Consider the following 115,343-nt stretch of genomic DNA (forward strand, 5'->3'; position numbering starts at 1 on the left):
AGGCTGGAATGGAACCTACAACGGGAGCCAACTCCCAACAAGCGACTACTGGTTTGCAGTAGAGTACAATGAGCCTATTACAGGCGACCGTAAAGAATTTAAAGCCCATTTTACTCTGAAAAGGTAAAATAGGAAGTTAAGAACTAAACCCATACTCACACTCCACTTTACAAATTCTCACCTTATACCAATTATACCAAACCTCTTCTACTTTCGTTCCGCTATTAAATAATCGGTTTGATGTTTCCACTTTTTGATAGCTTCTAAACGTTTCCTAGAACCTACGGTGATCGCAATCTTTCAATCCCTAAAAACTCATCTTGTTGTTAGTCTAAGATTTCCATTTGATTAGCTATTTTGGCATAACCTTTACTGTTTTTAGTATGTGTTGATATAAAAACAACTACATAATAGGGTTTCTATAATAATAGTGCGATACTTCTTTTTATGGTTTTATCCTTCTGTCTTTATACTCTTTACGGAGTTTGTGTCCATCTTCTCTCGAAAAAAGGGAAGGATTTATTTTGTTCTTGTTACTTCACAACGGTAACCCAACGCCCTTTATTTCTCACAAAGAAATCATTATCATACATCGCTTCTGCTTGCGTTCCTGGGAGATAGTATGTTCCTAAGTAAGCTGCGTTGAGCATTACTGTGAATACTTTTTCTCCGTCATTATTCCCGCTTCCTCCTATGTCGAAATAGAAATTCACACGATCATCACGAATATCTGTATAACGTGCTTGGCTCGTTGTGGTATCGCCAAAATCTGTGAAGCGCGTATTGACAATTTCCCAGCCTGAAGGAAAAATCTGTGTTAATGCGACATTATAAAGTCGATTGTCATCTTTATTACTAACTGTTATTCTTGCTACGATATCTTGTCCTTGTTGTAATTTTTTAACATCTATACGGTTGCCCTTAAGGTCTTGATAAATGACAGTTACTCCAAGTCCACGTTGTTCAACTAATTCCTGACCTAACGGTAATTGACCAGAATTTAAAACCCTCACATACACTAAATTGCCAATACTGTTTTCAAGTTTTAGAGTATTTGATCCATCGCTAACCACAAGTTCTCTTTGTGCGATAGTACTCTTGGTGGTTATCGTTTCGGTTGTACCATTAAAAGTATAACTCAAATTCATGTCCTTTCCTCCATTAGCCTCAACAAGTTTTGCTATTGCTAATAAACTATATGCAGTTGTTTGCGTGCTCATCCATTGATTACTTGATAAATCTTTGGCTATTTGTTCTGCAAGATTGCGCGCTTTTGGGTTTTTAGTAATGATCATTGTTTCTAAAGCCATTGCTCTATTTCTATCTGCAGAGCCATAAGTGTAGTAATTATACTTTTGAGGTTTGAAACTTATATTGGCTTTATTAACTAATGTCTCACTCGCTTCCTTTTGTCCAGCTAATGCATAAGCGGCAGCTAATCGCCATTTTGCTTTATTAGAAATTTCGCTAAATTCTCGCAACCTGTTCATCGATGCTAAATCGGCACTTCCAGCTAATGCTAATGTGTATAATCGATAAGCCTGAGCTAAATCTGAATTATAGTTTCTATAGCTAGGTCTCCAATCTCTCGCGGCCTGCTTTTGGTAGTGCAACCAATTATTTTTAAATGTGAGTGGTAATACGAAGCCTTTCTTTTCGGCTTCAATCATAAAATGGCCTCCGTAACTCGTTCCCCAATCATTGGCAGTGTTTTCTCCAATCCAATAGCTTAAACCGCCATTTGGTCTTTGGAAATCACCCAAACGCTTGATTCCGTTTTCAATATTGGACTGGATTTCTTGTTTTTTCTCATACTTCAAATCAAAGATGTCACTTAAATATAACTGCGGAAATACGCCAGACGTGGTTTGTTCAACACATCCATGAGGATAGCGAATCAAATACTGAAGTCGCTTAGAGAAATCCATTGGCGGAAGCGTTGAAAACTCTACAACGGCGGTATTGGTTCCGGCAACGCCAAAAGTTGAAAATTCTACTATTTCCGAAGCATTTGCCTCCAGTTTCCCAGTCTCGTATTTTGAAGTCATCGGGTTTGGATTCGTAACATCAAGTTCTACTTTATAGGTTGATTTTTCGCCATTTCCGGTGGCAATCACTTCAACAGTATTAATGCCTTTTGCTTTTGAAACATCCAACTCAAAAAACGCCATTTTTTCATCAGGCTTTGTAAATTCGAGTTTCTGAGTAGCACTGCCAACAACTGAAATCCCGTCACTCAACTTTAAGCTTAAAGTCACGTTTTTCACCTTAGATTCCATAGCAAATAGAGTCACAGGAAGGGTTACTTTTTCTCCCGGACTTAATTTCCTTGGAAGTGTCGCCAACACCATCAAAGGCTTTTTGATTTCTACAGATTTGTCTGTGCTACCGTAAGCTTCGGTTTCGTTATTTCCTGCTATAACCATGGTGCGCACGGCTCCAATATAATTTGGTAACTTAAGTTGATGTGCTTTACGTTGTCCTGCTTTTAATTCAAAAGGCCCTAAATACGTCACTACAGGCTTAAAACGATTTGCCTTTTTATTCTTTCCCTTTGCAGCACTTCCATCACCACCAATTGCAAATACCTGATCAATACTTCCAGAATACGCTCCAATCACATCATCAAAAATATCCCAAGTTTTTACACCAAGTGCTTCTCGAGAATAGAACTCAGACCATGCATTAGGTGTTTTAAAACGAGTTAGATCTAGCAAGCCTTCCTCAACCATCGCAATAGTATAGGTCATGGCTTTTTTGTTTTTTTCTGAAACGAAAATCTCAAATTCTTGTTCTGGACGCAGGACACTTGCCATTTGTAATTCTGGTTCTAGAATTGTTTTTGGATCTTCAACTAAAATTGGAATCACTCCGTATAAACGGATTGGTAAATCATTGCTTGTAATCGCATGAGGTTGCAATAAAGAGATATTGATAAATACGTTTGGCGCCATTTCTGAAGTAATAGGAATATCAACCGTTGTTTCCCCTTTTTCGGTTTTTACCCATTTGTAATCAATCACATCAGATCCATTTTCTATACTCACCAATGCGCGACCTTCACTACCAGAGGGGAATTTTATTTTTGCAGTTTCACCAACATTATAGTTATCCTTGTCACTAGCAAAAACCAATATTTTAGCAGCTTCTTTATTGTTACCTGTTGACATACCAGACCAGTTTTTGTAGAAATAAGCAGTACGTCCAGTAGCATGACCACTTATAGGATCATAAATTCTAATCAGGTAACGCCCTCTATCGTTTTCAGGGATGTTAAGTGTGAACGTTGTTTTTCCATTTGCTCCTGTAGATGCTTTTTGGTTTAAAATTGGTCTATGGTAACTACTAGAGACATAGTTTGATAGGTTGTCGTAAGAAGAGTTCCACCACCAACGCCATTCTACTTTATAGACTTTAATTTCTAGATTATCTCGTTTTACAGGTGTTCCCTCTTTATTCACAACCGCTAGGTCAAATATTTGATTGGTGTCTGTGAAATAGGAACCATAGTAGTTACCTTCTGGTGACTTTAAACCAACATAAGACTCAAAAGGTGAATAGCTTTTCGTAAAGGCATCAAGAGAGAAATCACCTCCATTTTCAAAAGCTCTTACTAAAAATTCAGCGTTGAGCATTCCTGGTGCATTTTTACCAATATCCAGTTTTGTGCTAATTATTGCCTTTCCTTCTGCGTCAATATTGCCTTGAAAAACATTGAGTTCTTCGGTGTTAAATTGTCGTGTAGGATCATTAAATATGTAACCTTTATAGTTCTTAAAATTCGTGTATGAAGCATTAAATTTTGCTTTAACTTCTGCTTTAATGTTTTTTGCAGGAGCACCATGTAACCATTTTACATCGAGCGTTCCATAAAGAGGGTCTTTGCTAGAAAGGATTTCGTTTTCAAAATCAACTTTTATTTTTAGACGGTTAGGTTTTACAGTTTCAACTTTAAGAGCCTTGTAAAATTGCGCACCACCAACAGATATTTTTGCACTGTAGTTTCCGGTTTTTCCTTCGTGAGAGGTTGGTATAACAAACTTGAAGAAGTTATTCACATTATCTGAGGTTACGTTTTTGTAAACTAGTTTTCCGTTGGGATCGGTCACTTCCATCTTTACAGGGTGGCCTTCTGGAAGCTCATTAGCTTTATCATTGAGCATAAACGTTAAAAACAAAGAATCTCCAGGTCTCCAAACACCGCGTTCTCCGTAGATGTAGCCTTTTAGTCCGCGTTGTAATTTATTTCCTGAAACATCAAACTTACTTAGAGATAGAGAGTTTCCGTCGGTAAGCCTCATATAACTTGTGTTATTACCTTTGGTCACAATGGCAAAAGACGCATATTTATTAGCTTTATAAATTGCTAAACCTTCATTATTTGTAGAGACAGATCCAATTTCTTGTTGCTGAAAGTTAAATAATTTAATTATCGCATTGTCTTCAGGGTCAGTATTGAGGATATTTGTAACCGCAAAATAATAGGTCGTGTTCGCGCCTTGTTTAGCAATCACGCCTAAGTTAGAGGCAATTAAATTCTGTGTGACAATACGATTATCACTGTAGTAAGCATCGTTGCAAGGATTATCTCGTTGTCTCCAATTATATGTATAGTTTCGGTATCTATAATTACGATTATCCCAATAGTCTTCCTCTTTTAAATCTTCATCTTCAGTAGATGTTTCAGCATAATTTTCTTCATAATAGTAATCGTCTTCGTGGTAATAATCATCGTATTCATTATCTTCGTTCAGAGCACTACTTGGGTTGGCTTCGCAGTCATATAAAGAATAGTTTTTGTTGTAATCAATTTCTATACGATAAATTGCACCTGCGTCTGCTTTAAAAAACTTAGATAAATCGATGCTGTATGCTTTCCATTTTCCTGAGTTTTCTGCTGTCGATTGCAGTTGGATGGTTTGTTTAGCAATACGACGACCAACGCGTTTGATTTCATTTTGGTTATTGCTATTTAAAGGGTTGTCTTGTAAAAATTGCAAAACGTTATCTTCAAAAATTTTAATCACTCTAACATCAACACTACTTAAATTAACTGCCTCAAAATTAAATTTAAGATCATTAGAGTTTGGAAGAATAGTCCCATTATTAATGAGGCGAACCATAGGTTTTATTTCTTCAAAAGATATCGCCTCAGAAAATGGCTGTTTCAACTTATAACCAGTTTCATTTATAATACCTTGAAACACATCAATCTGAATATCACCAACTAATTTAGTGTCTGGATAGACTTTTAAGACGTTGCCAATGACCACAAATTTTGGTTTTTTTACGCCTTGAATAGTGACTAACCCATCAAAATTTTGTTGGTTTTTTATTGGGTCAGAAAAGTTGATATATAAAAACTGTTCAGGCGTTTTATAAGGTTCAACGTTGATAATTTTAAAATTATTTATTCCAGGAATTTGAATTGTATTTTTGCCTTTATTTTCTGCTTTTATAGATGTGCCATTCCATGTTATGAGTATTTCAGAATCGTCAGCCAAACGATTAATACTGTCAATTCTAAATTCGAATTGTTTTGCAGAGACATTGATTTCATCAAATTCTAATTTTAATTTCTTTCCGTTTTGAGAAGCTTCAACAAGTGTTTTTGCGGCTTCTATTGAAATTATATCTGCCGATTTAATGACAGCTTCTAGATATTGCCACTGTTTACTATACGATTGTAAAGCATTGGTATTGATACTGAAATTTGGAGTTATTGTTTTAAACTGAAAGACATAGTCCTCATAGTTTTTAGGCATGTTTTTATAAATCTGGTCTAATTTAACTTTAACCTTGTATTCAGTAGCTGGATCAAGGTGTTCGTCTGGCGTGAATATGATAGTATGGGTATTTAAAACGACTAATTTTCCATCTGTATGAGGTGAAAGACTTACGAGTTCTCCTTTTAATTCCTGTCCTTGTTCCCAACCTTCAATGGCATTGGCAAGGTTTATTTTTATAGGCTCTGCGACAGATTGTAATCCAGATGAGGTGTAACTTATATAGTCTCTATATTTGAATAAGTTATCCGTTTCTTGCGTAATAGTATCTTTCTTTTTACAGGAAAATAAAATTACTAAACAGAAAATAATGATGGAAAGATGTTTTAGTTTCATGGCTAATAGATGTGTTAATTGGTTTTTATGTTAAAACTCTAACCATCAATTTGATAGTTGGATACTCTAAATTTATACTAAAAATAGAGTTTTGGTGATGTGTTTATGTTAGGTGTTCTTGATAAAATAGTATTCGTTGCAAATGAGATAGAATTCGTTTTAGGACTGTTAGCTTCTGGGACACAAACATCAATTCTCTTTCTTCTATTGCCATTTTTGAAATATGACGACCAACTTTGATAGTTTTTCCCGCTTTACGTTATAAGTCTCCTCATTTTTCAAAGTCATATTCTTTTTAAGAATCGTAACTGCACTACCATGAATAATAATGGGGATTCTGATTTTGATTCTTGTTTTTCTTCGGAAATTTCCAACGCGCTAACTTTTGCTGTCTCATTAGCATTTTTGTCAAGTTCGTCAGAGCTAAAACATAGAGCTAACAACAGGGTAAATGAGAGGTTGTATTTATTGATAACGCATCGTTTTTAAGTGCTTTAAGGTTACAGTATTCGTTAAGGTGCATCAAGAAAAAACGATAATTTATTAGTAACTTCGCATGATAATTTAATAAATCATAAAATTTAAGCATATATGGAAGCAATTGCTACCGATTTCGGAATTAAAGACGCTTTACAGCAATTAGGTGTAAAGGATATTAATAACGGAACATCTACCGGTTCAAATAATTTTTCTACAGGAGAAATTATAGAATCTTACTCTCCTGTTGATGGACAATTAATTGGAAAAGTAAAGACGACAACACGAGCAGATTACGACAAGGTTATGGACGCAGCAACAACTGCATATAAGTCATGGAGAGATGTACCAGCGCCACAACGTGGAGATATTGTTCGTCAGTTTAGTAACAAATTAAGAGATTTAAAAGAGCCATTAGGAAAATTGGTGTCTTATGAGATGGGTAAATCTTTGCAAGAAGGTTATGGTGAAGTTCAAGAGATGATTGATATCTGTGATTTTGCTGTTGGATTATCAAGACAATTAAACGGACAAACAATGCCATCTGAACGTCCAGGACATGTAATGAGAGAACAATGGCATCCAATTGGACCTGTTGGGATCATTTCTGCATTCAACTTTCCAGTAGCGGTTTGGGCTTGGAATACATCTTTAGCATGGATTTGTGGTGATGTATGTGTTTGGAAAGGTTCTGAAAAAGCACCTTTATGTACAATAGCTTGTCAAAATATTATTGCAGAAATTTTAAAAGAAAATAATTTACCTGAAGGGATTTCTTGTATTATTAATGGAGATCACAAAGTAGGTGAAATGATGACTACAGATCATAGAGTTCCTTTAATTTCTGCGACTGGTTCAACAAGAATGGGAAGAATAGTTGGTACAACTGTTGCAGAGCGTTTTGGAAAATCTTTATTAGAATTAGGAGGTAATAATGCGATTATCATCACACCAACTGCAGACTTAAAAGTTGTGGTTCCTGGTGCTGTGTTTGGTGCTGTTGGAACTTGTGGACAGCGTTGTACGTCTACACGACGATTAATTATTCATGAATCTGTTTATGATAAAGTAAGAGATGCTATTGTTGGTGCTTATGGTCAATTAACCATTGGAAATCCTTTAGATGAAAAGAACCATATTGGACCATTAATTGATAAGGACTCTGTAAATACATATTTAGCTGCTATTGAGAAAGCGAAAGCTGAAGGTGGAAATGTATTAGTTGATGGTGGTGTTTTAGAAGGGAAAGGTTTTGAAAGTGGTTGCTATGTTAAACCAGCTATTATTGAAGCAGAAAATCATTTTAAAATTGTACAACATGAAACATTTGCTCCGATTTTATATTTAATAAAATATTCTGGAGAGGTAGAGAATGCTATTGTAAAACAAAATGGAGTTGCACAGGGATTATCTTCTGCGATTATGACCAACGAATTGAAAGAGGCAGAGAAATTTTTATCTTATGCTGGTTCAGATTGTGGAATTGCAAACGTTAATATAGGAACTTCTGGAGCCGAAATTGGTGGCGCTTTTGGAGGGGAAAAAGAAACAGGTGGAGGACGTGAGTCTGGTTCTGATGCTTGGAAAGTCTATATGCGCAGACAAACAAATACAATCAATTATTCTGATGAGTTGCCTTTAGCACAAGGGATCAAGTTCGATTTATAGCATACTTTAAATAATAGAAAAAAAGCCACATCAATTGATGTGGCTTTTTTTTTACAAATTGACGCAACCTTTTTATATTTTAGGCATCTATAGTATAAACCAATCCATTCACAATGAAACGACATCCACATTTCTTTTTGATCCTTTTCCCTTTGCTTATTTTAAGCTGCGAAGTGAGATTCGCGCCAGATGCTAGGGTACAAGTAAAAGGTATTATAATTAGTGATACTGGTGAGCCAATAAGCGACGCTCAAATAAGTGTTTACACAAGACGTTTATCTGGAGGGTATATTAATGCGCCAGGACCTTTAGGAACAGACGATTATTTACTTGGTCGAAATTATAGCAATCAAGACGGTACTTTTGAAGTGACTTCTCTATTTGATAGGGATGAAGATTTTTCTATTGTAGTATTCAATGAGAATAACTACACAAATTATTCATATACAACGAGTACTGTTGACTATGTGCCAGAAAATCTAACTTTTGATTTAGAAACGTTAACCTTAGATAGAGTTGCCACTATTGATTATGATTTTACTAGAACAAGCGTTGAGGGTAATACGTTTCAGTATGTTTTCAACTTTAGAGATACTGCTTGTTTAGAGTATTATGTTGAAGGTGTCCTAGATTCTGGTTTAAGTTACTGTTACCAAAACCGAACACTTAATAGAACACTAAATGACAACATGCCAGATATAGCAGGGCGTTTTAGTTCGCCTTACGGTACGGTTGTAGACTTCACCTATTCTATAAATGAGCAAGATTTAATTACCCAAACGTTTACTATAGACCAAGATAATTATGAGTTTACATTTAATTATTAAAAAGGCAGTTTTATGCTTATTTATAGCATTTGCTTTTGGTCTAAATGCACAAAATAATGAAGGACTAAAAGAAGCTATAGAGAGCGATGTTTCCATCCCCGATTCTAAACAACGCAATGTTGCGTATTCAATAGGTTATCATAATCCAATTCCAACTGGCGATAATTTTATTGGGAATGGCTTGGAAGGAAATGGGGGTTTGAATTTCAAAGTTCAAATATATGTATACAAACAGTTTTTTGTTGGAGGCTCTTTAGGTGCAAGTTATTTTGATGTAAAAGACCCTTCAATTTTAGGAGATTACAAAAAAACGAGAATTGCAGAGCAATTTTTATTTTTGGGCTATGAATTTATCCCTACCGAAAATTTCAGAATAGGTCTTACCGCTTCTGTTTTTGGAAAAGCGAGATATAAAAATCAAAAATCAGACAACGTCTATCAAATTGATACAGCACGATTAAATAGTTATGGTATTTATTTGACATATGAAATTTCACGCGAATTCATGATCTACCTAGATTACGCCTTTCGTGTTGACAAAACAAGAATTAATGTGCCAACGGCATTGGAGGGCACTTTTAGAAAAGGAGCCTTTAGTCAAATAGGAATCGGCCTCAAGTTTTCTTTCATAGGGAAAGATTTTATATCGCTATTTTAATTGGGAAAATATTATTTCCAATAAAATTTTCTAAAATCCGTTTCTATAACAGGAACGGTTTTTAGATTTTCAGATTAAACGATCCTTATGGTCTTAAGTCCAAAAGTTATGATAACGAAAGAGATTCAACACTTATATTGGAGAGCTAGTTTTGGTGCAAAGCCAATCGATTTAAGACGTTTTGGGAGTTTGGACAAATAAGAAGTTGTGAATTACTTATTTGAATCTTCAAAAGCAATACAACTGTACTAGCTGATGTTTCCGAATTTAAAAACATCAAAAAGAAAGATTTAAACACATCTAAAATTCAAATACTTCGTAAGAAATTTAAAGAAAAAATTAAAACCTATAACATTAAATGGATACAGCGTTTGGGGCTGTATCAGGAGCTTCTTCGAGAAAAAGTGACTTTGTTTATCGCTCTAAAATAGAAAACCTTATTTCATAATCGACAAGTCGTTTTTGAAATAAGGTAATTTGTAATTTATTAATAGCATTACTGAAATCGTAAAAAATTCAGTTACTATTCAAAAAAAACTATAAGTGGTTAAAAAAACTGTACGAATGGTGCTTTTAGTTGAAATTGGTTGTCGTCTTATTTTATGAAAAACCCACGAAAAGGACCTAAGAGATATAGCTGGTGTAAAGACTATTGTAACATCTTACAAAACAAAAACCTCATTTCATAACCGACAAGGCGATATAGAAATAAGGTCATATGTAATTGATTAATAGCACTTCAAAAATCGTAAAAATTTTAATAGGTGTAGAATAATTACTACAACAAGCGAAAAAAACGGTATGAATGGTAATTTGGGTTCTTATTAAGTGCTGTTAACTTTTTATATTATTAAAAATGCACGAAAATAATAAAAGGGAAGAACTGTTAAGAAGACTGCTACAGTGTTTTTGTGAAAAACAAAAACCTTATTTCCTTTTCGACAAGTCGATTTAGAAATAAGGTTGTATGTAATTGATTAATAGCAAAGCGAATTTCTTAAAATTTTTAGAAGCTCAAGAATAATTACTGTGACTAGCAAATAAAAAGGTCTAAGCGATAATCTTTGTAAAATACTTCGATTAACTGTACTTGATTTTACGTAAAATTCGAGTGGCCTCTTGGTAAGACTGGTAGACAAGTGTACTATGAGTTTTTAAATATGGTTTTGCTTCGTTTAGTTTATCAATGGCGTCATGAAATAAGTTGAGATAACATATTAAGTATGTTGCTGGTAAGTTTTCTAAATCTATTATTTCGTTGTTGTTGAGATTTAATCCCTTTTTTAATTTTTCTAATAAAGCATTGTTGGTATTATAGATATGATGTAATATTTTTTTATCAAATTGTGGAGGCTCAAATAGTAAGTTTGTTTCAATATTATAATGTGCGTTGTCTTCAAAGTGAATAATCGTTTCTTCTAGTTTATAATGTTTGTTTTGATTTTGTAGTCCTAGATTCACGTACTCAATGATTTTAAATGTATTTTCATTGAAGGAGATTGATACTTCATCAAAAGTTGAAAAGAATAAGCGTACTTGCTCGTTAATTAACTCGATATCCACTCTAGAGAAAAATACGTTATTTTTTACTAATTTCTTTTGACCAGACCAGCATAATACAAAATACTCTTTAAAGACTTTGTATTGCGGATTATAATCTTTGCGCATATTCATGAAATCAAATACACCGTCAAGTGTGTATTCAATGTTGTTTTGAGAATGAGATTCTATTGCTGCTACGATCTTAGAATTTACATCTTCAATTTCGATATTAAATACTTTTGGCATACTTATACTTCCATCTCTTAAAAACACAGAGCCACCATAATATTTCCATATATTTTTTTTTAATGAAGTTATTTTGTCAATAGGTCTAATGGTAACTAAGCCAACTACTTTATTCTCTGGCAAATGAGGAAACGGGATATTCTCATACTGCACAATTGGTGGATTCGAGAGATAAGCATTGATGAGGTTTTGAATTTTACTATCATCAAAAAAGTTAACACCAATAATTTGATTGTCTTCGTCTTCAACTCCAATAACGATAAAAGAGTTGTTTTTAGGGTTGCTATTTGAAAGAGCACAAACATGTTTCAAAAATTTTGCTTTACCTTCTTTATGAGTAATATCAACTTTTCGTTTTTTATCATAAAAACTATTCTCATCATTATGAGCAAGTAGGTTTTTGATAAGAAGTCGTTTATTAATCATGTTTACTTTCCGCGAAAGCGGACATCTATTTAGTTCATTTCACGTAAAAATAGGAATTTCTTTATTTAATTCATCGTTTTAGTTTCTGCTATAATTATTCCAAAATCACCATCTTCTTGCTTCCATTTTTTCTTCGGAAGGTAAACTCTAGACACAAATCCGTCGAGATATAAAGCATTTTTGCAACCACGATTTTTAAAGAATGCTGCAAAATCATATAAAGTAATAGGGTTTTTAGACATGGCAAATAAAAGCGTACCATTTGGTAGAATGCCAATGCCATTTCTAATGTGTAAATTTTTAGAATTTTTTACAAAAACAGGATGAAGATTACCATTAATCACTAGCATTGGTCCAGATTGAGTTGCATAACGGATACTTGGGCTGCTATTAAAATCTGTTGTTTTGACTACAATACCTTGATGATCATTAGTTATATAGAATATCCCGTTGGGTTGTAAATAGAAGTTACCATAGGCTTCTTTTGTGGTGTCTATTTGTTTTCTTGTTATGCCCTTTTCTATATATAAACCTTGAGGAGACCCATCTTTAAGGTACATGCCACCATTCATAGCAAATACAAGTTCCTGATTTTTATGTAAAAGCTCTTGTTTTAAAGTTTTAAAATTTCCGAAGTTAATACCTATGTCATTTTGATGATAAAATTTTAGAGTCTGGGTATTTAAATCTACTTTATGAATAATAAAACGGGTATCCTCAATTTTTTGAGCGATTGAGGGACATGAGGTCATCCATAAAGAAAGACAAAAAACACAAGATATTAATTGTTTCATGAGTTTATAGCTCCTGTTTTTTAAGGGCCAAATGTTGTGGTATATTAATCATTACTGTGAGTGATAGCGCTCTTAATATACTCATTTTATCTTTATGAGTTACTCGTTTATTTTTCAATATTTTGATATTGTATTAATCCATTCTTGCCAATCTAGTTAATCATAATTCTTTATTTACAATTGTAGAATTAGCTTGTGCTGTGCAAAACATAAGGACATCTGCAATATTCACATGAGCCGGTCTCGAAATAGCGAATTGGATGACTTCTGCAATATCTTCAGCTTGTAAAGCTTTGAAACCTTTGTAAACATTATCTGCAACTGGGTTGCCCTTAAATCGTACTTGAGAAAATTCGGTTTCTACGAGACCAGGATTTATGGCAGTTACTTTTATTCCGAATGGATTTAAATCAATTCGCATTCCTTCAGTTATTGCTAAAACCGCATGTTTGCTTCCGCAATACACATTTCCTTTTGCATACACTTCTTTTCCTGCAGATGACCCAATGTTGATTATATGACCACTTTTACGTTCGGTCATTTGAGGTATAATGGCTTTGCTCACATAAAGCAATCCCTTAACGTTGATATCCATCATAGCATCCCAATCGTCCATGTTTCCAGTTTGTATTGGGTCCATTCCATGCGCATTTCCAGCGTTATTAATTAGGATATCTATGGTTTTGAAATCTTTGGGTAGCGACTCAATGGCTTCAAAAATTGCTTTTTTATCACGTACATCAAAGTTGAGTGTATGCACATTTGTTTGTTTGCTTAATTCTTTTTGGGTGGTGTCTAAACGTTCTTGACGTCTTCCACAGAGGATTAAATTAATCCCATGTTTTGCAAATTCCTGAGCTGTTGCTCTACCAATTCCGCTTGTTGCTCCTGTTATTAATGCTGTTTTGTTCATATTTCTATCATTTCTGAGTATGTAGGAATCTTATTAATTAATTTATCTGTTATTTATTCAATCTAATCGGTCTACATGCCTATGTAATTTACAATAGTAAGATATTGAATACTTCTATGGCGACTGCGACTGAATACTATTTTATTTACACGAGTAAACACGGCTAACTGAATACTGTTTACTGCCAACTATTTCAAGGCACTTCATAGCCTTGGCAAGCCTCTAATAGTTTAAACCAATCTTCTAATTCTAAGTCAATATGTATCGCTTTTGCAGCATTAGAAATTCGCTGTTTTGTTGTGGTGCCAATTACCGGATGAATACCTGAAGGATGTTTTAAAATCCAGGCTAAAAGTAATTGGTCTTTAGTGACCTTATACTTGTCTAGCAACTCATCCAATTGTTTATGTATGCGTTGTGTTTGCTCGGTATCTTCTCTAAATACATTGCCTAAAGGTGACCAAGCCATTGGTGTGATGTTTTTGTTCCCCGTGTGATCTAAAGACCCATTGTGCATTGCTGTATGTTGTGTAAGCGAAAATTCTATTTGATTAATAGAAACATCAATAGTTTTTGATACTAATTCTACTTGAGAAGGCGTGAAGTTAGAAACACCAAAATCCTTAATTAAACCTCTTTTTTTTAAGTTTGAAACGGCTTCTGCAATCTCATCTGGCTGCATTAATGGACTTGGTCTATGCAACAATAGTACATCGAGGTAGTTGGTCTTTAAATGTTTTAAAGAGTCTTCTGTAGATTGTATGATATATCTTTTGCTATAGTCGTAATGTTTAACAGTATTAGATCTATTGTTACTTAGGAGTTGTATACCACACTTGCTAATGAGCTGAATATGGTCTCGTTGAATGCCACTTTCCGCAAAAGCGAGACCAAAATCAGCCTCTGTAGTATAGCTGCCATAAATATCAGCATGGTCAAATGTGGTAATGTTTTGTTCAATACAATGTTGTATTAGGTCTATAAATTGGTTTTTGTGGAGTTGTTTTCCCCAAACTCCCCAAGTCATAGTCCCTGCAATTAATCGGGAATATTTCACTTTTTTTTCAGTTTATAATGGTTTTTATGCAATTCATGTATAAAAATAGTCAAATCTATAATAATGAAATATCATTGTTTAAGATTTATCTAATGTCCCCATATTATGAAAACCTCACGTAATTTTAAAATCCTTGTTATTGGTGTATTAACTTTGTTTTTAATGACCGGCTGTTCTAATGAATTAGAAACAGAAACATTTGAAAATAGTACGTTAGTAACCGTTAAGCTACAAGGAACTCCTAGTGCTTTTAGTAAAGCAAATTTAGAAATAATAGATGTACAACTTCGTGTTTTAGAAGACGAATTAAATCCCAATGCATGGGTGAGTTTAAATACGGTGAACACAGGGATTCATGATTTAACAAAAATCACAGATGATAGAGTTGTTACATTGGTTGATTTTGAAGAAATACCTTCACAGTTTATCTACAACATTAAATTAGTATTTGGAGATAATAACACGGTTACAAAAAATGGCTTAGAATATGTTTTAGATATTGCTCCAGAGTGCGACAATGCTTCAATAAATATTGTAGGAAAACAATTGGTTTCTAATAAGGTATATGATTTTGTGTTAGTGTTTGATACAGATGAATCTATTAAAATGTCTTCGGAAGGTTCTGCGAACCTAAACCCAAAAATGTCTACGGAAATGAGACTTTTTAATCTGTTTTAGTAATAGATTTTTAATCGTTTTAACCAATATAAAAAAGTTAAAGGCAACACAAATCGTGTTGCCTTTAACTTTTAACCAATTCTTAACAGCATTTCAGCAAAAAATTTAACAATTTGCGTAACTAAATTAAATGGAGTTAATCACAACGTTTAAAACCGATATATAATGGAAGAAACAGGTACAATTGACATTAAAAGCATCAATGAGAAAATAGAAAGAGAAAGTGCTTTTGTTGATTTATTAATGATGGAAATGAATAAAGTTATCGTTGGTCAAAGACACATGGTAGAACGTTTACTCATTGGACTTCTTGGTAGAGGGCACATTTTATTGGAAGGTGTTCCTGGATTAGCAAAAACCTTAGCCATTAATACACTTGCCCAAGCTGTTGACGGAAGCTTTAGTAGAATACAGTTTACGCCAGATTTATTACCTGCTGATGTGGTAGGAACACTCATCTATAATATGAAGATTAATGATTTCTCCATAAAGAAAGGGCCAATATTCGCAAACTTTGTTTTGGCAGATGAGATTAACAGAGCACCAGCAAAAGTGCAATCTGCTTTATTAGAAGCCATGCAAGAAAAACAAGTGACCATTGGCGATGAAACTTATATTTTAGACAAGCCCTTTTTAGTAATGGCAACTCAAAACCCAATAGAACAAGAAGGAACATATCCATTACCAGAAGCACAAATTGACCGTTTTATGCTAAAAACGGTTATTGATTACCCTAAGAAAGACGAAGAGCAACTCATTATGCGAGCAAATCTTAAAGGGTCTTGGGAAAAAGTAAACCCTGTAGTCTCTATTGCTCAAATTTTAAGAGCGCAAGAGGTTGCAAGAGAAGTGTATATGGATGAGAAAATCGAAAAATATATTCTTGATATTATTTTCGCAACACGTTATCCAGAACAATATAGATTAGCAGATTTGAAACCATTGATTTCTTTTGGAGCGTCGCCTCGTGGAAGTATTAATTTAGCTACTGCTGCAAAATGTTATGCATTTATAAAGCGTCGTGGTTATGTGATTCCTGAAGATGTTCGGGCAGTAGTTCATGATGTGTTGCGACACAGAATTGGGATTACTTATGAAGCAGAAGCAGAAAACATAACTTCTGAAGACATTATTAATAAGATTGTAAACGAAATCGAAGTCCCATAGAATTGTCATTCCGCACTTGATGCGGAATCTTTTTAATTTTTAGAACAGATTTAATTTGATAGATTCTGCATCACCCGCGGAACGACAGAACAAGACAATGGATACTAAGGAATTACTAAAAAAAGTACGAAAAATTGAGATTAAGACACGACGGTTGTCTGATCATATATTTGGAGGTGAATACCACTCGACATTCAAAGGTCGTGGTATGACTTTTTCTGAAGTTCGCCAGTATCAATTTGGTGATGATGTTCGCAATATTGATTGGAATGTTACTGCACGTTACAATGAACCATACATTAAAGTTTTTGAAGAAGAACGTGAATTAACTATGATGCTCATGGTTGATATTTCGGGCTCTGAGTTATTTGGAACAGACGAGCAGTTTAAAAATGAAATCGTTACCGAAATTTCTGCAACATTGGCATTTTCTGCAACACAGAACAACGATAAAATAGGTCTCATTTTATTTTCAGATGCGATTGAATTGTATATTCCTCCAAAAAAAGGACGTTCCCACGTACTGCGTATTATTAGAGAATTAATTGAGTTTAAGCCAAAAAGTAAACTTACAGATATTTCTGAAGCTCTAAAGTTTTTATCCAATGTGATGAAAAAGAAAACTATTGTTTTCATGCTCAGTGATTTTATTACTGATGATGACTATAAGCAAAACTTAAAAATTGCAGCTGGGCGGCATGACATTACGGGGATTCGAGTTTTTGATAAAGGAGAAGAAGCCATTCCAAATTTAGGAATGGTACAAATGCAGGATGAAGAATCTGGGGAATTGGTGTTGGTTAATACAGCTTCAAAACAGGTGAGAGCCAATTATAGTAAGTACTACAATGAAAAAGTAGGCTTTTTTAAAGAGACTTTTACAAAATCTGGTGCTGGTACAATTGATTGTCGTGTAGACGAGAGTTACGTGAAAAAATTACTAGGCTATTTTAAAAGAAGATAATATAGAAACAGCAAAATATCAGGTTGGGCGTAGTCGAAACCTAGTTTAAAATGAATAAAATTAATTTAAATATAAAAGATTTTAAAAAAAGTGTAACAGGCTTCCGTCTTTCGTCTTCGGTCTTTTTGCCTATGCTCTTGTCTCTATGCTCTTTCTCTTCTTTCGCCCAAGTCACATCATCAATTGATACCACGAACATTAGAATTGGTGAACAAATTTCGTTCAAGATACAAGTAGAAGCAGATTCTACAGATTTGGTTGTTTTTCCAGAAGGCCAAACGTTTTTGCCTCTGGAGATGATAGAGGCTTTTAAGATTGATACGACTAAAAACAACAACAAATTTCAGCTTATAAAAGAATATGCATTAACGCAGTTTGATTCTGGAGCATATACCATTCCAAAGCAAAAAATATTTGTAGGTGATAAGATATTTTTCACAGATTCGTTGCGTGTTGATGTTCAAACTATTGCTGTAGACACTACAAAACAAAAGCTGTTTGATATCAAACCAATGATTGCGGTTGAGAAAGCGACGAGTAAATGGTGGTTGTATGTCCTTGCTGGTTTGTTGGCTTTGGCTTTAATCGGTTTTGTGTTGTATTGGTTTATCTGGAGAAAAAAACCATTGACAGAGGAGGAGAAAATTGCATTACTTCCACCATATGATAGAGCCAAAATGGCATTAAAGAAATTAGATGAGAGTGATTATCTTCAAAAGTCAGCATTAAAGAATTACTATTCAGAATTGACTTTTATCATTAGAAAATATCTTGATGAGAAAGTGTACGATCGTGCATTGGAGAGTACAACAGATGAGTTGGTAGGTCGTTTAAACATGCTTCGTGATGCCAATCAAATAGAGTTGAGTAATGAAGATATAAAAAACATTGAAACGATTCTGAAACGTGCCGATTTGGTAAAATTTGCAAAATCAGCACCAGATATAGAGCTCGCTAAGTTAGATAGAAATACGATTGATATAGAAATTGATCAGGTTAAGGAGGCATTGCCAGAACCAACGGAAGAAGAGATGCTTTTAAACGAGCAATATAGAGACGAACAAGAACGTAAAAAGAAGCGTAAAAAGATTTGGCTTACCATTGCTGCAAGTCTTTTAATAGTGATGGCGACGTTCGTCGGTTTTGGAGTTAAATATGGCTTTAAATATGTGGTTGATACGATTGTTGGGGAAGAGAGTAAAGAATTATTAGAAGGCGATTGGGTACGTAGTGATTATGGTGTGCCACCAATTATGATTTCGACTCCTGTTGTTTTGGAGCGTATGGACTTACAGGTTGTAGACACGCTACAGCAAGTGAAAATGACGGTGTTTTCATATGGAGACTTATTTAGTGATATGACTATTTTGGTGAGCACTGCCAAATACAAAGATCTTGGTAAAAATGCAGATGGAGAGCCCAATACAATTGATTTAAGACTTGCTATTGAAGGCCATCTTAAAACCTATGAAGATAAGGGTGCCAGAAACCTCATTATAAAACAAGAGCAATTTATAACACCAAACGCTGCAGAAGGCTTAAAAGCTTACGGGATAGCACAATTCCCCGCAGAGAAAGAAGGCGAGTTTAGAGACAGTGAATACGTTATTTTAGCCTTCACTGCTGAGAATGTATTGCAACAAATCGCATTGGTTTGGAATAATCAAAATGACTATACGAACCAAACTATTGACCGTATTATTAAGTCTATAGAACTTAAAAAATTGGAAGAGTAATGTTTGAAGGGATAGAGTTTTTAAATAAAGAGTTTTTCTGGTTGTTCTTATTACTACCATTAGTAATAATATGGTATCTTTTTAAACAAAAACAACAAACGGCAGAACTCAAAATGTCCAGTATTAAAGGCTTTAAAGTCGGGAATTCTCTGCTTCCAAAACTGCGACCAATATTGTTTGTATTGCGATTAGCAGCACTGTCATTTCTTATTGTGGCATTAGCCAGACCACGAACGTCTGATGAGACTACAAAAACGAAAACGACTAAAGGTATTGATATCGTCATGGCCATAGATGTCTCTGCCAGTATGTTGGCAAAAGATTTATTACCAAACCGTTTAGAGGCTTTAAAAAAGGTAGCTGCCGAGTTTATACTAGGGCGACCAAATGATAGAATTGGCTTGGTAGAATACGCAGGAGAAAGCTATACTAAAACACCAATCACGAGTGATAAAGGCATTGTATTGCGCTCGCTAAGAGATATAAAATACAACACGATTATAGAAGGTGGGACAGCCATTGGGATGGGGCTGGCCACATCTGTCAACAGATTAAAAGACAGTAAAGCTAAAAGTAAAATCATTATTTTACTGACAGATGGTGTTAATAACTCTGGATTTATAGACCCAAAAATTGCCAGTGAATTAGCAGTAGAATATGGTATCAAAGTTTATACTATAGGTTTAGGTACTAACGGGATGGCATTATCACCCTATTCTATTTTACCTAACGGAAAGTTTCAATACCGAAGAGTAAACGTAGAGATTGATGAAGCCCTTCTCAACGAGATTGCAGATGTCACTGGTGGCACTTATTTTAGAGCGACCGATAACAAGAAATTAAAAGACATTTATAACGAAATAAATAAACTCGAAAAGACCGAAATTGAAGAAATTAAATACACAGCGTATGATGAAAAATATCGTCCGTTGATTTTAATAGCTCTAGGTTTACTACTTATTGAAGTATTGCTGAGGTTTACTGTTTTTAGGAGTTTTGTGTAGTTAAGTTTGAGGTTATTTGACGTAAGACGGAGGATAGAAGACCAAATGATTGAGCTCTAATTTTTTTTAGAAACAAGAAACAAGAGTGAAAAGAGATTTGACTTCCATAACAGTAGGTCGCAGGAGTAAGGCTCTGCCCTTTTACAAAGGGTAGACAGATTGAGCAAAGCGAAATTAGAAGGGTTAAATTAGAAAGAGTAAATCAAGAATAACAAGTAAAATGGATTAAGTTATTGGGAAAGAGTAATCCAACTCGACGAAAAGCAAAAAGCGAACAACAATAAAGGGAACGAGTAAACAACTCAACACCCTAACAAAAAACAACTCAACAACAATAAAAGATGTTTGATTTTCAATTAGAAGAAAAGGTTTGGTTTTGGATTTTACTGGTAATTCCGGTAATCATTCTACTATTTGCTGTTCTTCAGTTTTGGAAATATAGAACGCAAAAACGTTTTGCTAATCCTAAATTATTGAAGCGTTTGAGTCCTAATCAATCGTTATTTAAATCTATTTTAAAGATTGTTGTATTATGCTTGGCTGTTGCCTGTTTCGCTATGGCCTTGGTCAATCCTAAAATTGGAACTAAATTAGAAACTGTTAAACGTCAAGGTGTTGATATTGTCTTTGCCGTTGATGTCTCTAAGAGTATGTTGGCTGAGGATGTTGCACCAAACCGACTAGAGAAATCAAAACAATTAGTCACTCAAATCATAAATAATCTCGCTAGTGATCGCGTTGGGATCATTGCTTATGCAGGGAAGGCGTTTCCGCAATTGCCAATTACGACAGATTATGCCTCTGCAAAAATGTTTTTAAACAATATGAACACAGATATGTTGTCTTCTCAAGGTACAGCGATTAATGAAGCGATTGAATTGGCAAAAACCTATTATGATAACGAAGAGCAAACCAATCGTGTGTTGATCATTATTTCTGATGGAGAAGATCACAGTGACGTTGCTAGTAGTGTCGCAGAAGAGGCTAGTGATGAAGGTATTAGGATTTTTACTATTGGTGTTGGTGACGTTAAAGGTGGTCGCATCCCAATAAAACGCAACGGCGTTTTACTCAATTACAAGAAAGATAATCAAGGCGAAACCGTCATTACGAAACTTAATGAAGAGACGCTTAAAGCTATTGCAGAAGAAGCGAATGGTGCTTATATCAACGGTAACAATACAGCAGATGTCATTAAAGAAGTTAAAGACATCCTTAACACCATGGATAAAACCGAATTTGAAGCTAAAGAATTCGCCGATTTTAAAGACCAATTCCAATGGTTTTTAGGTTTTGGAGTCTTCTTTTTATTCTTAGATATTTTCTTCCTAGAACGAAAAACAGGTTGGTTGAAACGACTCAATTTGTTTAATGAGAATTTTTAGGGTTGCTTCGGAAATGTTATGATTCAAAAACCTCTTTTCTTGTTTTGAAAAGAGGTTTTTTGTTTTAGAATTACTAAAATTATTACTTAAAATACTTCAAAGTTCTTTTTATAGTTTCTGTTGTATTTCCAATAGTTTCAGATTTGTATACCCAGTTCCCAACAGTATCAATTTTTATGATGATACTAGAACCAGAATCAGCTTTGAAGTTAACAGTTAAAAGATCATCACTCATTGAAATCTCTAAAGTATAATTTGTAATAAATTCTTCCCATTCATGAATTATAGGATTGTATCTTCTTTTATTTATCGTTTTTATTAAACCAATATTATCATACTCAAACTCATATATATGATTTCTTATATCAGGAAGTCCCGAGTCGTCATAAAACCAATCGTAATCTAAAAAAAGTTCTAGCTTTTCCACTTGGTTTTTGTCATTGTAAAAGTTAATTAAATGACCAACCTTGATATCATTTTTAAAAAGTTGAATTTGTTTTAAGTAACCTAAATTATTGTATTTAATTTTATTGTGATATTCATAAACTGAATTAGATTTAGAATTACTTTGTCGAGTATATTCATAAGAATATTTAGTTTCATTTATAAAAAGTGTATCTAGAAATTTGTATTTAGAACCTTTTTGTTTTTCAGTTGATTTTATTGCAAAATACTTAGTTAAATATTCATTTTTTTTAATCACAGAATAATCTAAATTATGGACTCCTCTTTCATTTATTATAGTTTTTCCATCTTCATTATACTTATAAAGATATTCGCTTCTTAATTTATCTTTTTTAAAGGATTTTGAATTTAATAATCTACCAACTTTATTATAAGTATTTATGATTTTGATACTGTCAGAATACAAAATGATTACTTCTTCAATAGGTCCATGAAGTGGTTCAAATCTCTTATCTGAAGTTGCAATACTACCTGATAAAATATGATCTGTATCAAATACTTGTTCATTTATTTCTCTTGCTAAAATCGGTGTGATTTTGGTTTGAGAGTATGTAAAAATACAGCAAAACAGTAAAAGCAAAATGAATATTTGATATTTGTTCATAGTTTATAATATTTAATTTTTTAGAAAATACTATCTTTTTTAATCAAATAGATTTTTTAGAACTGAACATACTTTTAAGCTCATCTTGATAAAGAATTAGTTGTAAGGCTAATATCATAATCAACTGCCACGAAATGGGTATAGAATTATCCTTACTAGATAGTATATTTGTAAAACCTAGTGATACTAAAATAATTATAGAAATCCATTTAACATAATTTAAATAATTTGTTTTTCTTATCGTAAATAAAATTTGATAGCAGTAAAACATAAGCAATGGAGATATAATAGCAATTGATATTAAAGAAGGTAAGTCATTTACTTCCATATTTGAAATAGATATATCTGCTTTAGCTCCTACACCAATTATTTCAGTTATAAAATAATTAATTCCAGTACCAACAACCATTGATAAAAATAAAACTAAAAAAGATAATATAAAAGAGAGTAGCAAACTTCCTATGAAGTGATTTTTTAGTTTTTTATTATTAAAAGTTATAATTATAAATCCAAATATTAGTACAAATTGTAAGCCAAAAAAAACATCTTTTAAATTCAATAATGTTATACATACAATAGTTGGCAAAACAATTTTACATACTAGCAAAAAATTATTTAGATAAGATGTATTCATATTTAATTACAATCGCTTATGATATCATCAATAGATTCATTGCTAGTTAATATTTCTTCAATTAATTCCTTATCAACCCTTTTAGCTTTACTAGGTAAAATATTTGCCTGACCATCATAATCATATACCCATTGTACAATTTCTTCTTGCATGTTTTTCCATGTAGCTTCTCCTACATTATAATATGTGTCTTGTTGACATTCGTCGTTAGCGGTTCCTAATGATAATGCATACAATGTAATATCAGAAATATTGGCTACATCCACAGCTCGTGTGAAGAATTCAAAATTACCATTTTCATTTATTAACCAGCCCCATTGTCTGTTTCCGGAAAATGGTTGTGTGCCATTATTTGGACTTCTAATAGTTGAAATAGTAAAATCATTATTTGTTAATTCAGATACTATAATTGCTCCATCATCTGTAGCAATATGTGGAAAAAGACCAGAGGCATCAGCCTCTATAAATAAAATAGAAGTTACTGGATTGTTAGAAACAAAGTCCAATCCATCTTGATTTGTCATTGGTTCAAACTCCCAACTTATTGTTCCTGTATTATCATCATTGAAAGGAACGTTACAACCGAACTCAAAATCATCTACTTGACCACTTGCTAGATCTATAAATTTATTTCTGAAAGCTTGAAACATCTCAGTTTCGGAATCTGGATTACCATCCTCATTAAAATCTGGATATTGAGTTATTTCTACAGGATAATAATCGATATTGGCTATAGGAACATTACCATCACTAAATGGTTGGTGATGAAATTCTACACCTAAGTTAAATAACCTGGTACTACAATCTTCTGGAAATGGGAGATTATATAATTCTAAATAATTTGATGTATCTAAGCCATCTTGTTCAGCGCAATCCTGTAATAATACCCATGGATCTTCATCAGTTTTTTGCTTTAATAGTCTAAAACGCTCAAATATAGCATCTGGTATTTTTTCTTCAATTTCTTCAAATTCTAGAACTAAACTTTTAGCCTCATCTGTACAATTACCATCCAAATACTCATGAATTGCATTGATATTTGCGTCGATGGTCTCATCGTACCAAGAGCTATCATATTGATCATCCAAGCAATTAGAAATTTCATGCTTCTTAATAACTATGTCATCAATCTCATCAATCTCAGCAATCACACCAGTATCACCATCGCAAGGAGAAGAATTACCACTAACGGTTCTAGCATTGGTTCTGTTATATATTACTGTACTACCATTACATGTATCTGTCATTGTAGCTATACTACTGCCATTACCACAGCCACATTGACCAGCACTATGTCCATCTGCATTACCATCACATTCTTCTTCGCCACTACAGCAAGCATTATAAGTAAATACAATACCACAAGGGTCATCTTGATCAGGATCACTAATTTCTCCATTTCCACCTGTTGATCCGTTGGATGAGTCGTTATCTGTGTTATTATTATTATTTGGGTCACTATTATCATTACCTCCTCCTGTACTAGAATCATTAGTGTCATTCGTGTCATCTTCCTCTTCTTCAACAACCTCATCCACAGGACAAGGATCTATTTCTCCATCAAAATCTACCAAATCACCATCAGTCAAAATAAAGTTGCCAATTATTACACCGTCCATATTGCAGAAAGTCATTCTACCTGTAAATCTTGACATATCAATTGCTCCAGAGGATAAAAGTGGAGGTAGATTGTTTGGATCAAAAATATATTGAATAAAATATTCAATAATATCACCATCCATATCTACTACAATTAAATTTATAACGCTATTTGCATTAGTTGGATCTGTTACTTTAAAGGTGTGTTTCGTATTACGCTCGTTGTAAACTTGTACTACTTTATTAGTTTGTACAATACCTAAAGGGGTTTCTCTGCTAAACTCATTGACATCAGAATTTGAGAGTTTGATTTTATTTTTAACAATGCTAACACCAAAATTGTCGTTAGTTCTTGTTTTCACAAAGTTTAAAATATGAGTTGGAATTTCCTTAGAAGTCAAATGAAAAGCTTAGAGATTTTCAATTTGAGCCTCCTCGTCAGGAATTTGCGTGTCATCTTTTTGACAACCAACAGTAAAAAGTAAGAGTCCTAAAACAAAAAGGAAATATTTAATATAATGTCTCATAATAGTATCCAATAGTTCAAGTTAATATTGATGATTTGTTATTAATGTGAGAAATTATTACGAGGGATTATGAAAGTAGAGGTTCCATATTGGGAATACTGTTAAAACAAATGTTAAAATTCAACCTAAAGTTCATTTATAATTACGGTTTTTCCGTAGTTCATAGATATAGTAGTACTTTGGAAGTCTAATTTTATTTAAATATTGAGGGATACCAACCCTTTAAATATTTTATAAAACCTTTAACTCTTTTGAGTGGACTAGTTTCTTATCTTGCTGAGCAGTTTACTATTGATATAAATACATGAAAACATATTTTACATACATATTTATCTGTTTTGTAACCCTCTCTTTTGCTCAAGATAAAGACAAGGAGAAGCAACAACAACTAACGCTTGAGAAAGCCAATGGCTACGTATATCAAGCCAATGCGCTTATTGAAGCAGATAACTTTATATCTGCAGAAAAAGAATATAGAAAAGCAATCTCTGAGTTGCCATCAAACGTTGCTGGGGCTTACAACCTGGGAAATTCATACTATGAAAAAGGTAATTATGAAGAAGCGCTGTACCGTCATACAGAAGCCGCAAAGAGTGCAATATCTAAAACAGAAAAACATATAGCCTATCACAACATTGGCAATGTGTTAATGAAAGAAGCGTTGTGTAAAGAAGCTGTAGAGGCTTATAAAAATGCTTTGCGTAGCGATCCAACCGACGATGAAACACGTTACAACTTGGCAATAGCAAAAGAATGCGCAGCACAACAAAAACAAGAGAAAGATAAAGAAGAAGAGAAGAAAGACGAGGATAAAGAAAACGAAGATAAGAAAGAGGATAAAAAGGAAGACAAGAAAAAAGAAGACCCTAAAGACGAAGGCGATCAGGATAAAAAAGACGGTGAGGACGAAAAGGACGAAGATGGGAAACCTAAAGATGAAAAAGATCAAGGAAAAGGCGACAAGAAAGATGATAAGAAGCAAGAAGGACAACCTAAACCACAACCTGGTCAATTATCACCTCAACAAATTAAAAATTTGTTAGAAGCCATGAATAATCAAGAACAAAAGGTTCAAGAAAAAATGAATGCCGAAAAGCAAAAAGGAGCTAAGGTAAAAACAGAAAAGGATTGGTAGCTTTTAGTGTTGAGTTTAAGTTTTAGTAGTCCAACACCATTTAGATTTTAATGGATGTATAATTAAGTATGAAAAATTTAAAGCACATTTGGTTATTATTACTAGTACTCACATCGAGTATGGCTTTTGCGCAGGTTAAATTTGAAGCCAAAGTGAGCAAAACAAAGTTAGGCCAAAATGAACGTTTACGTGTTGATTTTACAATGAATAAAGATGGAGATAATTTTGAATCTCCAGATTTTGAGAATTTCCAGGTCATAGGGGGGCCAAACACATCGGTTAGTAATTCTTGGCTCAATGGTGCGCATTCTTACGCAAAAACATACAGTTATTTTCTAGCACCTCAAAAGCAAGGACGATTTACTATAAAAAGTGCGAGTATAGAAATTCAGGGTGTAACCTATAAGACAAAGGCAGTAACGGTTCAAGTTACCAACGCTGTAAAGCGACCAAATGATCCTTATAATGTAGAAAGTGTAGCGTCTGAGAATATTCATTTAGTAGCTGAAATTTCTAAAGGCAACCCTTACCTTAACGAAGCGATTACTGTGGTTTATAAACTCTATGTGTCCCCAAATACAGGTGTGAGTAATTGGAGAGAACTAGAAAACCCTAGGTATAATGATTTTTGGAGTCAGAAAATTGATACCAAAGGTTTAAGAATCCAGAATGGAAAATATAAAGGAGAAGATTATAGATATGTTGTGCTTCGGAAAACGGTTCTCTATCCGCAAAAAACAGGCAAATTAGAGATAGAGCCACTAAAACTAGATATTACCGTTGAGGTACCAACAAACCGAAGAGATATTTTTGGTGGTATGCATATGGCTCAAACCAACCGAACAGTCTCTGCAGGAAGTAGAACAATCAATGTAAAACCATTGCCTGAAGAAGGCAAGCCAGATGATTTTACTGGAGCAGTTGGTGATTTTAAGTTTAATGTGATGACCTCAAAATCTGAGTTAAACGCTTCAGAGTCTTTAAGAGTTACGGTAGAAGTTACTGGTAAAGGAAACTTGAAATTATTTCAATTACCAAAATTGACATTACCAAGTTCTTTAGAGGTTTATGAGCCAGAACATAACGAATCTATAAGAACGTACTTAGGTGGTATGCAAGGCTCAATTGCGGATGGTTACACTATCGTTCCTCAGTACAAAGGAAAATATCCAATACCAAGTATCTCATTCACTTATTTTGATTTAGAGTCCGAAACATACAAGCGTGTGTCGTCTGGAGAAATTATTATTGACGTGATTGAAGGTCCAGTTAATACCTCTTCTGGTGATGATAATTTGGCTGCTGCTAATAACAACAAAAAGGAAGTGACTTTTAATAATGCGCAATTTGCATTTATTAAAACAAAGGCGAATTTGAAACCAATAGTAGCTAATAATTTCTTTAAGTCTACTGCCTTTTGGAGCTCACTATTATCTCCATTTTTATTGATTCCTTTAGCCCTTGTATACCGAAAAGAAAAGGAAAAACGGAATGCAGATGTTTTCGGAAATAAAATAAGAAAAGCAGATAAGCTAGCGAAACGATATTTAGGTGAAGCTAAAAAAGCATTAGGTCATAAAGACACATTTTATATCGCTCTTGAAAAAGCACTACATAATTATTTAAAAGCTAAACTACAGATTGAAACGAGTGATTTTAGTAAAGAAAAAATTGAAGAAATTCTGATTGAGCGAGAGGTTAACGAACCGACAGTTAAAGAATTTATTAGCATTTTAGAGCATTGTGAATTGGCAAGATATACACCAATTACCAATGTAGAAATGCAACAAGATTACGAAAAAGCGGCGTCAACAATTTCAATAATAGATAAAGAGATACAATAGAGATGAAACTTATATTATACATACTCGTATTTCTATTTGGGACAGCATCATTTGCTCAAAACACAGCCGCATTTAGTCAAGCTAATGCATTGTATAATGATGGTAATTATACGGAAGCCTTAAGTAGGTATAAATCTATCTTGGAACAAGAGGAACATTCTGCTGAGTTGTATTATAATATCGCAAATGCCCATTATAAATTAAATAACGTAGCACCAAGTATTTACTATTACGAGAAGGCTTTATTATTAAAACCTAATGATAAGGAGATCTTAAATAATATAGCGTATGCTAAAAATATGACTATTGATGCTATTGAGATAATTCCAGAGGTTGGTTTTTCTAGGCTTATAAATAAAGCTACTAATACTATGGTTTTTGATAATTGGGCTAAGTTATCTGTTATATTCGTTGTGCTTTTTGTACTTCTATTTTTGATGTATTACTTTTCTCAAAGCACTAGAAAAAAACGTTTGGCATTTGTAACAAGTTTATCATCCTTAGTATTGGCTTTTGTTGCGCTCGCTTTTGCCTTTAATAGCTATGGTCTTGAACAAAAAAATCAACCAGCAATAGTTTTTGCTCAGGAAAGTCAAATCAAAAGCGAACCTAATTTGCGAAGTGCAGAAGCCTTTAAACTTCATGAAGGCACAAAAGTTCAAGTGATAGATACAGTATCTAATTGGAGTAAAATTAAGCTAAGTGACGGTAAGACAGGCTGGGTTGTTAGCAACGATATAAAAATGTTAAAAACATTTTAAGCAAATAATACAAAAAGACAAACACAAAAAAGTATCCAATGGATGCTTTTTTTTATCTACCTATTTTTATGTATTCTATATTCTTTATGTAATCATAAACATTACTTATGATGTCTATTTAATATATAAATAAAAATTAATGAAATAGTTTTTACAACTTTGCACCAAGCTAAGAGTTTGGCATCTGTAGCTAAAAAACTAACATCAACGATTTTTATTCATGACATCAACTAATCATTTAGAAGAATTACATACGAAAACACTTTTATCGCGTATTCTTATTCCGTTAACATGGCTAATGTTTTTCACTAATGTAGCGCTGATAATCTATTATTATTCAGATTTCCCTAGTTGGAATTTTGGAGAAATATTTCAAATCAATGGCTTTAGTATTGTTATTTGGACGGTTGTTACATTTTTTAGTAGTGTTGTTCAGATGTATGCGTCTAACTACATGAAAGGATTTAAGAAGAAACCTAAATTTTTAATACTCTGCTTGGCTTTTTCATTGTCGGTTATGCTTTTTGTAATCGCTAATAATGTTATTTTTTTAGTTCTCTTTTGGCTCTTAATGGGCTTAATTATGGCGGGTTTAATTGGTATAGATTCAGAATGGAAAGAAGCACAACACGCTTCAAAATTCGCAAGATATAATTATTTAGGAGGTACATTTTTTCTAGCACTAGCCGCATGGATTTTAGTTTATAGTTCAGGATCATATACCATCGACGGGATTTTAGCTAGCTTAGGCTCAATACCACAATGGATGAGTACTTTGGCAGCCCTTTGCATTATTATTGCAGCAATTATACAATCGGCAATTTTTCCTTTTCACAGATGGTTATTATCTGCTATGACTTCACCAACACCCGCTTCAGCACTTATGCACGCAGGATTTGTAAACGGCGCAGGTATTTTGTTGACCATATTCGCACCATTACTTTTTACAGCAAATGTGTTATTGTTAATCTTCCTCATTGGAGGTTTAACGGCTGTTATGGCACAGTTTAGTAAATTACTTCAGGTTAACATTAAGCAAAAATTGGCCTGCTCAACCATTGCTCAAATGAGTTTTATGGTGATGCAATGTGGACTTGGTTTTTTTACGGCTGCGATCACACACCTTATACTTCATGGGTTTTACAAAGCCTATTTGTTTCTTTCAGCAGGAGAAGGGATTCAAAATACGCTTCCTAAAAAACCAGATACTATGGTAATTAAACCGTTGCAAACTTTGGTTATCCTTATCGCAGCAATATTGGGAGGTCTTCTTTTTGGATATATTACAGGAAAAGGAGTTTCATTTGATAGCGGACTTTTCTTAACATTCATAGTTGCTATAACCGTGGGACAGGTTGTGTATAACGTCTTATACCAAAAAGCACTTTCTGTAACTCAAAAACTGGTGGTAACACCTCTTTTAATTGTTGTAGGAATTGGAATATATGCTCTGGTATTTAATGGAGTAACGGTATTAATGCACGATATGCCAATGTCACATGTTGCTATACCATTAACTATTACACACATCGTTTTCGGAGTTGTGTTTTTAGCAGCATTCTACATTATGTTATCAGGTATGTATGGGAAAATACCGTGGCTTTATGTAAAGCTTATGAATATGTCTCAGCCAGTAAGCAAATCTATTGTTTCTTTTAAAACTAAATAAGTTATGACTAAGCAAGAACAAATTTTATTAAGTGTAGAGGCTGCTTCTAAACGTATTGGTACAACATGGCCATTATATTCTTTTGTGACTTCCAATCCGTTATCAGGTTATGAGAAACTAGCCTTTGAAGATGCAGTAAAAGAGGCAGGACGCTTCTTAAAGTCAAAATCTTACCCAGAAGCATATATTTATAGACAAGCTTTAGAAAAAAAGGATATTGATACTATTATTTTAGTCAAAATGCTAAAGCAGAAAGATTTCCATGATGCACCTAAAGACTATTTAAGAGCTATGGAGATTGAAGATGGTCAATCTTTAAAAACGACTACGTCAGAATTAGATGTCATCATGTCGAAATGGTTAGCAGCATTTATGGACGAAGGTATTGCAGAATGGCAAATGCCTTATAAAGACAAAGGGTTTTATAAGGCTTGGAAAGCTTTAGCGGTACACGATAAAACTTTTGGTTCGTCTAGCTTAAAGCAGTTGCCAAAAACGAGTATTGAGGCTTTAGAATTGGTCTTGAGTGCTCATGAAGTTGTAAATTATAATAAAATATTTAGTGCACACATAGGAGCGCTATCGGGATGGACTGGTTATATCAAACATAGAAAGGATATAAACTCGATTTGGCAACAAAAATTCCCTATTGATATACAAGATTATTTAGCCGTGAGGTTAATAATCGCTAATCATTTGGGGATGCCTTTAGAAATTGAAACGGATGTGAATTTTGAAGGTATTGATAATCAATTGAGACACGTTTGGCTTAAAGCTTGGGAGGCAACGTTTCAAAAGAAACTAGTTTCAGATTTAAAAAATAATGGGCTAGGTGTTAAGGCTTCCAAAGAGAAAAAGAAGACAACAGATGCACAGATGGTATTTTGTATTGACACAAGATCTGAAATGATTAGACGACACGTTGAAGCGTCCGGAAATATTGAGACTTTTGGATACGCTGGTTTTTTTGGTATCGCGGCAGATTATCAACATTATCAAGAAGATATTAGTATTAAGTCTTGTCCACCAATAGTTGGATCTCCTTATAAGATTACAGAAACTCCTCAACAACAATTTTCTAATCAAGACAATGTGTTTATTCGTGAAAAAGCAGTGTCAAAATCTAAATTACAGATTTTAAAACGTCTTAAAAACATGTTGCCTTCGTCTTTTGGTTTTGTAGAAGGAGCAGGAGCTTTTTATGGTCTATCATTGGTAGCACAATCGTTTGCTCCAAAATCTTTTTTTAAGCTGAAACAGATAAATATCACAAACTATGAGTCTTTTTGTGAGCCACGTATTGCTTATAATGGCGGAGATAGAGATACCGAAGTTATTGGACTTGAAGAAAAAGTAGCGATTGTGAAATCTGGGTTTGACTTAATGGGTTGGAAAGGTTTTGCTCCACTAGTACTTTTTGTAGGTCACGGAAGTCACACTGCTAATAATCCTTTTGGTTCTAGTTTAGATTGTGGTGCATGCGCTGCGAGTCCAGGACGACATAACGCTAGGCTTTTAGCGTCTTTAGCAAATGACAAAGATGTGAAAAACGCATTAAAGGTGGATCATCACATTGAAATTCCAAACGACACTATATTTATTGGAGGTGAGCATAATACAACAACAGATGAGATTGTATTGTTTGATGCACAATTACCAGAAACTCACAAAGAACGTTTAGATATTTTGAAGAAAAACCTTATAAAAGCTCAGCAAACGGTGACGAAGGAGCGACTAAACGTAACCTCTGGTAGTGTTGCTTTAGCCAATAAGAAATCTGTTAATTGGGGAGACACAAGACCAGAATGGGGATTAGCAAAAAATGCAGCTTTTATTGTGGGATCTAGAGATCTTACTGCTTCAATGAATTTAGATGGACGCTGTTTTATGCACTCCTATGATTGGAAATCTGATCCTCAAGGCGATGCGCTAGCAGGTATTATGGGAGGGCCTATGGTAGTGACGCAATGGATTAACAATCATTATTATTTTAGTACGGTAGATAATGAAAAGTTTGGGAGTGGTTCAAAAATCACTCACAACATCACTGGTCAATTTGGGGTTGTTCAAGGAAATGGAGGTGATTTAAAAATGGGATTACCATTACAATCACTTAAAGTATCAGATACAGAAATGTATCACCAACCTTTGCGATTAACAACAATTATTCATGCACCATTGGAGCGCGTTGAAACTCTTTTGAGACAAAACAAGCATCTACAAACCTTGCTAGATAATGAATGGATGTATTTAAAAGTTATAGACCCTAAGGATTCAAATGTATTTAAAACTTACACTTATAATTTTATTTGGAAAAATGAATCGTCAAGCCAAGTGAACCAAAAAAACGAAGAATTAGTTGCTACTGAAGCGATTATTAACTAATGTAAAATAGTAATATTATGAAAAGTAATAAATACAAAATACTAGTGCTTTCAGATTTAAAAGAAACTGCAAGTCAGACTTTAAGTTATGCTGCTAATTTATCTAAAGAAATTGATGCAGATGTTGAGTTCTTTTACGTGAAAAAGGTAACAGAAATTATAGAAACAGAGAATCCGCTATCTGCACTTCGCGAGATTAGTGACGCTTGTAATAAGACGGATAAAAAAATCAAAAATTTTGTGGCACCAATTTCGAAAGAAATGGATGTGAATATTAAAACTACTTTTGCTTTTGGAAATGTTAAAAATGAAATAGAAAGCTGTATTAATACCTCTCAACCAGATATGATTATTCTAGGAGAGCGAACGCATAAACGATTTAATTTTTTTGGAGATAATATTACTGGTTTTGTACAGAAAAATTACAACGGAGTTGTATTAGTCGTAACAGATAATAATGTTATAGACGCCAACGGAGAAGTGTCGTTAGATAATTTAGGACTTAAAAATAATATCGCTAATTATAAAGTTAAAGCTAACCGTAAAATGATAGTTTAAAGGTTGTTTTTTTATAAAGGTGTTAGTTTAGAAACCTCCATTTACATAGTTATTATGTGATGGAGGTTTTTAGTATTATAGATATTGAGCGTTTTTTTATTTAGTTTTTATAGACAGATTTCCAAAAAACGTATTGTTAATTTATAAATAAAGTTAAAGTATCAATTTTTGATAGTTTAAAAATTAAGTTATCTTGGAAAATTAATATAACTTAACAGAGCATTTTAAATAAAAAGTCTCTTTCGTTCAAAATTTATAAATAACCATCTATGAAAAAATTGTTTTCAAATATCAAAGGCGACGCTTTTGGGGGTATTACCGCAGGAATCGTTGCGCTACCATTAGCTTTAGCTTTTGGGGTGTCTTCAGGATTGGGGCCTCAAGCTGGCCTTTATGGTGCGATTTTTATAAGTTTTTTCGCAGCACTATTTGGTGGTACACCAACCCAGATTTCTGGTCCTACTGCACCAATGACTGCTGTGAGTATGATTGTCATTGCTGGAATTATTGCAGCTAACGACGGTAGCGTAGAAAAAGCCTTACCCGCTATTTTAACAGTATTCTTATTAGCTGGAATTATGCAAATAGGCCTAGGAGCCATTGGTTTAGGCAAGTATATAAGATATATTCCTTATCCTGTTGTCTCTGGTTTTATGACCGCTATTGGGCTTATTATAATTATAACTCAAATTCTTCCATCATTAGGGTATTACCCTAAAGTAGACGCTGATTTTGTTGAGACATTTAAACCTCAAGCCCAAGAAGTTATTCTCGAGAATATCTTAAAAGAAGAAGCAGGAGAAGGGATTCTTGTATTAGAAGACTTCAAGGTCACTATTGATAGAGCTGATAAAATTTCTGCAGCAGATATTTTACAAGAATCTGAAACCTTAGCAGCTAAAGATACTTCTGGGGCTTTAGGAGCTTTATTTGCGATCCCTAGAGCGATTAAAAATATTAATTGGTTAGAGTTTGGACTGGCTTTTGGTACCATTTTTATAGTCTTCGGATTTAAAAAAATCACAACTAAAGTTCCGAGTTCTCTTGTTGCTTTAGTGGTTATGTCCAGCATAGCCGTTGGTTTTGGGTTGAATTATAAACCTATTGAAGAGATTCCCTCGGGAATACCAATGCCACGATTAGATATGTTTTCTAATTTTAGTTTTGGAAGCATAACACCTTATATCTTTACAGCCTTGACATTAGCATTATTAGGAGCAATAGATTCTCTTTTGACTAGTGTAGTTGCCGATAATATGACGAAAACCAAGCATAACCCTAATAAAGAATTAGTAGGTCAAGGAATTGGTAATAGTATTGCAGCTTTGTTTGGAGGAATCCCTGGAGCTGGTGCAACGATTAGAACGGTTGTTAATATAAATGCTGGTGGTAGAACGAGATTATCAGGAATGATTGCTGGTATAGTATTATTGCTTGTTATGTTGGCCTTGAGTGATGTGGCCTCAAAAATTCCGGCAGCTGTGTTAGCAGGAATTTTAATTACTGTAGGTATAGGAGTCATGGATTATAAAGGTCTTAAAGCAATACCTAGCTTACCAAGAGATATTAAATTTGGACCTATTAAATTTAGTTCTGAAGTTTTAATTATGATCGTTGTATTATTACTATCTACATTTTGGGATTTAATATATGCAGTAGGTATCGGGTTAATCATTGCGTCGTTAATGTTCATGAAAAAAATTGGAGACCTTACAGCAGAGCGATCTGATGTGAAACCATTAAAAGAAGAATCTTGGGAGGATGAAGCAGATTTTCCGCAGAAATTACAAGAAGAGGTCTTTATTAAGCACGTGAAAGGCCCCTTATTTTTTGGATCGACTTCAGATTTTCAACAGCTTACCTTGCAAATTCCTGATAAAGCAACAACTGTCATATTGCGATTGGGTAGAATGCCATATATGGACCAATCTGGATTGTATGCCATGGAGGATATGCTTCAAGATTTAAAAGTTAAAGGGGTTGATGTATTATTTGTAAATTTATTAAAACAACCACGATACATGATGGAGCGGATTGATATTATTCCAGACTTTATTTCAGAAAAACATATTTTTAAATCATTTAAAGAATGCCTATCTTGGATTAAACAAAATATAAAAGACACTCACTAAAAACCATAGAAAAATGCCAAATACATATTATAATAAACTTCTTAGCAACAACAAAGATTGGGTTGAGAAAAAATTAGGCGAAGATAAAGAGTATTTTACGCGTTTAGCTAAATTACAAAAACCACCTGTATTATGGATTGGTTGCGCCGATAGTAGAGTGCCAGCAAATGAGATTACTGGTACAAGTCCTGGTGAAGTATTTGTACACCGAAATATTGCTAATATGGTAGTGCATACAGATATGAATATGCTAAGTGTATTGGATTATGCAGTAAACCATTTACGCGTAAAACATGTAATTGTTTGCGGACATTACGGGTGTGGAGGTGTTCAAGCTGCCATGCAAAATAAATCTTTAGGACTTATCAATAAATGGGTTAGAAATATTAAAGAAGTGTATAAAAGCAATAAAACTGAACTTGATAAAATTAACGATGAGCAAAAACGGTTCGATCGTTTAGTAGAATTGAATGTAAAACAACAAGTTTATGATTTAGCAAAGACATCTATAGTACAGCAAGCGTGGGTAAATAATTGGGATTTACAACTTCATGGTTGGGTGTATGGTTTGGATAATGGACTTATTAAAGATTTAAAGGTAACAATGGATAGTGCTGAGCACTTAGATCAAATGTTTAGATTAGAGTTTGACTAGATTGAAATGTTTTAGCAATACGTTATATTCAAATTAGGTCATTTGAATAAAAGCATAATAAATAGGCATACCTATGGTAATATTAAAGGGGAAGGTTATTCCTAATGCCATAGGTATGTATATTCCAGCATCGGCTCTTGGTTCTGCTAGCTTCATAGTTGCGGGTACTGCAATGTAAGACGCGCCAGCCCCGAGAATAGCAAATAATAAACGATTGCCCTCGCTTTCGGTTACAAAACCACTAAGGTAAGCGACAATTAATCCATTAAGCAGAGGGATCACTATAGCAAACAAGAATAGCGAAACCCCATGTTGCTTAAACCCTTTAATTCGTTTCGCTGTGACCATTCCCATTTCTAAAAGGAACAAGGCTAAGAAGCCTTTGAAAATATCAGTTGTAAATGGTTCAATGCCTCTAGCTTGAGTGGCATCAGCAATTAAACCAATGACTAAACTACCAATAAGCATTAATACACTGCCACCAGTAATAGAATGCTTTATAATCGAACCTATAGAGTTTTCTTTAGATTTTATTTTATCGTTGAGCATGATTAGAATAACACCTACAATAATCGCTGGTGATTCCATAATAGCCATAATAGCAACCATGTGACCTCCAAACTCAATACCTTGATTTTCTAAAAAAGATACGGCGGTTACGAACGTTACTGCACTTACTGAGCCATAAGCAGCAGCAATAGCTCCAGCATTTGGCACACCAACTTTTTTCTTTAAAACATAAAAAACATATATGGGAACTATTGTAGATAGCACAATAGCAAATAAAATAGAATTTGTAATTTCTGCATTAAATTCACTGTGAGACAATTCTTGTCCGCCTTTAAAACCGATCGCAAATAGGAGATACAATGAAATAAATTTAGAAGAGGATTCAGGAATTGCTAAATCACTTTTTACCAGTGTAGCGATTATTCCTAATAAAAAAAATAGTAAAACAGGGTTTGTAATATTACTGATAAGGACGTCAATATTCATCTGGTATATTATTATTTTAAAACTATGTAAATGTAAAGCAACTTGTCCAAGGTTTTTTGCTTTAATCAATAATTAACTTTGTTTGACCACTGGTTAATTAGCTCATTTTAAAGTGTTTGTTAAAAATAAGAGTAATACAAAAGGCAAATAAAATTTAGACAGCATTTGTAACAGTGCGGTCATTACAGTTAGATAGGAAACTAGTCAAGTGTATTTAGACGATATACTATGAGAAAAATCAAAATAGGTACCATACAATTGTGCTAATAATCATAGTGCTACTCATTATCAGCTTCAGGATCGTCTTTCCCTTTATTTAATAGACTTGGAAAAATCAAAGGTGCTAAATCTTTAACAGGTGTATATAGAATAGAGTCTTCTAAATCCTGTTTGTCTGCAAACGGGATTGTACTATTCATGTTATCAAAAACAAGAAGTAGAATACTCAATATTAATCCAAATTTAAGTGCTCCAAAGACACCACCTGCAAGTTTATTTAGAATCCCTAAAGCAGCAAAATCTGCAAGTTTAGTTAAGGCTTTTCCTGCAAGAGCGATGATTAAAACAATGATGATAAAAGTAACAGCAAATGCAACGATATTAATATATTTTTGCTCCCAATCAAGTTTGCTGTCTAAAAATGCTGCAGCAAAATCACTAAAGTGAATGGCTCCATAAACACCAGCTATAAGTGCCACAAGAGATGCGACCTCTACAAAAAGTCCTTTCATAACGCCTCGTATAAGTCCAAAAAGTAAAAGTGCGCCTAATATAATATCAATGATTGCCATGGGTATCGTGAGTTTTAACAAACGTACATAATTTTTCTCATTTTAAAATAATAACGTCTTTAGAGACCTTATAGTTTATTAACTTTACACTCTTAATTAATTAAAAATAATTTCCGCAGTTGTGGACAGATGGTTATGGCAAGAGATGAGCAATTAAAACAGCGTTGGGACTTAGTAGTAAAGAAGCTTTCAGCAACATTTGCAGACGGTGATCCATTAGATTTGGATGCTATAATTTATTTAATTGGAGTACAAGAGTTGGGTCAATTAGATAGAAAATTTAAAAAAGACCACAAACTTGACCTGATGCATATTGCTATCTGTAAATTACTCGCACCTTACGGATATTACGAATTTGATTTTGCAGATGAAGACGGTTGGCCCCATTATAAGGTAAAGGAAGAATTACCACCATTAAAGGCAGGAGAACAAAGTGTTTTAATGAAAGACGCTATTGTAAATTATTTTATAGAGTCTAAATTTATAGATTAGTCCATAGTTATAGACCTTCCTTGTGCTGAGTGTCGTATGAGTATCGAAGTGGGCGTTACCAATACAATACTAAAAAAAGTATTCTATTCGTCAGGCTTTACACTATATCTTTTTACAAAAAAGTAAAAAGGATGTCGTTACAATCCTTAACGCAAATCCCGATAAATTCATTAAATTTGCCATTCATTTTTAAGTTACTGAACTAAATTCAGCATAAGCATGATAGATAAGATAAAAGAACTCATAGCAGAAGCCGAAGCATTTAAAGCACAATCTAAAGAGGAGGTTGAGGCATTTCGTATAAAATATTTAGGTAAAAAAGGATTACTTAATGACTATTTTGCCGAGTTTAAAAATGTGGCGAACGAGCAAAAAAAAGAGTTTGGTCAAACTATTAATAAACTCAAGCAAACTGCCGAAGAGAAGGTAAGTGCTTTAAAAGAAGAGTTAGAAAGTAGAGAAGAAACAAACGGTATTTACGGAGATTTATCGCGTCCTGGAGAACCTATAGAGATTGGTGCACGTCATCCAATATCGTTAGTGAAAAATCAAATCATCGATATCTTTTCTCGCATAGGATTTAATGTCAGTGAAGGTCCAGAAATTGAAGATGATTGGCATAATTTCACAGCATTAAATTTGCCTGAATATCATCCTGCTCGCGATATGCAGGACACCTTTTTTATTCAAACAGATCCAGATATTTTATTGCGTACGCATACAAGTTCTGTACAAGTACGATATATGGAAAACAACAAACCACCAATACGTACCATCTCTCCTGGTCGTGTGTTTCGTAACGAAGCTATTTCTGCACGTTCACATTGTTTCTTTCACCAAGTAGAAGGCTTGTATATAGACAAAGATGTGAGTTTTGCAGATTTAAAACAAACGTTACAATACTTCACAACCGAAATGTTTGGGAAGTCTAAAATTAGATTACGTCCATCCTATTTTCCATTTACTGAGCCAAGTGCTGAGGTAGATGTATATTGGGGATTAGAAACCGAAACTGATTATAAAATGACCAAAGGAACCGGTTGGTTAGAAATTATGGGCTGTGGTATGGTGGATCCTAACGTATTAGAAAACTGCGGTATTGATTCTAAAGAATATTCAGGTTTTGCTTTTGGTATGGGAATAGATCGTATTGCTTTACTCTTGCATCAAATTAGCGATATTCGATTATTAAGTGAGAATGATGTTCGGTTTTTAGAGCAGTTTAAATCTGCCTTATAAACTTTAATAAAATAGATGCTAAAGCCGACTGTTGATAGTCGGCTTTTTTTATTTAACAGCAGTTTAACTTCGGTTAGTTCGGTTTTTTCAGAACTTAAAGTTATATTTGCAGGGAATACACTGTTAGTGTACGACGCATTTTTAAATATCATTGAAAAAATACTATAAAATGGAAGATAACATTTGTAAAGAAAAAATGGCCTTAGTTGAAAAACTAGGCGTTCATTTTGAAAACACAGAACAGCTGGCACCCGTTGCAGCTCGTATACTATCCTATATTATTCTTACTGGTAAAAAAGGAACCACTTTTGAAGATATGGTATCCACTCTTTGTGCTAGTAAAAGTACCATTTCTAATCACCTTAGTCATTTACAGGATTTAAAAGAAATTCAGTACTACACAAAAACGGGGGATCGTAAAAAATATTTTATTCTAAATAAGGACACCATCATTCAACATGTCGATAAAATGATAAATGTTTGGAAAGAATTACGTGAATTACACTCGGAAATAAAAAACTATAAAGAGGACCAAAACAAACAAAAAATCGAAAATGAAAAAGAAAAATTCGATTTAAATTTTCATAATGATTATATAAAATTTATCGATGAGGCTTCTGCTTCTATCGAGGAATTAAGACTAAAAATAACAGTCAATCAATTCGATATTTAAACTAAGAAAAAAAATGAGACATAAAAAAACAGTAAGGTTACTCGCTCTAAGTGTATTTCTAATTATTTTAAGTTGTGGTCATAAACAAGAAAATTCTGCAGCAGCACAAGAAGCGCCACCTGCAACTTTTCCTGTAACACAGATACAACTTAAAACAGTGACAGGATATCAAGAATACCCAACAAGTATAGAAGGTGTTGTCAATAGTGATGTAAGAGCTAAAACGTCTGGATACATTCAAAACGTATTAGTCGATGAAGGTCAAAAAGTACGTAAAGGTCAGGTGTTATTTCAATTAGAGACGCAGTCTTTAAGTCAAGATGCTGGTGCGGCAAAAGCAGGTGTTAATTTGGCCCAAGTTGAGGTAGATAAGCTAATTCCGCTAGTAGAAAAAAACATTATTAGTGCTGTACAATTAGAAACAGCAAAAGCTAACTTAGCACAAGCAAAAGCCAATTACAGTAGTATATCCGCAAGTATTGGTTATGGTGCTATAAAGAGCCAAGTAGATGGTCATGTAGGCGCTATTAATTTTAGAGAAGGTGCCTTGGTTAGTCCCAATGACCCCATGCCATTAACAACCGTTAGTGATGTAAGCGAGGTGTACGCTTTTTTTAGTTTAAATGAAAGTCAGTATTTAGATTTTTTACAAAACGCTGAAGGAGTAACCTTAAAACAAAAACTATCTAATTTTTCTGAAATCGATTTAATTTTAGCAAATGGAAGTACATATCCTGAAAAAGGTAAAATAGAAACGAGTACAGGGCAAGTGAATATAAATACAGGTACCGTTAGTTTAAGAGCTGTTTTTAAAAACCCAAACCAACTCATAACTAATGGTAATAGTGGTGAAATCCAAATCCCAACGGTTTACGAAAATGCAATTGTTGTTCCGCAACAAGCAACGTATGAGCAACAAGGAAACATTATGTTGTTTAAGTTAGGTGCAGATAATAAGGTGACAGCATCTATTATAAAAGTAAAAGCAACTGTAGCTAATTTATATGTTGTAGAATCAGGAGTAGATGTAAAAGATACAATTATTGTTACTGGCGTTGGAAAATTAAGAAACGGAATGGCAATTACACCGCAAGAAACTTCTTTTAAGGATGCTATTAAACCCATAGTAACACTATTTAAAAACTAGATAATTAACAAACAGATTAAGTCATGTTAAAAACATTTATTGAAAGACCAGTGCTTTCAACAGTAATTTCCATACTCATAGTTGTACTTGGTGTTATAAGTATATCAAGTCTACCAATAGAAGAATATCCAGACATTGCACCACCAACAATTAAAGTAGTAGCGTCTTATCCAGGAGCTAACGCAGAAACTGTTTTAGAGAGCGTAATCATTCCTATCGAAGAACAAATTAATGGTGTGGAAGGCATGACATACATTACCTCTACAGCCTCTAATAATGGATCTGCAGAAATCACAGTTTATTTTAATCAAGAAATGGATGCAGATATTGCTGCGGTTAACGTTCAAAACCGTGTATCGAGAGCAAATTCATTATTACCCCAAGAGGTGCTTCAAGCCGGCCTGACCACACAAAAGCAGGAAACCAGTGCTTTAATGTTTATCTCTATGTATTCTGAAAGTGAAGATTACGATGCCACATTTATTCAGAATTACTTAAAAATAAACGTTATTCCTTCGATGCAACGTATTAGTGGTGTTGGGGATGTTACAGTGTTTTCACAACAAGATTACGCGATGCGTATTTGGTTAAAACCAGAAAAATTAGCAGCTTATAAATTAATACCTTCAGATATTACAGCAGCTTTAAAAGAGCAAAACTTAGAAGCCGCTGCAGGATCTTTAGGACAAAATAGTGGTGAAGCATTTTCATATACATTAACCTATAGTGGTCGTTTTAAAGACCAAAGGCAATATGGAGATATTGTAATCAAAGCACTAGGTAATGGAGAGTTTCTGCGTTTAGATGATATTGCAACTATAGAGTTAGATGCACAATCTTACTCGTCTAATGCTATGAGTGTGGGGAACCCAGCAGTCTTTATGGGTGTTTTTCAAACCAAAGGATCTAATGCGCGCGAGATTATTGAAAACATAAAAACGACTTTAGAAACGGTTAAAAAAGAGCTTCCTGAAGGATTAAATGTCTTTGTACCTTACGATACCAGTTTATTTTTAAATGCGTCTATAGAAAAAGTTATGACCACTTTAATAGAAGCTTTTGTCTTAGTATTTCTAGTGGTATTTCTCTTTTTACAAGATTTTCGTTCTACATTAATTCCGGCAATTGCAGTTCCAGTTTCTATTATTGGTACGTTCTTTTTTCTTAGTATTTTTGGTTATTCCATTAACTTGTTAACGCTATTTGCATTAGTTCTCGCTATTGGTATTGTCGTGGATGACGCTATTGTGGTTGTAGAAGCGGTTCATGCTAAAATGGATGAAGGTGAAAAGAATCCTAAAACAGCGACTTTAACAGCCATGAACGAAATATCTGGAGCGATTATATCTATTACTCTAGTTATGGCAGCGGTGTTTATTCCAGTAACGTTTATCTCTGGTCCAACAGGTGTTTTTTACGAACAATTTGGAGTAACATTAATTATTGCGATTCTTATTTCAGCAGTAAATGCCTTAACATTAAGTCCTGCATTATGTGCTTTATTATTAAAAACACATAAAGAAGACGAAGCGTTAAAAGGTAAAGGACCTTTACAACGTTTTTACACATTATTTAATCGTGGGTTTAATGCCACAGTTGAGAGATATGGTAAGTCACTTCAGTTTTTATATAAGAAAAAATGGATATCTGCTCTATTATTAATTTTAGCTATTATCGGAATTTTTTGGGCATCTAAAACAACACCAACTGGTTTTGTTCCTAATGAAGATAGAGGAATTATTTTTGCGAATATAGAATTACCAGCTGGGGCATCTTTAGATAGAACAGATGCTGTGTCAAGAGATTTGTACGATAAGATAAACGGGATTGATGGTATCGTAGCAGTTAACTTTATTAAAGGGCGAAGTTTAATTAGTGGCGCTGGTAGTAATTATGGTTTTGGTATTATAAAACTAGCTGATTGGGGAGAGCGTGAAGATCCATCATTATCTGTGCAGGCTATAACCGGTAAATTATTTGGTGTTGTATCCACAATGCCAGAAGCCAATATTATTTTTTTCTCACCACCAAGTATTCGTGGTTTTGGTAACTCTGCAGGTTTTGAGGTGAATTTATTAGATAAATTTGGTGGAGAGTTTTCAGATTTAGATAAAGTAAATCAAGAGTTTTCTGTGGCCTTAATGAGTCATCCAGAAATTAAATACGCACAATCGTCTTTCAATACGAAATATCCACAATACGAAATGGAAGTTAATGTGCCTTTAGCAAAAGAAAAAGGAGTGCCTATTAATAGTATTTTCTCAACGTTACAAGGTTATATTGGAGGTGTTTACGCCTCTGATTTCTCAAAGTTTGGAAAACAATTTAGAGTATATATTCAATCTTTACCAGAGGACAGAGCAGACGTAAATGCCTTAAATAGCATGTATGTTAGGACAGACTCTGGTGAAATGTCTCCAATTACAGAGTTTGTAAACTTAAAGCGTGTGTATGGACCACAATCGGTAACACGTTTTAACTTATTTAATTCTACCACAATAACAGGCGCTACAAACGATGGGTTTAGTACAGGTGATGCGATTAGAATTATTGAAGAAGAAGTCAAAAAATTGCCGAGTAATTACACTATTGCTTATTCTGGTTTAACACGAGAAGAAGTAAGTGCAGGTAACCAAACCACATTCATTTTTATATTAAGTATACTCTTTGTGTATTTCTTATTAAGTGCCCAGTTTGAAAGTTACTTGCTGCCATTAGCGGTTGTGTTTTCAATTCCGTTTGGTGTCTTTGGAGCTTACATAAGTACTAAGTTTTTTGGATTAGAAAATAATATTTATTTCCAAATTGCCTTAATAATGCTTATAGGATTGCTCGCTAAAAATGCCATTCTAATTGTAGAGTTTGCGCTTCAAAGACGTAAAAAGGGAGAGCGTATTGTCGATGCAGCCATCCATGGTGCAAAAGCGCGATTACGTCCAATTTTAATGACATCGTTTGCCTTTATTCTCGGATTAATGCCTTTAGTATTAGCAAAAGGTGTAGGAGCAGAAGGAAACAACTCTATTGGGACAGGAGCAGCAGGAGGGATGCTAATTGGAACCGTTTTAGGAGTTTTTGTAATTCCTATCCTATTTATATTATTTCAGTGGCTACAAGAAAAAGTTTCAAGTAAACCAGCAGTACAAACTATTGAAGAATAAGAACAATGAAATTAATTATAAAACATAGAAATTTTTGTAAATGCATACTCTTACTAGTAGTTGCGTTAACATTACAAAGTTGTTTTGTGGCACAAGATTATGTGAGACCAGAATTAGTAGAAACCGAAGCACTTTATAGAACCGACAATTTGCCAGCAGATAGTGTATCTATTGCAGACGTCTCATGGAAAACATTATTTACAGATCAAATCCTTCAACAACATATTGAAGAAGGTCTGCAAAATAATATGGATGTACGTATTGCAATTCAACAAATGATGGCTGCTGAGGCCTACGCAAAACAAGGAAAAGCAGGTTATTTACCATCGTTTAACGTAGGCGCAAATGCGGCGCATCAAGAACTGTCTCAAAACAGTCAATTTGGATCCTTATTTAGCGGAGCAATAGATCAATACGACGTTACTGCAAATCTGTCTTGGGAGGCAGATATTTGGGGGAAAATTAGAAGTAATAAAAGAGCGACACAGGCAGCCTACTTACAAAGTGTCTCAGGACATCAAGCAGTGAAGACTCAGTTGATCTCTAGTATAGCAAATACCTATTATAATTTGTTGGCTTTAGATGCACAATTGGAAGTGGCTGAGCAAACGATTGCGGCTAGAGAAAGTAGTGTGGAAACTATTAAAGCGCTAAAAAATGCGGGACAGGTAACGCAAGTTGCAGTAGATCAAAATGTAGCACAGTACAACAATGCTAAAGCTTTACAAGTAGATATTGAAATCGCTATTTTTAAAACAGAAAATATGCTCAGTATTTTATTAGGTAAAGCACCACAACATTTTGAAAGAAGCCGTTTGGATATTCAAAAAATTGAGCAAGATATTAAACTTGGCGTGCCGGCAACATTACTTAGTAACAGGCCAGATGTTATGGCTGCGGAGTATCGTTTAATTCAATCTTTTGAGCTAACTAATGTGGCTAAAAGCAACTTTTATCCGTCGTTAACATTGACAGCTTCTGGAGGTTTTCAGAGTTTAGAATTGGATAACTTACTGAGTGCAAACTCATTATTTTCAAGCATTATTGGAGGTTTAACACAGCCGCTTTTAAATCAGAGAAAACTAAAAACGCAAAGAGAAGTTGCTATTGTACAACAAGAGCAATCTTTACTTCAGTTTAAAAAGACCTTGTTAATAGCAGGAACTGAAGTATCAAATGCTTTATTTTCTTATGAGTCGGAAACTAAAAAATTCCAGTTTATAAAAAACGAAGTTGAAGCTTTACGTCAAGCAGAAAATAATTCTGAAATATTATTAAAGAACGGTTATGCGAACTACTTAGATTTATTAACAGCCAGACAAAGCGCTTTAAGTGCAGAGCTAAATATTATAGATAGTCAACTACAACAATTAGTATCTATTGTAGATTTATACGAAGCACTTGGTGGTGGATGGAGATAAAACAATTAAGAGGCTATTAAAGAAGACTTATTTAGACATCTTGTTCTTTTAACATCAAAGGTCTCATTAGGAATAATTATTCTAATTCTTATTTTGAATTGTTTACCCGTTTTGAACAACAAAAAAAGACACTGACATTCCAAAAGTAGAGGCCGTGTTCCTTGCTGTAGATCAATAATAAAAGCCAGAATTTTAAACGGATGTTTGTACTGTATCTGTAAGAAAAAATAAGAATGTACTAATTACACGATCTATAGTTTAACTGTTTTGAACTAGAATCCTTTAGAGTTATTAGGTTTCGTCTTATAAAATTCATCGAGATCTATGACATACGACTTTGATGACACAGCTATGGTATTACTGTTTTCGGTAAAACCTCCAACGATATAAAGCTTATTTTGATAGTAATGTAATTTAGAATTTTTGAGCTTCAAATTAATATCATATTCCTCTAACGTTTTAGTAATTGTATTATAGGTGAGTAATTTTTCATCGTTAAAGATATATATGATATTGTCATGAGTTGTTAATCCTGGTTGTTCCATCTCAATAAATAAATCACCCTCATTTGTCCAAGTTCCAGTGTTGATATTATAAGATTCAATAGTTTTTAGTGGGCGTCCATCATTTCCTCCAATAAGATATATTTTATTATCGATAAGGACCCCTTGAGTTTCTTTTGCAAATGTCATTTTGGCGAGCTCATACCAAATTCCAGAAGTTATATTGTATATGTGTGCTTCATCTGTAAAAACTTTTTCTCCATTTCTTTTTAATTTAGTAGATCCACCCATGACGATAATATTATCTTGATAGGTAAACGATGCAAAATTAATCGCTTGATGCGGATTAGTATCATCAATTGTAATCGCTTTTGAACCTAAATCAAAAACTTCAATTTTATCATCTAAATACTCGTATTTCTTGCTAGCAGAGAGTCGTTTTCCACCCAAGCTATAAAGGCTATTATCAAAACGATTTAGATTTTGAAAGGCGCGTTTTCTAAATTTGGTTTCAGAGACAGACCAAGTATCATTATTAATATTATAAATCTGTAATTTATTAGTATAGGCTTCATAATTAAAGCCGCGCTGTAATTCTTTAAGGAGATCGCCAAACGAGGCTTCAGGTAAGTCGTTTACCACTTCAAGCGCTCTTTTTCCAGAATCCTCTACATAGGATGAATTTCCTGATACCACATAGATGTAATTGTTTATAATTTGAGATCCAAAGGCATAAACCCCAAATTTTAATGCTGCTAATGTTTTATAATTAATGTTTGTCTTTAAGTTCTTAGAGGTATTGATTACTATTACATTCAGACTTTCCAATTTTTTAGAGAGATAAACTACGGTTTTAGTATTTGTGAATTTGGTTAGGGCGATGTTCTTAGTATGATAACCAATTAGAGAAAATTGTAAACTATCTGCTTTAGAAGTTATAGATTCTATTGTTAATTTGAAGGTTCCAAAAGTATCAGTAATTGTTCCTGTAGATTTCTTTTCAAAATATACTATTACATCTTCAATGGGTTTATTAGTTTCAATATCAAGAACAATCCCACTGAAGTTTTGAGCTGCTATTAACTGCGAAAGGAATAAAAGCACTAACGTGAGTCTCATGTAATACATTTAAGTTTGGAGAAGTATCCATTAACGAAGTTCGATTATTTTAACAACACTGTCAAAAACTTAACATTAAGCTTTAATTTTGTGCAAAAGTAAAATAAATTCTTAAACTAAAAGATTTCCGTTTTGACGGAAACTAAGATGAAAAAAGACATCCATATTCCAAAAGTAGAAGACGTGTTCGTTGCAGTAGTTCAAGAACAACATCCAGAATATAAGACAGATGATTGGAACGCTTATATCATTAACAATAAAGATGTAGATTTAGATACCGTTTTGATTGTGTCAAAAGGTTATTCCGAAGAAAAAGTAACGCCTTTAATGCGTCATACCATCAAACATCTACCAGCGAGAAGTTATGCAAAGATTGAGTTTATGCAAAATGATGTGCTCAAATTAAACAATGAGTTTAAAATTACATTTTTTGAAGGCAATCAAATGTTAGACAAAATCTATTTGTTTAGAAAGAATACTATTAACGTAAAAGCTTTACAGACGATTCCTTTAATGCAATTAAAAGGTGTTTTGGTGAAATAACAAACTGCTGTAAACTTAGAGGTTTCATAGGAAGTAAACACTTACTTTATCTTTGAAGAAAGTTAAATAGTAATTGTGTTAGGGATTAATCATAAATTATATTTAGAAAGAAATCACGGCTACTAATTAGTTGGAGTGGTATCCTTTTGCTTCTTGTAAAAGATACAGGTCAAAGCCCTTAATCTATATAACGCCATATTAACCTAAAAGCATTGAATAATTAATAGTCTTAAGATGAACCCACGAGATTCATGCCCACGCAGCAATTGATCAATCTAACTTATCAGTCAATTTAGCAAACACTTTCTTTGGGTTTTTATTCTCATAAAGAATCTCATAAACCGCGTCAATAATAGGTGTTTGTGTTTTTGATTTATTCTTTTGATTAAGGTCATGAGCACTTTTTGTAGCATAATAGCCTTCAGCAACCATACTCATTTCCATTTGTGCAGATTTAACGGTATAGCCTTTACCAATCATGTTTCCAAACATACGATTACGTGAAAATGTAGAGTAACCGGTTACTAGTAAATCGCCTAAATATGCTGAGTTATTGATATTACGTTTCATCTTATGCATTTTTTTAATGAAACGCTTCATTTCACGAATAGCGTTGCTCATCAATACACTTTGGAAATTATCACCATAACCCAATCCATGAGCCATACCAGCAGCAATAGCATAAATGTTTTTAAGCATTACAGCATATTCTGTTCCAATTACATCATCGCTAATTTTTGTTTTGATATAATCACTAGACAGTGCATCTGCTATAGTTTGCGCCTTTTTAGCATCATCGCATGAAATTGTTAAATACGATAAACGTTCTAGAGCAACTTCCTCTGCATGGCAAGGCCCAGCAATAACTGCGATATTCTCAAAGGGAATATTATACACATCATGAAATTGTTCGCCTACTAATTTTCCGGTTTCGGGCATAATCCCTTTTACTGCAGAAACGATCGTCTTATTTGAGATATCTGCAGTGAGTTTTTGTAATTCAGTATGAATAAATGCCGACGGAATCACAAAAATTAAAATATCTGCCCATTCGGCAATTTCGTTGATGTCATTACTTAATTTGAGCTGTTCGGTTTTAAATTCTACAGAGCTTAAATAACTAGGATTGTGCTGTTCTTTTAGCAAGTGTTCTTTTGTATAAACACTTCGCATATACCAACCCACCTCATCTAAGTTTTCGCAAAGCATTTTTACAATGGCTGTTGCCCAACTTCCTGCTCCAAATACTGCATAATTTAATGACTGACTCATATATAGTGTATCAATTGTGAGTAGCATAACTCATCTTATGTTCATCCAAAAATAAGCATTTTATGTCCTTTTTCCGAAGAGAAAACGCATAGACTTTTATTTTGGCATGTGTTTTGAATCGTATTTCATAGAAATCACAAAACGAAAGATTATGAAGATGATAAAACTACTTTTAGGTTTTGCTTTAACAGCAACATTGTTTACGTCCTGTTATACAGACGAATTCATCGTAAACGACTTTAACAACAATGCAGGAATTACTTTGAATCAATTATTGGACTCCCACGAGTTGTGGTATGTTGATATCAATCAAACCTTAGGAAACGGTGAAACACCTTTCTTAAATATAGCGTTCACCATATCATTTAGAAATGGTGTTTTATATGCGAATAACAACTTAGTTGGTTTTGGAAATCAAGGAAACGGATTTGGGATTGACGTTGGTACGTACGATGCTTACAATATGATTTTAGATGTTAATCATGATATTGATGGTTTTGAAACTTTTGATGTGTATCAAGTTGATAATAATACCATAGAATTATACAATCCGTTTAATGATACGTCATATTTTTTAAATGGTTACCAAAGAAATAACTTTGATTATGACTTTGTGTTCTATGATAACATTCATTATTTTTTAAAAGAATATGAAGCCTGGGAAAAAACGTATACAAGTCAAATGGGAGCCATCAATGAATTTGACAATGAGAACTACCTTCAGTTTTTAGCTGGTGGTAATGACTCAGAGTTTAGGAGTTCTCAAGATACTAATATTGGTAATCCAGATAATATTTATTGGGACTATACAGGTGTTTACGGCGTAGGAGATGTGAGTGGTAATATGTACTTAAAAACATTAACACTAGATTATGATTTCTTTGACAATGAATATTTCGAGTTGAGCGTTATCAATGATCAAAGGATAGAATTATTTCATCCATCATCTGAAACTGTGTATGAGTTTACTGGACGAGGATATATTCAATTCTTAAGAGAAACAGATGCGATAGGAAAGCGAATAAATGGTAATAAAGAATTAAAAAAACGCAAGCAGAAAACTGCTAAAAAAGATAACCCAAGGGTAAATACAAGGAGCTAGATTTGGTTGGTTATTTAGTCTCCAGAGACGTCCACCTCATTAATTTGAGTTGGACGTTTTTTTTATATATAATCTTCTTTTCTTCGGAAATGTAACTTTTTTATTAAAACGGTGTCCAAAAAAGGTAGCTGGTTATATTAATTGGAATTAACTAAGAATTTCGCCAACTTTACAACTACATTAATATTAAAACTAAGAAACACTTATGGGATTATTTTCATTTATCAAAAACGCAGGTACTAAAGTCTTCGGAATAGGAAATACAACAGAAGAAGAAGCAACGGCAGCGAGAGGAAAAGCTAGCATAAAAGCAGAGGTTATAGAATTACGTCTAGAAGGAGCGGCAGCAAGAAATATGGAAGAAACAATTAATGATCTACAATTAAAAGTAGAGAACTTAAACGTATTTGTTGACGATGATATGGTTAAAGTATCTGGATTAGCTTACGACCAGGCTACAAAAGAAAAAGTAATTTTAGTGATTGGTAATACTGCTGGTGTTTCAATAGTAGATGACCAAATGACTGTTGATTACAAAGAGCCAGAAGCACAATTTCATACCGTTGTAAGTGGTGATACCTTAGGTGAAATTGCAAAGCATTATTATGGTGACACTATGAAGTACCCAGAAATTTTTGAAGCTAACAAACCCATGTTAACAAATCCAGATAAAATTTATGTAGGACAGGTTTTACGTATTCCAAACCTGGATTAAGCTCATAAGATACATTAGAAAATAATATTAAAAGCACAACATAATGTTGTGCTTTTCTTTTTTTTGATACCATATATTAGAAATCTTTCTATTTCATTCAATTAAATGCATTAACTTATTAAATTTGCAACCTGAAACACCAAAGCATTTTTTATAGGTGTCATAATTTTTTTACTATGTACAGAAGTCACAATTGCGGTGAGTTAAGAATATCGCATATCAATACAGAAGTTACACTTTCTGGTTGGGTTCAAAAATCTAGAAATAAGGGGTTTATCATTTGGATAGATCTTCGCGATCGCTATGGCATGACGCAACTTGTTTTTGATGAGGAGCGCACACCAAAAGAGATGATGAAACGTGCCGAAGACTTAGGTCGCGAATTCGTAGTCCAAGTGAAAGGTAAAGTGATTGAACGTGCTTCAAAAAATCCCAATATGCCAACTGGCGATATTGAGATTTTAGTATCTGAATTGACGATTCTAAACGAATCAAAATTGCCTCCTTTTACGATTGAAGATGAAACCGATGGTGGAGAAGAACTACGTATGAAATATCGTTATCTAGATATTCGCCGTAATCCTGTTAAAAACAATTTAATTTTTAGACATAAAGTCACTCAAGAAGTGAGAAACTACTTATCTAAAGAAGGCTTTATAGAAGTCGAGACGCCTTATTTAATAAAGTCAACACCAGAAGGAGCTCGTGATTTTGTGGTACCGTCAAGAATGAATGAAGGTCAGTTTTATGCCTTACCACAATCGCCACAAACCTTTAAGCAATTGCTTATGGTTGGTGGTATGGATAAGTATTTTCAGATTGTAAAATGCTTTAGAGATGAAGATTTAAGTGCAGATAGACAGCCAGAATTCACGCAGATTGACTGTGAAATGGCATTCATTGATCAAGAAGATATTTTAAACACCTTTGAAGGTTTGACACGTCATTTATTAAAAGAAGTGAATGGCGTTGAGATAGATAAATTCCCTAGAATGTTATACGATGATGCGATGCGTCTTTATGGAAACGACAAACCAGATATCCGTTTTGGGATGGCCTTTGGAGAATTAAATGATGTTGCACAGCACAAAGAGTTTGGTGTGTTTAATTCTGCAGAATTAGTTGTCGGTATCGCAGTTCCTGGTGGAAATAGTTACACTAGAAAAGACATCGATAAATTAATTGATTGGGTAAGGCGTCCACAAGTTGGCGCTTTAGGAATGGTGTATTCTAGATGTAACGATGACGGAAGTTTCAAATCATCTGTAGATAAATTTTACGATCAAGACGATTTAGCTAAATGGGCAGAAGTTACTGGAGCAAAAGCTGGAGATTTAGTTTGTGTGCTTTCTGGTAATGCTAATAAAGTAAGAGCGCAATTAAGTGCACTACGTATGGAATTAGCAGAACGTTTAGGATTAAGAGATCCTAAAGTTTTTGCACCACTTTGGGTCATGGATTTTCCGCTATTAGAATGGGATGAAGATTCAGAGCGTTTTCATGCGATGCACCATCCATTTACATCACCAAAACCAGGACAGTTAGAATTATTGAAAACAAAACCAGGAGATGTTAAAGCTAATGCTTATGATCTCGTTCTTAATGGAAATGAGATTGGTGGTGGTTCTATTCGTATTCACGATAAAGAAACGCAAGCTTTAATGTTTGACTATTTAGGTTTTACACCTGAAGAGGCAAAAGCACAATTTGGATTCTTAATGGATGCTTTCGAATATGGAGCACCTCCTCATGGCGGATTGGCATTTGGATTAGACAGATTGGTTGCTATTCTTGGAGGGCAAGAAACAATTCGCGACTTTATTGCCTTCCCAAAAAACAATAATGGTCGTGATGTAATGATAGACGCACCTGCTCCAATTGATGACAAACAACTAACAGAGTTGGGTTTAAAACTCAACTTAAAATCATAACTACTAAATCCTGCTTCTTGCAGGATTTTTTAGTAGATTTAATCTATGCCAATTAAACCATTCATAAAGCGCTTACTTATTTTGCGATATAAATATATTTCGCAAAAAAACTTTGTGTTTTTACTCGCGATGCTCGTTGGATTATCGTCTGGATTAGTGTCTGTAACGATAAAGAATATTACCTACGGGATTCAATGGATTCTTGAGCATCTCGTCATTGTATCTCGCAACAGTATTTATTTTATTTTTCCTATAATTGGACTTGGGCTAGTCTATTTATTTGTGAAATATGTATCCAAACAGAAGATTGAACACGCGATTCCTAGTATTCTTTTTTCATTGTCAAAAAAGAACGGTTTACTTAAACGAAGTAAAATTTATTTACCACTAATTACGGCACCATTAACTGCTGGTTTTGGAGGCTCGGTTGGGTTACTTGGTCCTGCGATTGCTTCTGCTTCTGCCGTGAGTTCTAATATTGGTCAGTTATTTCATGTGGACAGAAAGACGAGAACTTTGCTCATTGGTTGTGCGGCAGCTGGTGCAATTGCGTCTATTTTTCAATCGCCAATAGCAGCGATTATTTTTGCGATAGAGGTATTTAGTCTAGACTTAACATTCGCATCGTTATTGCCATTATTAATTGCTTCGGTATCCTCTGTATTGACGTCTTATTTTTTCGTTGGAAATGGTGTGCTTTTCAATTATAATCTAGCAACTCCATTTGTATTGAGAGATACTTTATTTTTTATTGTTTTAGGTATAGGAACAGGTATTGCATCCATCTATTTTTCTAAGATGTATTTTGCAGTTTATAAGTTTTTTGAACGCTTTAAAACCAGCGGGCAAAAACTCATCGTTGGCGGTTTGGCCATCGGTGTGATGCTGTATTTTATACCGCCACTGTATGGTGAAGGCTTTGGGTTTATCAATGATTTACTCGATGGAAATCATTTGCATGCACTAGGCAAAACGCCTTTTGATGATTATCTTGATAATATTTGGGTGGTCATTGCCTTACTATTTGGGATTACTATTTTCAAAGCTATTGCGATGACGACAACATTTGCAGCAGGTGGAGCAGGAGGAATTATCATTCCAACCATGGTAATGGGGAGCGCCTTAGGCAATGTAGTGGCAAAAATCATCAATAATATTGGCTTAGGTTTTCAGGTGTCGGAATCTAATTTTACACTCCTTGGGATGGCAGGATTAATTGCAGGTGTGCTTCATGCACCATTGACTGCTATTTTCTTGATTGCTGAAATTACTGGTGGTTACCAATTATTTGTGCCCTTAATGATTACAGTTTCTATGTCGTTTATTATCACGAAAAGCGCAGTAGAACACACGATTTATACTAAAGAACTTGCCGAAAAAGGAGATCTCTTGACGCATGATAAAGATCAATCGGTTTTAACATTAATGGAACTTGATAGTGTTATTGAGCAGGATTTTACAATTCTAAATCCTGATATGTCGCTTGGTGAGATGTTGCTTAAAGGTGTTTCAAAATCCAGTAGAAATTTATTTCCTGTAGTAGATGAAAATGGATATCTCGTTGGGATTATTTTATTGGATGATATACGAACAGTCATGTTTGATCAATCGCTTTATGAAACGACTTCCGTTGAGACATTTATGCATAATCCACCAGATTATATTTATTATGAAAGTGATTCTATGAAAGAGGTGATGCGTAAATTTCAAGATAGTAGTGCTTGGAATCTTCCCGTTATTAAAAAAGGAAATTATTACGGATTTGTTTCAAAATCAAAGTTATTGACTGCTTACAGACGGGAATTGATTAATTTTACATCCTAAATCTAAATATAATGAAGTACTTTATTCTTATTGCTTTTTTAGCGTCTATGGGAAGTATATTATGTGGCTATATATTGGAGGTTGAATATGCTCAAAAGCTAATTGGTTTTGGTGTTTTAGGTCTTTTTTTAGTCGCTTTTCCTTTGTTTGCATATCATACCTGGAAAGGTAAAAACCTTAAGGATTATATGCTCACACAAGAGAATCTTGATAAGATGAGAGATAATCAGAAAAGAGGAAAACATTAATGTAATGTTACAATTTTCGAGTTTTAAAGTTTCCGAAGTTAATTACACTGGTTAGGCTCACTTTCGAGCTATGGAGATACAAAAATTACAATTTTTGAACATACCTAATTATTTTAAATTTTATATCTTAATTAATACATTTTTCAGAATGACTGGAACAGTTGAATTTTTTAATGATTCAAAAGGGTTTGGATTCATTACCTACAAACAAACAGGAAAAGATATTTTTGTACACGTATCAAATCTTAACGAAGTTGAATTGCGCGAAGGCGATAATTTAGAATACAACGAAGAAGAAGGAAAAAAAGGATTGGTTGCAGCTAATGCGCAAGTTCTCTAAGAGACATACTTTATTACAGTTTTAGCGCTTAACGAAAGTTAGGCGTTTTTTTGTCTATTTTTTTTTACGTTGTCAAAGCGTCTAAAAAAGCATCGCTGTGATTAGGCTGTAATCATTCATTTTATTTGATGAATGCTTGGATATAAATATTTCAGTTGTTGCCTTATTCAAGGCGTTTCTACAATCGTTTCACCCTTTAAGAAATCTCATTTTTTTAGTTTCAATTCAAATTACGCTTTTCAATAAAAAAGCGTTTTAATAAAGCCGAAGCCTCTTCAGCTAAAACACCGCCAGTCATTTTAGTTTTGGGATGTAATTTTGTGTCCAAAGCAATGCAACCACGTTCTTCATCACGAGCGCCATAAACAATTTTAGAAATCTGACTCCAATACAAGGCGCCTGCGCACATTTGACAAGGTTCTAGGGTCACGTAAAGTGTACAATTCGTTAAATATTTGCCTCCTAAAAAATTAGCTGCTGCTGTGATGGCTTGCATTTCGGCATGTGCAGTGACGTCATTTAAAAGCTCAGTGAGGTTATGCGTTCTCGCAATGATTTTGTCTTTTATAACGATGATTGCTCCTACTGGAATTTCACCTTTATCAAAAGCTTCTTCTGCCTCTTTTATAGCTTTTTTCATGTAATAGGTATCGTCAAAAGGGTTTATCATAAATGGTTTAAAAATTAAAATACATTAGTTTTTAATAATTTTTTCGTTATAAATAAAGTTCTCACCTTGAATTTTTAAAATATACAAACCAGATTGTAATTGACTTGTATTTACTCTGATTGTATTGAATAAGTCCTCTCGCATTTCTAACACTACTCTACCATTAATATCTATTATAACAATGGTAACGTTACCCAAATTATGTCGTGTTGAAATTGATAATTCTGTTCGTGTAGGGTTTGGGTAAATAGCTAAGCGATCCTTAGAAAATTCATCAATACTTAAACTAGCACAATTGACTAATGACGGATCACTACTAGGCGGCAATGTAAAATCTTCTATTTGGTCTGTTCGAGAATTTGAATCACCTTGATCAGCATCAAATCCTAATCCACGAGCAGCGAATACATCCCAAATTAAACATTGATCAACACCGCCGGTTGTTGCCATATCAGCTGCTAATATAGCATTTCTACCATCTACGAATCCAGGACCACATGGTTGCAACTTAAGGCCATCAATAACTAATTTCATAATCTTGTTATTTCCACCATTTCCACTATACATATCAGCTTCGAAACCATATTTATCTATATACGCCCAAGTCAAATCCCATAGAACAGTTGCCCAAACAAAGCCGATGCCATGCGGCTGGGCCAGGGTATTGGATGCGTCGTATGTAAATCCATTCTCAGAAAAATCGGTACTGTAGCGCGCTGGACGTATTCCTCCGCCAGTTACAGATTGACTTATCACAAATGTTCCTATACCTCTTGCATCATCAGGAAGATCTGTTGCTTTTAAGGTTACCATAAGTCCAAACCAATCAGACCAACCTTCTCCCATTTGTTCATTATTCTGTAGACAACCAGCAGCCGAAGGACCACCTGCTAATCTGTTTGAAATACCATGACCATACTCATGAGCTATAATTCCATTATCAAAATCACCATCTATAAAATCTGTTAAATCAGGTCCAAGTAAACTGGCTGTAATATTTTCTCCATTTATGAGTGCTGTAATAAGTGCTTCACCGATATCCTGTGTAAGCATTATTGACGGTATGGTTACGCTATCTCCGACTGCTCCAGGGCCCATAACAATAGCAGCACCCGGCTCATTATTGACAACAATAGCGCCGATAGCACCAGCATTTTCTGCAGCTAATACTTTTACTCCAAATTCACAAGACCCACGTCTTAATATTGCTATATTGCCATTAAGTGCTGTCGAATTAGTCAGCGGATCACATGCATCATAGATATCGGTACTAAAGTCAGTTGCTAATATCAAATTAGAGGTAACGGGTTCGAGGTTAAGTTGTGCACCAAACGAAGCTCCCAAGCCTTCGTTTGGCCCTATTAAACTTCCGTTTTCTATAATAACCCGATCTTTTGGGTTAACGCCTGCGGGCGACCATAAAAACATTTGCATTCTTGGATTAAAACCATCTGGCGGTGTTCCAAAATTAGCATTGTTGAAACCAGTTCCGTCTTGAGCATCTGCAAAAACAAAATCATCTCCAAATCCTAGATTGGTATAATTGGTTGTTTGAAAATTTCCTGAACTCTCATCAAAACCATGATTATACCAAATGTCGTGCATCATATTATTTACATAAAATAAATTTGTGATTGCCGCGTCTTGATAGTCTAATGGGGATTCATCGAAATCTAAGGGGAAATCAAAATTCAATGCTGCGGTTCCGTTTGGAGAAAAGCCAGTTACAGAGTTGTTGCCTCTTATATCTTCCTTGGCCCAAACGTTATTACCTCTAGCAATTGTATATTCAGCACCAACAATTCCATTGACGTCATGCCACCCAAATGGCGATGCCTCTGCACTTGCAGGTTCTGTAACGATCTGTCTTGAACCATGACTTGGGCTCTCTAAGGGAAGTGCAAAAACGTTATAATTAGAGCCATCGACCAAAAAGGATTCTGGAGTTTTAACTAAATTATAAAAATCTAATTGATTCGAATGCTCTGAACTATGATGATTTTTTTCAAACGTACATGTTAATATCAAGTCATTAACTTCCAATATCTCATTAGTCAGGGCATTGACTCTAACACTCCACCAGTGCTCGTCATCCTTGGCATAAATAATTAAATCCCAAGCTAATATTAAGTTATCTTCTTGTTTTACATAAACTAACTCAACCGATATGTTTTGTGTAGAAACACCACCATTAGAGAACACATAACGATTTCCGTCACGCTCTAGTTGCTGTATATTTTGTAGACTCCCTATTTCTAAATGTGATACTACTTTTTGAATCGCTGAAACAGGTGGGAAAGAAGAAGTCGTAGAATTAACTTTATTAGAAATATTGGTTACAAAACGATTAGCATAGTAAAAAATTTTGTCGTTTTTGATAGCAACGCTAGAAATAGCATTAAAAATTCTAATTCCTTCAAAAGTCTGATTTATGTAAACTTGTGTTAAATCTGTACTTTCAGAATAATAACTGTTAGTTACAACCAGTTGTTCTACATCTTTATCTTGAAATTTAAAAAGTGACTTTTGATCTTCTAAATAATTACTTATCAGTGTCCCATGTTCTGAAGTATTTAGATTATTTTGACCAAATATATTGGAAGTGGATATTAACATTAATAGTAATACCAGGCGTAAATTAGTGTTTCTCATAGTGATTAGGGACGGTTAAAATAAGTCCAAAGAATTAGCTTAGACTCACATTTTTTTTACTCAAATATAAGGAATGATTTAGTATATTGACAACCCAATTGTTTTTAATTAAAAGTGTTATAATATTTTTTTTAATCTAAATCAATGCTATTTTTATATCTCTGTCCTAAGTTTTGTTACTACAAAAAACCGTCTAAAATGATATCATGCGATAAGGATGGATAATCTAATTCGTGTTTTAAAACAGGTATTGACCTTACAAAATAAAAGAAACTAATTCCAGAGTTTCATTCATAATACTAAGGAGCACCGTATTAACGAACATATAAGACAAGGCCAATTGGATGTGATCAAATTAAATTTGCAAGACTGTTTTTGAGTATACCATCAGTTTATATAAACTGATTTTGCATTATAAAATCGTGAAATCATTAAAGTGTAAATTGTTCTTTATGGAAGACATAGAATAAATGCTCAATTTACAATTGACAAAAATGGAAATGTGAAATATAATAGGGTAAGAGCGTCTCATAAATGGTTTACAAAAGGGACAAATCATGTTATTTGATTATTCCCAGGATATATATTAGTAATGCATCCGGGAAGAATTAATTGAAATAACCTATAATTTACCAAGCATCTTTAATATCGAAGACTAATTAATTCTCGTATTTTTGTATTGTGCAAATGCGATTATTAGAACATATCAATTTCCCTAAAGATTTAAGACAATTAAATCCTAATGAACTGCCTCAACTCGCTAAAGAGTTACGAGAGTTTATTATAGATATCGTGGCCACTAAAGAGGGGCATCTTGGTGCAAGCCTTGGTGTTGTGGAATTAACGCTGGCATTACATTACGTTTTTGACACACCCAAAGATCAACTTATTTGGGATGTCGGTCATCAAGCTTATGGTCATAAAATACTCACTGGTAGAAAAGATGATTTTCATACGAATAGACAGAAGCATGGTATAAGTGGATTCCCTAATCGTGATGAGAGTGTATATGATACGTTTGGTGTTGGGCATTCATCTACATCAATTTCGGCAGCTTTAGGAATGGCAATTGCTTCGCAGTTAAAAGGAGAAGATAAACAACATATTGCAGTTATTGGAGATGCTTCTATTGCTAGTGGAATGGCTTTTGAAGGCCTTAATCATGCAGGAGTTACTACTGCTAATTTATTAGTAATATTAAACGATAATGCGATTGGTATTGATCCAAGTGTAGGCGCATTAAAACAATATTTAACTAATGTTAAAAAAGGGAAAGAAAAGCAAGATAATATCTTTGAGGCTTTAAACTTTAATTACTCTGGACCTGTTGACGGTCATGATTTACCGTTATTAATTGCAGAATTAGAGCGATTGAAATCGGTTAAAGGGCCTAAATTTCTTCATGTAATTACCACTAAAGGAAAAGGTTTAAGGCAAGCAGAGGACGATCAGGTTAAGTACCATGCACCCGGTAAATTTGACGCTTTTACAGGTGATATTCTTCCGAAGAAGACAGAAGAACAACCACCAAAATTTCAAGATGTTTTTGGTCATACCATTGTAGAGCTTGCTAAAATGAATACAAGTATTGTGGGGATAACACCTGCGATGCCTACAGGGAGTTCTTTGAAGTATATGATGGAGCAAATTCCTGATCGTGCTTTTGATGTTGGTATTGCAGAGCAACATGCTGTGACTTTATCTGCTGGTATGGCTACCCAAGGGTTAACCGTGTTTTGTAATATTTATTCTACATTTTTGCAGCGTGCTTATGATCAAGTAATTCATGACGTGGCTATACAAAATCTTCCTGTGATTTTCTGTCTAGATCGTGCTGGTTTGGTTGGGGAGGATGGTGCCACTCATCATGGTGTTTTTGATTTAGCGTATTTAAGATGTATTCCAAATTTGATTATTTGTGCACCTCGTAATGAAATTGAATTACGTAATATCATGTACACAGCTCAATTAGGTTTAAAGTGGCCTATTGCTATTCGTTATCCTAGAGGTCGTGGAACTATTATGGATTGGAAACAGCCTTTTTCAGAACTTAAAATAGGTAAGGGGATTCAGCTTAAAAAAGGAAAAAAGTTAGCTGTATTAAGTATAGGTGCTATTGCAACTCAAGTAAAAGAGGCCATCTCTATATGTGAATGTGAGTTTAGTGATGCGATATCACATTATGATATGCGTTTTGTGAAACCGTTAGATGAAAACTTGTTACATGATATCTTTAAAACGTATGAAGAAATCGTAACTATAGAAGATGGGGTTACTACTGGCGGTTTTGGAAGTGCAGTTCTGGAATTTGCGGCATTGAATGCGTATTCAAAGCCTATTAAACTATTAGGGGTGCCAGATATATTTATAGAACATGCCTCTGTAAAACAACAACATCAATCCATTGGGATTGATGTTGAAAGCTTAATTATGTTGTTGAGTTCTATTGCGCTTCGTCTACAGTAGCAATACCTTGTTGTTCGTTGGTTTCATATACATCTACGGTATTTTGTTTTGATTCTTGATTACCATTCGTTGTAATATCATTTAGCACCAATAAAAATGCCAGTGTTACAAAACATATAACTGCAGCTCCTAGAATTTGTTTTTTCATAATAGTAGGTTTTAAAGATTTGGGTTAATCAAATATATATAAATATCGCTTAAATACAAATTTATTCGACGAAATACATAAAATAAAAAAGAAAACTTTACGGTTCCTTTTTTATTTTATCACTTTTTTGTTTACTGGATTATGATTTTTTTAGTTTCAGAATAATTATTTACACTGATACGAACAAAGTACATACCAGCATTTAAATTAAGATTAACATTGGTGTTAGACGTTGTGATATATGATTTAGTATCATAAACCTTTTGTCCATTGATGTTAAATACTGTGATATCAGCATTTCCTAAGTCACGTTCAGATTTAAGTGTGATTTGTCCATTAGAGATTGTAGGAAAGAGTGTTACTACGTTAGTATTAAATTTGCTTTCCAACACACTTAATGGTTGCGATGTAAATTGACTCGTGAAAAAGCCTCGACCAAATGTAGTCGCTAAAATTGTATTGTCTGATGCTTTTACATCTAAATCAGTAACCACAACATCACTCATGCCATTAAATGCTTGAACCCATACTGGGTTTGCTGCAGTATAATCAGGAGTTGCCCATACACCTAGTTCTGTACCAATAATAAGTTCTTGGGGGATTAATGGGTTTTGTAGAATACAACGCACTGGCAAGTCGGGTAGGTTTCCTTCAATACCTGTCCATGTTATTCCTGCATCATCAGTAAACCAGATACTTTGAACACCATAGTTATACATGGTGACAAAAATTTCTTGTTCACTTTGGCCAAATTCAATATCAGAGATACTACCCACAAAATCAATACTATTTATTCTTGTAAAAGTAGGATTATCTAAATCTGCAAAATTCCCACGTAACAGCCTACCATTTCTTAATCCAACAAATAATGTAGAAGATGTCGTTGTAAAAGGAGACACCTTTAACGCGCTTGGTGTTGAATTAAACTGTCCTGATGTAATTAAAGTGTTATCAGTTGGCAGTCCACCGGGTAAGAATTCTGAAATTCGTTCTATGGCATTACCATTACCATTTGAGTTACTTGAGGCATCAGTATATAAAAAATCTAAGTTTTTATCCAATGTCACTTGATTGATAAAACTACCACCTCCAAAGGTGGAAAGATTTGCTCCATTTGTAAAGCTAGGATAGTTAAAAAATATAGACGTATTTCCAGGATAAGTAGTTATCACATAATCACCATCAGCACTAAACTCTGTGAATCCTCCGTCTCCACCAAGAGGGTCAAAAAAACCATTTGCACCGGGATCAGCATTAATTACAAATTGAGTCCCGTTATCTTGTGTTCCTCCCGCTAAATTAGTGTTAGTAGATGCCTCATCAATAGATCCAGAATAAAACTGAATCGTATTATAATCTTTATTTCTACTTTCAATTCCGTCTGTATTACCAACAGAGTTGGCTAAGTCTGCAGAATAATAAATACCACCATCATTACCAAGAACAGCTTCAGTCCCGTTAGTTCCAGGCCTAAATACAATAGCGTGTTGATCTGCGTGGACCAGAGGTACTTGTAAATTCCCTAAGTTATTATTGTTTGACCATTTCGAAATTTGGGACCAAGTTGTGCCAGAGTTATTAGTTACAAATAAATCTATTCCTCCTACATATAAATTGCCATTTTCGTCTGCCTCAATAGGTAAATTATAAAATGCTTGATTTCTTGTATAATCTGTTGCCGGAATCCCAGCGTCAGCATCGTTTGGTTCATTTACAACTGAAATATTACCACCAGTAGCAAAAGCATCTGTAGTCATAAAAATATCAGCTTGTCCACCGATATTGCACACCAACCAAAATATATTTGGATTAGTTGGGTGTGGTTCTAATTCAGTTCTCCTTGAAGCACCAAAACCACGTACAAAACTAAATGTGATTCCATCATTTGATCTCCAGATATCGCCTCCGCCTTGACCAAACTCGTTAGACGTTGTTGTAAGCCAAATATTATTATTGACATCAATTTCTATATCATTAGGGTTTTTGTAAGTACCATTAGTAAATTGAATATCAAAACGTGTCCATGTGTCTCCATCGTCAACAGATTTATATAAGCCTCTACTATTTGAGCCTAGAAAATTATTTGGAGCGGAAGCTTCAACATATCGACCACTAGGAAATGCAGCATACAATTCTGTAATACCACCATTATTTCTAGCAACAATATCACTAACATAGAATATGCCATCAACGTTTTGTCCACCGTTACTAACACCTGTAAACCCACCAATTATATTTTCCCACGTAACACCTGCATCTAGAGATCTATAGACACCTCGTCCAATAACAGCCCCATCTGCTCCAATATAAGGTTCTCCAGAACCTACATACATTTTATTACTATCGTTTGGATCTGAAACTATAACGGTTACAGCGATATTATCTTGAATTCCAGGAATTAAAGTCCAAGAAGATTCTGGATCTATAATATCATCATTTACCCACAATCCTCCAGAGACACCACCTGCAAAAACTCGGGTGTAATCATCTGCTGGATTAGCATTGTTTATATCATTTGGGTCAAACATGATCCCTCTAGTGCGACTACCTTGATTGTTGGGTCCTCTATCAACCCATGGGTTTGTATTATCGCCTCCAACTCCTCTTAGGGCTATTCTTTGTTCTCTTAATTCTTCCTGAATGGTTATCGCTAGCTCAGGCATTGGTCTACCAGTAGATGGATCCATGGTTAATTCCCATATTTGCTCATTATATGCATTTGGTGGTAACCCTAGAGCTTTTCTTTCTTTTTTTGATAATTTTTGAGTTTCTTTATAAGAACTCTTTTCTAAATATGATAGGTGTTGATTTTTTAGGTTTTCAATGGTTTTATCTTCCTTTAAATTTGATTTTACAACCACTACAGTAATTAAAGATAAGGCAAAGAGAGTTGTGACAATAAATAATTTTCTTTTCATGTTTTCAATTTTTTTTATAAATGATTCCCCTTCAATTTTTGGTAAGATAGCATAGCATTACTATCTGACATTTTTGAAATATAAAAACAAACAGCAAGCAAACTATCATAAATAGTGTCTTTTTGCAAGTCTACGTTTGGCTCTAAAACTTTCAAAATGAGTTGGTCAAAATTAGACACATCTCCTTTTAAATTATTTATAACCGACTTTGTAAAGGTATTTAAAAGTTCATTAATAACCTTATAGCCCACAATTTCTTTGTCAATAACGTCTCTAGACTGGTATACGTTAGAGATGCTCAATTTAATGATGTCATTTATTTGAGCTTCATAGCTACTGCAATCTAGAAGTGATTTAGAAAATTTACCTTTGAGTATATCGTCTTCATTTGTCATGAAAATGGTTACAGCTTCGTTAATTAATGTGTTAATAGCTAATGATCTTAAATAACTTAATCTGTCTTGCGTATTTTGTAAAGCGTTGTATGTTTTTGTTTGTATGGAGTCTCTTACTAGATTTATGAGATATTCTAAGGCATATTCTTCTTGGATAAGACCTAAGTTAATCCCGTCTTCAAAGTCAATAATCGTATAGCAAATATCATCTGCTGCTTCTACGAGATATACTAAAGGATGTCTGCAATAACTAACATCATCATTCCTACCTCTTTTAATTAATCCAAGTTCGTTAGCGATGTCTTTAAATGTTTCTTTTTCGTTCTGAAAAAAGCCATACTTTTTATCTGCTATATGTGTGGTAGGTTTCTTCGGAAGGGATTCTTTAGGGTATTTAGTAAATGCGCCTAGCGTGGCATAACTTAATCGTAAACCACCTATGCGTCCTTGACGACTTTCGGTAAGAATTTTTAACCCGTTGGCATTACCTTCAAAATCACATAAGTCTTGATATTGTTTTTTAGTGAGTTGATCTTCGAAGTGTCGACCATTGCCAGATTTGAAAAACTCCCCGATAGCTTTTTCTCCAGAATGTCCAAAAGGCGGGTTTCCTATGTCGTGAGCTAGAGCAGCAGCAGCAACAATAGCACCAAAATCGTTCATTTGATAGCCGTGAGCATCTTTTAAATGTGGATGTTTTTCTAATAATTTCTGCCCGACTTTTCTGCCTAAGGATCGTCCTACAACACTGACCTCTAGACTGTGGGTTAGTCGTGTGTGGACAAAATCGGTTTTTGATAATGGTACGACCTGGGTTTTGTCTTGAAGGCTTCTAAATTCCGAAGAAAAAATAATACGGTCATAATCTACTTCAAAACCTAAACGTGTTTCGTCTTGTTCTTTTCGTAAGCGTTTATGCGTATCTCCAAACCGCTTTAAGGAGAGTAACTGTTCCCAATTCATATGTAATGTTTAGCTACTGCAAGATATAGTTTTTCAATGTTAATTTAATGGTTCGATATTATAAAAATATCAGTTTCTGGTAACATTGAATTAACAGTTTTATGATTTAGGATTAATACCCAATTAACCTTGACTTTACATAATGCGCTTTTCTTTGCACTGTTATTAAAACTAAACAAAAATTATTTTAAACAAAAATATCATGAAAAAATTTGTACTATCTGCTTTAATCGTTTCTTCTTTTGTATTCACTGGTTGTTTTAAAGATGACGACACTCCTATTATAATTGAGGAGATTACTATTATTAATAATAATGGTGGCGGTGGAGCCGGTGAAGATTGTCCAGTAGTCGCTGTGACAGGAATTATTCTTGAAGATACAACATGGACAAACGATAATATATATCAATTAAATCAAAAGGTGGTTGTAGACAATGGCGCTACACTGACAATTGAGGCAGGAACAATTGTTAAGGGTTCTCCTGGTACAGGTTCTTTAGCATCTGCATTAATTATTGCAAGAGGCTCAAAAATTAATGCTGTTGGTACAGCAGCACAACCAATTATTTTTACATCTATAACTGATAATATCACATGTGGCCAGACTGCTGGAACAAATTTAGATCAAGATGATAGGGGTCAATGGGGAGGATTAATTGTGTTAGGGAATGCGCCTTGCTCATTCTCTGGAGATATTTTGGAAGCTCAAATTGAAGGAATTCCAGCTGATGATTCATTTGGGTTATATGGTGGTTCTGATGCTGCTGACAACTCTGGTGTAATGCAGTATTTATCTATACGTCATGGCGGTGCATTAATTGGAGAAGGGAACGAAATCAATGGATTGACGCTTGGTGGTGTAGGAAATGGTACAGTTATTAGTCATATAGAGGTTGTCGCCAACGTTGATGATGGTGTAGAATTCTTTGGAGGTACTGTAAATGCTTCTAACATATTAGTTTGGTCACAAGGAGATGACGCTATAGATATTGATCAAGCATACTCTGGTATTGTTGATAATGTTGTTGTGGTATTAGGGAATATATCTGACCATGCTTTTGAAGTGGATGGTCCAGAAGGTACAGGTTCAGGAGCGTTTACGATTCAAAACGCTACAATTATTGGTAATGCTGATACCGAAAATGGTGAATATGCAGATTATAGAAGTAATGCTCAAGGAACTACAAATAACATCTATGCTTATGGATTTAAACCGTCTTCTGATGTGGAATTAGATAATGATGGTGTGGCTACTAATTATAGTAATGGTGATTTAATCTTTGGAACGTGGGAAATCGTTTTACCTACAGGTGTTACAGATGTCACAAGTGTTTTTGTTAATAAAGCAGAAACGGTAACTGTTACAGGTTTTGGTTCTACAGCGGCTGCAATAACATTAGCAGCAAATACAGTTGGAGCAACAACATCTGAGTTAGCTTGGACCTATTCTAATACTGCAGGTGGTTTAGGATTTTAATTAGAAAGCTAAGCGCACTGTTGCATTTGAAGTCAAGAAAACTCTAATATAAAAAGCTACTACTCATTAAAAAACAGATGAGTAGTGGTTTATTTAATTAATAAATTATGAAAAAGAAAATATACTCACTTTTACTAGTTTCCTTCTTATGTTTGGGATTTGCTTCTGCGCAGACAGGAAAGGTTACTGGTAATCTTATAGATGGTGAGTTTGTAGAACCACTGGCCTTTGGGAATATTTTAGTGAAAGGCACAACGACAGGAACTACATCAGATTTTGATGGTAAATATGAACTAGAGTTAGATCCTGGAACGTATACATTAGTTTTTTCTTTTGTAGGGTATAATACACAAGAGATTAGCGATGTTGTTATTACTGCTGATAATGTAACTAATTTGGACGTGACTCTAGAAACAAACTCTCTTGATACAATCATTCTTACAGCAAGCGTAAAACGAAATTCAGAAAGTGCAGTTTTAAATCTACAAAAGAAGTCAGTAACTTTATTAGACGGTTTATCTGCTCAAGCGATTAAGAGTAGTGGTGCAGGTAATGTTGCTGCAGCTATTAAGAGTGTTCCTGGTGTATCCATAGAAGGAGGGAAATACGTTTACGTTCGTGGTTTAGGTGATAGATACACTAAATCCATATTAAACGGTATTGATATTCCTGGGTTAGATCCAGATAGAAATACTATCCAAATGGATTTATTTCCTACAAGTATTTTAGACAATGTAATTGTGCTGAAATCTGCAGCAGCAGAATACCCAGCAGATTTTACTGGAGGTATCGTTAATATTGTCACTAAAGATTTTCCTACTAAAGCAGAATATTCTCTTTCATTAGGTAGTAGTTACAATCCAGACATGCACTTTAATGAGAGTTATTTAACATCTCAAGGGAGTAATACAGATATTTTTGGATATGATGATGGTACTAGAAATTTACCAATTAATAGATATCAACCAATTCCTTCTACCAGTGAAAATAGATTGTTATTAAACACACTTACTAATAGGTTTGAAAAAGAATTGGCTGCAAAGCAAGAAATGAGTGGTATGGATTTTGATATGGGATTTACTCTAGGTAACCAATATGATATTGGAGATGATAAAATAGGTTATCAAACTTCGTTTTCATATAAAAATACAACGACTTTTTTTGAAAACCGTGTTGATGGTGCTTATATTAAAGATCCACAGGATACTTCAGAAAATGAATTACTCGCAGCATTAGATTCTAGAGGTTCTGAAGGTATCAATAATATCATCTTAAATGGTATGGCGGGTATTGCTTATAAAACTCAAAAGTCTAAATTTAAGGTAAATGTGTTACACGTACAAAACGGAGAATCTACTGCAGGATTTTTTGATCAAATTATTTCACAAGATGGAACTGGTGGTGCTTTAGAGCCTTTGACGAAAAATTCCATTACGTATACAGAACGTTCAATTACAAATTTATTGTTAACAGGTAAGCACAGGTTGAATAGCATTAGTGATGAGAAAGCGTTTAATTTTGAATGGAAGCTATCGCCAACATTTTCTAAGGTAATGGACAAAGGCCATAGAATTACACCGTTACAACAGTCTGATGAAGGAAACTCCTTTCTATCGCCTTCTGCTTCAACGTTACCAATACAATTGTGGCGTAATCTTCTAGAAGAGTCTTGGGCAGGAAAAGTAGACTTTGATAAAACTATTGCTCTATTTAATAGACCAGCAAAAATTAAATTTGGAGGGGCTTATACTTATAAATTTAGAGATTTTAGCATTGACGATTATACATTTAATATTAGAGGAGACCAGTCGTTTATTGCCGATGGTAATGTTGATGATTTATTGGATAGTGAAAATGTATGGAACCCAACAAGTGATAATGGAACGTACCTAATCAATATTGATACATTTAACCCTATTGATGCTTACGAAGGCGAGCAACATATTGGAGCTAATTATTTTTCACTAGAATTTAATGTAAGTGAAAAACTTAAAACTGTTTTGGGGCTAAGAACTGAGTTTTTTAAAACGTATTATACAGGAACTAGAGATAATGCTACTATCTTTTTTGATAGGGATTTAATTTTAGATGAATTTGATTTTTTCCCATCTGCTAATGTTATATACTCGGTAAATGATGACACTAATTTAAGAGCTTCTTATTCAAGAACTACGGCAAGACCGTCATTTAAAGAGGCCTCTGTTTCACAAATTTTTGATCCTATTACGAACAGGTTATTTATTGGTAACATTGACTTAGTACCTACATATATTAATAATTTTGATTTGAGGTATGAATATTTTGGAGACAATGGTCAAATGTTCGCAATCAGTGGGTTTTATAAAGGATTTAAAGATGCCATAGAGCAACAATTCTTCATTAACGCACCAACTCAGCTTACAGTAGGTAATTTAGGAGATGCTAATGTAATTGGAGCAGAGTTTGAATTACGCCATCGTTTAGGGTTTATTGCAGAAAGTTTAAATGACCTTAAATTTAATCTTAATTTTTCTATTATTCAATCTCAATTAACCATGTCTGACGATGAGTTTGAAGGAAGACAAGCGAGTGCAAGAGATGGTGAAACTATAGATAGAGAAAGACAATTACAAGGTCAAGCTCCTTTCTTAGTTAATTTTGGTCTCGATTATAATAATGATGATTTAGGATTACAAACAGGCTTATTTTACAATATACAAGGAAAAACTTTAGAAGTAGTTGGTATTAGAGAAGTTCCAGATGTTTATACCAAGCCCTTTAATAGTTTAAACTTTACGTTCAATAAGACTTTTGGGGAGGATGAAAATTCTTCAATTAATTTAAAAATCACAAATATTTTGGATAGTTCTAGACTAAGTGAGTTCGAATCATTTGGAGCTCAAAACCAAATTTTCACATTGAGAGATCCAGGAACAACATTTTCTTTAGGGTACTCTTATAAATTCTAAACATAGTTTTGAATTAGTCAAAAAAAAATCCCAGCCGTAAGGTTGGGATTTTTTGATATAACTTTTTTTAATTGCTTGTTGCCAATTGAACCTTATCTGTCCATTCGCTGACACTAGCTATTTTAGAATCTATATAATCAACTTCTTTTAGTTTGTTATCAGACCAGAATAACCACTTACCAACTTTTTTATTGTTTACGTAGTTACCAACAGTTACTTTATTACCATTGAGATCATAACTCGTCCAAACACCGTGAAGTTCTCCTACTTTATTAAAAGCACCTTGTTGTGCTACAGCACCATTATCGTGATAATAAGTTGCAACGGTTAAGTCACCATCTTTATTTAAATCTACTTTTGGCTTTTCTTGAGCAAATGTTAGTGCTACACTTAACATTACTACAACTACGAATATTTTTTTCATCTTTGAATTTGGGTTAATGATTACTTAACAAATATAGAGTAAAATTTACATATAAAAAACATTTAGGTAACATTAAATTAACATATAAACCGTAAAAAGCTGATTTTGATTGCATTGCAATGTGGCTGCTGGGTTGAAATTTTTAGATTTGTTACTGTTAAACAAGGACTTTATATGGTTTAAATGCGCGTTGTTTCATAATAATTAAATAGAACATAACATTTAGGTAACATTGAGTTCGAATTAAAATATCAAATTTGTAGCGACTAACTGTTTTAAATTCCTCTATGGATAACCTATATATCTACATGCTTGTTGCACTTGCGTTTTTAGCAGTCGCAGATCTTGTAGTTGGTGTTAGTAATGACGCTGTTAATTTTCTAAATTCTGCAATAGGTTCTAAAGCAGTCTCTTTCAAAACCATTATCATAGTTGCTAGTTTAGGTGTTGCTCTTGGAGCCATGTCCTCAAGTGGTATGATGGAAGTCGCCAGGAAAGGTATATTTAACCCAGGTGAATTTATGTTTGATGAGATCATGATCATTTTCATGGCTGTGATGATTACAGATATTTTACTGCTAGACTTTTTTAACACCTTAGGACTGCCAACATCAACAACAGTTTCAATTGTATTTGAACTTCTTGGAGCTTCAGTGTGTATTGCTATTTTAAAAATATACGCTGACGATAATCAAAGCCTTTTAGATTTAGGTCAATACATAAATAACGAAAAAGCCATAGAGATTATTTTAGGAATATTATTATCTGTAGTCGTGGCATTTACTGTGGGAGCGCTAATTCAATTTGTATCGCGATTACTTCTAAGTTTCAAATTTCAGGAGAAACCTTCTTGGTATGGCGCACTCTTTAGCGGATTCGCTGTGACTTCAATTTTATATTTTATTTTAATAAAAGGAGTGAAGAATGCCTCATTTATGAGTGCAGAGATTAAGGAGTTTGTGGCTACTAGTCCTTTGGAGCTTATAGGAGTTAGTTTTGTGCTATTTACACTGCTTTCGTTCGTGATCATAAGATTCACCAAAAATAATATTTATACGATTATCATTGTTATAGGGACCTTTGCTTTGGCTGTGGCCTTTGCTGGCAATGATTTGGTTAATTTTATTGGTGTGCCAATTGCAGCGTATAATGCATTTACAGACTGGGTTGCTAGTGGGCAATTAGCTACAGAATTTCGTATGACAAGTTTAGCAGAAGCTGTACAAACACAACCTTATTTATTACTCATTGCAGGTCTTATAATGGTAATGACTTTATGGTTTTCAAGTAAAGCTAAAGCAGTCGTTAAAACATCTGTTGATTTATCAAGACAAGACAACGTAAAAGAGCGTTTTGAACCTAATTTTTTATCAAGAGGTATTGTGCGTGTGAGTATGCTTGCTTCGGAAGGCTTTAATCAATTACTACCAAAAAAGTCTAAAGATTACATAGAAAGCCAGTTTGAGAAACCGATTGTAGTTGGGTCTAAAAATGAAGATTTACCTGCGTTTGATTTAGTTAGAGCGGCTGTTAATTTGATGGTTGCAAGTGTGTTGATATCTATAGCAACCTCTATGAAACTACCATTATCTACCACTTATGTGACATTTATGGTGGCAATGGGAACCTCTTTGGCAGATAGAGCATGGGGAAGTGAAAGTGCAGTATATAGAGTCGCTGGGGTTTTGAATGTGATTGGAGGATGGTTTTTTACAGCATTTAGTGCTTTTGCAGCAGCTGCAATTATGGCTCTTGTTTTATTCTATGGAAGAGGCTACGCGCTTACTGGTCTTTTAGTGTTGGCTGCTGTACTATTAATAAAGAATTACTTAAGTCATCGTAAAAGTTCTAAAGAACAAAAAGAAGTGGATACACTTCAAAAAGCAGAAAGCAGTTCTACCCAAGGTGTTATCGTTGAAAGTGCAAGTAATATTTCTAATGTTGTAAAACGCGGAAATAAAATTTACACGAGCGCTATTAATGGTTTAGCAACTCAAAATCTAAAACTTCTTAAAAAGAATAAGAAAAATATTAATAAGCTGTCGTCAGAAATTGATGATTTACGAGATAATATTTTTTACTTTATTAAAAATCTTGAAGAACCAAGTATATCTGCAAGTAATTTCTATATCAATATTTTAGGATATTTACAGGATATGGCTCAGTCTTTAGACTATATATCTAATGTGAGTTATAAGCATATTAATAATAACCATAAGAAATTAAAGTTTAGTCAAATTAAAGAACTTAAAGAGATTGATGAGGCGATGGAGATTATGTTTGCGAACATTAAGGCAGCATTTGATAACAATTCATTTGAAGATATTGGTATTGTTCTTAAAGGGAAGGGCGATATTATGAGTATGGTAACTGAAAAAATACATAAGCAAGTTGAGCGTACACGAACAGATGAATCTAGTCCAAAGAATACGACACTCTATTTTAGTTTATTACTAGAAACTAAAGATTTATTAAAAGCAACTATGAGTCTTTTAGAAGAGTATCATGATGCCCATGATAGTAAGATAGAACCTGCTAGACTTCCAGGATTAGGCCCTGAAGAAGAAGAGTAAAAAAAAGACCATCTATTAGATGGTCTTTTTTTTAGCGTTACCCAGTTTTATTCACCAATTCTTCCGATTTCATTTAAACCTTCAAATGTGGCTTTTTGGGCTTCAAATTTCGCGATATCTACAACGTAGGTTTTTGAGACAGAATCATGCCAACCTTTGCCTACATCACCCAGAAATGAAAACTGTTCGAAAGGAATAATGCGGCATAGCGTGCGCACTAAAATTTCATTAAATGTTGGTTTTGAGCCATCGTAGAGAACAACCTTTGTATTTGTAATATACTTTCCTAAAGAGCGTGCCGTAAGTGTTTCAATGGTGAGATAGTATACAATCAGAATGACTGCTCCAAAAATATAGTTAGATAATCGACCTTCTGTCTCTATGACTAGATCATAAAGTCCGTAGCTTCCTGTTAGTTCTGATGCCAATCCAATAACGATGCCTATGGCAGCTCCAAGGGTGATTTGCACTATATAATCGATTATGAAATTTGCGAATCTAATGCCTTTGGTTGCTAAGACATCTGTCGTGACTGTATATTTAATTTGGGTCATAGTTTGGTTCTGGTTAAGGAATCTCAAATATAATACTCTTAGTCTAACCTCAAATAGGTTAACTTGTTGTAATATATTTTATAGAATGAAATATTTTTTCTTGTTTATCGTCACAGTATTTGCTGGTAGGTTACTACCTGCTCAAGAATTAACAGGAAAAGAACTGTTGATAAAAGCGATTAATTATCACGATCCAGATCATAATTGGACAACGTTTAATGGGGAGTTGTTTATCACTATGGAAACTCCAAACAAACCCAGTCGTCAGAGTAAAATTATCATTAATTTACCTTTGGAATATTTTTATATCCAAGCCAAACGAGATACAGTAACTACAGAATATACCCTAGAAAAATCAGAATGCACTGTCAAATTAAATGGCTCAGAAGATATTTCCGAAAAGAGTATTAAAACATATAATTTGAATTGTGATAGAGCCAATATGTATAAAAATTATTATACGTATCTCTACGGATTACCAATGAAATTGAATGATGAAGGCACCATAGTACATGAAGGGGTCGAGCGTAAAACTTTTAAAGGAAAAGAATATCTAGTATTACGTATTAGCTATGAGGACACTATAGGAAGTGATATTTGGTGTTTTTATTTTGATTCAAATACCTATGCTATGGAAATCTATCAATTTTTTAAAACAGATGACAAAGGGACGTTAAAACCTAACACTGGAGAATATATACTTCTAACCGAAACAGAAACTATAAAGGGTATTAAAATGCCTAAAAACAGAGCTTGGTATTTTAATAGAGACGACGAGTATTTAGGTACAGATGTTTTAAATGATCAATAAGCTTCGCCTATTTGTCCTATTTGTTCTAATTCAATTATGGCGTTCTTTTTCTCATTAAATTTATCTGCTTTTACAACATAACAATTTGCAATAGAGTCATGCCACCCTCTTCCATTTGTGCCTAAAAAAGAAAGCGCATCAAAGGGAATCCATCGACTAAAGCTTCTTTGAACTAATTGTTTTGTTGTTGGTTCTCTGCCATCAATAGATATTACCATGGTATTTGTTGTATATTTTCCTAGTGTTTTGGAGGTGTATTTTTCCATTAAGAAGTAATACATAAACATGAATAGGTAACTTATAATTAAGTCTTCTATTTCAGACATATTATTCCAGTAATCATTTAGCTGGTAATTACCAGTGAACTCTCCCAAGTAGAAAAAGCCACAAGATAAAGTATACATAAATCCATATTGCGGAATTGAATCTATAATATGATGAAGAAAGCGTTGTCCTTTACTAGCCAATAAATCTTCGGTGATTTCAAATGTGTCTAGGTTCATGGTTAGAGAATAGTTTGGAATACTCAAACATAAAAAAAGCATCTCGATATATAATTACCGAAATGCTTTTTCTTAAATAATAAAATGTTTGTTAGGACCCACACATCAAGCAATCATCACCTTCGGCTTCTTTTGCTTGCGTAATTAATGCTTTCATTTCTTCTGCACTCATGGGTTCTGTGTCAACTTTTTTCGCAATTTTATTTGCAAATTTAGCAGCAGTATCTGCTGCTTTTTGTTGCTTTTGTTCAACAATATCAACTTCTACAGCAGCAACTACAGGTTCTGCAATAGGCTCAGCTTTCACTTCTCTAGTCACTGTGATCTTCTTAGCATCAACTGCACTCTTAGTACGTAAGTAGTACATTCCTGTTTTTAATCCGCTCTTCCAGGCATAGAAATGCATTGACGTCAACTTCGCCATTGTAGCACCTTCTAGGAACAAGTTTAAGGATTGTGACTGATCTATAAAGTAGCCTCTTTGACGAGACATGTCTATAATATCTTTCATACTTAGTTCCCAAACAGTTTTGTATAACTCCTTAATATCTTGAGGAATATTATCTACACCTTGTATAGATCCATTAGCACGCATGATTTCATTTTTAAGTTCTTCGTTCCATAAACCAAGTTCTACTAAATCTTCTAATAAATGCTTATTCACAACAATAAACTCACCAGACAAAACACGACGCGTATAAATGTTAGACGTGTAAGGCTCAAAGCATTCATTGTTACCAAGAATTTGCGATGTTGATGCAGTAGGCATAGGCGCCACTAATAATGAGTTACGAACACCATGTTTAGCAACTTCTTTTCTTAATTTATCCCAATCCCAACGACCACTCAAGGTGTCTTCTTTTATGTTCCATAAGTTGTGTTGAAATTGACCTTTGCTTATTGGAGAACCTTCATAAGACTCATATGGACCGTCAGCTTTCGCTTCTTCCATACTTGCAGTCACTGCAGCATAGTAGAGCGTTTCAAAAATTTCTTGATTCAAGGTTTTAGCGTCGTCGCTAGTAAAAGGCATACGCAGTTTAATAAACGTATCTGCCAAACCTTGAACTCCTAAACCAATTGGTCTGTGTTTTAAATTAGAATATTCAGCTTCAATTACAGGATAATAATTGCGATCAATAACTCGGTTTAAGTTCTTAGTAACGCGCTTTGTAATTCTAAATAATTCCTTGTGATCAAACTCACCATTCTTTATAAACATAGGCAAGGCAATAGACGCTAAATTACAAACAGCAACCTCGTCTGGAGAGGTATACTCCATGATTTCTGTACATAGGTTAGACGAACGTATTGTTCCTAAATTTTTCTGATTAGACTTACGGTTTGCCGCATCTTTATACAACATGTAAGGTGTGCCCGTTTCAATTTGAGATTCTAATATTTTTTCCCAAAGTTCACGTGCTTTTATAGTTTTGCGACCTTTTCCTTCCGTTTCATATTTTGCATAAAGTGCTTCAAATTCTTCAGAGTGCACATCACATAATCCAGGACATTCATTAGGACACATTAATGTCCATGGTCCATCTTCTTGTACACGTTTCATGAATAAATCTGGCATCCACATGGCGTAGAATAAATCGCGAGCACGCATTTCTTCAGCACCATGATTTTTCCTAAGATCTAAAAAATTCATAATGTCTGCATGCCAAGGCTCTATATACATAGCAAAACTTCCTTTACGTTTTCCGCCTCCTTGATCTACATAACGTGCCGTATCATTAAATACTTTAAGCATTGGTACAATACCATTACTTGTTCCGTTAGTTCCCGCGATGTAACTTCCTGTTGCTCTAACATTATGAATAGATAATCCTATGCCTCCAGCAGATTGAGAAATTTTAGCAGTTTGTTTTAGTGTATCGTAAATACCATCAATACTATCATCTTTCATCGTTAAAAGAAAACAAGATGACATTTGAGGTTTTGGTGTGCCAGAGTTAAAAAGAGTAGGTGTAGCGTGTGTAAAGAATTTTTTAGACATGAGCTCATACGTCTCAAGGGCAGAGTCTAAATCATTAAGGTGAATACCAATAGATACTCTCATTAACATGTGTTGTGGTCGCTCAGCAATTTGACCGTTCAATTTTAAAAGGTATGAACGCTCTAAGGTTTTAAAGCCAAAGTAATCATAACCAAAATCACGGTTATAGATAATAGAAGAATCTAATTTATCTTTATTATCTATGATTACTTTATAAACCTCGTCACTTAAAAGTGGTGCTTTTTTACCATTTCTTGGGTTGACGTATGTGTATAAATCTGTCATGACCTCACTAAAGGTCTTTTTTGTGTTTTTATGCAAGTTAGACACAGAAATACGCGCAGCTAAACGTGCGTAATCTGGATGAGCAGTCGTCATTGTTGCAGCTTGCTCAGCAGCTAAGTTGTCTAATTCACTCGTGGTTACACCATCGTATAAACCATCAATAACACGCATGGCTACTTTTATAGGGTCAACAAGTTCATTAAGTCCATAACATAATTTACGAACTCTCGCTGTAATTTTGTCAAACATTATCGGCTCTTTTCGACCGTCTCTTTTTAGTACAAACATACGTTACACATTTTTTAGTTCTTTCTGAGGCTACCATTCAGAAAAAGGGTTAGTTAGTTATCATTAATCTGTAGGTGACGGATTAATAACGGATTGATTATTGGTATTTTTATATTGAAATTAAAACGGGCTATCATTTTTACTTCGGAAATTTTAAAATTCCCGAAACTGTCAACCAGTTAAAAATATTATTGTCCTTATATATGAGTTCTAGAAATCGAAACTATCTGAACCAAAGTCATACTTATCTCCTTCTTCTTCTTTGTTCATTACACCGGCTTTTTGGTATTCAGAAACACGCTTCTCGAAGAAATTAGTTTTTCCTTGTAAAGAAATCATATCCATGAAATCAAAAGGATTAGCTGTATTGTAGACCTTTTCACATCCTAAATCTGCAAGCAAACCGTCAGTTACAAACTCGAGGTATTGCGACATTAACTTAGAATTCATACCAATTAAACTTGCAGGAAGAGACTCTGTTATAAATTCTCTTTCAATGTTTAAAGCATCAACAAGAATTTCTTTGATACGCTCTTTTGGTACTTTGTTTACTAAATGATTTTCGTGTAAGTGTACAGCAAAATCACAGTGCATACCTTCGTCACGAGAAATCAACTCATTAGAAAACGTTAAACCTGGCATAAGACCACGTTTTTTTAACCAAAATATAGAGCAAAAAGAACCAGAAAAGAAGATACCTTCAACCGCTGCGAAAGCAATCAAACGCTCAGCAAAACTTGGAGAATCAATCCACTTTAATGCCCAATCTGCTTTCTTTTTGATAGCAGGAAATGTTTCAATAGCATTAAAAAGACCAGCCTTTTCTTTTTCGTCTTTTACATACGTATCAATTAAAAGTGAGTAAGTTTCACTATGTATGTTTTCCATCATAATTTGGAAACCATAGAAAAATTTAGCTTCACTATACTGAACTTCATTAACGAAGTTTTCAGCAAGATTTTCGTTTACAATACCGTCACTCGCAGCAAAAAAGGCAAGTACGTGTTTGATAAAATAACGCTCGTCATCTGTCAATTTATTTGTCCAATCGCTTATGTCTTGATGTAAATCAATTTCTTCGGCAGTCCAAATACTAGCTTCAGATTTCTTATACCACTCCCATAAATCATGGTGTTGGATAGGGAAAATTACGAAGCGATCTTTATTTTCTTGTAAAATTGGTTCTAGAACTTGAGACATATTAATTGGATTTTGTTAATTAAAAAATAGGTAAAAATTTTGGTGCGAATTGAGACTAACAAAGGTTCAAAAATGTTAGAGATATTTTGGTGTTTTTTACGAAAGCTTTTCAACAAGTTTTTAACAATGTGATATTCTCAAAAAAACATATGTTTTGTTAAAAATAATCACAACTATCTGATTTTTAAGTGATTAAAATATTTTTGTTTAATCATAATATGTAGGTATAATCTTATTAAAACAATAGTTACAAGTGATGTTTGCTAGGTGTTTTAAATAAGAAAAACAAAACAGTAATTAAACAAAAATACAGAGTCTTTTAAAGACTCTATTTCTTCTTTAATAATTAATTAAACGAACTAGAACTATTTAAAAAAAGTCAGGTATTACAATGACTTTTTAGTGATTAATAGCATTTAATTAGAACGGTGAATCCCTGCGATCACTCTATTTTTTTCTATTAATTTCAGTTCAAATATCAAAAACAAAATGTGCTTTAAAGTTTCAATTTGTGTGGTTGGTTAGAAAAAATGTATAAGTGGTAGGGCTCTAAATTAGTTAAAAACATAACATACTTTTTCTCACAAATTACACATAAAATTGTGCTAACTATACATATCTCCAACGAGATATAGTTTTATATTTGGTATTATGACCAAAGCGGTAATAGTAGATGATGAGCCAAAAGCGATACAAGGTCTGTCATGGTAACTCACAAATTTTAGTAATGATATTGAGATTATAGCAAGGTTTTCAAATCCAGAAGACGCTATTAAATACTTGAATGTTAATACTCCAGATTGCTTCTTGATATTCAAACGCCTACTATGGATGAGTTTCGGTTTCTTAAAAAATTAACTAAAATAGATTTCTCAGTGGTGGCGACTACCGCTTATGATGGGGTCTGCAATCAAAGCGCTATAGCATGAAGCTATTGATTATTTGTAAGCGCTTATAGCTTCCGAAGAACATCTAAAAAAAGGATTAGAGATAGCTAAGCAATATAATCTCAATCTTTCTATTGTATAGGCTGATAAGCATCTTTTAGGATTGTATCGTAAAACTAAAGATTATCAGCTCGCATTGAAGTACTATACAGCGTCTGTTAAAGTAGAAAAAACCATGAATAACAACCGTAATCTGCGTTATGTTAATGATGTCATTATTCAGTACGAAAACGAAGCTAAAAATGAAGAAATAAAAGAACTTGCTAGTGAGAATCAAATCGTAAAATCTAAATTAGAGCGTAATAAAAAGCCTTTTGGTACTCTATTTTAGTCCTTGGAGTTCTATTAGGTGTATTGGTGGTTTCTTCGGAAAAAGAAAACTCCTTGGAAGATGAGTTGGGCACTATGAAGTTATATATGAATATTGAAAATATTAGATTTTCTGATGAAATTGATTTTCAAATTGAAATTATAGATTTATATGATGATTTTCAAAACCTTACTGGAATCAAAGTTATTTTAAAAATACCAATGATCTCTAATGTTAGATAAACAGCTTAACCGCCAAAAGCTGATATCATAGAACCATATAAAGAGGTGTCTATTGAAAAATCTATTTTATCTAAACCAATACAGTTCATGATCATGTTATTTTTTGACTTCTTTTTGTCGACGTAAATCATTTCCATCATTAATCCATTTTCAGTATATTTTTTTATCCAATCTGAATTAACCCCTTTAGGTATGCTTTTTGAATTTGCTCCAAAAACCTGATTAAAACTTACAGGGATATCATCTGTTATATAGAATGTGATTTTTGTCTTATTGTTTTCACTCACGAAACCTTCACATTCATAGACCATAATGGTTTTAGAATCGACTTTTGTATAGGTGTAATCAAATGAATCGTTATCACTATTAAAATCTGAAGCTTTAAGCTTTGTTTTTTGAACTACTTTTTTACCCATCATTCCCATGAAGATAGATGTTACTCCTAGATTTCCATCCATTACCATAAACATTTTTGTGTCTGTGCTTTTAGTCATATCTGCTGTGTCAAAACCAAAATATTTTACACTTTCCTTTAAAAAGTAAGTAAGGTCTACATCTCCTCCTTTCTGTATCATCTTGAGTTTATAGGTGTCATCAAAATCGTAAGTTGAGGGTAATGTATTTTAGATACTTTTTGTGAATAAACAGTTTGAAAGATGAGTAAAAACAGGAAGATAAAACCAGTTTTTTTAAAATTTTAAATGTCATTTTTTTGAAATTTATAGATGAATAGTATTGAAAATTCAATTTACAAAATTCATTAACTATCTATATTTCAAATGCATATGTGGTTTAAAATAATGTATGACTGGAAATCGAATAAATTACTTAAGGTGCTTTTCTGCAACATTTTCTAATTCCATATACCAGTCTTCTCCAAATTTCCTAATGAGTGCTTCTTTTACAAATTTATAGATAGGGACTTGTAATTCTTTACCAAGAGCGCAGGCATCATCACAAATTTCCCATTTGTCATAATTAACCGCGGAAAATTCAGAATAGTCCTTAACACGAACAGGATATAAATGACAAGAGACCGGTTTCTTCCAAGAGACTTCACCTTGATTATAGGCTTCTTCTATTCCGCAGAGTGCTGTTTTTTTATCATCAAAAATAACATAAGCACAATCTGCTCCATTGATTAATGGCGTTTCTAGATCACCAGAAGACGTCGTTGTAGATGTGCCTTGTTTTTCAATAGCATCAATTCCTTCTTGGCGCAAAAAAGGTTTCAACTTTGGATAGATTTCTTTAAGAATTTGAGCTTCTTTAGCTTCTAAGGGAGCTCCAGCATCTCCATCTATACAGCAAGCACCTTTGCACGCAGATAGATTACACAAAAAATCTTTTTCAATAATATCTTCTGAAACGATTGTTTTTCCTAGTTGAAACATGTGATTATGAGCTGAATTAAAAAAAAGCAAAAGTACTTAAACTTTATCGGTTTTTAACGCTGCAGATGTTTTATAAAGACCTACTTTTGCCGAAAATTTGAAAACATGGATATTCAATTAAATATAAAAGAGATTTTTACAGCATTTATGATTCTATTTGCGGTCATAGATATTATTGGTAACATCCCTATTGTAATTGACTTACGTAAGAAGGCTGGTCGCATTGAAAGTGGAAAAGCAGCTGTCATTGCCGGTATAATTATGGTGCTCTTTTTGTTTTTAGGTAAAACGATATTATCATTTTTAGGTGTTGGTGTCAATTCCTTTGCAGTTGCAGGTGCTTTTATTCTATTTTTCATAGCGTTAGAAATGATTTTAGGGATAACATTATATAAGCAGGATGAAAGTACAACAATGACAGCTTCAGTATTTCCATTGGCTTTCCCCTTAATTGCTGGACCTGGTAGTTTAACAACCTTGTTGTCATTGCGATCAGAATATAGAATAGAGAATATCATTATTGCAGTTATCTTAAATGTTATCATTATCTTTATAGTCTTAAAAACATCCAGTAAAATTGAGCGTATGATTGGTCAAAACGGGATTAACATTATTCGTAAAGTATTTGGTGTTATTCTTTTAGCCATTGCGGTTAAGTTATTTGCACACAATATTAAAGCGCTTTTTGAACTGGCTTAATCTTGAAATTTGAACTCATGAAATATTTTACCATTTTAGTAACTCTAATTGCAGCGGGATTAATCGTTTTCAATGTAAGTATGTTAGATTTCAATAACTTATTTGAAGGTCAGAGTATTGTCGCTCTTATTACAATATTCGCATCATTATGCGCTATTATTTTGTTACAAGTTTTGAGGTTTTCTAAGCGAGTAGATCAAAAATTGAAAGGTAACGCATAATGTACGATACATTCATAATTGGAGGAGGAGCAGCTGGTATGTCTTGTGCCTTAGTTTTGGGGTCTGCAAAATCAAAACCTTTTGCGACAGATAAGCGTATTGCTGTCGCAGTACACCAAAAGTCTAGCCATTTGCAAAATGCATTATTTAATAATGTTTTGGGATTGACTCCTGGTACCTTAGGGTCTGATATTTTAGAAACTGGAAAATCACAACTTCAAGATTTATATCCTCATGTTGAGCAAATTGAAAATGAAAAAGTAAATGCTGTTTTGAAGTCTACTGAAGGATTTACTATTACTACCAATAAAAATAAGTACCATTCAAAACTTGTTGTTATTACAGTGGGTTATACCAATTTGCTTAGGATAAAAGGATTAGAGAACTATATAGAGCCACATCCAAGAGCAGGAATAGAGAAAGATCGTATTTGGTTAAGAAATGAAGATCATTTAGTAGATGATGGATTATATGTCGCAGGAACCTTAGCAGGTTGGAGAAGTCAATTTGCAATCGCCTCTGGCAGTGGGGCTCAAGTTGCTACAGATATTCTCACGCTTTGGAATGACGGGAAACATACTAAAATACATGATAAGGTCTAGTAGTATATAAAAAAGACAAGTAAAGACGAAAGTCAGAAACTAATACTGTTATTAATCGTCACGAGAGTATTAGCATGCTCACGAATAGCTCATATTTTTTCTATTGAAACTCTATAAAAACTATTGTTATTGGTGTTTTTGATTCTTATAACGACCCAAAAAGAGCTTTGAGTATGCGCACACCTTGTATGTTTTGCATTAGGATATGTATTTACTGAAACCTCTGGGCAAACTAGTCTTTATTCTTTTTAGCAGATAAATTAACCTCAAAGTAATTATCGCCTCTACTTAATAAAATAACCTCCTCAATCATATCATCGGTTTCATTAAGGATTTTTTCAGCAATTGTACTGCCATATAGTTGTTGCGCTAATTCAGATTTAATAAGACGTTTTATTTGATCATAATAAGCAACAAAGGTTATGTTCGTTTGTTCTTTAAAGTTTACAAAGTCTTGAAACTTAATAACAATATCATCGCTTACTTCAAAATTTGGAACAAAATTATCGGCTGTTACACCATTGTATATACTTCGGTCTTTATCTAAGTCTTCAAAAACAAAATTGCTAATGTATTCGCGACGTTTAAGATAATTTATAGTTTCGTTTTGAACTGTGGTGTTTAAAGGCACAAATATGTCTGGGATAATTCCACCGCCGCCATAAACAACTTTGCCTTTTGGTGTTGTAAATTTCAAGGAATCTGATATTTTTATTTGCTCTGCATCTTCAAACTCACCACTACTTAAACGTTTAGAGTAATCATTATAGTAATCACCGCTTTTGCCATTATCATAAGGTCTTTGGATTGAGCGTCCAGTGGGTGTGTAATATCTAGAAACTGTCAATCTTACTGCGCTGCCATCACCTAACGACATTTCTCGTTGTACGAGACCTTTACCATAACTGCGACGTCCAATAATAGTACCTTTATCATTATCTTGTAATGCACCCGCAACTATTTCACTTGCAGAAGCTGAGTTTTCATTGATAAGAATATAAATCTCACCCTCTTCAAAATCACCTCGTCTAGTAGCAAAGCTTTTCTCTATTTTTCCCGTCTTATTTTTTGTAAATAAAATAAGCTTATCCTCTTCTAAAAATTCGTCAACAATTTGTTCGGCAATGCCTAAAAAGCCTCCAGGATTATCGCGTAAATCTAAAGCTAATTGTGTTGCGCCTTGATCTTGAAGATCGTCTAAAGCGCGCTTAAACTCTTTATAAGTTGATTCAGCAAAACGATTGATTTTTATATAACCTAAATTATTAGTAAGCATGTAAGATGCGTCTACACTTTTAATGGGAACGATATCTCTCTTTACTTTAATCTCTAACAAGTGATCTTCTCCTTTTCTAAAAATAGAAAGCCTAACTCTAGAGCCTTTTTCTCCTTTTAATTTAGAAATAATATCTGCATTGCTCCATTCTTTTCCGAAGATAGAATCACCATCGGCCATCAAAATACGGTCACCAGCTTTAATTCCTGCTTTCTCACTTGGGCCACCTTCAATCGTTCTAATCACAGTTATTGTATCATTAAAGGTGTAAAAATTAACACCTAGACCAACAAAATCACCTTTCATATTATTGGTAACGCGCTCTAATTCACTTTTAGGAATATAAGTAGAATGGGGATCGAGATTATCGAGGATTTCATTAACAGTGACGTCAACGATGCTATCTGTGTTAATGTCGTCAACATATTCGTAATCAATATAATCTATAAGTCTATTAAGCTTGTCTTTTTTGCTGTTTGAAGTAAATAAGCGGTCTGAAGTGTCTGTGAAATTTAATTTTCCGCCAATAAAAACACCTATTGCAACAGCAACACCTATAATAAGAGGGATGTATTTTTTATGGAATGCCATTTATACTTTTATATCTTCAATTAACTCTAATTCTATGCCTGCTTTTGCTAAAAACTGTAATCCCGAATCATCTTTGTAACCCTTGTGGTAAACCACTCTAATAATACCTGCTTGGTGTATGAGTTTACTGCACTCTTTGCAAGGTGATAATGTAATATATAACGTGGCACCTTGGCATGATTGCGTAGATGCAGCCACTTTTAATATGGCATTCGCCTCGGCATGTAAGACATACCATTTTGTATAGCCTTCGTCATCTTCACAATAGTTTTCAAAACCTGTAGGAGTCCCATTGTAACCGTCTGATATGATCATTCTATCTCTTACGATTATGGCACCTACTTGTTTGCGTTTGCAGTGGGAAAGTTTCCCCCATTCTTTAGCAATTCTTAAGTATGCTTTGTCGTATCGTAATTGTTTTTTGTCAGGCATTGTCTACGTTTGGAGTTGTTCGTTTTCTTCTGAAATATCAACTCAACCATTAAAATTATAGTTCAAATGTAATAATTATATAAAGTGTACATCGCGTTTTAAGACTTTGATAACATTAAAGTTTTGTCTAAGTATAGATATCAAACGCTATTTATTACGAAAAGAGGTTGTTTTTAATGAGTATTGGTAATATAAAACCAACCACAATTGAAGATATTACCATAATCCAGTCGCGTTTGGAAAACCTAAAAATAGTTTGACAAAGAAAGCTCAAAAAGATGACCATGAAGGCAATGAAAAGTTGACCAACTTCAAAACCTAAGCCAATTTCTAAAAGTACAAGAAGTTTATTTTCAGAAGAAGAAATTAGAGTTTCGAACGTACTAACAAAACCTAAGCCATGAACTAAACCAAAAAAGAGAGTCGCAAAAAACACTAAGCCTATGATTGGGCCATGAGATTTTTTACCTGCAGTGAAGACATTAAATAAAGCAATAATTAAAATGGAAATAGGAATTAAAAGCTCAATCAATTTAATATTTACATTTATGATATTATAAGTCGTCAATGCTAATGATACACAATGGCCTAATGTGAAAACGGAGATAAGGGTGAAGACACGTTTCCAATCTTTAAATAAATAAGGGATTGTAAGGACTATTAAAAATAGAATATGGTCGTAGGATTTTATATTTAAGATGTGGTAAACACCATCTTGAAAATTTGACAGAAAATTGTCAATCATAGTAATTGGATTTGGGTTGACTCAAAGTTACATTTTAAAACGGAACTAAAAAAGGCTTTAACGTTAACGTTAAAGCCTTTAGTGCAATGCATTGGCCTATTCTCGAATCAAAGCATTAAATTATTCAAGAATTTAAATTCGTTTTTTGAAAAGAAAAAACCTCCAACCAATAAAAAAGCTGAAGGTTCGACTTGTACTCAAGGCGGGAATCGAACCCGCACGTCTTGCGACATTGGATTTTGAATCCAACGTGTCTACCAATTCCACCACTTGAGCGTTTTCGGACTGCAAAATTATAAAATTATTTATTACTTTCAATCAAAAATAGTAGGTTTTATGCTTTTTCAGTTCAAATAAATTCTTAAATTTGCACCTCGTTAAATTAAAGCGTGTTTTATTATCGCAAATAATTCATTACCAATGCCAAACGGAGTTATAGACGCAAAAATTTTTGCATGCGGACAAAGTAAAGAACTTGCTGAGAAAATCGCAGCAACTTTTGGTGTGCCTTTGGGTAACGTCATTACTTCAACATACAGTGATGGAGAGTTTCAGCCATCTTATGAAGAATCAATACGAGGTACACGAACGTTTATTATTGGTTCTACACATCCTGGACCTAAAAATTTAATGGAAATGTTGCTAATGATTGATGCCGCAAAACGAGCATCAGCAAGACATATTACAGCAGTTTTACCATATTTTGGATGGGCTAGACAAGATCGTAAAGATAAACCTAGAGTTCCTATTGCAGCTAAATTAGTAGCTCAAATGCTAGAAGTTGCTGGAGCTACACGCATCATTACAATGGATTTACATGCAGATCAAATACAAGGGTTTTTTGAGAAACCTGTAGATCATCTTTTTGCATCAACTATATTTTTACCATATTTAAAATCACTTAATTTAGATAACCTTACCATTGCTTCACCAGATATGGGTGGATCAAAACGTGCGTATGCTTATTCTAAAGCTTTAGCAAGTGATGTGGTTATTTGTTTCAAGCAACGTGCAAAAGCTAATGTGATTTCCCATATGGAATTAATTGGTGATGTTACGGGTAAAAACGTCGTATTAGTCGATGATATGGTGGATACCGCTGGAACCTTAACGAAAGCTGCAGATTTAATGATGGAAAAAGGCGCCCTAAGTGTTAGAGCTATTTGTACACATCCTATTTTGTCTGGAGACGCTTATAATAAAATTGAGAATTCTAAATTACAAGAATTAATTATTACAGATTCAATTCCGCTGAAACAAAAAAGTCAAAAGATTAGAGTTTTAAGCTGTGCTGATTTATTTGCAGAAGTAATGCATAATGTGCATTATAACAAATCTATTAGCTCTAAATTTTTAATGTAGTTTCTATAGGCTGATTAATAAAAAAGTCAGTAACGAGCTTAACGACCAATAAAGAGTAAATAATTAAATTAATATATAAACAATGAAATCAATTACAATCAATGGATCTCAAAGAGAAGGCGTAGGCAAGAAGGCAACGAAGGCTTTACGTAATGCTGGTCAGGTTCCTTGCGTATTATACGGAGGAGACCAAAATGTGCATTTCTCTGCACCAGAATTGGCTTTCTCTAAACTTGTATACACGCCAAATGCGCATACAGTTGTGATTGCCATAGAAAACGGTGAAAATTATGACGCTGTCTTACAAGACATTCAATTTCACCCAGTAACAGATAGAATTCTACATGTAGATTTCTACCGTTTATTTCAAGATAAAGAAATTGCTGTGGATATTCCTGTGCATATCATCGGAACTTCTAAAGGTGTTTTAAATGGTGGTATTCTTCGAAGAAACAGACGTAAATTAAGAGTAAAAGCTTTACCTAAAAATTTACCAGATTTCTTAGAAGCAGATATTACACCACTTAAAATTGGAGGTAAAATGTATGTTACGGCTTTAGAAGGTGAAGATTATACAATACTTCATGCTGATAATACTGTTGTTGTTCAAATTAAAACAGCAAGAACAGCTGTTGTTGATGATAGCGATGAAGAAGAATTAGAAGAAGGAGAAGCAGCAGCTGAAGGAGGCGATTCTCCAGAAGCAGAAGCTCAAGAATAGAACTTATTTTATCTATTATATTAAAAAGCATTCTATTTATTTAGAATGCTTTTTTATTTTTGAAAAAGAACTCTCCTTGTGTTTTAGTTATTCACCAAAAATGAGATGAAATTATTTTTGAAAGACATATCATTGCTATAACTTAGGAACTTAAAAATTATAATGGGTTCAATAACTTAAACACGACTATTATCTGGAAATTAATCCGAAACATATTTAATTGGAACTCCGCATCTTTGGGTGTGCAAGAAACAGATCCTATGAAAAAATTTCTTATCGTTGGTCTAGGCAATATTGGCGAGAAATATGCAAACACAAGACATAATATAGGCTTCAAAGTATTAGATGCTCTAGTCCAAAAAGAAGATCTCAAATTTGAAACTCAAAAATTGGGTGATCTTTCAACCTATAAGTTTAAAGGGCGGACTTTTATTCTATTAAAACCGAGTACATACATGAACTTAAGTGGTAAGGCTGTTCAGTATTGGTTAACAAAAGAAAAGGTGCCTTTAGAAAACCTGTTAGTCATTACGGATGATTTAAATCTTCCCTTCGGAAATATTAGAGTAAAGACAAAAGGAAGCGATGGTGGGCACAATGGTCTAAAAGATATTCAAAGTACCTTACAGACAGCTAAGTACAATAGGTTTAGATTTGGTATAAGTGATGAGTTTAGTACAGGAAGACAGATCGATTATGTGCTAGGAGAATGGACAGATGAAGAAAACAAAACCCTTACAGAACGGCTAGAAAGATCTGTAGAACTCATCAAGTCATTTGGCACAGCTGGAATAAATAACACAATGAATACGTTTAATGGTAAATAAAAAAGGAGGCTCCTAGAGCCTCCTTTTTTATTTACCATTAGGTGATATTTTAGTTAATAATAATTTTTTTAGTTTGTTTATTTAAGCCATCTCGAACCTGTAAGAGATAAATTCCAGATTGAACGTTTTCTAGATTAATAACCTTGTTAATTGTTGGACTGCTATCATATCGTTTATCGAAAACTTTTCTTCCTCTAACATCGAAAACCTCTATAGAAATAGTGTTATTTGAAGAACTGTTTAAATTAACATTGAATAATCCGTTGTTTGGGTTAGGATATATCGAGAATCCAGATATAGAGGTTTCCAAGTTGTCTACAGATAGCGTCCCCTGTACACAGATCTCTAGTATAAAACTATTAAATGATCCTCCATCTTGATTTGCATCATCAACAATTGTTAATATCCAATCACCACCAGACATTTCTCCATAAATAGTAGACAAATCTCCTTCGGGTACAAATGTTCCTGTAAATGGAGCTGTTCCACCTGTTATAGGCCCATTTGTAGACTCTTGGTCAAATACAGTAGCGGTATAGTTGTCTCCATTTCCTCCGTTATCTGAGGTCAATTCAACGATAGTTCCATTGGGACTTGTTAGGGTTATATCTAAATCATCTGCCCATGTATGTGTAATATCTAAAGTTACATTAACATCTGTAATGGGGAAATCTGCTGAAACATTGACAATAGAAGTATAAGAATTGCCGCTTCCACTTTGTGAAATCGCTTGAGCTACATCGTCAGTAAAAGTGTCACATGTTAGGTTTGCTGTAGTGAAACTAAATACGGAAGACGGATTAGCGGTAACACAATTATTAGAAGCACTCACTCTCCAGAAATATTCTGTATTAGCGGCTAGTGAAGCAGTAGAATATGCGTTTGTTGCTACTGTTGCAGATTCTACAACGGTTCCAAAACTAGCATTATTTGATACTTCTACTAAGTATTCTTCGGCATTGTCATCTAAATTCCATGTGAGCAGACCATCACTTGGAACATCAATTGCTCCATTCGCCGGTAATGCTAATATTGAAGAATTCAAAGTGTCGCTATAGACGTTCAAAACGAGATCTACCGATTTAGTAATACCGCCTGAACTTCCTTCAAAACTAAAGGGATAATTTCCTGTTGCTACAGTATTTGTTCCACTTATAGTAATCGTTCCTGTTGTGCCATCATTGCTAGCAGACATTGGGTTTATGACAGCATTTGTGCCAGTTGGAAGCCCTGAAATGCTGAACGTAGTTGTATCATTAAATCCTAAAAATGTATTGTATGTAAAATTATAGAGAGCATCATTTGGCTGACAAATATCTAATTCAGTAGTATCAACAGTAAGTACAAACTCAGATTCTTGAATACTAAAATTACTTGAATTTACAGCATAAAAAATATTGTTGTTCCCTTCCACAATTACTCTAGCTAGAGACGTATCGCCTCCAGTAAGAGGGACAGTTATGTTTTCTGATCCATCATTTTGAACATCGGACGCTATTGTGAATGGAAACGTCTGACCTCCATCAATGGATAGTAATATATTTACTGTTGGTGTGTTTACGGCACCTGCATCTGTGCCTGCGACATTCCAAGTCACTGTTTGAGACGAACCAGCATCCCATGTCACATTTGATGTTTGTGATGTCACTGTAAAAGGGCCTGAGGCGCCATCAACAGTTACTAACATAGTATCAAAATCAGATTGCGGAGTTTGTCCAATACCTCCTGCTTCTGAACGATCTCTAATTGTAAGTGCAAAATTTAAAGTTCTTGCAACAGTAGAAACAGTTTCCCAAGAGGTATTCGTTACGGTCTCAACGGGATTAGATTCTGTTAATTGTCCATTTAATACTCTACTTAAAATTGGCATGTATCTATTAGGCGATACATTTGGAGGTCTTGATCTCCATACGGCTCCTGAAGTTTTAGTAGGACCAAAGGTTCCGTTAGTGGTAACACCACTGTCAATTTGTTCCCATGTATATGTTAAAGCATCTCCACCGTCGACATCTGTAGCGGCACCTTTTAAAATGAATGCTGTTCCCATTGGAATAGTGAAATCAATGCCTGCATTCGCAACAGGTGGATTGTTCGTTATTGCAGTTGTAGCTGCACATTGGTTAGCACCACTATTTACATTATTAAGTATTTGGTCTATACTGTAATAATGAAAATAAGGATCACTATGGTCTTGTACATCGTTAGCCCCAGTGATACCTGCATAACCCATAATAGTTGTTCCACTTCCGGGCTCTGCATTTACACCTGTTCCTTCAGAATTAAAAGAAAATGTATGGTTTGCACCCATTTGATGACCTATTTCATGTGGCACATAATCGATATCGAAAAAGTCAGCCATGTAAGGCCCTCCATCATTATCTAAAAAGCCATGAGAAGAGAAGCCACTCCCTTTTCCATTAGTGCAGACACATCCTATACATCCAGCATTACCATTGTTACCTCCAAAAGCTAGTAAATGTCCAATGTCATAATCAGATTCTCCCACCGTAGCAGTTAAATTACTTTGTAAATCACCATTTAAATTTCCTCCATATGGGTCAGTACCAGAGTAAATTAAATCTAATGCTGGATCATCTGCGGTATCAACTAAAACAAAAGTTATAGCCATGTCTACTTCAAAAACTTCATTGGTTCTATTTAAAGTTGAAACCATTTGGGCTAATGCATCTGCTTGTGCGTTACCATTGGTATTATTTCCATCATCCCAGAAATTTGTGTATTCTGAAGTAACAGACATCGCCATTCTAAACGTTCTTAATAATTGATCGTTTGCGTCACGCGAGACTTCACTGCTTATAATTCTTTTTGAAATATCAATATCTTCAGTTAAACACTCAAAAGTATCAGATGAGTTCAACTTGGCCGCGCTATCATAAACTAAATAGTGACCGTTAGATACTTTTGTTACTGATTGAATGTAAACGACTTCCATTCCAGGTTCCGAAATCATTGCCTTTAAACCTAAAGGTGTGACACTAAATCTTACTCTAGTGCCAGAATTATCAGTTCTAGAACCTAAATATGTTTTAATATTAGGATGTTGCGCAGTATTATTATTAGATGAAAAAATAATTGTTTCTACAATTCTGTATTGGTGAAATTTTCCTTTTATATCTGGAAAACTAACAATCATATTCGATTTACCATTTGATAAACGTCGCGAAGGCGCATCAACTAGTCTTAGCTTTAAGGCTTCAATATCAAGTTGAAATACACTATAGTTGTGTCTATTTAACTTTTCTAAAGTGACACCATCTATTTGTTTAGTAGAATTTAATCGTTGCCATTCATTGTTTTGCGCATTAAGACAAAGCGCTATAAGCAGGAAACATAATAAGTTAATTAGTTTTAATTTTTTTTTCATAGTGTAGGAAATTTTATGTGAATTTTAGTCGATAATTAGTGCATTCGTAACCCTCTAACGGAATCAAGCTGAATTCTTTGATTTAAAGAATTAGGATGATAAGGAAAAGTTTGATCTGAGGTTTCAAGATGGAATTTTGATGGTGTGTTTTTATCTCTTGTACTGTTGCTTCTAGTCCAAATTTTGTCTTGAAAAGAGCTCAGACTTATGGGTATGGGTGCGGGTAAGCCTAAATTTTTTTGTAGCTGTATTTTCATACGAATATTTTTTTCTTTAAAAGTATTCTAATAATTTTAGAAACACTAAAATAATAATAATAAAACATTAGGAATTAGATATTGGGTAGTCAGAATTTGTTTGTCAGGAATAAATTACAGAGCGATTAAATTTAATTTTTTTAACTAAAAAATCAAATTTCAATTAATTTCATTAATTTGCTAGCCTAAACTCTTTTAAAATTCAGAAAATGAAAAAAACTACTTTTAAATTTATTTGCTTTGCAATAATTTTCTCTTGTTTGAACCTTACAGCTCAAGAAAATAATAATGAGCAGCTGAGAAATTGTGCTACAGATGAATACAATGCTCAGCTATTAATTAATAATCCAAACATGATGGGTAGCGACAGTTTTGAACGCCAAATGGCTCCAAAAATTGAAGCAATTAAGAGACAGTTAGAATCTGGCGCCTCAAGAGCGTTGCAGTTTACTATTCCTGTCGTCGTTCACGTAATCCACAATGGAGAACCTATAGGAACAGGTGCTAATATTTCTGATGCTCAAGTGCTTTCACAAATTCAAGTACTTAATGAAGATTTTAGACGTATAACGGGAAGTAATGGCTTTAATAATGATCCAGACGGAGCTGATGTTGAGGTTGAATTTTGTTTAGCAAAACAAGATCCAGAGGGATGTGTAACTACAGGTATTGACAGGGTAAACATGTCTGCTGTTAGTACAACTTGGTCTGGTCCTGGTGGAAATACAGATTCAGTTTTAAAACCTGCAACTACCTGGGATGCTTCTCAATATATGAACATGTGGTCTGTAAATTTTGCAGATGGTTCTTTATTGGGTTATGCACAGTTTCCTGGAGGTCCTGCAAATACTGATGGTGTCGTTTCTAATTACACGTATTTTGGAAGTAATGATGCTCCAGGGGTTAGTATACCGGGTAACTTTAACTTAGGACGGACAATGACCCATGAAGTGGGTCATTATTTAGCTCTGTTTCACACCTTTCAAGGTGGATGTGCAGGAGGTGATCAGTGTGCTGACACACCAGCTGTAGATAATGCTAATTTTGGCTGCCCTACAACTCACCAATCATGTGGCGATTTAGATATGGTTAGAAATTACATGGATTATACAAATGATTCTTGTATGAATGTTTTTACGAATGATCAAAAGGCTAGAGTTATTTCAGCCTTAACAAATTCTCCAAATCGACCTAACACGATTACTTCAGATAAGTGCACACCTTTAGCAGATGTAAGTAATGATGGAAGTATAGAAATTAATGAGCTTATTAATGTGCCATGCACTAGTGACATTGTAACTAATATTAGAATCCAAAATTTTGGAACTGTTACGTTAACATCAGCAATGATTTCATACAATATTGATGGTGGATCTTCAACGGATATTCCTTGGACAGGTAATTTAGCGAATGGAGAATTTGAAGATATTGATCTTCCAATTATTTCTTCTAGTGTTGGAGATCATGTTTTAAATGTGTCAGTTGCATCTCCAAATGGTAATGCAGATGAGCGTAATTGTAATGATATAACAAGTGTTGATTATACAGCAACTAGTGCTCCAGAGTCAGTAGAGGGTACGCAACTTTACTTTGGTTTATTAACAGATACATATTCTAATGAAACAACATGGGAGTTTGTGGATGGTAGTGGAGCTGTTGTGCAATCAGGAGGACCTTATAATGGAACGACAAATGATAGCACATTATTTGAATTTACTATCCCGTTAGGAACAAATGAATGCTATACGTTTACTATAAACGATACTGCTAATGATGGGATTTGCTGTGCATATGGGGTTGGTTCTTATGAATTAAGAATAAATGATGTAACTGGTGCTTTGGTTGCCTCTGGAGGCGATTTTGGAGGGACAGAAAGCTTAAATTTCCGTGCGAATGCTCTTAGCGTTGACGATTATTTCTTAAATAATAATTTATACGTATATCCTAACCCGTCAGCTAATCAATTAAATATCAAATTAGGGAACCCTAACAATTTACCTAATAGCTATGAGATTGTTAACATGTTAGGACAGTCTATTACTAAGAGAGCTATTGCTACTAATGAAGATCTTGCGATCAATACAACATTATTAAGCAATGGGATGTACTTTATTAGAATAACAAAAGATGCTGCTTCGATAACGTTACCGTTTATCAAAGAGTAATATTTTAAACATTTTTATAAAAAGAGGGTTGATTTAATCAACCCTCTTTTTATTTATCTATGATTATAACTACTTTTACCAAAAAAATTGGTTCTGACACCAAACACTACAAATATCAAACACAAATCCCCTTCTATAATTACTATAGGAACTTTTGATGGCGTTCATATTGGTCATCAAAAAATAATAGAACGACTAGTAAAGACCGGAAAAGAAAAACACTTAAAATCTATAGTGCTTACTTTTTTTCCGCATCCAAGAATGGTATTGCAACCTAATTTTGATATTAAATTGTTGCATTCTATCGACGAGCGTCAAGTGGTTTTGTCTCAATTTGGTTTAGATGATGTCGTCATTACAAAATTCACAAAGGAATTTGCTAATTTGTCTGCAGAAGATTATGTGAAGCAAATTCTCGTAGACGAGCTTAACGCGAAGCATATTATTATTGGATATGATCATCACTTTGGTAAAAATAGAACAGCAAATATTGATGATCTAAAAATCTATGGAAAAAAATATGGATTTACTGTAGAAGAAATATCCGCTCAAGACATAGAGGACGTTGCTGTAAGCTCTACTAAAATTAGGCAATCCTTATTAGAGGGTGATATTGAAACCGCAAATTCTTATTTGGGATATCCTTACTTTATCTCAGGGAAAGTAATTAAAGGAAAAGGTATCGGTAAAACCTTAAATTTCCCCACAGCAAATGTTGACCCACAGGAAACTTATAAATTAATACCTAAAGATGGTGTTTATGTCGTGAAGTCAGTTATGGATGGCGTAACCGTTTTTGGAATGATGAATATTGGTAAGAATCCAACTTTTGAAGGTGAAAAACAATCTATTGAAGTTCACTTTTTTGATTTGAATAAAGATCTTTATGATAAAATAATAAAAGTTGAAATCTTGAACTACTTAAGAGATGAGTGCAAATTTAAAACGGTTTCTTTACTTAAAGTTCAACTTCAAAACGATAAAATGAATGCTGTAAAATATATAGAAAAGTACTATGAATAAGTTTCTGTTTAAACATATAGATAACAGTTCTCTTATAGTATTTAGAATTTTATTTGGAGCCTTAATTTTTCTAGAAAGTATTGGAGCGATTGTTACGGGTTGGATTAGACGAACACTTGTAGAACCAGAATTCACTTTTAATTTTATAGGCTTTGACTTTTTACAGGCGATTCAAGGCGATTGGATGTATGCGCATTATATTATTATGGGTATTTGTGGGATATTCGTCATGGTAGGTTATAAATATAGAATAAGCATGCTCTCCTTTACATTATTATGGGCAGTCACCTATTTAATGCAAAAATCATCATATAATAATCATTACTATTTTTTAATGATTTTGAGCGCTGTCATGGTGATTTTACCAGCTCATAAATATGCGTCTATTGACGTTAAGCAAAATCCAAGTATTAAAAGAATGTCCATGTCTAATTGGTGTCGTTGGGTTTTTATTATACAATTATTCATTTTATATACCTACGCATCAATCGCTAAGATGTATCCAGATTGGCTGGATTTAACAGTGCCAGAACTTTTAATGAAAAGTAAGCAGCATTATTTTCTCGTCGGAAATGTGCTACAACAAAAATTTATGCTTTATTTGGTAGCTTATGGCGGAATTCTGTTCGATTTACTTGTAATACCTTTATTATTATGGAAGCGTACGCGGAAAGTAGCATTCTTTATATCGCTATTTTTCCACTTGTTTAACTCGTTTATTTTTCAAGTTGGCATCTTTCCGTATTTGTCCTTAGCTTTTGCAGTTTTCTTTTTTGAACCTCAGTTTATACAGAGGCTATTTTTAAAAAGAAAGACGCTTTTTTCCGAAGAGAAAATAGAAATACCGTCACATGCAAGGGTCTTTAAAACGGTCTTTGTTTTATATTTTATCGTTCAAATAGCACTTCCAGTAAGACATTGTGTTATACAAGATGATGTATTATGGACAGAAGAAGGTCATAGATTATCTTGGAGAATGATGTTGCGAGTTAAAAGTGCAACCACTAGCTTTAGAGTTGTAGATAAAGTCACGCATTTAGAAACACGTATTAAGTTAGAAGACTATTTGACTAAAAAACAAATAAGAAGTATGAGTAGTAAACCAGATATGATGTGGCAATTTGCGCAACGTTTAAAATCTGTTTATGCTAAAAATGGAATGGCTGTAGAGGTCTATGTGAAAGCTTATGTGGGCGTTAATGGGGGGCCTAAAAAACAACTTATTAATCCCAATGTTGACCTTGCTAGTGTTAAATGGAATCCTTTTAAACATCACGATTGGATTTTACCTTCAAATCTAGACTAGAATAACGGTCAATGTATTAAATTTGGCGTTTTAAAACATACACTTTATCAATATGATGAGGTGAATTTAAACATAAGACTACCATGTTACAAGTTGCTTTTATTAGAGAACACAGAGAAGACATTATTACCGGTTTGGCTAAACGAAATATAGATGCCACACAAATGGTTGATGATGCTATATTCTTTGATGAAGAGCGTAAACAATTACAAACAGAATTAGATAATACGCTTGCAGAATCTAATACCATTTCAAAAGAAATTGGAATCCTCTATAAATCTGGAAAAGCTACTGATGCGAATATTTTAAAAGAAAAAATAGCGATACTTAAACAGGATTCTAAAACGTTAGGTGATCAACTCAATGCTAAGTCAGACGAGCTTACTAATTTGTTATACAAGATTCCAAATGTACCTCATGAGAGCGTTCTTAAAGGGAATTCTGAAGAAGACAACGAAGAAATTTTTAGTGAAGGTGAGATTCCAAAACTTCATGAAGGCGCATTACCACACTGGGAATTAGCAAAGAAATATGATATTATCGATTTTGAACTTGGTAACAAAATAGCAGGTGCAGGTTTTCCTGTTTACAAAGGAAAAGGTGCGAGATTACAGCGGGCATTAATTGCGTACTTTTTAGATAAAAATACAAATGCTGGATATACTGAATATCAGTTGCCTCTTCTAGTCAATGAAGCCTCTTGTTATGGTACAGGTCAATTACCAGATAAAGAAGGACAAATGTACCATGACTCTCGTGACGATTTATATTTAATTCCAACCGCAGAGGTTCCAGGAACTAATGTGTTTAGAGATGTGTTATTAGCTGAAAGTGATTTGCCAATAGGTATTACTGGATACACACCGTGTTTTAGACGAGAAGCTGGAAGTTATGGTGCTCATGTGCGCGGATTAAATAGACTACACCAATTTGATAAAGTTGAAATTATTCGTGTGGAGCATCCTGAAAATTCTTATAACGCTTTTGATGGCATGATTGATCATGTAAAAGAAATTTTAAATGAATTAAAACTACCCTATAGAATTTTACGTCTGTGCGGTGGAGATACAGGTTTTCCTGCTGCATTGACTTATGATTTTGAATTATTTTCTACTGCTCAAGACCGTTGGTTAGAAATTTCTAGCGTTTCTAATTTTGAGTCTTACCAAGCAAATCGTTTACGATTACGTTTTAAAAATAGTAACGGTAAAAATGAGTTGGCGCATACTTTAAACGGAAGTTCTTTGGCTTTACCTCGAGTTTTAGCGGGTATTCTAGAGAACTACCAAACCGAAGACGGTATCAATATTCCAGAGGTTTTAATTCCATATACAGGATTCGATAAAATTTAATTTTGTAGGAAAATCATATTTTAATATCGTTTAAACGCTAAAAAAAGACGTTATTCAGCGATTTTATAGCTTTTTTCTTTGTTTTCTGGATTTAAATTAGGAAATTGGTATTCCAAATTTGAGCAAACCTACTTAATCATGAAAAATATAAAACGCATAGTTCTACTCGTTGTAATGATTGTTTTAGCAAGTAAAGTTTTCTTTTAAAACTAATTGGATATAAAATCTATAAGAATCCCAAGCAGAATAACTGAATCGTTTTTGTAAAAATAGATTAATAGCACATTTATTTTGTCGGTAATGTCTAAACGTAAGTTTAGGCATTTTTTTGCTCTAATCTAAATGAAACACGTGAAATGGCATATATTACTAGATATTTAGCGAATTAATTGTAAAAACAGTCACAATATCTCGTTATGCCATGTATTGAACTCGTTTCGACTTTTCATTTTTAACCGAAAATTAGGAGAAATCTGTTCAGATAAAACTATTTTTGAAAGGTATAACATTGCTTGACTTCATAAAATAGTTGAACTATGAGCAGATTTCTGTCTTTTTTTAGGAGGAATAAAAAGTGAAGATGAGTTCCTTGTACTTACATAAATTAAAATCTAATATGCGTCAAATATTAATATGTTTAGTCTTTTTATCATGCGGTCTTCTGTTCTCGCAAAGCGAGCAATTAGCCGATGACTATTTTAAGCGTGGCGAATTTGATAAAGCATTGATTTCTTACCAAAAATTAAACGAGAATAAAAAAAGCTCTAAATACATCTATAAAATTATTGAAACACTGCAGCAATTAGAAAGATATGACGAGGCTCAAGTGCAAATCTTGCAGCGCATGGAAGAAATTAAATATCCGCCTTTATTAGTAGAGCTGGGATATAACTACCAACTTAAAGATAGTCTAGATTTGGCTAATAAGTACTATAAAGAAGCCCTGCAAATGGTAGAAGAGAGGCCGACCTATACCTACGGGATTGCTAAAAAATTTGAAGACCATTCTCTATTAGAAGAGGCCTTAATCGCTTACAAAAAAGGAATGGAATTAAATCCAGACCTCAATTTTAATATGCAAATTGCTCGTATTTATGGAGAACAAGGAAATATTGAACTATTATTCTCAAACTATTTAGATTACATAGAAGCTAAGCCTAGTTTTCTTGACACAGCAAAACGAGCGTTTAGTGATTTTGTGTCAGAGAATAAAGAGAACCAAAACAATCTTATTTTAAGAACGCTTCTCCTTAAAAAGTCGCAGTCCAATCCACAACCACACTGGAATGATATGTTGAGCTGGTTATACATCCAGCAAAAAGAATATAATAAAGCATTTATACAAGAAAAAGCTTTGTATCGCAGAAATCAAGAGAGTTTGAGTCGTATTCTTGATCTGGCGTTAACAACCGTAAAGCAGAAAGATTATAATAGTGCTAATTCTATTTTTGAATTTGTCTTAGATAATTCTCAAGATATCAATACCAAATTGACAGCCAATCAATACATGCTTGAAATTGAGATTGAAAACTCAGAGAAAGAGAAGCTTGAAGAGATTGATGAAAAATTTAATATTTTATTTGATAAATATGGTAGATATGAGCAAACGATTGCGCTTCAGATTGCCTACGGAAATTTTATAGCTTTCAACAAACAGCAACCAAAAGACGCTAGCGATTTCTTAAAAAAGAGTCTGAAATTGAATTTGTCTAACTTCCAAGAAGCAACCGTTAAACTGAAGTTAGGAGATATATTAGTGTTTCAAGAGCGATTTAACGAAGCCTTGATTTATTACACACAAATACAAGCTAATCTTAAAAATAGTACAATCTCTCAAGAAGCGAGGTTCAAAGTCGCCAAGACGAGTTATTACAAAGGTGATTTTGAGTGGGCAGAATCACAATTAAAAATTTTGAAGGCTTCCACGTCTCAGTTAATTGCTAATGACGCTTTAGAATTAAAGCTACTTATTTCAGACAATAAAGATGGGGACTCATTACAAACCGCTTTGAACTTATATGCAAAAGCAGACTTGATGTCATTTCAAAATAAAAGCGAAGAGGCCATTGTTCTTTTAGATAAAATTCTAAAAGAACATAAAGGCGAATCTATAGAAGACCAAGCACTATATATGCAAGCTAAACTCTATGAGAAAACGAAACAACTAGATAAAGCGGTTGCTGCTTACGAATATATCATAGCTAATTATAGAGACGAGATTCTGGCAGATGATGCGCATTTCTATTTGGCAGAACTCTACCAAAATCAATTAGCACAGCCAGAAAAAGCAAAAGACCTCTATGAGAAAATCATCTTTAATCACGAAGATAGTATTTACTTTATCGAAGCCAGAAAACGCTTTAGAATGCTGCGCGGTGATGCTATAAACTAGTCTTGGTTAGATTGAATACTTCCATGAATTTGAGACTGATTTTAATATTTGCAATTGCTATTGTCCGGGTGTCTTCGGCTCAAAATTGTGATTTTGAAATCCAGAATGTATCAAACTCCCTTAATGCAGAGTTTACACTTATTGAGAAATCTGAATATCAACAGATAAAAGATGTTCCAAAGGAATTTATTGAGTTGGCAATAATATCTGAACAAAATCTGACTAAAAAATATCCAGAAATATTTAAGCTTAAAGATTCTTGTTATCTCTTCTCTGCAAATCTCAACAAGACACTTGAAATTAAAGCGATTGATTTAAGAGTGTGTAAGAATAATATTCAAACAAAAGAATATTCAGATTATACAATCAAAGGTGTTTATTGTGGATATGCTTTAATTGAAACTATTTGGAATGAGTATTGGGGATTCCTATCAGTTGACTTGGATGATGGATCAACCTTTTTTACAATGGGAAAACCATTAACGGCAAATGGAGAAACAGCCATTTCTTACTCAAATTATTATGGAGAAGAAGAAATTGCAATGACAGATTTAAAAACTAAAGAACAATACGTTATTGGAATTCAAGATTGGAGAACTAAAGAATCTAAAGTATCGAGAAATAGTTACTATTTGAAACTTGAGTCTCAATTTCATACTGATTGCACAAAAGAGATTACATATTTAAAGTTGAAATTAAAAAACTAACCACAAAAACAGATTGGCATGGATTGGTGCTTCAGGCCATTGTTGGTGTTTTCCATCAACAATTTCCAGCTAATATTGGTGTTTTTCACCAACAATTCCCAGTCACTGTTGGTGTTTTTTACCAACAGTTTCAGTTCACTGTCCAAACAACCCAATAATTCCAAGCCATTGTTGGTGTTTTCCACCAACAATTCCGATAGACTTTACCTACAATAATATAACTCAATACCAAAAGGCAAATAGCCCAAACCAAACGTCTAATCCTCTCCGAGATCACAACAGATGATGCAGCATTCAGTCTAGAATTAATACACATGGCTGGCTTAAAGACATAGGAATCGCAATATCAAAACTGTTGAATCAGCGGCGCTCATAAGAAACAACCAACTCACATGCCATGAAAACCATGGTTTTGATTATTATAAAATGCAAGTCAAAGCAGAAGACCTAAAAACTATTGGAACTTGCTTATTACTAAATCGAGACAATTTAGAATACGTGGATATGAAGTGTTGAATGCTTCAAAAGTATCATGACAAAGGTTATGCATACGAAGCAATAGTAAAATCATGAAACTCTCCAAAAAACGGATTTAGGATAAATACTGTCTATTCAATTACACGTTCAATAAACAAAAGGTCTATTACCCTTTTGGAAAATTAGAGGTATCTTACCAAAAAACAGTAAAACTCTTTGACGATGACAAAGAACTTCTGTTATTTGCAAAAAAAAACGATATAAATTTAAAGGTTAGTTGTGATACTGTGATTCGTAGAGTTGCACAGAGATACTCAGAGCGTTATTGGTTTTCTAAGAAGGATACTTTTGTTATGGAAAAAAAGTCAATGTTGCAACAACTCTACAAAAAATAACTTAACGACGACCAACATCAGTCAAACAAGAAAGTATGATCATATATAACATCACAGTAAATATTGACGATTCGGCACATGACGAATGGTTAGAATGGATGAAGACTGAACATATTCCGCAGGTATTAGGCACTGGGAAATTTGAAAAAGCAACGTTTTCTCGGGTATTAGTAGAAGAAGAGATGGAAGGAAAAACATACTCCATTCAATTTCGCTCATACTCAAGAGAAGCATTAGATGCGTATTATAAAGAAGATGCAGATAGACTGCGTCAAGAAGGTCTAAAGAAATTTGCAGATAAAATGTTAGCATTTAGAACAGAACTTCAAATTGTAGATGAGTATAACGTAAAATTTAAATAAGGTGTCAAATAACCATCAAGTAAGAGCAAAAAAACATTTAGGACAACATTTTTTAAATGATGAGAATATCGCTAAAGATATAGCAGATACTTTAACCTTAGAAGGTTATAAACAAGTTCTAGAAATTGGTCCCGGAACTGGTGTTTTGACAAAATACTTACTTAAAAAAGACATTAAAACCCATGTTATAGAAATCGATAGGGAGTCTGTAGAATATCTCAAAGCCAACTATCTTAATTTAGCAGATCGTGTTTATGAAGAGGATTTCTTAAAGTATGATTTAACAGAGGTATTTAAGGACGAACCGTTTGCTGTCATTGGTAATTTTCCCTATAATATTTCAACACAAATTGTGTTTAAAACTTTAGAAATGCGTGAGCAAATCCCTGAATTTTCCGGAATGTTTCAAAAAGAAGTGGCAGCACGTATTTGCTCAAAAGAAGGGTCAAAAGTATATGGAATCATGTCAGTCTTAGTTCAGGCTTTTTATGAGGCTGAGTATTTGTTTACAGTACCTCCAACGGTTTTTATTCCTCCACCAAGAGTAGACTCTGGTGTTTTAAGACTTAAAAGAAAAAAGAACTTTACATTACCAGTTGATGAAAAGCTGTTTTTTAGAGTTGTGAAAACGGCATTTCAACAACGTAGAAAAACGTTACGTAACAGTTTAAAAAGTTTTAATCTTTCAGATAATTTAAAAGCAAATGCTATCTTTGACAAGCGTCCAGAACAACTAAGCGTAGATGCATTTTTAGAATTAACGCTACTGGTTGAAAACGATGAGAATCAAGATTAAAAACGCGTCACTTTTGGCGGAGAGAAACTTCAAAACCTCATGATCTTAGAAAGAGAAAATAGTCAATTTGAACTTACAGATGAGCTCATAGAGCAGGTTGAACTTTGCATTGAAAATAAAGATGATAAGGAGCTCAAGCGAGTGCTTAACGAATTTCACTTCGCAGATGTTGCAGAGATTCTTGACGAACTAGATTTAGAAGATTCTGTTTATGTTATAAAACTACTTGATTCTGAAATCACCTCAGAAATCCTCATGGAATTAGATGAGGATATCAGAGAAAAAGTACTTAAAAACTTATCTGCAAAAGAAATTGCCGAAGAAGTTGAAGAACTCGATACCGATGATGCTGCAGATATGATTGCAGAGCTGCCTGAAAATCGGCAAGCAGAAGTCATCTCCAAAATTGAAGACGAAGAGCATCGTGACGAAATTACAGAGTTATTAGCTTACGAAGAGGATACAGCAGGTAGTTTGATGGCCAAAGAGCTTGTAAAGGTTTATGAAACTTGGACAGTGGGTGGCTGCTTACGTCGCATTAGAGGACAAGCTAAAGAGGTTACAAGAGTGCACTCCATTTATGTTGTAAATAAAGAAGAAAAACTCATAGGGCGCTTATCGCTTAAAGATTTAATTGTAGCCAAAAGTGATCAAAAAATTTCAGATATTTCTAAAGACACGGTGGACTCAGTTAATGTCAATGACGACTTAGAGGTTGTTGCTAAAGTTATGGCTAAATATGATTTAGAAGCCATTCCTGTGGTGGATGATAATCAGACCCTTTTAGGTCGAATCACCATTGATGATATCGTTGATGTATTAAAGGAAGAAGCTGAAAAAGATTACCAAATGGCTGCAGGGCTTACTGGTGATGTTGAGGCAGATGATAGTATTTTAGAACTTACTAGAGCACGATTGCCGTGGCTTGTTTTAGGGCTTTTTGGAGGGCTCGGAAGTGTGTTTATTATGAAAGGCTATGAAAATATCATGGAAACCGTACCATCACTCTTTTTCTATACACCATTAATCGCTGCGATGGCTGGAAACGTAGGCGTACAATCTAGCGCAATTATTGTACAAGGTATTGCCAATGATAACGTCAAAGGAAGCATGGGTAGTCGATTATTAAAAGAAGTTGGATTAAGTCTTATTAACGGGTTTGTATTGGCGTTATTGGTGATTCTTTTCGGTTTTATTATTGGTCAAGACACTACTGAAAGTTTAGCAATAGCAGTGTCAATGATGTCTGTTATTGTTGTTGCAGCACTTGTTGGGACGTTTGTCCCTATCATCTTGGATAAGCGAGGAATTGATCCAGCAATCGCGACAGGACCGTTTATTACAACCAGTAATGACATCCTCGGGATTTACCTGTTTTTTGTGCTCTCAGGATTGATTATTGGGTTTTAATTTTTTGGACGCTACCAACCTTCGCAAAAAAAAGGCTGCGGTTCGTCACGCTTTTCGCTACAATCTTTTGCTAAAAAGTAAAAGGATTTCCACTACAATCGTTAGCGCAGAAGTTTGTAACTTTAAACAACTTAAAGGCCTTTTATAATGAAACCCATAAATATTAAAGAAAAGCACACATTGTTCTCTAAGCAATGGCATCCTCATCGCATTGCAACCGTAGATAATATGCAAGTCATACTCGCTAAAATAAGAGGTGAATTTGTGTGGCATAGTCATGATGAAGAAGACGAGTTATTTCAAGTCGTGAAAGGTACATTGTACATGCAATTTAGAGATAGGACAGAAGTTGTAAAAGAAGGTGAAATCATAGTTGTACCCAAAGGCATAGAACATAATCCAACCACAAAAGATGGTGAAGAAGTGCATTTACTGCTATTTGAAAAATTAGATACAGCACACACGGGAAATGTGCAAGATGACAGGACTCAAAGCGAATATCCTGAAATATAATTATCAAAAAGACCTCATAGGTTTTCAAAACCTATGAGGTTTAGAAATTAAATTCATAATTGCTTTTCTTGATATTTTTGGAATAACTAAGCTTTTTTTAAACAGACTGAAAGTCTGTGTTATTCGTGAAATACGTAAGATTTGATTTGCGTATGTTTTCAGATAACGAATTGAGTTGTATAAATTCGTGGTATTCTTGTCAAAAGTGTTTAGATGACAAGAATTAAACGACTGTTTAAAATCAATAATATAAGACTAAGCATTTCTAAAATTTGTAATTAATTAATGTCATACTGAGCACAGTCGAAGTGCCTTAATAGCATCTAACCTAAAAAGAGATTCCTACTTTTGCAGGAAGTAAACATGAAAATCCTTCACCTAGACAAAAATCATCCATTACTCATAGAGCAACTCAATGCTCTAGGGCACACTAATGATGAAGACGATACGTCCTCAAAAGAAGCCATAGAAAAAATCATCCATCAATACGACGGCTTTATAATACGTAGTCGGTTTAAAATAGATGCGTCTTTCTTAGAGTCTGCAAAAAATCTAAAATTTATAGGGCGAGTGGGTGCTGGATTAGAAAATATAGATTGTGATTACGCTGAGCAAAAAGGAATAAAATTAATCGCTGCACCAGAAGGAAATCGAAATGCCGTTGGTGAGCATAGTTTGGCCATGTTGCTATCTTTGTTTAATAAGTTGCTTAAAGCAGATAAGGAAGTTCGTCAGGGCAAATGGAGACGTGAGGAAAATCGCGGACTAGAGCTCGACGGGAAAACTGTTGGACTCATTGGTTATGGGAATATGGGAAAATCGTTTTCTAAAAAACTACGAGGTTTTGACGTTGAGGTGCTTTGTTATGACATTAAAGATCATGTAGGTGATGAGAATGCGTCTCAAGTATCGTTACAAGAATTTCAAGAAAAAGTAGACGTACTGAGCTTACATACACCAGAAACAGCATCCACTATGGATATGGTAGATTCTGAATTTATCCATGGTTTTAAAAAACCGTTTTGGCTTATTAATACCGCAAGAGGAAAAAGCGTGGTGACCAAAGATTTAGTTTCAGCATTAGAATCTGGCAAAATATTGGGTGCAGGTTTAGATGTTTTAGAATACGAAAAATCATCATTTGAAAATTTATTTAAACCTTCTGTCGCATCGAGTGGAGTCGAGATGCCAGAAGCTTTTAAGTATCTCATTTCCGCAGAAAATGTTATTTTAACACCGCATGTGGCTGGATGGACTCTTGAAAGTAAAGAGAGGCTTGCTCAAACAATCGTTGATAAGATTGCATTAGAATTTTGTTAACTTTAGTGTGTTCATTTGAACCACTATGCAATCTAAAGCAACTTCGCCAGAAGCCTATATCAACGAACTACCCGAGGATCGAAAAGGACCAATTAGAACATTAGACGCCCTTATTAGAAAACACATGCCTAAAGGTTTAGAAGCTGGAATGTTATATGGTATGTTGGGATATTATGTTTCGAAATCTATATCTCCAGATGGGTATCATTGTAAACCATTTCCGCCTTTGCCATTTATAAACTTGGGGTCTCAAAATAATTTTATTGCACTATATCATTTTGGTATGTATGTTAAGAGGGAATTGTATGATTGGTTTGTGACAGAGTATCCTAAACATTGTAAGTCTAAATTAGACATGGGCAAAAGTTGTGGGCGTTTAAAAAAAAATGGATGATATTCCATATGATTTAATCAAACAGTTTTTAGAAAAAATGGCTGTACAAGAGTGGATTGGTGATTATAAGGTTACAATAAAAAAATAAGACTACATTAGGTTGCGTTTACATTTCCGAAGAAATAAAATAACGATTAATTAATATAGGGATAGGAATGAAAAAAAGAGTGACAGGAATAGGCGGAATATTCTTCAAAAGTAAGGATCCTAAGGCATTAAAAGATTGGTATAGTAAATATTTAGGGTTTAATACAGATGATTATGGGAGTACATTTTGGTGGAAAGATAAAGAGGGTAATGAATGCTCTACGCAATGGAGTCCATTTAAAAATGATGCCAAATATTTTGAACCCTCTAAAAAAGAGTTCATGTTTAACTATCGAGTTGAAAACTTAAAAGAGTTATTAGTCACCTTAAAGGAAGAAGGAGTCACGATACTAGGCGAAATGGAAGCGCACAGCTATGGGAAATTTGGTTGGATCTTGGATAATGAAGGCAATAAAATTGAGCTTTGGGAACCAATTGAACAAGTTTTTAAGAAGTAATATAAAAAAAACGAAAAGTAAACTACTCATAAATAAATGATTAGAATGAGTAAAAAAAATGACAAGCGAGAGCAAGATTTAGATGCTATTGTGGAATCAACTGAAGGTTCTATAACAGAAACAACTGATGGTATTGTAGACAAAACAACTGAATTAAAAGAAAACGCAAGTGGCGCTTTTGATACTGCAAAAGAAAAAGCTAACGAATTATCTGCTGATGCTAAAGAAGCTTTCGGACACGCAAAAGATAAGGCAACTCATTTTATGGAGGGCGACGGAAAAGAAATGTTTAATGACGCAAAGCGTAAGGCTTCTCAATTGACAAGTAACTCTGTTGAGAAGTTTACTGAGTTTACAGATGATGCAAAATAAAAAACCGCAGAGTTCATAGAAGATGCTAAAGAAAAGGCGTCTAAGTTTTCAGGTGAAGCGGAAGTAACGTTAGGAGAATATGCTGATGTTGCCAAAGAGAAAGTTTCTGAATTTACTGAGAGGTCAGAATATAAATTAGAAGATTTTACAGAAGATGCTATAGAAACATATGCTAAGGCTAAAGAAAAAAAGGATTTTTTCAAAAGCTATTTGGTATAAAATAAAAGGATTATATATTAATTTTGTTAAATTTATAGGATAATCATAAATTAAACATATAGAAACATGTCAGATGATAATAAAAATTTGAGTGATGACCTTGACGATATGATAGGAGACGCAAAAGAAGGTGCTAAAAATGTAGGAGATAAAATTAGTAGTTCAGCCAAAGAATTTGCTAGTGATGCCAAAGAAAAAGCGTCTGAGTATGCTGATGAAGCTAAAGCTTCAACCAAGGAATTTGCAAATGCTGCTAAGCACGTTTTAGGGGATGGTAAGAATGTAGCAATAATTGCACATATTACATTAATAGGATGGATTATTGCCATTGTAATGAATAGCTCTAACAAAACGGAATATGGTTCATTTTATGTGCGTCAAGTTTTAGGGATTATGCTTCTAGGATTTGTTTGTAGTATTGTTCCTGTGGTTAATTTTATTGCATGGATTTTGCCCGTTGCGATGTGGATAATGAGCTTAATAGGGGCTTTAAGTGGAGAAAAAAAACCAGTATTTTTACTTGGAAACCAGTTTCAAGAGTGGTTTAAAAGTATATAATTTAAAAGCCAGGATTTTATATTCTGGCTTTTATTTTCATTTTATCATCGTAATATTGCAATATTACGATGATAAAGCTTATCTTTACGTTATAGTAATGAATTATGGGAGCGACAAAACGTTTTATTTATAATCAAAGTATTAATGAAGTTGCCAACATAGCAAAGGTGTTTGCACATCCTGCTCGTGTAGCTATCCTTAAATATATTAGTGAACAGGAAGGTTGTATCAACAACGACTTGGTTGATGAAATCGGATTATCACAAGCCACTATTTCGCAACATTTAAGTGTGATTGGTGATGCTGGTTTATTGAAAGGTCGATTTGAAGGAAAGAAAAAATGTTATTGCCTCAATATAGAACGCTTTGAAGAGTTTCAAATATTATTAAATTCTTTTTTTATAAATACAAAAACCAATTGCTGCTAGCCGATAATCAATACTATTTTACTTATGCGTCGAACTAAAAATTAGAACTAAAATGAAAACATTAGAACTATTCTCAATATTAGAACAACATCAAGACAAAACATTATTATTTGAATATACATCAAACAAATTTATAGGTGCTAATTACCACATTACTGAGGTTAAGCATATAAAAGTAGATTCAGTAGATTGTGGAGCACAAACCGATTCTTGGAATGAAACCATCATCCAACTTTGGGAAAGCCCTTTAGAGAGAAATAGAACTAAATATATGTCTGTTTTAAAAGCTTTAGCAATTTTAAAAACAGTTGGTAAAATGAGGTCTTATGACTTAGCTTCTGAAATCAAATTTGAATATAGTAACGCCTCGTTTCATACGGCACAATTATTTGTTAATGAGTTTAAAATAGAGGAGAATAAAGTCATATTCCAATTAGGTACAAAAAAAACAGATTGTAAAGCCAAAGAGTTGTGTGGTGTTCCAGAGATGGCTATAGATCGTTTAGAAAAAGAAACTGTTGAAGTCTGTTGTGATCCAAGTAGTAATTGTTGTTAAAATATCATATGAAAAACATTCTAATACTCTGTACTGGTAATTCTTGTAGGAGCCAAATGGCTCACGGCTATCTTAATATATTAACCAAAGGCAAAGCAAACATCTATAGTGCAGGAATTGAAACCCACGGTTTAAATACTGGTGCAGTTTCTATTATGAAGGGAGATGATATAGATATTTCTGATCATACATCTAACCATGTCGATGAGTATGCCCAAATTGACTTTGATATTATTATTACTGTTTGTGACCATGCAAATGAAAATTGTCCATATATCCCAAGTATGAATGCTTTAAGATTACATCATAATTTTTTTGATCCTTCAAAAGTGATGGGCTCAGACCAGGAAAAGTACGACGCTTTTTTAAAAGCTAGTACTGAGATTAAGAATTACGTAAAAGATTTTGTAAATACTCACTTCGCTTCCTCTAAGCTATAATCTAGAGGTAGGCGATCTCCAATTCTTAAATCTGCCATATACCCAATAAGAGAGAAAGCTTCTATTGGATTCTAGTTTCCAAAGTTGTCTATAATGAACTCTGTATTAAAATATATGTTTTGTGTTTTCGCTTTCTTCTTTTTTTTGAAAGTTTTAGCAATAATTGAGGAATTAAAGTATCTCCATCTTTAAAAGGCATTTTCTTTTTTGGTTTTTGCTTTCGATAATTGTAGATTTTTGGTGATGTTATATCAGATTGCAACTTATTTTTATAAAGAACAGATAAAGGAACACGCAACTTTACTTTAAAAAGCATATTACTATCTGTCTTGGATACAGAAATATATTTTTCTTCTTTTAGATTTTACTTTGATAATGCTCTCATAAAATGTAAAAGAGACCCCTTGTAGGCTTTCTGTCTATTCTTAATTGCTTCTATATTTTGAGAACCTTCTAAGGAGGTATAAATGATGTGCCTTTATAAAAAACAGATTTTATTACAAAATCTTTTGTTTCAAGATTAACGTAACTAAAATCGATGCCAAAGATCCCTATTTCAAAAGATACTAAATATTGTAAATCCTCATTTTTAACTAGTATTGGCTTGTTTGCAAAAGCAGAAATTCTTTTTTGTTTCTTATCGTATCTGAATATCAAATCATCTTCATTTAAAATAGTACAAGATTTAGCTATTTTAGAATGACCTAGAAATTGTTCTCTAATTTTTTTAAGTTTTAATTCTCTAGTAATTCCATCAAAACTGTTTATTCAAACTTCATCAAGTATATTTGGAGATTCTTTTAATATAATTTTATAAATTGAATTGGTGTCATAATCCTTAATAGCTACTTTTTCATAACCAATAAATGAAATAACTAAGTCAGAGCTAATATTTTCGCTTTTTTATATTTCAAATTCACCTTTATTATTGGTAGATGTACCTATGGTCATGTTATCAAAGTATACAGAAGCACTATTCAATGGGTAAATTGGTTGTAGCATCTAATACGATACCTGTAATTGTTTGTGAATAACTAAAGCAAGAGATAAAATAAAAACATAAAATGGTTAATTTCATTTTTATAAAATTTACGGCCACACTTGTTAAAATTAATGTTCCATTTCAAAATCCAATGGCAAGGAATCTCCGATGCGTTGGTTTCCCATATCACCGCCAAAGATGACATCTTCTATTGGAGCATAATTTCCATATTTGTCTATTTTGAACTGGGTAGTGGATGTTTGAATAATAGATGCAATGGTGCCTTTATAAAAGATATTGAGTTTCTCTTTTAAAGTTACTGTTTTATAACCGTAATCATTGAGCGTAGACAGCATAAAATACTCATATGGGTTTACTGTGAAGCCTTTAACACCAAAAACATAATCATTTTCTTGTAATTGCTTGTTAAATAATGATCGTATAAAATGTAGAACAGAACCTTTATAGGCTCTTGCTCTATTTTTAGCTATGCTTTTTTTTTGTGTAGTATTCAGGTCTTTGTAAAATGATGTGCCTGAGTACAACACAGATGTTACTCCCCAATTTCCTAATGTCATTTCAAAATCAATAATGTCAAAACTAATTTCGTATTTCAAATTTTTATTCTTGATCAGTATGGGCCTGTTGCTCCAAGCCGATAATGTTTTTTTACGTTTATTGTAACGTAACTTTATATCTTTTTCATTAAGAATTCTGCAGGATTTTCCGTTTTCAGATTTGCCTAAAAACTCTCGTTTGAATTTCTTCATCTTTAACTCTCGAGACATACCGTCGTCTGCATCAATAACAACAATGCCTAGTTCGTTAATAGATTCTTTTAATAGAATCTTGATACTGTTTTTAGTACGATAGTCAGCAATAAGCACTTTTTCATAACCCAAAAATGAAATCACTAGAGTCGATTTAACGGCGTCTGTGAATTCAATAGAAAAATAGCCTTTATCATTAGTAGTTGTTCCTATAGTTGTGTTATCGAAATAAATACTAACAGATTCTAATGGGGTATTTGTTACTGCATCCAAAACGGTTCCAGAAAATGTTTGTGCGTGCATATTAATAGCACATAAAAAAAGAAAAAAAGAAATAAATCTATTCATCACTATTGCTCGAAAACTTACGTTCTAACTCTGCTTGAAACTCCTCCATTACTGGTTTTACAGTGCTTTCAGGTAAATCTGCAATTTTGATATACATCAAGCCGTCTACCGAGTTATTAAACAAAGGGTCCACATTAAAAGCTACAAGCCTCGCATTTTGCTTGATATATTTTTTTAAAAGCACAGGTAAACGCAATGCGCCAGGTTCAATCTCGTCTATGATTTTATCAAACTTATTTAAATCTGCTTCGGTTTCATCAAAAACAAAATCCTTATCGGCATCTTTAAGTTTAACTTTAAATTCTTTTTTAGGATGAACGTATTGCGCTACATAAGGATCGTAATAATGCGATTTCATAAACTCAATCATAAGAGATTTTGAAAAATTAGAAAACTGGTCACTAATGCTTACACCTCCTATTAAATATTTGTGTTCCGGATAACGCAATGTCGTGTGCACGATGCCTTTCCAAAGTAAAAATAAAGGCATTGGTTTTTGCTGGTATTCTTTAATTATAAATGCGCGACCCATTTCTATAGATTCACTCATCATTTTATAAAGTTCTGGCTCAAACCTAAACAAATCTTGAAGATAAAAGCCGTCAATACCATAGCGTTCAAAAATTTTAGAACCTAATCCCATTCTATAAGCTCCAACAATTTTTTTGGTGTTGGTATCCCATAAAAACATATGGTGGTAATAGGTGTCAAAACTATCTAAATCAATAGCTTCGTTTGTTCCTTCTCCAATTTCTCTAAATGTAATTTCTCGCAAACGACCAATTTCATGCAGTATGTTTGGGATGAGTTTAGCTTCGGTCAAATAGACCTCGTAATTTTTACTTTCAAGCAATCTAAAATCACCTTCTTTTAAAGCATTTACTTCACTTGCCATTTTTTCTGCACTTACAGATCCTACGATACGCTTAGGCGGTTTTGCTGGAGGCTTCAATGTATTAGATATATTATCTAAAATTTTAGGTTTATCTTCGAAAGAATTCGATAAAATATACGTTTTTCGTCTTATGAAATGTGAGAAATCAGATAATGATTTATGTTCTTTTTGATCACTCACTGAAATAGCACGACCAATTCTAACCTTAATAACTCTATTTTTTTGAGTTAGTACTTCCGAAGGTAGTTTTGCAGTTCTGAGGGTGTCACTAACCTTAGAGAGCTTATAAAACAGCCTACTGTTTTTAGCATGGAAATAAATAGGCACAACAGGGACTTCTGCTTTTTGAATCAATTTCATTGCAGCTTCTTCCCATGGTCTGTCAACTACGAGTTTTCCGTCTTTATAAGTAGAGACTTCTCCTGCAGGAAATATACCCAATGGATGACCATCTCTCAAATGTAAAATCGCATTTTTAAAACCCGTAATACTAGATTTTACATCCTTTCTGTCTTCAAATGGGTTAACAGGCATTATGTAAGGCTTTAAAGGCTCTATTCTATGCAATAAAAAATTGGCTATAATCTTGAAATCCTGACGTTGCTCAATCATAAGTTTAAGCAGGAGAATCCCGTCTATTCCTCCAAGCGGATGATTGGATACCGTAATATAAGCACCATCTTTTGGAAGACGTTTTAAATCTTCTTCAGGAATTTCAAATTTAATTTGAAAATCATCTAATATGGCATCCAAAAATTCACCATCTCTTAAATGCTTATTGCGTTTGTAAAACCTGTTGATTGTAGATATTTTTAAGACTTTCATCAATAACCACCCAAAAAACGTGCCTATAAAGCCATACTTGTCCGCATTAATTACTTTTGCGACCTCTCTCGCGGTAACTAATCCTTTATCTTGTTCTTTGGTCATATCTGATTAATAGTAACGGTAAAAATAGTGAATTCTTTATTGAGTTACTATTTGAATTGTCTCTTGAGTTAACTGTTTTAAAAGTAGTTCTTTATCTTTCTCTAGGGAAGCAATAGCCTGTTCGTTATAATGTCTCACAGTATAAAGACTTACATTGTCATTAATTGTTACTTTAAATTTTGCTTTAAGATGCTGAAGCAAACGTTCTAAATTATTATAAGTATTTTCAAAACATACCGAAAAACTAATCGC

94 protein-coding genes and 1 tRNA gene (1 of these 95 running past the window's edge) are annotated in these 115,343 nt (G+C 33.8%); 62 read left to right on the forward strand and 33 right to left on the reverse strand.

The genetic code is table 11. The features are described 5' to 3' along the window. Positions 1-127 (forward strand): T9SS type B sorting domain-containing protein (locus tag ACJAZK_RS00005; RefSeq protein WP_415222100.1); only part of this gene is annotated, 127 nt, incomplete at its 5' end. 406 nt (positions 128-533) lie between these two features. Here ACJAZK_RS00005 and ACJAZK_RS00010 read toward each other — a convergent pair. Next, the gene (locus tag ACJAZK_RS00010) at positions 534-6,122 is read right to left on the reverse strand and encodes an alpha-2-macroglobulin family protein (protein ID WP_415221984.1); all 5,589 of its coding nucleotides are present in this window, start codon (positions 6,120-6,122) and stop codon (positions 534-536) included. Between the two features lie 591 nt (positions 6,123-6,713). Between ACJAZK_RS00010 and ACJAZK_RS00015 the strand changes: the two genes are divergently transcribed. The 3 genes from ACJAZK_RS00015 (at position 6,714) to ACJAZK_RS00025 (ending at position 9,752) form a co-directional block, all read left to right on the forward strand. Further along, positions 6,714-8,267: an aldehyde dehydrogenase family protein gene (locus ACJAZK_RS00015; protein WP_415221985.1), complete on the forward strand. Its 1,554-nt coding sequence runs from the start codon at positions 6,714-6,716 to the stop codon at positions 8,265-8,267. 113 nt (positions 8,268-8,380) lie between these two features. After that, positions 8,381-9,094, forward strand: a complete 714-nt coding sequence (locus tag ACJAZK_RS00020) for a hypothetical protein (RefSeq protein WP_415221986.1) — start codon at positions 8,381-8,383, stop codon at positions 9,092-9,094. Further along, a complete protein-coding gene (locus tag ACJAZK_RS00025) occupies positions 9,072-9,752 on the forward strand; it encodes a hypothetical protein (RefSeq protein ID WP_415221987.1) in 681 nt (226 codons plus the stop codon). Before ACJAZK_RS00020 ends, ACJAZK_RS00025 begins: the two co-directional genes overlap by 23 nt. 1,080 nt (positions 9,753-10,832) lie before the next feature. Here the strand turns inward: ACJAZK_RS00025 and ACJAZK_RS00030 are convergent. The 4 genes from ACJAZK_RS00030 to ACJAZK_RS00045 all read right to left on the reverse strand — a co-directional run bounded on the left by ACJAZK_RS00030 (position 10,833) and on the right by ACJAZK_RS00045 (position 14,730). Then, on the reverse strand, positions 10,833-11,966 hold the full coding sequence (locus ACJAZK_RS00030; RefSeq protein ID WP_415221988.1) for an ATP-binding protein: 1,134 nt from the start codon (positions 11,964-11,966) through the stop codon (positions 10,833-10,835). A gap of 65 nt (positions 11,967-12,031) precedes the next feature. Continuing rightward, positions 12,032-12,760 (reverse strand): phosphodiester glycosidase family protein, encoded by a 729-nt coding sequence (locus ACJAZK_RS00035; protein ID WP_415221989.1) that lies wholly within the window; start codon positions 12,758-12,760, stop codon positions 12,032-12,034. Positions 12,761-12,920: 160 nt separating this feature from the next. Then, entirely contained in the window at positions 12,921-13,673 is a 753-nt protein-coding gene (locus ACJAZK_RS00040; RefSeq protein WP_415221990.1) for an SDR family NAD(P)-dependent oxidoreductase, read from the reverse strand. A gap of 193 nt (positions 13,674-13,866) precedes the next feature. Continuing rightward, a complete protein-coding gene (locus ACJAZK_RS00045; RefSeq protein WP_415221991.1) occupies positions 13,867-14,730 on the reverse strand; it encodes an aldo/keto reductase in 864 nt (287 codons plus the stop codon). 105 nt (positions 14,731-14,835) lie between these two features. Here ACJAZK_RS00045 and ACJAZK_RS00050 point away from each other — a divergent pair, with 105 nt between their 5' ends. From ACJAZK_RS00050 to ACJAZK_RS00075, 6 genes are all read left to right on the forward strand, one after another. Then, complete coding sequence (locus ACJAZK_RS00050; RefSeq protein ID WP_415221992.1) at positions 14,836-15,408, forward strand: DUF4382 domain-containing protein; 573 nt, start codon at positions 14,836-14,838, stop codon at positions 15,406-15,408. Positions 15,409-15,573: 165 nt separating this feature from the next. Then, positions 15,574-16,575, forward strand: coding sequence for an AAA family ATPase (locus ACJAZK_RS00055; RefSeq protein ID WP_028873039.1), 1,002 nt, complete (start codon positions 15,574-15,576; stop codon positions 16,573-16,575). Positions 16,576-16,672: 97 nt separating this feature from the next. Then, entirely contained in the window at positions 16,673-17,539 is an 867-nt protein-coding gene (locus ACJAZK_RS00060; protein WP_415221993.1) for a DUF58 domain-containing protein, read from the forward strand. A 50-nt stretch (positions 17,540-17,589) separates the two neighbouring features. Continuing rightward, complete coding sequence (locus tag ACJAZK_RS00065) at positions 17,590-19,275, forward strand: hypothetical protein (RefSeq protein WP_415221994.1); 1,686 nt, start codon at positions 17,590-17,592, stop codon at positions 19,273-19,275. Continuing rightward, positions 19,275-20,279: a vWA domain-containing protein gene (locus ACJAZK_RS00070; RefSeq protein ID WP_415221995.1), complete on the forward strand. Its 1,005-nt coding sequence runs from the start codon at positions 19,275-19,277 to the stop codon at positions 20,277-20,279. Before ACJAZK_RS00065 ends, ACJAZK_RS00070 begins: the two co-directional genes overlap by 1 nt. 341 nt (positions 20,280-20,620) lie before the next feature. Continuing rightward, the gene (locus tag ACJAZK_RS00075; RefSeq protein WP_415221996.1) at positions 20,621-21,664 is read left to right on the forward strand and encodes a vWA domain-containing protein; all 1,044 of its coding nucleotides are present in this window, start codon (positions 20,621-20,623) and stop codon (positions 21,662-21,664) included. 82 nt (positions 21,665-21,746) lie between these two features. On the opposite strand, the gene ACJAZK_RS00080 is transcribed toward ACJAZK_RS00075, so the two are convergent. The 3 genes from ACJAZK_RS00080 to ACJAZK_RS00090 are packed head-to-tail and all read right to left on the reverse strand — an operon-like array spanning position 21,747 to position 25,328. Then, on the reverse strand, positions 21,747-22,733 hold the full coding sequence (locus tag ACJAZK_RS00080) for a hypothetical protein (RefSeq protein ID WP_415221997.1): 987 nt from the start codon (positions 22,731-22,733) through the stop codon (positions 21,747-21,749). Between the two features lie 43 nt (positions 22,734-22,776). Next, positions 22,777-23,367, reverse strand: a complete 591-nt coding sequence (locus ACJAZK_RS00085) for a hypothetical protein (RefSeq protein WP_415221998.1) — start codon at positions 23,365-23,367, stop codon at positions 22,777-22,779. Positions 23,368-23,369: 2 nt separating this feature from the next. Then, positions 23,370-25,328 (reverse strand): hypothetical protein, encoded by a 1,959-nt coding sequence (locus tag ACJAZK_RS00090; RefSeq protein WP_415221999.1) that lies wholly within the window; start codon positions 25,326-25,328, stop codon positions 23,370-23,372. 469 nt (positions 25,329-25,797) lie between these two features. On the opposite strand from ACJAZK_RS00090, the gene ACJAZK_RS00095 reads away from it, so the two are divergent. The 8 genes from ACJAZK_RS00095 (at position 25,798) to can (ending at position 36,631) form a co-directional block, all read left to right on the forward strand. Next, entirely contained in the window at positions 25,798-26,628 is an 831-nt protein-coding gene (locus ACJAZK_RS00095) for a tetratricopeptide repeat protein (protein ID WP_415222000.1), read from the forward strand. Positions 26,629-26,696: 68 nt separating this feature from the next. After that, on the forward strand, positions 26,697-28,472 hold the full coding sequence (locus ACJAZK_RS00100) for a BatD family protein (RefSeq protein WP_415222001.1): 1,776 nt from the start codon (positions 26,697-26,699) through the stop codon (positions 28,470-28,472). 2 nt (positions 28,473-28,474) lie between these two features. Next, positions 28,475-29,233 (forward strand): SH3 domain-containing protein, encoded by a 759-nt coding sequence (locus ACJAZK_RS00105; protein WP_415222002.1) that lies wholly within the window; start codon positions 28,475-28,477, stop codon positions 29,231-29,233. 220 nt (positions 29,234-29,453) lie between these two features. Next, positions 29,454-30,902 carry a proton-conducting transporter membrane subunit gene (locus tag ACJAZK_RS00110; RefSeq protein WP_415222003.1) on the forward strand — a complete coding sequence of 483 codons (1,449 nt, stop codon included), beginning with the start codon at positions 29,454-29,456 and terminating at the stop codon, positions 30,900-30,902. A 3-nt stretch (positions 30,903-30,905) separates the two neighbouring features. Continuing rightward, entirely contained in the window at positions 30,906-33,287 is a 2,382-nt protein-coding gene (locus tag ACJAZK_RS00115) for a DUF2309 domain-containing protein (protein ID WP_415222004.1), read from the forward strand. A 17-nt stretch (positions 33,288-33,304) separates the two neighbouring features. Beyond that, a complete protein-coding gene (locus ACJAZK_RS00120) occupies positions 33,305-33,844 on the forward strand; it encodes a universal stress protein (protein ID WP_415222005.1) in 540 nt (179 codons plus the stop codon). 269 nt (positions 33,845-34,113) lie between these two features. Then, positions 34,114-35,976, forward strand: coding sequence for a SulP family inorganic anion transporter (locus ACJAZK_RS00125; protein WP_415222006.1), 1,863 nt, complete (start codon positions 34,114-34,116; stop codon positions 35,974-35,976). A 13-nt stretch (positions 35,977-35,989) separates the two neighbouring features. Then, positions 35,990-36,631, forward strand: coding sequence for a carbonate dehydratase (gene can / locus ACJAZK_RS00130; RefSeq protein WP_415222007.1), 642 nt, complete (start codon positions 35,990-35,992; stop codon positions 36,629-36,631). A gap of 33 nt (positions 36,632-36,664) precedes the next feature. On the opposite strand, the gene ACJAZK_RS00135 is transcribed toward can, so the two are convergent. After that, the gene (locus ACJAZK_RS00135) at positions 36,665-37,627 is read right to left on the reverse strand and encodes a sodium-dependent bicarbonate transport family permease (RefSeq protein ID WP_415222101.1); all 963 of its coding nucleotides are present in this window, start codon (positions 37,625-37,627) and stop codon (positions 36,665-36,667) included. A gap of 278 nt (positions 37,628-37,905) precedes the next feature. Further along, on the reverse strand, positions 37,906-38,418 hold the full coding sequence (locus ACJAZK_RS00140) for a CvpA family protein (RefSeq protein ID WP_415222008.1): 513 nt from the start codon (positions 38,416-38,418) through the stop codon (positions 37,906-37,908). Positions 38,419-38,553: 135 nt separating this feature from the next. Here ACJAZK_RS00140 and ACJAZK_RS00145 point away from each other — a divergent pair, with 135 nt between their 5' ends. From ACJAZK_RS00145 to ACJAZK_RS00170, 6 genes are all read left to right on the forward strand, one after another. Next, positions 38,554-38,910, forward strand: a complete 357-nt coding sequence (locus ACJAZK_RS00145) for a hypothetical protein (RefSeq protein ID WP_415222009.1) — start codon at positions 38,554-38,556, stop codon at positions 38,908-38,910. Between the two features lie 219 nt (positions 38,911-39,129). Next, positions 39,130-40,149, forward strand: coding sequence for a phenylalanine--tRNA ligase subunit alpha (pheS, locus tag ACJAZK_RS00150; protein WP_415222010.1), 1,020 nt, complete (start codon positions 39,130-39,132; stop codon positions 40,147-40,149). A 169-nt stretch (positions 40,150-40,318) separates the two neighbouring features. Then, positions 40,319-40,822, forward strand: coding sequence for a GbsR/MarR family transcriptional regulator (locus ACJAZK_RS00155; protein WP_415222011.1), 504 nt, complete (start codon positions 40,319-40,321; stop codon positions 40,820-40,822). 13 nt (positions 40,823-40,835) lie between these two features. Then, positions 40,836-41,969 (forward strand): efflux RND transporter periplasmic adaptor subunit, encoded by a 1,134-nt coding sequence (locus tag ACJAZK_RS00160; protein WP_415222012.1) that lies wholly within the window; start codon positions 40,836-40,838, stop codon positions 41,967-41,969. A 23-nt stretch (positions 41,970-41,992) separates the two neighbouring features. After that, a complete protein-coding gene (locus ACJAZK_RS00165; protein WP_415222013.1) occupies positions 41,993-45,130 on the forward strand; it encodes an efflux RND transporter permease subunit in 3,138 nt (1,045 codons plus the stop codon). A gap of 5 nt (positions 45,131-45,135) precedes the next feature. After that, positions 45,136-46,551, forward strand: coding sequence for an efflux transporter outer membrane subunit (locus tag ACJAZK_RS00170; protein WP_415222014.1), 1,416 nt, complete (start codon positions 45,136-45,138; stop codon positions 46,549-46,551). Positions 46,552-46,823: 272 nt separating this feature from the next. Here the strand turns inward: ACJAZK_RS00170 and ACJAZK_RS00175 are convergent, their stop codons facing one another. After that, a complete protein-coding gene (locus tag ACJAZK_RS00175; protein WP_415222015.1) occupies positions 46,824-48,173 on the reverse strand; it encodes a carboxypeptidase-like regulatory domain-containing protein in 1,350 nt (449 codons plus the stop codon). A 147-nt stretch (positions 48,174-48,320) separates the two neighbouring features. Between ACJAZK_RS00175 and ACJAZK_RS00180 the strand changes: the two genes are divergently transcribed. Further along, positions 48,321-48,716, forward strand: coding sequence for a hypothetical protein (locus ACJAZK_RS00180; RefSeq protein ID WP_415222016.1), 396 nt, complete (start codon positions 48,321-48,323; stop codon positions 48,714-48,716). A gap of 270 nt (positions 48,717-48,986) precedes the next feature. Here ACJAZK_RS00180 and ACJAZK_RS00185 read toward each other — a convergent pair whose 3' ends face one another. Further along, the gene (locus ACJAZK_RS00185) at positions 48,987-49,988 is read right to left on the reverse strand and encodes an NAD(P)H-dependent glycerol-3-phosphate dehydrogenase (RefSeq protein WP_415222102.1); all 1,002 of its coding nucleotides are present in this window, start codon (positions 49,986-49,988) and stop codon (positions 48,987-48,989) included. Between the two features lie 151 nt (positions 49,989-50,139). Here ACJAZK_RS00185 and ACJAZK_RS00190 point away from each other — a divergent pair, with 151 nt between their 5' ends. The 6 genes from ACJAZK_RS00190 (at position 50,140) to ACJAZK_RS00215 (ending at position 56,148) form a co-directional block, all read left to right on the forward strand. After that, on the forward strand, positions 50,140-51,090 hold the full coding sequence (locus ACJAZK_RS00190; RefSeq protein ID WP_415222017.1) for a nicotinic acid mononucleotide adenyltransferase: 951 nt from the start codon (positions 50,140-50,142) through the stop codon (positions 51,088-51,090). 205 nt (positions 51,091-51,295) lie between these two features. Then, complete coding sequence (gene lysM / locus ACJAZK_RS00195) at positions 51,296-51,805, forward strand: peptidoglycan-binding protein LysM (RefSeq protein WP_415222018.1); 510 nt, start codon at positions 51,296-51,298, stop codon at positions 51,803-51,805. Positions 51,806-51,981: 176 nt separating this feature from the next. Further along, positions 51,982-53,736: an aspartate--tRNA ligase gene (gene aspS / locus ACJAZK_RS00200; protein ID WP_415222019.1), complete on the forward strand. Its 1,755-nt coding sequence runs from the start codon at positions 51,982-51,984 to the stop codon at positions 53,734-53,736. 45 nt (positions 53,737-53,781) lie between these two features. Next, positions 53,782-55,560, forward strand: coding sequence for a chloride channel protein (locus tag ACJAZK_RS00205; protein WP_415222020.1), 1,779 nt, complete (start codon positions 53,782-53,784; stop codon positions 55,558-55,560). Between the two features lie 11 nt (positions 55,561-55,571). Continuing rightward, a complete protein-coding gene (locus ACJAZK_RS00210) occupies positions 55,572-55,808 on the forward strand; it encodes a hypothetical protein (protein WP_028872356.1) in 237 nt (78 codons plus the stop codon). Between the two features lie 148 nt (positions 55,809-55,956). Then, positions 55,957-56,148 (forward strand): cold-shock protein, encoded by a 192-nt coding sequence (locus ACJAZK_RS00215; protein WP_415222021.1) that lies wholly within the window; start codon positions 55,957-55,959, stop codon positions 56,146-56,148. 220 nt (positions 56,149-56,368) lie between these two features. Here ACJAZK_RS00215 and ACJAZK_RS00220 read toward each other — a convergent pair whose 3' ends face one another. Together ACJAZK_RS00220 and ACJAZK_RS00225 are read right to left on the reverse strand one after the other, a co-directional pair. Continuing rightward, positions 56,369-56,818: a nucleoside deaminase gene (locus ACJAZK_RS00220; protein WP_415222022.1), complete on the reverse strand. Its 450-nt coding sequence runs from the start codon at positions 56,816-56,818 to the stop codon at positions 56,369-56,371. 24 nt (positions 56,819-56,842) lie between these two features. Further along, positions 56,843-59,470 carry a T9SS-dependent M36 family metallopeptidase gene (locus ACJAZK_RS00225; protein ID WP_415222023.1) on the reverse strand — a complete coding sequence of 876 codons (2,628 nt, stop codon included), beginning with the start codon at positions 59,468-59,470 and terminating at the stop codon, positions 56,843-56,845. Between the two features lie 687 nt (positions 59,471-60,157). Here ACJAZK_RS00225 and ACJAZK_RS00230 point away from each other — a divergent pair. Then, complete coding sequence (locus ACJAZK_RS00230; protein WP_415222024.1) at positions 60,158-61,936, forward strand: 1-deoxy-D-xylulose-5-phosphate synthase; 1,779 nt, start codon at positions 60,158-60,160, stop codon at positions 61,934-61,936. On the opposite strand, the gene ACJAZK_RS00235 is transcribed toward ACJAZK_RS00230, so the two are convergent. The 3 genes from ACJAZK_RS00235 to ACJAZK_RS00245 form a co-directional block, all read right to left on the reverse strand. Beyond that, positions 61,914-62,084 carry a hypothetical protein gene (locus ACJAZK_RS00235; protein WP_415222025.1) on the reverse strand — a complete coding sequence of 57 codons (171 nt, stop codon included), beginning with the start codon at positions 62,082-62,084 and terminating at the stop codon, positions 61,914-61,916. The two genes, ACJAZK_RS00230 and ACJAZK_RS00235, sit on opposite strands and share 23 nt — an antisense overlap. A 131-nt stretch (positions 62,085-62,215) precedes the next feature. Beyond that, a complete protein-coding gene (locus ACJAZK_RS00240; RefSeq protein WP_415222026.1) occupies positions 62,216-65,002 on the reverse strand; it encodes a T9SS type A sorting domain-containing protein in 2,787 nt (928 codons plus the stop codon). 14 nt (positions 65,003-65,016) lie between these two features. Continuing rightward, positions 65,017-66,360: a deoxyguanosinetriphosphate triphosphohydrolase gene (locus ACJAZK_RS00245; protein WP_415222027.1), complete on the reverse strand. Its 1,344-nt coding sequence runs from the start codon at positions 66,358-66,360 to the stop codon at positions 65,017-65,019. A gap of 202 nt (positions 66,361-66,562) precedes the next feature. Here ACJAZK_RS00245 and ACJAZK_RS00250 point away from each other — a divergent pair, with 202 nt between their 5' ends. Together ACJAZK_RS00250 and ACJAZK_RS00255 are read left to right on the forward strand one after the other, a co-directional pair. Beyond that, a complete protein-coding gene (locus tag ACJAZK_RS00250; RefSeq protein WP_415222028.1) occupies positions 66,563-67,837 on the forward strand; it encodes a hypothetical protein in 1,275 nt (424 codons plus the stop codon). Between the two features lie 107 nt (positions 67,838-67,944). Continuing rightward, entirely contained in the window at positions 67,945-70,785 is a 2,841-nt protein-coding gene (locus tag ACJAZK_RS00255) for a TonB-dependent receptor domain-containing protein (protein WP_415222029.1), read from the forward strand. 67 nt (positions 70,786-70,852) lie between these two features. On the opposite strand, the gene ACJAZK_RS00260 is transcribed toward ACJAZK_RS00255, so the two are convergent. Next, positions 70,853-71,209 carry a toxin-antitoxin system YwqK family antitoxin gene (locus tag ACJAZK_RS00260; RefSeq protein WP_415222030.1) on the reverse strand — a complete coding sequence of 119 codons (357 nt, stop codon included), beginning with the start codon at positions 71,207-71,209 and terminating at the stop codon, positions 70,853-70,855. Between the two features lie 287 nt (positions 71,210-71,496). Here ACJAZK_RS00260 and ACJAZK_RS00265 point away from each other — a divergent pair, with 287 nt between their 5' ends. Then, on the forward strand, positions 71,497-73,782 hold the full coding sequence (locus ACJAZK_RS00265; RefSeq protein WP_415222031.1) for an inorganic phosphate transporter: 2,286 nt from the start codon (positions 71,497-71,499) through the stop codon (positions 73,780-73,782). A 47-nt stretch (positions 73,783-73,829) separates the two neighbouring features. Here ACJAZK_RS00265 and ACJAZK_RS00270 read toward each other — a convergent pair whose 3' ends face one another. Continuing rightward, positions 73,830-74,336: an RDD family protein gene (locus ACJAZK_RS00270; RefSeq protein WP_415222032.1), complete on the reverse strand. Its 507-nt coding sequence runs from the start codon at positions 74,334-74,336 to the stop codon at positions 73,830-73,832. An 85-nt stretch (positions 74,337-74,421) separates the two neighbouring features. Between ACJAZK_RS00270 and ACJAZK_RS00275 the strand changes: the two genes are divergently transcribed. Then, a complete protein-coding gene (locus tag ACJAZK_RS00275; RefSeq protein WP_415222033.1) occupies positions 74,422-75,147 on the forward strand; it encodes a DUF6503 family protein in 726 nt (241 codons plus the stop codon). Here ACJAZK_RS00275 and ACJAZK_RS00280 read toward each other — a convergent pair. From ACJAZK_RS00280 to ACJAZK_RS00295, 4 genes are all read right to left on the reverse strand, one after another. Beyond that, positions 75,141-75,650, reverse strand: coding sequence for an RDD family protein (locus ACJAZK_RS00280; protein WP_415222034.1), 510 nt, complete (start codon positions 75,648-75,650; stop codon positions 75,141-75,143). The two genes, ACJAZK_RS00275 and ACJAZK_RS00280, sit on opposite strands and share 7 nt — an antisense overlap. A gap of 91 nt (positions 75,651-75,741) precedes the next feature. Next, positions 75,742-78,225, reverse strand: coding sequence for a ribonucleoside-diphosphate reductase subunit alpha (locus ACJAZK_RS00285; RefSeq protein ID WP_415222035.1), 2,484 nt, complete (start codon positions 78,223-78,225; stop codon positions 75,742-75,744). 210 nt (positions 78,226-78,435) lie between these two features. Beyond that, the gene (locus ACJAZK_RS00290) at positions 78,436-79,425 is read right to left on the reverse strand and encodes a ribonucleotide-diphosphate reductase subunit beta (RefSeq protein ID WP_415222036.1); all 990 of its coding nucleotides are present in this window, start codon (positions 79,423-79,425) and stop codon (positions 78,436-78,438) included. 605 nt (positions 79,426-80,030) lie between these two features. Continuing rightward, positions 80,031-80,243: a hypothetical protein gene (locus ACJAZK_RS00295; protein ID WP_415222037.1), complete on the reverse strand. Its 213-nt coding sequence runs from the start codon at positions 80,241-80,243 to the stop codon at positions 80,031-80,033. Positions 80,244-80,508: 265 nt separating this feature from the next. Here ACJAZK_RS00295 and ACJAZK_RS00300 point away from each other — a divergent pair, with 265 nt between their 5' ends. Then, positions 80,509-80,703: a hypothetical protein gene (locus tag ACJAZK_RS00300; RefSeq protein WP_415222038.1), complete on the forward strand. Its 195-nt coding sequence runs from the start codon at positions 80,509-80,511 to the stop codon at positions 80,701-80,703. 53 nt (positions 80,704-80,756) lie between these two features. After that, complete coding sequence (locus ACJAZK_RS00305) at positions 80,757-80,924, forward strand: hypothetical protein (protein ID WP_415222039.1); 168 nt, start codon at positions 80,757-80,759, stop codon at positions 80,922-80,924. 5 nt (positions 80,925-80,929) lie between these two features. Here ACJAZK_RS00305 and ACJAZK_RS00310 read toward each other — a convergent pair whose 3' ends face one another. Together ACJAZK_RS00310 and ACJAZK_RS00315 are read right to left on the reverse strand one after the other, a co-directional pair. Then, a complete protein-coding gene (locus tag ACJAZK_RS00310) occupies positions 80,930-81,499 on the reverse strand; it encodes a DUF4412 domain-containing protein (protein ID WP_415222040.1) in 570 nt (189 codons plus the stop codon). 249 nt (positions 81,500-81,748) lie between these two features. Beyond that, the gene (locus ACJAZK_RS00315; protein WP_415222041.1) at positions 81,749-82,318 is read right to left on the reverse strand and encodes a DUF3109 family protein; all 570 of its coding nucleotides are present in this window, start codon (positions 82,316-82,318) and stop codon (positions 81,749-81,751) included. A gap of 111 nt (positions 82,319-82,429) precedes the next feature. Here ACJAZK_RS00315 and ACJAZK_RS00320 point away from each other — a divergent pair, with 111 nt between their 5' ends. Genes ACJAZK_RS00320 through ACJAZK_RS00330 form a run of 3 tightly spaced genes read left to right on the forward strand, consistent with a single transcriptional unit; the run spans position 82,430 to position 83,840 of the window. Further along, the gene (locus ACJAZK_RS00320; protein ID WP_028872338.1) at positions 82,430-83,017 is read left to right on the forward strand and encodes a MarC family protein; all 588 of its coding nucleotides are present in this window, start codon (positions 82,430-82,432) and stop codon (positions 83,015-83,017) included. A 17-nt stretch (positions 83,018-83,034) separates the two neighbouring features. Continuing rightward, positions 83,035-83,238, forward strand: a complete 204-nt coding sequence (locus tag ACJAZK_RS00325) for a hypothetical protein (RefSeq protein WP_415222042.1) — start codon at positions 83,035-83,037, stop codon at positions 83,236-83,238. After that, complete coding sequence (locus ACJAZK_RS00330; RefSeq protein ID WP_415222043.1) at positions 83,238-83,840, forward strand: NAD(P)/FAD-dependent oxidoreductase; 603 nt, start codon at positions 83,238-83,240, stop codon at positions 83,838-83,840. The genes ACJAZK_RS00325 and ACJAZK_RS00330 overlap by 1 nt, the downstream gene beginning before the upstream one ends. Positions 83,841-84,072: 232 nt before the next feature. Here ACJAZK_RS00330 and ACJAZK_RS00335 read toward each other — a convergent pair whose 3' ends face one another. From ACJAZK_RS00335 to ACJAZK_RS00350, 4 genes are all read right to left on the reverse strand, one after another. Next, the gene (locus tag ACJAZK_RS00335; protein ID WP_415222044.1) at positions 84,073-85,707 is read right to left on the reverse strand and encodes a S41 family peptidase; all 1,635 of its coding nucleotides are present in this window, start codon (positions 85,705-85,707) and stop codon (positions 84,073-84,075) included. Then, entirely contained in the window at positions 85,708-86,139 is a 432-nt protein-coding gene (locus tag ACJAZK_RS00340; RefSeq protein WP_415222045.1) for a deoxycytidylate deaminase, read from the reverse strand. A gap of 154 nt (positions 86,140-86,293) precedes the next feature. Next, positions 86,294-86,884, reverse strand: coding sequence for a HupE/UreJ family protein (locus tag ACJAZK_RS00345; RefSeq protein WP_415222046.1), 591 nt, complete (start codon positions 86,882-86,884; stop codon positions 86,294-86,296). 194 nt (positions 86,885-87,078) lie between these two features. Continuing rightward, positions 87,079-87,160 (reverse strand) — tRNA-Leu (locus tag ACJAZK_RS00350). 144 nt (positions 87,161-87,304) lie between these two features. Between ACJAZK_RS00350 and ACJAZK_RS00355 the strand changes: the two genes are divergently transcribed. From ACJAZK_RS00355 to pth, 3 genes are all read left to right on the forward strand, one after another. Continuing rightward, positions 87,305-88,246 (forward strand): ribose-phosphate pyrophosphokinase, encoded by a 942-nt coding sequence (locus ACJAZK_RS00355; RefSeq protein ID WP_415222047.1) that lies wholly within the window; start codon positions 87,305-87,307, stop codon positions 88,244-88,246. An 82-nt stretch (positions 88,247-88,328) separates the two neighbouring features. Continuing rightward, positions 88,329-88,967 (forward strand): 50S ribosomal protein L25/general stress protein Ctc, encoded by a 639-nt coding sequence (locus tag ACJAZK_RS00360; RefSeq protein WP_415222048.1) that lies wholly within the window; start codon positions 88,329-88,331, stop codon positions 88,965-88,967. Between the two features lie 260 nt (positions 88,968-89,227). Next, positions 89,228-89,794, forward strand: coding sequence for an aminoacyl-tRNA hydrolase (pth, locus tag ACJAZK_RS00365; RefSeq protein ID WP_415222049.1), 567 nt, complete (start codon positions 89,228-89,230; stop codon positions 89,792-89,794). Between the two features lie 49 nt (positions 89,795-89,843). Here pth and ACJAZK_RS00370 read toward each other — a convergent pair whose 3' ends face one another. Further along, the gene (locus tag ACJAZK_RS00370; protein WP_415222050.1) at positions 89,844-93,179 is read right to left on the reverse strand and encodes a reprolysin-like metallopeptidase; all 3,336 of its coding nucleotides are present in this window, start codon (positions 93,177-93,179) and stop codon (positions 89,844-89,846) included. 466 nt (positions 93,180-93,645) lie between these two features. Here ACJAZK_RS00370 and ACJAZK_RS00375 point away from each other — a divergent pair, with 466 nt between their 5' ends. The 18 genes from ACJAZK_RS00375 (at position 93,646) to ACJAZK_RS00460 (ending at position 111,166) form a co-directional block, all read left to right on the forward strand. Further along, positions 93,646-95,601 (forward strand): M43 family zinc metalloprotease, encoded by a 1,956-nt coding sequence (locus tag ACJAZK_RS00375; RefSeq protein WP_415222051.1) that lies wholly within the window; start codon positions 93,646-93,648, stop codon positions 95,599-95,601. Between the two features lie 87 nt (positions 95,602-95,688). Then, the gene (locus ACJAZK_RS00380) at positions 95,689-96,624 is read left to right on the forward strand and encodes a bifunctional riboflavin kinase/FAD synthetase (RefSeq protein ID WP_415222052.1); all 936 of its coding nucleotides are present in this window, start codon (positions 95,689-95,691) and stop codon (positions 96,622-96,624) included. Further along, positions 96,617-97,930 (forward strand): HTTM domain-containing protein, encoded by a 1,314-nt coding sequence (locus ACJAZK_RS00385; protein ID WP_415222053.1) that lies wholly within the window; start codon positions 96,617-96,619, stop codon positions 97,928-97,930. Before ACJAZK_RS00380 ends, ACJAZK_RS00385 begins: the two co-directional genes overlap by 8 nt. 83 nt (positions 97,931-98,013) lie before the next feature. Beyond that, positions 98,014-99,282: a serine--tRNA ligase gene (serS, locus tag ACJAZK_RS00390; protein WP_415222054.1), complete on the forward strand. Its 1,269-nt coding sequence runs from the start codon at positions 98,014-98,016 to the stop codon at positions 99,280-99,282. A gap of 616 nt (positions 99,283-99,898) precedes the next feature. Further along, positions 99,899-101,674, forward strand: a complete 1,776-nt coding sequence (locus ACJAZK_RS00395; protein WP_415222055.1) for a tetratricopeptide repeat protein — start codon at positions 99,899-99,901, stop codon at positions 101,672-101,674. A 23-nt stretch (positions 101,675-101,697) separates the two neighbouring features. Further along, positions 101,698-102,381, forward strand: coding sequence for a hypothetical protein (locus ACJAZK_RS00400; RefSeq protein WP_415222056.1), 684 nt, complete (start codon positions 101,698-101,700; stop codon positions 102,379-102,381). 907 nt (positions 102,382-103,288) lie between these two features. After that, positions 103,289-103,615 (forward strand): DUF4286 family protein, encoded by a 327-nt coding sequence (locus tag ACJAZK_RS00405; protein WP_028872307.1) that lies wholly within the window; start codon positions 103,289-103,291, stop codon positions 103,613-103,615. Between the two features lies 1 nt (position 103,616). After that, positions 103,617-104,411, forward strand: coding sequence for a 16S rRNA (adenine(1518)-N(6)/adenine(1519)-N(6))-dimethyltransferase RsmA (rsmA, locus tag ACJAZK_RS00410; protein ID WP_415222057.1), 795 nt, complete (start codon positions 103,617-103,619; stop codon positions 104,409-104,411). 39 nt (positions 104,412-104,450) lie between these two features. Continuing rightward, positions 104,451-105,821 (forward strand): magnesium transporter, encoded by a 1,371-nt coding sequence (mgtE, locus tag ACJAZK_RS00415; protein WP_415222058.1) that lies wholly within the window; start codon positions 104,451-104,453, stop codon positions 105,819-105,821. A 147-nt stretch (positions 105,822-105,968) separates the two neighbouring features. After that, on the forward strand, positions 105,969-106,334 hold the full coding sequence (locus tag ACJAZK_RS00420) for a cupin domain-containing protein (RefSeq protein WP_415222059.1): 366 nt from the start codon (positions 105,969-105,971) through the stop codon (positions 106,332-106,334). Between the two features lie 363 nt (positions 106,335-106,697). Then, complete coding sequence (locus ACJAZK_RS00425; RefSeq protein WP_415222060.1) at positions 106,698-107,654, forward strand: 2-hydroxyacid dehydrogenase; 957 nt, start codon at positions 106,698-106,700, stop codon at positions 107,652-107,654. A gap of 25 nt (positions 107,655-107,679) precedes the next feature. Further along, positions 107,680-108,048, forward strand: coding sequence for a DUF1801 domain-containing protein (locus ACJAZK_RS00430; protein ID WP_415222061.1), 369 nt, complete (start codon positions 107,680-107,682; stop codon positions 108,046-108,048). Positions 108,049-108,203: 155 nt separating this feature from the next. Further along, a complete protein-coding gene (locus ACJAZK_RS00435; RefSeq protein ID WP_415222062.1) occupies positions 108,204-108,593 on the forward strand; it encodes a VOC family protein in 390 nt (129 codons plus the stop codon). Between the two features lie 45 nt (positions 108,594-108,638). Further along, the gene (locus tag ACJAZK_RS00440; RefSeq protein ID WP_415222063.1) at positions 108,639-108,965 is read left to right on the forward strand and encodes a hypothetical protein; all 327 of its coding nucleotides are present in this window, start codon (positions 108,639-108,641) and stop codon (positions 108,963-108,965) included. Positions 108,966-109,250: 285 nt separating this feature from the next. Continuing rightward, positions 109,251-109,742 (forward strand): YtxH domain-containing protein, encoded by a 492-nt coding sequence (locus ACJAZK_RS00445; protein WP_415222064.1) that lies wholly within the window; start codon positions 109,251-109,253, stop codon positions 109,740-109,742. A gap of 104 nt (positions 109,743-109,846) precedes the next feature. Next, positions 109,847-110,170, forward strand: a complete 324-nt coding sequence (locus ACJAZK_RS00450) for an ArsR/SmtB family transcription factor (protein ID WP_415222065.1) — start codon at positions 109,847-109,849, stop codon at positions 110,168-110,170. 52 nt (positions 110,171-110,222) lie between these two features. After that, the gene (locus ACJAZK_RS00455; protein WP_415222066.1) at positions 110,223-110,726 is read left to right on the forward strand and encodes a DUF6428 family protein; all 504 of its coding nucleotides are present in this window, start codon (positions 110,223-110,225) and stop codon (positions 110,724-110,726) included. Positions 110,727-110,734: 8 nt separating this feature from the next. Further along, positions 110,735-111,166, forward strand: coding sequence for an arsenate reductase ArsC (locus tag ACJAZK_RS00460; RefSeq protein WP_415222067.1), 432 nt, complete (start codon positions 110,735-110,737; stop codon positions 111,164-111,166). A 1,110-nt stretch (positions 111,167-112,276) separates the two neighbouring features. Here ACJAZK_RS00460 and ACJAZK_RS00465 read toward each other — a convergent pair. The 3 genes in view from ACJAZK_RS00465 to ACJAZK_RS00475 are tightly spaced (at most 37 nt apart) and all read right to left on the reverse strand, a layout consistent with a single transcriptional unit that may run on beyond the window. Beyond that, positions 112,277-113,221, reverse strand: a complete 945-nt coding sequence (locus ACJAZK_RS00465) for a carboxypeptidase-like regulatory domain-containing protein (RefSeq protein ID WP_415222068.1) — start codon at positions 113,219-113,221, stop codon at positions 112,277-112,279. A 37-nt stretch (positions 113,222-113,258) separates the two neighbouring features. Further along, positions 113,259-115,091, reverse strand: coding sequence for a GNAT family N-acyltransferase (locus tag ACJAZK_RS00470; protein ID WP_415222069.1), 1,833 nt, complete (start codon positions 115,089-115,091; stop codon positions 113,259-113,261). A gap of 36 nt (positions 115,092-115,127) precedes the next feature. Continuing rightward, positions 115,128-115,343, reverse strand: the 3' end of a protein-coding gene (locus tag ACJAZK_RS00475) for an aspartate kinase (RefSeq protein ID WP_415222070.1). It continues 1,035 nt past the right edge of the window; only the last 216 of its 1,251 coding nucleotides appear in the window; its start codon lies beyond the right edge, outside the window — the gene reads right to left on this strand; the stop codon is at positions 115,128-115,130.

The sequence above is a fragment of the Psychroserpens sp. genome (genome assembly GCF_047633235.1).
In the GTDB taxonomy this organism is placed as follows: Bacteria; Bacteroidota; Bacteroidia; order Flavobacteriales; family Flavobacteriaceae; genus Psychroserpens.

Excerpts from the sequence above, each read along its gene's own strand:
- ACJAZK_RS00010 (WP_415221984.1), bottom strand. The coding sequence starts at position 6,122 with ATGAAACTAAAACATCTTTCCATCATTATTTTCTGTTTAGTAATTTTA.
- ACJAZK_RS00015 (WP_415221985.1), top strand. The coding sequence starts at position 6,714 with ATGGAAGCAATTGCTACCGATTTCGGAATTAAAGACGCTTTACAGCAA.
- ACJAZK_RS00020 (WP_415221986.1), top strand. The coding sequence starts at position 8,381 with ATGAAACGACATCCACATTTCTTTTTGATCCTTTTCCCTTTGCTTATT.
- ACJAZK_RS00025 (WP_415221987.1), top strand. The coding sequence starts at position 9,072 with ATGAGTTTACATTTAATTATTAAAAAGGCAGTTTTATGCTTATTTATA.
- ACJAZK_RS00030 (WP_415221988.1), bottom strand. The coding sequence starts at position 11,966 with ATGATTAATAAACGACTTCTTATCAAAAACCTACTTGCTCATAATGAT.
- ACJAZK_RS00035 (WP_415221989.1), bottom strand. The coding sequence starts at position 12,760 with ATGAAACAATTAATATCTTGTGTTTTTTGTCTTTCTTTATGGATGACC.
- ACJAZK_RS00040 (WP_415221990.1), bottom strand. The coding sequence starts at position 13,673 with ATGAACAAAACAGCATTAATAACAGGAGCAACAAGCGGAATTGGTAGA.
- ACJAZK_RS00050 (WP_415221992.1), top strand. The coding sequence starts at position 14,836 with ATGAAAACCTCACGTAATTTTAAAATCCTTGTTATTGGTGTATTAACT.
- ACJAZK_RS00055 (WP_028873039.1), top strand. The coding sequence starts at position 15,574 with ATGGAAGAAACAGGTACAATTGACATTAAAAGCATCAATGAGAAAATA.
- ACJAZK_RS00060 (WP_415221993.1), top strand. The coding sequence starts at position 16,673 with ATGGATACTAAGGAATTACTAAAAAAAGTACGAAAAATTGAGATTAAG.
- ACJAZK_RS00065 (WP_415221994.1), top strand. The coding sequence starts at position 17,590 with ATGAATAAAATTAATTTAAATATAAAAGATTTTAAAAAAAGTGTAACA.
- ACJAZK_RS00070 (WP_415221995.1), top strand. The coding sequence starts at position 19,275 with ATGTTTGAAGGGATAGAGTTTTTAAATAAAGAGTTTTTCTGGTTGTTC.
- ACJAZK_RS00075 (WP_415221996.1), top strand. The coding sequence starts at position 20,621 with ATGTTTGATTTTCAATTAGAAGAAAAGGTTTGGTTTTGGATTTTACTG.
- ACJAZK_RS00080 (WP_415221997.1), bottom strand. The coding sequence starts at position 22,733 with ATGAACAAATATCAAATATTCATTTTGCTTTTACTGTTTTGCTGTATT.
- ACJAZK_RS00085 (WP_415221998.1), bottom strand. The coding sequence starts at position 23,367 with ATGAATACATCTTATCTAAATAATTTTTTGCTAGTATGTAAAATTGTT.
- ACJAZK_RS00095 (WP_415222000.1), top strand. The coding sequence starts at position 25,798 with ATGAAAACATATTTTACATACATATTTATCTGTTTTGTAACCCTCTCT.
- ACJAZK_RS00100 (WP_415222001.1), top strand. The coding sequence starts at position 26,697 with ATGAAAAATTTAAAGCACATTTGGTTATTATTACTAGTACTCACATCG.
- ACJAZK_RS00105 (WP_415222002.1), top strand. The coding sequence starts at position 28,475 with ATGAAACTTATATTATACATACTCGTATTTCTATTTGGGACAGCATCA.
- ACJAZK_RS00110 (WP_415222003.1), top strand. The coding sequence starts at position 29,454 with ATGACATCAACTAATCATTTAGAAGAATTACATACGAAAACACTTTTA.
- ACJAZK_RS00115 (WP_415222004.1), top strand. The coding sequence starts at position 30,906 with ATGACTAAGCAAGAACAAATTTTATTAAGTGTAGAGGCTGCTTCTAAA.
- ACJAZK_RS00120 (WP_415222005.1), top strand. The coding sequence starts at position 33,305 with ATGAAAAGTAATAAATACAAAATACTAGTGCTTTCAGATTTAAAAGAA.
- ACJAZK_RS00125 (WP_415222006.1), top strand. The coding sequence starts at position 34,114 with ATGAAAAAATTGTTTTCAAATATCAAAGGCGACGCTTTTGGGGGTATT.
- can (WP_415222007.1), top strand. The coding sequence starts at position 35,990 with ATGCCAAATACATATTATAATAAACTTCTTAGCAACAACAAAGATTGG.
- ACJAZK_RS00135 (WP_415222101.1), bottom strand. The coding sequence starts at position 37,627 with ATGAATATTGACGTCCTTATCAGTAATATTACAAACCCTGTTTTACTA.
- ACJAZK_RS00140 (WP_415222008.1), bottom strand. The coding sequence starts at position 38,418 with ATGGCAATCATTGATATTATATTAGGCGCACTTTTACTTTTTGGACTT.
- ACJAZK_RS00145 (WP_415222009.1), top strand. The coding sequence starts at position 38,554 with ATGGCAAGAGATGAGCAATTAAAACAGCGTTGGGACTTAGTAGTAAAG.
- pheS (WP_415222010.1), top strand. The coding sequence starts at position 39,130 with ATGATAGATAAGATAAAAGAACTCATAGCAGAAGCCGAAGCATTTAAA.
- ACJAZK_RS00155 (WP_415222011.1), top strand. The coding sequence starts at position 40,319 with ATGGAAGATAACATTTGTAAAGAAAAAATGGCCTTAGTTGAAAAACTA.
- ACJAZK_RS00160 (WP_415222012.1), top strand. The coding sequence starts at position 40,836 with ATGAGACATAAAAAAACAGTAAGGTTACTCGCTCTAAGTGTATTTCTA.
- ACJAZK_RS00165 (WP_415222013.1), top strand. The coding sequence starts at position 41,993 with ATGTTAAAAACATTTATTGAAAGACCAGTGCTTTCAACAGTAATTTCC.
- ACJAZK_RS00170 (WP_415222014.1), top strand. The coding sequence starts at position 45,136 with ATGAAATTAATTATAAAACATAGAAATTTTTGTAAATGCATACTCTTA.
- ACJAZK_RS00175 (WP_415222015.1), bottom strand. The coding sequence starts at position 48,173 with ATGAGACTCACGTTAGTGCTTTTATTCCTTTCGCAGTTAATAGCAGCT.
- ACJAZK_RS00180 (WP_415222016.1), top strand. The coding sequence starts at position 48,321 with ATGAAAAAAGACATCCATATTCCAAAAGTAGAAGACGTGTTCGTTGCA.
- ACJAZK_RS00185 (WP_415222102.1), bottom strand. The coding sequence starts at position 49,988 with ATGAGTCAGTCATTAAATTATGCAGTATTTGGAGCAGGAAGTTGGGCA.
- ACJAZK_RS00190 (WP_415222017.1), top strand. The coding sequence starts at position 50,140 with ATGAAGATGATAAAACTACTTTTAGGTTTTGCTTTAACAGCAACATTG.
- lysM (WP_415222018.1), top strand. The coding sequence starts at position 51,296 with ATGGGATTATTTTCATTTATCAAAAACGCAGGTACTAAAGTCTTCGGA.
- aspS (WP_415222019.1), top strand. The coding sequence starts at position 51,982 with ATGTACAGAAGTCACAATTGCGGTGAGTTAAGAATATCGCATATCAAT.
- ACJAZK_RS00205 (WP_415222020.1), top strand. The coding sequence starts at position 53,782 with ATGCCAATTAAACCATTCATAAAGCGCTTACTTATTTTGCGATATAAA.
- ACJAZK_RS00210 (WP_028872356.1), top strand. The coding sequence starts at position 55,572 with ATGAAGTACTTTATTCTTATTGCTTTTTTAGCGTCTATGGGAAGTATA.
- ACJAZK_RS00215 (WP_415222021.1), top strand. The coding sequence starts at position 55,957 with ATGACTGGAACAGTTGAATTTTTTAATGATTCAAAAGGGTTTGGATTC.
- ACJAZK_RS00220 (WP_415222022.1), bottom strand. The coding sequence starts at position 56,818 with ATGATAAACCCTTTTGACGATACCTATTACATGAAAAAAGCTATAAAA.
- ACJAZK_RS00225 (WP_415222023.1), bottom strand. The coding sequence starts at position 59,470 with ATGAGAAACACTAATTTACGCCTGGTATTACTATTAATGTTAATATCC.
- ACJAZK_RS00230 (WP_415222024.1), top strand. The coding sequence starts at position 60,158 with ATGCGATTATTAGAACATATCAATTTCCCTAAAGATTTAAGACAATTA.
- ACJAZK_RS00235 (WP_415222025.1), bottom strand. The coding sequence starts at position 62,084 with ATGAAAAAACAAATTCTAGGAGCTGCAGTTATATGTTTTGTAACACTG.
- ACJAZK_RS00240 (WP_415222026.1), bottom strand. The coding sequence starts at position 65,002 with ATGAAAAGAAAATTATTTATTGTCACAACTCTCTTTGCCTTATCTTTA.
- ACJAZK_RS00245 (WP_415222027.1), bottom strand. The coding sequence starts at position 66,360 with ATGAATTGGGAACAGTTACTCTCCTTAAAGCGGTTTGGAGATACGCAT.
- ACJAZK_RS00250 (WP_415222028.1), top strand. The coding sequence starts at position 66,563 with ATGAAAAAATTTGTACTATCTGCTTTAATCGTTTCTTCTTTTGTATTC.
- ACJAZK_RS00255 (WP_415222029.1), top strand. The coding sequence starts at position 67,945 with ATGAAAAAGAAAATATACTCACTTTTACTAGTTTCCTTCTTATGTTTG.
- ACJAZK_RS00260 (WP_415222030.1), bottom strand. The coding sequence starts at position 71,209 with ATGAAAAAAATATTCGTAGTTGTAGTAATGTTAAGTGTAGCACTAACA.
- ACJAZK_RS00265 (WP_415222031.1), top strand. The coding sequence starts at position 71,497 with ATGGATAACCTATATATCTACATGCTTGTTGCACTTGCGTTTTTAGCA.
- ACJAZK_RS00270 (WP_415222032.1), bottom strand. The coding sequence starts at position 74,336 with ATGACCCAAATTAAATATACAGTCACGACAGATGTCTTAGCAACCAAA.
- ACJAZK_RS00275 (WP_415222033.1), top strand. The coding sequence starts at position 74,422 with ATGAAATATTTTTTCTTGTTTATCGTCACAGTATTTGCTGGTAGGTTA.
- ACJAZK_RS00280 (WP_415222034.1), bottom strand. The coding sequence starts at position 75,650 with ATGAACCTAGACACATTTGAAATCACCGAAGATTTATTGGCTAGTAAA.
- ACJAZK_RS00285 (WP_415222035.1), bottom strand. The coding sequence starts at position 78,225 with ATGTTTGTACTAAAAAGAGACGGTCGAAAAGAGCCGATAATGTTTGAC.
- ACJAZK_RS00290 (WP_415222036.1), bottom strand. The coding sequence starts at position 79,425 with ATGTCTCAAGTTCTAGAACCAATTTTACAAGAAAATAAAGATCGCTTC.
- ACJAZK_RS00310 (WP_415222040.1), bottom strand. The coding sequence starts at position 81,499 with ATGATACAGAAAGGAGGAGATGTAGACCTTACTTACTTTTTAAAGGAA.
- ACJAZK_RS00315 (WP_415222041.1), bottom strand. The coding sequence starts at position 82,318 with ATGTTTCAACTAGGAAAAACAATCGTTTCAGAAGATATTATTGAAAAA.
- ACJAZK_RS00325 (WP_415222042.1), top strand. The coding sequence starts at position 83,035 with ATGAAATATTTTACCATTTTAGTAACTCTAATTGCAGCGGGATTAATC.
- ACJAZK_RS00330 (WP_415222043.1), top strand. The coding sequence starts at position 83,238 with ATGTACGATACATTCATAATTGGAGGAGGAGCAGCTGGTATGTCTTGT.
- ACJAZK_RS00335 (WP_415222044.1), bottom strand. The coding sequence starts at position 85,707 with ATGGCATTCCATAAAAAATACATCCCTCTTATTATAGGTGTTGCTGTT.
- ACJAZK_RS00340 (WP_415222045.1), bottom strand. The coding sequence starts at position 86,139 with ATGCCTGACAAAAAACAATTACGATACGACAAAGCATACTTAAGAATT.
- ACJAZK_RS00345 (WP_415222046.1), bottom strand. The coding sequence starts at position 86,884 with ATGATTGACAATTTTCTGTCAAATTTTCAAGATGGTGTTTACCACATC.
- ACJAZK_RS00355 (WP_415222047.1), top strand. The coding sequence starts at position 87,305 with ATGCCAAACGGAGTTATAGACGCAAAAATTTTTGCATGCGGACAAAGT.
- ACJAZK_RS00360 (WP_415222048.1), top strand. The coding sequence starts at position 88,329 with ATGAAATCAATTACAATCAATGGATCTCAAAGAGAAGGCGTAGGCAAG.
- pth (WP_415222049.1), top strand. The coding sequence starts at position 89,228 with ATGAAAAAATTTCTTATCGTTGGTCTAGGCAATATTGGCGAGAAATAT.
- ACJAZK_RS00370 (WP_415222050.1), bottom strand. The coding sequence starts at position 93,179 with ATGAAAAAAAAATTAAAACTAATTAACTTATTATGTTTCCTGCTTATA.
- ACJAZK_RS00375 (WP_415222051.1), top strand. The coding sequence starts at position 93,646 with ATGAAAAAAACTACTTTTAAATTTATTTGCTTTGCAATAATTTTCTCT.
- ACJAZK_RS00385 (WP_415222053.1), top strand. The coding sequence starts at position 96,617 with ATGAATAAGTTTCTGTTTAAACATATAGATAACAGTTCTCTTATAGTA.
- serS (WP_415222054.1), top strand. The coding sequence starts at position 98,014 with ATGTTACAAGTTGCTTTTATTAGAGAACACAGAGAAGACATTATTACC.
- ACJAZK_RS00395 (WP_415222055.1), top strand. The coding sequence starts at position 99,899 with ATGCGTCAAATATTAATATGTTTAGTCTTTTTATCATGCGGTCTTCTG.
- ACJAZK_RS00400 (WP_415222056.1), top strand. The coding sequence starts at position 101,698 with ATGAATTTGAGACTGATTTTAATATTTGCAATTGCTATTGTCCGGGTG.
- ACJAZK_RS00405 (WP_028872307.1), top strand. The coding sequence starts at position 103,289 with ATGATCATATATAACATCACAGTAAATATTGACGATTCGGCACATGAC.
- mgtE (WP_415222058.1), top strand. The coding sequence starts at position 104,451 with ATGATCTTAGAAAGAGAAAATAGTCAATTTGAACTTACAGATGAGCTC.
- ACJAZK_RS00420 (WP_415222059.1), top strand. The coding sequence starts at position 105,969 with ATGAAACCCATAAATATTAAAGAAAAGCACACATTGTTCTCTAAGCAA.
- ACJAZK_RS00425 (WP_415222060.1), top strand. The coding sequence starts at position 106,698 with ATGAAAATCCTTCACCTAGACAAAAATCATCCATTACTCATAGAGCAA.
- ACJAZK_RS00430 (WP_415222061.1), top strand. The coding sequence starts at position 107,680 with ATGCAATCTAAAGCAACTTCGCCAGAAGCCTATATCAACGAACTACCC.
- ACJAZK_RS00435 (WP_415222062.1), top strand. The coding sequence starts at position 108,204 with ATGAAAAAAAGAGTGACAGGAATAGGCGGAATATTCTTCAAAAGTAAG.
- ACJAZK_RS00440 (WP_415222063.1), top strand. The coding sequence starts at position 108,639 with ATGAGTAAAAAAAATGACAAGCGAGAGCAAGATTTAGATGCTATTGTG.
- ACJAZK_RS00445 (WP_415222064.1), top strand. The coding sequence starts at position 109,251 with ATGTCAGATGATAATAAAAATTTGAGTGATGACCTTGACGATATGATA.
- ACJAZK_RS00450 (WP_415222065.1), top strand. The coding sequence starts at position 109,847 with ATGGGAGCGACAAAACGTTTTATTTATAATCAAAGTATTAATGAAGTT.
- ACJAZK_RS00455 (WP_415222066.1), top strand. The coding sequence starts at position 110,223 with ATGAAAACATTAGAACTATTCTCAATATTAGAACAACATCAAGACAAA.
- ACJAZK_RS00460 (WP_415222067.1), top strand. The coding sequence starts at position 110,735 with ATGAAAAACATTCTAATACTCTGTACTGGTAATTCTTGTAGGAGCCAA.
- ACJAZK_RS00465 (WP_415222068.1), bottom strand. The coding sequence starts at position 113,221 with ATGCACGCACAAACATTTTCTGGAACCGTTTTGGATGCAGTAACAAAT.
- ACJAZK_RS00470 (WP_415222069.1), bottom strand. The coding sequence starts at position 115,091 with ATGACCAAAGAACAAGATAAAGGATTAGTTACCGCGAGAGAGGTCGCA.